The 81861-nt window shown below is 63.5% G+C and carries 72 protein-coding genes and 4 tRNA genes (1 of these 76 only partly in view); 34 read left to right on the top strand and 42 right to left on the bottom strand.

Features of this window, described 5'->3' with window-relative positions:
- Window positions 1-66: 66 nt before the first annotated feature.
- The 9 genes from CTATCC11996_RS03050 to CTATCC11996_RS03010 form a co-directional block, all read right to left on the bottom strand.
- Window positions 67-1041 (bottom strand): NAD(P)H-dependent flavin oxidoreductase, encoded by a 975-nt coding sequence (locus CTATCC11996_RS03050; RefSeq protein ID WP_003072936.1) that lies wholly within the window; start codon window positions 1039-1041, stop codon window positions 67-69.
- Between the two features lie 7 nt (window positions 1042-1048).
- Entirely contained in the window at window positions 1049-2062 is a 1014-nt protein-coding gene (locus CTATCC11996_RS03045; RefSeq protein WP_003072934.1) for a Bug family tripartite tricarboxylate transporter substrate binding protein, read from the bottom strand.
- Between the two features lie 226 nt (window positions 2063-2288).
- On the bottom strand, window positions 2289-3305 hold the full coding sequence (locus tag CTATCC11996_RS03040; RefSeq protein WP_003072931.1) for a Bug family tripartite tricarboxylate transporter substrate binding protein: 1017 nt from the start codon (window positions 3303-3305) through the stop codon (window positions 2289-2291).
- A 218-nt stretch (window positions 3306-3523) separates the two neighbouring features.
- On the bottom strand, window positions 3524-4783 hold the full coding sequence (locus CTATCC11996_RS03035) for a CaiB/BaiF CoA transferase family protein (RefSeq protein ID WP_003072928.1): 1260 nt from the start codon (window positions 4781-4783) through the stop codon (window positions 3524-3526).
- Window positions 4784-4822: 39 nt separating this feature from the next.
- Window positions 4823-5614, bottom strand: coding sequence for an oxepin-CoA hydrolase, alternative type (locus CTATCC11996_RS03030; protein WP_003072926.1), 792 nt, complete (start codon window positions 5612-5614; stop codon window positions 4823-4825).
- Window positions 5615-5792: 178 nt separating this feature from the next.
- On the bottom strand, window positions 5793-6920 hold the full coding sequence (locus CTATCC11996_RS03025; protein ID WP_003072924.1) for an acyl-CoA dehydrogenase family protein: 1128 nt from the start codon (window positions 6918-6920) through the stop codon (window positions 5793-5795).
- A 141-nt stretch (window positions 6921-7061) separates the two neighbouring features.
- Entirely contained in the window at window positions 7062-8261 is a 1200-nt protein-coding gene (locus CTATCC11996_RS03020; protein WP_003072922.1) for an acyl-CoA dehydrogenase family protein, read from the bottom strand.
- Between the two features lie 158 nt (window positions 8262-8419).
- Entirely contained in the window at window positions 8420-9616 is a 1197-nt protein-coding gene (locus tag CTATCC11996_RS03015; RefSeq protein ID WP_003072920.1) for an acetyl-CoA C-acyltransferase, read from the bottom strand.
- Window positions 9617-9880: 264 nt separating this feature from the next.
- Window positions 9881-11998 (bottom strand): 3-hydroxyacyl-CoA dehydrogenase NAD-binding domain-containing protein, encoded by a 2118-nt coding sequence (locus CTATCC11996_RS03010; RefSeq protein WP_003072919.1) that lies wholly within the window; start codon window positions 11996-11998, stop codon window positions 9881-9883.
- Between the two features lie 112 nt (window positions 11999-12110).
- Here CTATCC11996_RS03010 and CTATCC11996_RS03005 point away from each other — a divergent pair, with 112 nt between their 5' ends.
- Complete coding sequence (locus tag CTATCC11996_RS03005) at window positions 12111-13028, top strand: LysR family transcriptional regulator (RefSeq protein WP_003072917.1); 918 nt, start codon at window positions 12111-12113, stop codon at window positions 13026-13028.
- Between the two features lie 73 nt (window positions 13029-13101).
- Here the strand turns inward: CTATCC11996_RS03005 and CTATCC11996_RS03000 are convergent, their stop codons facing one another.
- Window positions 13102-14118: an AraC family transcriptional regulator gene (locus tag CTATCC11996_RS03000; protein ID WP_034348099.1), complete on the bottom strand. Its 1017-nt coding sequence runs from the start codon at window positions 14116-14118 to the stop codon at window positions 13102-13104.
- Between the two features lie 349 nt (window positions 14119-14467).
- Between CTATCC11996_RS03000 and CTATCC11996_RS02995 the strand changes: the two genes are divergently transcribed.
- Complete coding sequence (locus tag CTATCC11996_RS02995) at window positions 14468-15310, top strand: TauD/TfdA dioxygenase family protein (RefSeq protein WP_003072912.1); 843 nt, start codon at window positions 14468-14470, stop codon at window positions 15308-15310.
- A gap of 452 nt (window positions 15311-15762) precedes the next feature.
- Here the strand turns inward: CTATCC11996_RS02995 and CTATCC11996_RS02985 are convergent, their stop codons facing one another.
- Together CTATCC11996_RS02985 and CTATCC11996_RS02980 are read right to left on the bottom strand one after the other, a co-directional pair.
- Entirely contained in the window at window positions 15763-16821 is a 1059-nt protein-coding gene (locus CTATCC11996_RS02985) for a beta-keto acid cleavage family enzyme (protein ID WP_003072908.1), read from the bottom strand.
- Window positions 16822-17128: 307 nt separating this feature from the next.
- Window positions 17129-17608 carry a VOC family protein gene (locus CTATCC11996_RS02980; protein WP_003072906.1) on the bottom strand — a complete coding sequence of 160 codons (480 nt, stop codon included), beginning with the start codon at window positions 17606-17608 and terminating at the stop codon, window positions 17129-17131.
- Window positions 17609-18074: 466 nt separating this feature from the next.
- Here CTATCC11996_RS02980 and CTATCC11996_RS02975 point away from each other — a divergent pair, with 466 nt between their 5' ends.
- From CTATCC11996_RS02975 to CTATCC11996_RS02960, 4 genes are all read left to right on the top strand, one after another.
- Window positions 18075-18683 (top strand): (2Fe-2S)-binding protein, encoded by a 609-nt coding sequence (locus CTATCC11996_RS02975; RefSeq protein ID WP_003072903.1) that lies wholly within the window; start codon window positions 18075-18077, stop codon window positions 18681-18683.
- A gap of 2 nt (window positions 18684-18685) precedes the next feature.
- The gene (locus tag CTATCC11996_RS02970) at window positions 18686-20980 is read left to right on the top strand and encodes a xanthine dehydrogenase family protein molybdopterin-binding subunit (protein WP_003072900.1); all 2295 of its coding nucleotides are present in this window, start codon (window positions 18686-18688) and stop codon (window positions 20978-20980) included.
- A gap of 23 nt (window positions 20981-21003) precedes the next feature.
- Entirely contained in the window at window positions 21004-22299 is a 1296-nt protein-coding gene (locus CTATCC11996_RS02965; RefSeq protein WP_003072898.1) for a c-type cytochrome, read from the top strand.
- A 168-nt stretch (window positions 22300-22467) separates the two neighbouring features.
- A complete protein-coding gene (locus CTATCC11996_RS02960; protein WP_003072896.1) occupies window positions 22468-23541 on the top strand; it encodes an XdhC family protein in 1074 nt (357 codons plus the stop codon).
- 11 nt (window positions 23542-23552) lie between these two features.
- Here CTATCC11996_RS02960 and CTATCC11996_RS02955 read toward each other — a convergent pair whose 3' ends face one another.
- Window positions 23553-24281 (bottom strand): aspartate/glutamate racemase family protein, encoded by a 729-nt coding sequence (locus tag CTATCC11996_RS02955; RefSeq protein WP_003072894.1) that lies wholly within the window; start codon window positions 24279-24281, stop codon window positions 23553-23555.
- A 57-nt stretch (window positions 24282-24338) separates the two neighbouring features.
- On the opposite strand from CTATCC11996_RS02955, the gene CTATCC11996_RS02950 reads away from it, so the two are divergent.
- Together CTATCC11996_RS02950 and CTATCC11996_RS02945 are read left to right on the top strand one after the other, a co-directional pair.
- On the top strand, window positions 24339-25139 hold the full coding sequence (locus CTATCC11996_RS02950) for an AraC family transcriptional regulator (RefSeq protein ID WP_003072889.1): 801 nt from the start codon (window positions 24339-24341) through the stop codon (window positions 25137-25139).
- Between the two features lie 118 nt (window positions 25140-25257).
- A complete protein-coding gene (locus tag CTATCC11996_RS02945) occupies window positions 25258-26301 on the top strand; it encodes a DNA/RNA non-specific endonuclease (RefSeq protein ID WP_034348116.1) in 1044 nt (347 codons plus the stop codon).
- 340 nt (window positions 26302-26641) lie between these two features.
- On the opposite strand, the gene CTATCC11996_RS02940 is transcribed toward CTATCC11996_RS02945, so the two are convergent.
- The 4 genes from CTATCC11996_RS02940 to CTATCC11996_RS02925 all read right to left on the bottom strand — a co-directional run bounded on the left by CTATCC11996_RS02940 (window position 26642) and on the right by CTATCC11996_RS02925 (window position 31004).
- Window positions 26642-26998 (bottom strand): DsrE/DsrF/TusD sulfur relay family protein, encoded by a 357-nt coding sequence (locus CTATCC11996_RS02940; RefSeq protein ID WP_003072886.1) that lies wholly within the window; start codon window positions 26996-26998, stop codon window positions 26642-26644.
- 82 nt (window positions 26999-27080) lie between these two features.
- A complete protein-coding gene (gene yedF, locus CTATCC11996_RS02935; protein WP_003072883.1) occupies window positions 27081-27320 on the bottom strand; it encodes a sulfurtransferase-like selenium metabolism protein YedF in 240 nt (79 codons plus the stop codon).
- 17 nt (window positions 27321-27337) lie between these two features.
- Window positions 27338-28615 (bottom strand): selenium metabolism membrane protein YedE/FdhT, encoded by a 1278-nt coding sequence (gene yedE / locus CTATCC11996_RS02930; protein ID WP_223305693.1) that lies wholly within the window; start codon window positions 28613-28615, stop codon window positions 27338-27340.
- Window positions 28616-28784: 169 nt separating this feature from the next.
- Window positions 28785-31004, bottom strand: a complete 2220-nt coding sequence (locus CTATCC11996_RS02925; protein ID WP_003072879.1) for a hypothetical protein — start codon at window positions 31002-31004, stop codon at window positions 28785-28787.
- Window positions 31005-31272: 268 nt separating this feature from the next.
- On the opposite strand from CTATCC11996_RS02925, the gene CTATCC11996_RS02920 reads away from it, so the two are divergent.
- From CTATCC11996_RS02920 to CTATCC11996_RS02900, 5 genes are all read left to right on the top strand, one after another.
- Window positions 31273-32007 (top strand): GntR family transcriptional regulator, encoded by a 735-nt coding sequence (locus CTATCC11996_RS02920; protein ID WP_003072877.1) that lies wholly within the window; start codon window positions 31273-31275, stop codon window positions 32005-32007.
- On the top strand, window positions 32004-32825 hold the full coding sequence (locus tag CTATCC11996_RS02915; RefSeq protein ID WP_003072875.1) for a 3-hydroxybutyrate dehydrogenase: 822 nt from the start codon (window positions 32004-32006) through the stop codon (window positions 32823-32825). Before CTATCC11996_RS02920 ends, CTATCC11996_RS02915 begins: the two co-directional genes overlap by 4 nt.
- Before the next feature lie 119 nt (window positions 32826-32944).
- Window positions 32945-34258: a fumarylacetoacetase gene (fahA, locus tag CTATCC11996_RS02910; RefSeq protein WP_003072873.1), complete on the top strand. Its 1314-nt coding sequence runs from the start codon at window positions 32945-32947 to the stop codon at window positions 34256-34258.
- 98 nt (window positions 34259-34356) lie between these two features.
- The gene (locus CTATCC11996_RS26445; RefSeq protein WP_003072865.1) at window positions 34357-35694 is read left to right on the top strand and encodes an SPOR domain-containing protein; all 1338 of its coding nucleotides are present in this window, start codon (window positions 34357-34359) and stop codon (window positions 35692-35694) included.
- A 164-nt stretch (window positions 35695-35858) separates the two neighbouring features.
- The gene (locus CTATCC11996_RS02900) at window positions 35859-36206 is read left to right on the top strand and encodes an I78 family peptidase inhibitor (protein ID WP_223305692.1); all 348 of its coding nucleotides are present in this window, start codon (window positions 35859-35861) and stop codon (window positions 36204-36206) included.
- 14 nt (window positions 36207-36220) lie between these two features.
- Here CTATCC11996_RS02900 and hemW read toward each other — a convergent pair whose 3' ends face one another.
- The 4 genes from hemW to CTATCC11996_RS02880 all read right to left on the bottom strand — a co-directional run bounded on the left by hemW (window position 36221) and on the right by CTATCC11996_RS02880 (window position 40276).
- Window positions 36221-37450, bottom strand: a complete 1230-nt coding sequence (gene hemW, locus CTATCC11996_RS02895) for a radical SAM family heme chaperone HemW (protein ID WP_003072861.1) — start codon at window positions 37448-37450, stop codon at window positions 36221-36223.
- Window positions 37451-37648: 198 nt separating this feature from the next.
- Window positions 37649-38248, bottom strand: a complete 600-nt coding sequence (locus CTATCC11996_RS02890; RefSeq protein ID WP_003072860.1) for a non-canonical purine NTP pyrophosphatase — start codon at window positions 38246-38248, stop codon at window positions 37649-37651.
- A 94-nt stretch (window positions 38249-38342) separates the two neighbouring features.
- Window positions 38343-39248: a PP2C family protein-serine/threonine phosphatase gene (locus CTATCC11996_RS02885; protein WP_003072858.1), complete on the bottom strand. Its 906-nt coding sequence runs from the start codon at window positions 39246-39248 to the stop codon at window positions 38343-38345.
- A complete protein-coding gene (locus CTATCC11996_RS02880; RefSeq protein WP_034348094.1) occupies window positions 39245-40276 on the bottom strand; it encodes a serine/threonine protein kinase in 1032 nt (343 codons plus the stop codon). Before CTATCC11996_RS02880 ends, CTATCC11996_RS02885 begins: the two co-directional genes overlap by 4 nt.
- 89 nt (window positions 40277-40365) lie before the next feature.
- Here CTATCC11996_RS02880 and CTATCC11996_RS02875 point away from each other — a divergent pair, with 89 nt between their 5' ends.
- The 5 genes from CTATCC11996_RS02875 to CTATCC11996_RS02855 all read left to right on the top strand — a co-directional run bounded on the left by CTATCC11996_RS02875 (window position 40366) and on the right by CTATCC11996_RS02855 (window position 45984).
- On the top strand, window positions 40366-41259 hold the full coding sequence (locus CTATCC11996_RS02875; RefSeq protein WP_034348093.1) for a YicC/YloC family endoribonuclease: 894 nt from the start codon (window positions 40366-40368) through the stop codon (window positions 41257-41259).
- Window positions 41260-41320: 61 nt separating this feature from the next.
- Window positions 41321-41950 (top strand): guanylate kinase, encoded by a 630-nt coding sequence (gene gmk / locus CTATCC11996_RS02870; RefSeq protein ID WP_003072850.1) that lies wholly within the window; start codon window positions 41321-41323, stop codon window positions 41948-41950.
- An 18-nt stretch (window positions 41951-41968) separates the two neighbouring features.
- A complete protein-coding gene (gene rpoZ, locus CTATCC11996_RS02865; protein WP_003052081.1) occupies window positions 41969-42172 on the top strand; it encodes a DNA-directed RNA polymerase subunit omega in 204 nt (67 codons plus the stop codon).
- A gap of 104 nt (window positions 42173-42276) precedes the next feature.
- Window positions 42277-44532: a RelA/SpoT family protein gene (locus tag CTATCC11996_RS02860; protein ID WP_003072847.1), complete on the top strand. Its 2256-nt coding sequence runs from the start codon at window positions 42277-42279 to the stop codon at window positions 44530-44532.
- Window positions 44533-44652: 120 nt separating this feature from the next.
- Entirely contained in the window at window positions 44653-45984 is a 1332-nt protein-coding gene (locus tag CTATCC11996_RS02855) for a lytic murein transglycosylase (RefSeq protein ID WP_003072845.1), read from the top strand.
- 135 nt (window positions 45985-46119) lie between these two features.
- Here CTATCC11996_RS02855 and greB read toward each other — a convergent pair whose 3' ends face one another.
- From greB to CTATCC11996_RS02840, 3 genes are all read right to left on the bottom strand, one after another.
- Window positions 46120-46686 carry a transcription elongation factor GreB gene (greB, locus tag CTATCC11996_RS02850; protein ID WP_003072843.1) on the bottom strand — a complete coding sequence of 189 codons (567 nt, stop codon included), beginning with the start codon at window positions 46684-46686 and terminating at the stop codon, window positions 46120-46122.
- A 101-nt stretch (window positions 46687-46787) separates the two neighbouring features.
- Window positions 46788-46864: transfer RNA gene (locus CTATCC11996_RS02845), tRNA-Arg, on the bottom strand.
- 148 nt (window positions 46865-47012) lie between these two features.
- Window positions 47013-47089: transfer RNA gene (locus CTATCC11996_RS02840), tRNA-Arg, on the bottom strand.
- 276 nt (window positions 47090-47365) lie between these two features.
- Between CTATCC11996_RS02840 and pdxR the strand changes: the two genes are divergently transcribed.
- Window positions 47366-48889 (top strand): MocR-like pyridoxine biosynthesis transcription factor PdxR, encoded by a 1524-nt coding sequence (gene pdxR / locus CTATCC11996_RS02835; protein WP_034348092.1) that lies wholly within the window; start codon window positions 47366-47368, stop codon window positions 48887-48889.
- Between the two features lie 53 nt (window positions 48890-48942).
- Here the strand turns inward: pdxR and CTATCC11996_RS02830 are convergent, their stop codons facing one another.
- Both CTATCC11996_RS02830 and CTATCC11996_RS02825 read right to left on the bottom strand, forming a co-directional pair.
- The gene (locus CTATCC11996_RS02830; protein WP_003072835.1) at window positions 48943-50379 is read right to left on the bottom strand and encodes an amino acid permease; all 1437 of its coding nucleotides are present in this window, start codon (window positions 50377-50379) and stop codon (window positions 48943-48945) included.
- 189 nt (window positions 50380-50568) lie between these two features.
- Window positions 50569-50967: a nuclear transport factor 2 family protein gene (locus tag CTATCC11996_RS02825; protein WP_003072832.1), complete on the bottom strand. Its 399-nt coding sequence runs from the start codon at window positions 50965-50967 to the stop codon at window positions 50569-50571.
- A 753-nt stretch (window positions 50968-51720) separates the two neighbouring features.
- On the opposite strand from CTATCC11996_RS02825, the gene CTATCC11996_RS02820 reads away from it, so the two are divergent.
- The 4 genes from CTATCC11996_RS02820 to CTATCC11996_RS02805 all read left to right on the top strand — a co-directional run bounded on the left by CTATCC11996_RS02820 (window position 51721) and on the right by CTATCC11996_RS02805 (window position 56444).
- Window positions 51721-53142, top strand: a complete 1422-nt coding sequence (locus CTATCC11996_RS02820; protein ID WP_003072830.1) for an NAD(P)/FAD-dependent oxidoreductase — start codon at window positions 51721-51723, stop codon at window positions 53140-53142.
- Between the two features lie 564 nt (window positions 53143-53706).
- The gene (gene tauA / locus CTATCC11996_RS02815; RefSeq protein ID WP_003072828.1) at window positions 53707-54714 is read left to right on the top strand and encodes a taurine ABC transporter substrate-binding protein; all 1008 of its coding nucleotides are present in this window, start codon (window positions 53707-53709) and stop codon (window positions 54712-54714) included.
- 67 nt (window positions 54715-54781) lie between these two features.
- Complete coding sequence (locus CTATCC11996_RS02810; protein WP_003072826.1) at window positions 54782-55570, top strand: taurine ABC transporter ATP-binding protein; 789 nt, start codon at window positions 54782-54784, stop codon at window positions 55568-55570.
- Complete coding sequence (locus CTATCC11996_RS02805) at window positions 55563-56444, top strand: ABC transporter permease subunit (RefSeq protein WP_003072805.1); 882 nt, start codon at window positions 55563-55565, stop codon at window positions 56442-56444. The genes CTATCC11996_RS02810 and CTATCC11996_RS02805 overlap by 8 nt, the downstream gene beginning before the upstream one ends.
- A gap of 163 nt (window positions 56445-56607) precedes the next feature.
- On the opposite strand, the gene CTATCC11996_RS02800 is transcribed toward CTATCC11996_RS02805, so the two are convergent.
- From CTATCC11996_RS02800 to CTATCC11996_RS02790, 3 genes are read right to left on the bottom strand one after another with little or no spacing between them, the layout of a single operon-like run.
- Window positions 56608-58308: a cobaltochelatase CobT-related protein gene (locus tag CTATCC11996_RS02800; RefSeq protein WP_003072803.1), complete on the bottom strand. Its 1701-nt coding sequence runs from the start codon at window positions 58306-58308 to the stop codon at window positions 56608-56610.
- Window positions 58305-59288, bottom strand: a complete 984-nt coding sequence (locus CTATCC11996_RS02795; RefSeq protein ID WP_003072798.1) for an AAA family ATPase — start codon at window positions 59286-59288, stop codon at window positions 58305-58307. The genes CTATCC11996_RS02800 and CTATCC11996_RS02795 overlap by 4 nt, the downstream gene beginning before the upstream one ends.
- Window positions 59281-60105, bottom strand: coding sequence for an IclR family transcriptional regulator (locus CTATCC11996_RS02790; protein WP_003072795.1), 825 nt, complete (start codon window positions 60103-60105; stop codon window positions 59281-59283). The genes CTATCC11996_RS02795 and CTATCC11996_RS02790 overlap by 8 nt, the downstream gene beginning before the upstream one ends.
- A gap of 134 nt (window positions 60106-60239) precedes the next feature.
- Between CTATCC11996_RS02790 and xsc the strand changes: the two genes are divergently transcribed.
- Window positions 60240-62051, top strand: a complete 1812-nt coding sequence (gene xsc / locus CTATCC11996_RS02785) for a sulfoacetaldehyde acetyltransferase (RefSeq protein WP_003072792.1) — start codon at window positions 60240-60242, stop codon at window positions 62049-62051.
- 251 nt (window positions 62052-62302) lie between these two features.
- Window positions 62303-63268, top strand: a complete 966-nt coding sequence (locus CTATCC11996_RS02780; protein ID WP_003072788.1) for a bifunctional enoyl-CoA hydratase/phosphate acetyltransferase — start codon at window positions 62303-62305, stop codon at window positions 63266-63268.
- A gap of 123 nt (window positions 63269-63391) precedes the next feature.
- On the opposite strand, the gene CTATCC11996_RS02775 is transcribed toward CTATCC11996_RS02780, so the two are convergent.
- The 5 genes from CTATCC11996_RS02775 to CTATCC11996_RS02755 all read right to left on the bottom strand — a co-directional run bounded on the left by CTATCC11996_RS02775 (window position 63392) and on the right by CTATCC11996_RS02755 (window position 66552).
- Window positions 63392-63468, bottom strand: a tRNA-Arg gene (locus CTATCC11996_RS02775).
- 2 nt (window positions 63469-63470) lie between these two features.
- Window positions 63471-63560: transfer RNA gene (locus CTATCC11996_RS02770), tRNA-Ser, on the bottom strand.
- Between the two features lie 31 nt (window positions 63561-63591).
- Window positions 63592-64908, bottom strand: coding sequence for a serine--tRNA ligase (gene serS, locus CTATCC11996_RS02765; RefSeq protein ID WP_003072786.1), 1317 nt, complete (start codon window positions 64906-64908; stop codon window positions 63592-63594).
- A gap of 182 nt (window positions 64909-65090) precedes the next feature.
- On the bottom strand, window positions 65091-66080 hold the full coding sequence (ispH, locus tag CTATCC11996_RS02760) for a 4-hydroxy-3-methylbut-2-enyl diphosphate reductase (protein ID WP_003072784.1): 990 nt from the start codon (window positions 66078-66080) through the stop codon (window positions 65091-65093).
- Window position 66081: 1 nt separating this feature from the next.
- Complete coding sequence (locus CTATCC11996_RS02755) at window positions 66082-66552, bottom strand: FKBP-type peptidyl-prolyl cis-trans isomerase (protein ID WP_003052041.1); 471 nt, start codon at window positions 66550-66552, stop codon at window positions 66082-66084.
- A gap of 115 nt (window positions 66553-66667) precedes the next feature.
- On the opposite strand from CTATCC11996_RS02755, the gene radC reads away from it, so the two are divergent.
- Both radC and CTATCC11996_RS02745 read left to right on the top strand, forming a co-directional pair.
- Window positions 66668-67360 carry a RadC family protein gene (radC, locus tag CTATCC11996_RS02750; RefSeq protein ID WP_003072780.1) on the top strand — a complete coding sequence of 231 codons (693 nt, stop codon included), beginning with the start codon at window positions 66668-66670 and terminating at the stop codon, window positions 67358-67360.
- On the top strand, window positions 67357-68013 hold the full coding sequence (locus tag CTATCC11996_RS02745) for a Smr/MutS family protein (RefSeq protein ID WP_003072778.1): 657 nt from the start codon (window positions 67357-67359) through the stop codon (window positions 68011-68013). The genes radC and CTATCC11996_RS02745 overlap by 4 nt, the downstream gene beginning before the upstream one ends.
- A gap of 63 nt (window positions 68014-68076) precedes the next feature.
- Here CTATCC11996_RS02745 and CTATCC11996_RS02740 read toward each other — a convergent pair whose 3' ends face one another.
- The 5 genes from CTATCC11996_RS02740 to CTATCC11996_RS02720 all read right to left on the bottom strand — a co-directional run bounded on the left by CTATCC11996_RS02740 (window position 68077) and on the right by CTATCC11996_RS02720 (window position 73858).
- The gene (locus CTATCC11996_RS02740) at window positions 68077-69105 is read right to left on the bottom strand and encodes a M48 family metalloprotease (protein ID WP_003072776.1); all 1029 of its coding nucleotides are present in this window, start codon (window positions 69103-69105) and stop codon (window positions 68077-68079) included.
- 4 nt (window positions 69106-69109) lie between these two features.
- Window positions 69110-69697, bottom strand: a complete 588-nt coding sequence (locus CTATCC11996_RS02735) for a LemA family protein (RefSeq protein WP_003072774.1) — start codon at window positions 69695-69697, stop codon at window positions 69110-69112.
- Between the two features lie 97 nt (window positions 69698-69794).
- Window positions 69795-71885 (bottom strand): bifunctional 2',3'-cyclic-nucleotide 2'-phosphodiesterase/3'-nucleotidase, encoded by a 2091-nt coding sequence (locus CTATCC11996_RS02730; RefSeq protein ID WP_003072771.1) that lies wholly within the window; start codon window positions 71883-71885, stop codon window positions 69795-69797.
- A gap of 94 nt (window positions 71886-71979) precedes the next feature.
- On the bottom strand, window positions 71980-72384 hold the full coding sequence (locus CTATCC11996_RS02725) for a group II truncated hemoglobin (protein WP_003072770.1): 405 nt from the start codon (window positions 72382-72384) through the stop codon (window positions 71980-71982).
- On the bottom strand, window positions 72374-73858 hold the full coding sequence (locus CTATCC11996_RS02720; protein ID WP_034348114.1) for an MFS transporter: 1485 nt from the start codon (window positions 73856-73858) through the stop codon (window positions 72374-72376). The genes CTATCC11996_RS02725 and CTATCC11996_RS02720 overlap by 11 nt, the downstream gene beginning before the upstream one ends.
- Window positions 73859-74074: 216 nt before the next feature.
- Between CTATCC11996_RS02720 and CTATCC11996_RS02715 the strand changes: the two genes are divergently transcribed.
- Window positions 74075-74950 (top strand): LysR family transcriptional regulator, encoded by an 876-nt coding sequence (locus CTATCC11996_RS02715; RefSeq protein ID WP_003072766.1) that lies wholly within the window; start codon window positions 74075-74077, stop codon window positions 74948-74950.
- 2 nt (window positions 74951-74952) lie between these two features.
- Here the strand turns inward: CTATCC11996_RS02715 and CTATCC11996_RS02710 are convergent, their stop codons facing one another.
- Window positions 74953-77523 (bottom strand): ABC transporter permease, encoded by a 2571-nt coding sequence (locus CTATCC11996_RS02710; RefSeq protein WP_003072764.1) that lies wholly within the window; start codon window positions 77521-77523, stop codon window positions 74953-74955.
- 45 nt (window positions 77524-77568) lie between these two features.
- Between CTATCC11996_RS02710 and CTATCC11996_RS02705 the strand changes: the two genes are divergently transcribed.
- The 6 genes from CTATCC11996_RS02705 to CTATCC11996_RS02680 all read left to right on the top strand — a co-directional run bounded on the left by CTATCC11996_RS02705 (window position 77569) and on the right by CTATCC11996_RS02680 (window position 81315).
- The gene (locus CTATCC11996_RS02705) at window positions 77569-78354 is read left to right on the top strand and encodes a sulfite exporter TauE/SafE family protein (RefSeq protein ID WP_034348090.1); all 786 of its coding nucleotides are present in this window, start codon (window positions 77569-77571) and stop codon (window positions 78352-78354) included.
- 50 nt (window positions 78355-78404) lie between these two features.
- A complete protein-coding gene (locus CTATCC11996_RS02700; RefSeq protein ID WP_003072760.1) occupies window positions 78405-79475 on the top strand; it encodes an adenosine deaminase family protein in 1071 nt (356 codons plus the stop codon).
- Window positions 79476-79579: 104 nt separating this feature from the next.
- A complete protein-coding gene (locus CTATCC11996_RS02695) occupies window positions 79580-79948 on the top strand; it encodes a hypothetical protein (RefSeq protein WP_003072759.1) in 369 nt (122 codons plus the stop codon).
- Entirely contained in the window at window positions 79945-80436 is a 492-nt protein-coding gene (locus CTATCC11996_RS02690) for a low molecular weight protein-tyrosine-phosphatase (RefSeq protein WP_003072758.1), read from the top strand. Before CTATCC11996_RS02695 ends, CTATCC11996_RS02690 begins: the two co-directional genes overlap by 4 nt.
- A gap of 12 nt (window positions 80437-80448) precedes the next feature.
- The gene (locus tag CTATCC11996_RS02685) at window positions 80449-80988 is read left to right on the top strand and encodes a CbrC family protein (protein ID WP_003072757.1); all 540 of its coding nucleotides are present in this window, start codon (window positions 80449-80451) and stop codon (window positions 80986-80988) included.
- A 3-nt stretch (window positions 80989-80991) separates the two neighbouring features.
- Window positions 80992-81315, top strand: a complete 324-nt coding sequence (locus CTATCC11996_RS02680) for a hypothetical protein (RefSeq protein WP_003072756.1) — start codon at window positions 80992-80994, stop codon at window positions 81313-81315.
- On the opposite strand, the gene CTATCC11996_RS26440 is transcribed toward CTATCC11996_RS02680, so the two are convergent.
- Together CTATCC11996_RS26440 and hppD are read right to left on the bottom strand one after the other, a co-directional pair.
- Window positions 81281-81412, bottom strand: coding sequence for a hypothetical protein (locus CTATCC11996_RS26440; protein ID WP_255413114.1), 132 nt, complete (start codon window positions 81410-81412; stop codon window positions 81281-81283). The two genes, CTATCC11996_RS02680 and CTATCC11996_RS26440, sit on opposite strands and share 35 nt — an antisense overlap.
- Window positions 81413-81642: 230 nt before the next feature.
- On the bottom strand, window positions 81643-81861 hold the 3' end of the coding sequence (gene hppD, locus CTATCC11996_RS02675) for a 4-hydroxyphenylpyruvate dioxygenase (RefSeq protein ID WP_003072755.1). The gene runs 870 nt beyond the window's last position; 219 of the gene's 1089 nt are visible here — the last part of the coding sequence; its start codon lies off the right edge, out of view; the stop codon is at window positions 81643-81645.

The raw sequence follows: 81861 nt of genomic DNA, 5'->3' as shown, positions 1-81861 counted from the left end.
GACACGTTTGACGGGTACAAGGATTTTCATGAGAAAGCTCTTTCCTGGTTTTGAAGAGTGAAAGGCTTAGCGGGCAAGGCCCGCGAGCCGCTCGTTGATCAGTGCATGGGCCTGGTCCATGATGCCGGCGATCAGTTGCGCAACCGTAGGCACATCGTGGATCAGGCCCGCGACCATGCCGCAGGACCAGACGCCCGCGTCCATGTCGCCGTCGTGCATGATGCGCGGATAGACGCCGGCCACTTCGGGCGCGATGTCGGCAAAGGTGATGGCCGCACCCAGCTCGCGCTCTTTTTGCAGCAGGCGTTCGGTCGCCGCATTGCTCAGCACGCGCTCGGTGTTGCGCAGCGGACGCATGACCAGACGGGTGTCGAGCTCACTGGCCGCAACGATGGCCTGCTTGACCTTGGCGTGCACGGGGGCCTCTTTCGTGGCGATGAAGCGCGTGCCCATATTGATGCCTTCCGCGCCCAGCGCCAGCGCGGCCACCAGGGAGCGGCCGTCGGCCATGCCGCCCGAGGCGACAAACGGAATCTTCAGCTCTTCTGCCGCGCGCGGCAGCAGGATGAAGTTGGGGATGTCATCCTCGCCCGGATGGCCGCCGCATTCGAAGCCGTCCACGCTGATGGCATCGCAGCCGATGGCCTCGGCCTTGAGCGCATGGCGCACCGAGGTGCACTTGTGGATCACCTTGATGCCGGCTTCCTTGAGCGCGGGCAGCCATTTCTGCGGGTTGTTGCCGGCCGTCTCGACCACCTTGACGCCGCCTTCGATGATGGCTTTGACATAGCCCGGGTAGTCGGGCGGGTTGACCGAAGGGAGAAATGTCAGGTTGACGCCAAAGGGCTTGTCCGTCATCTCGCGGCAGCGCGCGATCTCGCGTGCCAGCAGCTCGGGCGTGCGCTGGGTCAGGCCCGTGATGATGCCCAGCCCCCCTGCGTTGGAGACGGCAGCGGCCAGCTCGGCCAGGCCCACATGGTGCATGCCGCCCTGGATGATGGGGTGCTTGATGCCAAAGAGTTCGGTGATGCGTGTCTTCATGTCCGTGTTACTCCACTGCAATGCCCTTGTCGCGGATCAGTTGCCCCCAGCGCGTGTAGTCCTGCTGGATGCGCTGGCCCAGCTGGGCGGGATTCTGGAAGTTGGCGATGGCGCCCGCATGGAGCAGCTTGCTCTGGACGTCCTTGTCGGCCAGTATCTGCTGGACTTCGGTGGCGATGCGCTCGACCACGGCCTTGGGCGTGCCCTTGGGCGCGAGCAGGCCGCCCCAGGAGACGGCGTCATAGCCCTTGATGCCCTGCTCGGCGATCGTCTTCGTGTCGGGCAGCATGCTCACGCGCTGGGGCGATCCCACGGCGATGGCGCGCAGCTTGCCGACCTGGATATGGGGCAGCGCAGCCACGAGGTCCGCATACATGATGGGCACCTGGCCGCCGATGGTGTCGGTGATGGCGGGCACGCCGCCCTTGTAGGGCACGTGCTGCATGTCGAAGCCGGCCATCTGCTTGAGCATCTCCATGCTCAGATGGCCGAAGCTGCCGGCACCCGAGCTGGTGTAGTTGAGCGGTGATTTCTGGGCCTTGGCGTGGGCGATCAGACTCTTGAGGTCGGTAACGTCGGGCAGCAGCGCAGGATTGACCACGATGACGATGGGCAGGTCATAGACCGTGGCCACGGGAGCGAAATCCTTGACGGTGTCGTAGCCGGCCTTCTTGTACAGATGGGGTGCCAGCAGCGTGGGCGTGGCCAGCATCATCAGCGTGTAGCCGTCGGCCGGACTCTTGGCGACCTGCACGGCCGCGATGGAGCCCGATGCGCCGGGGCGGTTTTCCACCACCACGGTCTGCTTGAGACGCTCGCCCAGCTTCTGGCCCACGATGCGCGATGCCGTGTCAGTCGGGCCGCCCGCAGGGAAGGGAACGACCAGGCGCAGCATCTTGCTGGGCCAGTCGGTCTCGGCCAGCGCGCCGCCGGCCATGCCGGCCAGCAGCGGCGCTGCGGCCAGGGCCAGAACGCTGCGCCGGGTGGCTCCGGCCTGAGGTGCGGTATTGCGCGTGTACATGAAGTCTCCTCTCAAAGCTGTCTCAGCAGTCGTCGGTAGCGGCCTGCTGCCGCAGGCCGGGAAAATCGGTCATCTCAGTGATCCATGGCGCTGCGCGCCACCCGCAACCTATGAAATTGTCGCGGCGCAAGCACGGGACACCGAGCAAGAGCCGCCTCGCAGCGAGGGTGTCGTCCCCCTCAAGGGGGAAGGCGCGGGGCCGCCCAGGCGAAGCGTCTCAGGGGGTTCAATCCAGTTTCGCGCCAGCCTGCTCGACCAGCGCTTTCCAGATCGGCATATCGCGCTGGTAGTTGTCGCGGAAGGACTGAGGGCTGTTCATCATGGGGATGAAGCCGGCGCCCGTAATGCGCTCCAGCACCTTGGGGTCCTTGATGATTTCGCGCAGGTGGCCGTAGAGCTGGTCCACGACCTCCTTGGGCGTGCCGGCTGGCGCGCCCATTGCCACCCAGCCGTAGATCGAATAGGCGTCGTCGGTCACGCCCTGCTCGAAGATGGTCGGCAGCTTGGGCAGGATTTCCATGCGCTCCTTGCCGGTCACGCCGATGGCCTTGAGACGGCCCGACTCAATGAAGGGGTTGGTGTTGAGCGCGCTGGAAAAGCACAGCTGCAGCTGGCCGCCGATCAGCTCCTGGATCATGGGTGCCTCGCCCTTGTAGGCAGCGTGGTTCATGTCGGCATCCATGGTCTTGCTCATATAGGCACCGGCCAGATGGGCATACGAGCCCACGCCCCAGGAGCCGTACGAGAGCTTTCCCTTATGCGCCTTCACATAGGCCAGCAGCTCCTTCATGTTGTTGGCCGGCACCGAGGGATGGACGACCAGTGTGACGGGCGCCGCCGCGACCTGGGTGATCAGCGCGATGTCCTTTTGCGGGTTGTAGGGCAGCTTGGTGTAGAGGAACTGGTTGATCAGCATGGAGGTGCTGAGCGACAGCAGCAGCGTATGGCCGTCGGGCGCTGCCTTGGCCACGGCCTCGGTGCCGAGGATGCCGGCCGCACCGGCCTTGTTGTCCACCACCACGGGCTGGCCCAGGCGCTTGGCCAGCACCTCGCCGATGGTGCGCGCCATGATGTCGGTGGCGCCCCCCGCGTTGAAGGGAACGACCACGCGGATGGGCTTGCTGGGCCATGCCAGCTTGCCGGCCTGTGCGAAGGCGCTGCTGGCGCCCGTGGCCAGCAGACTGCCGCCGCCGATGGCGGCCAGTCCTTGCAGAAGATCGCGGCGTGTGACTGGGATGCTCATGGTTTGTCTCCTATGAAGTCGCTGTCTTTGTTTGCCGTCTTGTGCGGCCTTTAAACTTGCTTTTCAGTTATTTTTGGCTCTATGAGATGTCCGCTGCCTGTGAGCCTGACACGGCCCAACGCAGCGACACCGAGCAAGGGCCGCCCCGCTGCGAAGGTGTCGCCGGCTGCCCGTACGCTCCCTCCCGCGAAGCGAGAGAGGGGAAGCCGCGCAGCGGCTCAGGGGGTGCTACATGAAGGCTCCGGGGGTAGCGTGAGAACGCCCTTGGCCTGCAGGTCCTGCAATTGCGCATCGTCTAGCGTGAGCAGGCGCTGCAGCACTTCGCGTGTGCCCTCGCCCAGCGTGGGCGGCGCATGGCGAATGGGCAGACGCTGGCCGTCCAGACGGTAGGGCGGCGCGAACACGGGCGTGGTGCCGGCCACAGGATGGGGCATGTCGCGCAGCAGGCCGCTGCGGCGCGTGCGATCGCTGGTCAGGGCTTCGTGCAGACCGGCCACGCGGCCGCAGGGAATGCCGGCGGCCGTCAGGCGCTCGAGCAGCAGATCGCGCGGGAAGCTGCCAATCAGCTCCTTGAGCATGGGCAGCAGCTCCAGACGGTTTTTGGCACGGTTGACGTTGGTGGAGAAGCGCTGATCCTCGACGATGTCGGGACGCAGCACGACCTGGCGGCAGAATTTGTCGAACTGGCTGTTATTGCCTACGGCGATGATCAACGGCCCGTCGGCGGCCTCGTACATGCCATAGGGCACGATGGAGGGGTGGGCATTGCCGTAGCGCTCGGGATCGTGGCCCAGTTGCAGGGCATCCAGGCCATAGTAGCCGGTGACCGTGATGCCGCTGTCGTACAGAGCCATCTCGATGAGCCGGCCCTTGCCCGTGCGCTCGCGGCGGAACAACGCTGCCAGCACGGCCTGGGCTGCATACATGCCGGTGACGAGATCCACCACGGCCACGCCGAACTTGAGTGGCGGCATGTTGGCATCGCCGTTGAGCGCCATCAGGCCCGCCTCGCCCTGGATCACCAGGTCGTAGCCGGGACGCTTGGCCTCGGGGCCGCTGCTGTCGTAGCCGGCCACGGCGCAATAGATCAGGTCGGGCTTGATTGCCTTGAGCTGTTCATAGCCCAGGCCCAGCTTCTCGGCGCCGCCGGTCTTGAAGTTGTGGATGAGCACATCGAACTGGGGCAGCAGTTCATGGAGGATCTTCACGCCCTCGGGTGTCTGCAGATCCAGCGTGATGGACCGCTTGTTGCGGTTCATGCTGTTGTAGTAGGTGGTCTCGGTCTTGCCGATGCGCATGCCCCAGTCGCGCGTATCGTCGCCACGGCCCGGGTGCTCGACCTTGACCACCTCGGCGCCGAAGTCGGCCAGTACCATGCCGCACAGCGGCCCGGCGAAGACTCGGGACAGATCGAGTACCTTCACTCCCTCCAGCGGGAAGTCGATGTCCTGGTTCTGTTCGGTATTGCTGTCGGCCATGAGCCTTGTCTCCTTGAAAATCTTGGTTTTGTCCAGCGCTCAAGCACGCAGTTTGGTGAAATCGGCGCTGCGCTTTTCGAGAAAGGCGGCAATGCCTTCACGGGATTCCTCGCTGCCCTGGGAGCGCACCATGTGCTGCGCTTCCAGCTCCAGCTGCTGCTCCAGCGTATTGCGCGGTGCCTGGCGGCACAGATCCTTGATCAGGGCCATGGCCTGGTCCGGGCCGGTCGCGATCTGGGCGGCCAGCGCGACAGCATCGGCCAGGGCCTGGCCGGGCTCAGCCAGGCGGTTGACGGGCCCCAGGGCGTGCAGGCGTTCGCCGCTGATGCGCTCGCCGCTCAGGCACAGCTCGGTCAATACCTGCCGCGAGACGAACTCGGCCAGAAAGGCCGTGGCACCTCCGTCGGGCGTCAGCCCCACCTTGACATAGGCCACGGAGAACAGGCTGTCGCGGGCGGCCACCAGCATATCGCAGGCCAGGGCCAGCGACAGGCCAGCGCCCGCCGCCGCGCCTTCGACGGCGGCGATGACGGGTTTGGGGCAGTCGCGCACGGCGCGAATCAGATCGTGCAGGCCTTCGAGCTTTTCTCGGCGCTGCTCCACGGGCAGTTCGCGGCGCCCGGCCAGTTGGCGCAGGTCGCCACCGGCGCAGAAATGACCGCCCTCGCCCGTGAGCACGACCGCGCCCACACTGGCGTCGGCCGCAGCATCCGCCAGCGCGGTCGTGACGGCCGCGTAGAACGCGGGCGACAGCGCATTGCGCGCAGCCGGGTTGTTATTGCTCAGCACCAGCACGGCACCTTCGCGGCGGGTCAGCAGTACTTCACTCATCTTCGTTCTCCCGTTTTAGGCAGCTCTTACCGCCTGTAGCCGCCCCACTCCGCCAGGGACAGCCAGCAAGGGCCTGGGCCGGCCACGCCGCCCCGCAGCGAGGCTGTCGTCCCCTTCCCTAGCGCGCAGCGCGTAGAGAGAGGGGGAAGGCGCGAAGCGACTCAGGGGGTGGCTCATTTCAGCCCAAGGCCATGAAACGCGCCAGGTGATGATCCTCGTCGCCAAACTGGTGGTCGATCATGATCAGGCGCTTGGCGTAATGCGCCAGCGGCAGCTCCCAGGTCATGCCGATACCGCCATGCATCTGTATGCTTTCCTCGGCCACCAGGGTCCCCACGGATCCCACGGTGTACTTGGCGGCAGACAGCATCTTCTCGCGCTCGGTGCCCTGGGCGTTGTCGATGGCATCGGCTGCATTGATGACGGTGGAGCGCACCTGCTCCACCTCCAGCAGCAGATCGGCCATGCGGTGCTGCAGCGCCTGGAAGCTGCCGATGGCAACGCCGAACTGCTTGCGCGTCTGCAGATACTCCAGCGTGCTCTGCTTGGCCACATCCATGGCGCCCAGCGCCTCGGCAGCCAGCGCCAGCAGGGCAAAGCCCTGAACATGCTCGAGCACGCCATGGCCCTGGCCCTCGGCACCCAGCAGCGCCTCCTCGGCCAGCTGCACATTCTCGAAAGTCAGCTCGGCGGCGCGGCCCCCTTCCATGCGGCTATAGCCACGCTTGGCGATGCCGGCGGCCTTGCCGTCGACCAGGAACAGGCTGATGCCGGCAGTATCGAACACGCCGCCTGCGGTGCGCGCGGACACCAGCAGCAGATCGGCTTTCTCGCCAAAGGCCACCACGCTCTTGGCGCCGTTGAGCACCCAGCCCGTGGCGGTCCTGGCCGCGGTGGCCGTGACCTTGTTGAGCTCGTAGTGGCTGCCCGGTTCGTCGTGTGCCAGGGCGGCGATCACGCCGCCGGCGATGATGTCATCCAGCTGGCGCTTCTGCGCATCGCTGCCGGCCGCAATCAGGGCCTGGCCCACGACCAGCGCGCCCAGCAGCGGCTCGGCCACCAGGCCGCGGCCCAGCGCCTCGAACACCACGCTGATGTCAAAGCCAGAGCCGCCGAAGCCGCCCTCCGCTTCGGGGAACAGCGCGCCGATTGCGCCCAGCTCGGCAAATTGCGCATACAGCGCGGGGCTGTGACCTTCTGAGCCATAGGCCAGCTGGTTGCGCTGCTCGATGCCGTACTGCTCGGCCACAAAGCGGTTCAGGCTGTCCGCCAGCATGCGGCGGTCTTCAGTGTGTACGAAGTTCATGGAAAATTCTTTCTACCCAACAAGAGACCCATATCGCTTGGCATGCCCCCCTTCGCGGGAGACACCGAGCTAGGGCCGCCCCGACGCGAAGTTGTCGTCCCCCTTGGGGGAAGGCGCGAAGCGACTCAGGGGGTTACAGGTTCACAAGCCCAGAATCATCTTGGAGATGATGTTCTTCTGGATTTCGTTGGAGCCACCGAAGATCGACAGCTTGCGGTAGTTGAAATAGTTGGCCGAGGCCGTGGCGGCCTCGTCGATGCCGCCCACGGGCGCCTGGTCATAGCCTTCGTACTGGGCCTCGTCGATATAGGGCACGGCATACACGCCCATGGCGCGGCGGATCAGCGACAGGATCTCCTGGCGGATCTCGGTGCCGCGGATTTTCAGCATGGAGCTTTCCGCACCGGGCACGCCGCCACCGGCCACGGCGGCGATCACGCGCAGGTTAGTCGTCTTCATGTTCTCCAGGTCGATCTCGACACGGGCCATGCGGGCGGCGAACAGCGGATCCTGGCTCAAAGGCTGGCCGTTCTTGTGCACCTTGGCGGCGATGACCTTGAGCTTGGCCAGGGCCGAGATGCAGAAGCCCACGCCCGCAATGCCGGTGCGCTCATAGGTCAGCAGATACTTGGCATAGGTCCAGCCCCTGTTTTCCTCGCCCACCAGATTCTCGACAGGCACCTTCACATCGGTGAAGAAGACTTCGTTGACTTCCTTGTCGCCATCCAGCGTGCGGATGGGACGCAGCTCCACGCCGGGACTGCTCATGTCTACCAGCAAAAAGCTGATGCCGGCCTGGGCCTTGGCCTCGCGGTTGGTGCGCACCAGGCAGAAGATCATATTGGCGTGCTGGCCCTGTGTGGTCCAGGTCTTCTGGCCGTTGACGATGTAGAAGTCACCATCGCGCACAGCCGTGGTCTTCACCGACGCCAGATCGGAGCCCGCGCCGGGCTCGGAATAGCCCTGGCACCACCAGTCCTGCCCACTCAGAATGCGCGGCAGCCAGTACTTCTTTTGCTGCTCGTTGCCGTACTTGATCAGCACCGGCCCCAGCATGTTCACGCCGAAGGGCACGATGCGCGGGCCGCCGGCCAGCGCGCATTCGGTGTCGAAGATGAACTTCTCGACCGCTCCCCAGCCCGGGCCGCCATGCTCCTGGGGCCAGTGATTCGCATACCAGCCGCGCTCGTTGAGGATGGCATGCCACTCATCCTGATCGGCCTTGCTCAGACGCTGGCCGGCCTTGATCTTGAGCGAAATATGCTTGGGCAGCTTCTCCTTGAGAAAAGTCTGCACCTCGGCGCGAAACGCCTCTTCCTGGGGGGTGAATTGCAAATCCATTGCTATTTCCTGGTAATCCATGGCGCGGCGCGCCTTTGCAGCCTCTGACACCGGCACGCTCTGAACCAGAGGCGCCGAGCAAGAGCCGTCTCGCAGCAAAGGCGTCGTCCCCCTCCCGAAGAGAGAGGGGGAAGCGGCGCCAGCCGCTCAGGGGGTGTTTAGTAAATCTCGAACAGGCCAGCAGCACCCATGCCGCCGGCAATGCACATGGTCACCACGCCCCACTTGACCTTGGGGTTGCGAGCCTTGCGGCGCTGGCCTTCGAGCAGGATGTGACCGGTAAGGCGTGCACCGGTCATGCCGAAGGGGTGGCCGATGGAAATCGCGCCGCCGTTGACATTCAGACGTTCGTTGGGAATGCCCAGCTGACGCTGGCAATACAGGGCCTGCGAGGCAAAGGCTTCGTTCAGCTCCCACAGGTCGATGTCATCCACCGTGAGGCCGTGGCGCTTGAGCAGCTTGGGCACGGCAAACACGGGGCCAATGCCCATCTCGTCAGGCTCGCAGCCAGCCACGGCAAAGCCGCGGAAAGCGCCCAGGGGCTTGAGGCCCAGACGCTCTGCCAGCCTGGCTTCCATCACCACGCAGGCGCTGGAGCCGTCGGACAGCTGCGAGGCATTGCCGGCCGTGATGAAGTTGCCAGGGCCCTTCACAGGCTCGAGCTTGCCCAGCCCCTCCAGCGTGGTGCTGGCGCGGTTGCAGTTGTCCTGGGTGGCCACCACGTCGCGGTAGGTGACTTCGCCGGTTTCCTTGTTCTTCTCCATCATGCGTGTGGAGCAGGCGATGATCTCGTCCTTGAACAGATCGGCGGCCTGGGCCGCAGCCGTGCGCTGCTGGCTTTGCAGCGAGAATGCGTCCTGGTCTTCACGCGTGATGCCGTAGCGCTTGGCCACCACATCGGCGGTGTCGATCATGGCCATGTACAGCTCGGGCTTGTGCTCCACCAGCCAGGGGTCCATGTCGGTGGGCAGATTGTTGCCGGCCCGGATGCCGGAGATGGTTTCGATACCGCCGGCCAGCATCACGTCCACGCCCTCGGCCACGACGCGACCCGCCGCGATGGCGATGGATTGCAGACCCGAGGCGCAAAAACGCGTGATCGTGGTGCCGGCGATCGACAGCGGCAGCCCGGCGCGCAACACGGTCTGGCGACCCAGATTGCGCCCCTGGAAACCGTCGGGGTTGCCGCAGCCCAGAATCAGGTCCTCGATCATTTCGGGATCGACACCCGAGCGCTCCACCGCCGCCTTGACGGAGAAAGCAGCCAGCTGGGCGGCAGGAGTGATGTTGAACTCGCCACGATGCGACTTGGTCAGCGGTGTGCGGGCGGTGGAAACGATAACGGCTTCACGCATGGTGCTTGTCTCTGTGAATGTTGAAAAATTATTTTGATAGCTGTCTTCACTTGTAAATCATTGAATTCAGATACTTTTCATACTGAAATCAATACCAATAAAGCGCTAGCAGCTCCTTTTTTAAATTAACCGCTCAAAAACTGGCACACCCCATCGGCGGACTGCCGAGCAAGGGCCTAGGCGGCCCCGCCGCCCCGCAGCGAGGGCTGTGTCCTCCTCCCGCGAAGCGAGAGAGGGGGAAGGCGCGGAGCGCCTCAGGGGGTATTACTTATTCAGGCTTTCGAAGTTCTTGCCCTCGGCCACCAGCTTCTGCAGCAGCGGCGCAGGCTTCCAGAACAGCGCATCTTCCTTGGCAAAGGCTTCGATATCGGCCAGCACCTTGTCAAGGCCCTGCATATCGGCCCATTTCATGGGGCCGCCGCGGTGGCGCGGAAAGCCGTAGCCGGAGATAAAAGTCACGTCCACATCCAGCGGGCGCAGCGCAATGCCCTCGCCCACCACCTTGGCGCCTTCGTTGACCATGGCGGCCATGTAGCGGCGCATGATTTCCTCGGCGGTGAACGGGCGCGGTGTCACGCCCTTCTTGGCGCGCTCGGCATCCACAATCGCAAGCACTTCGGGGTCGGGCTGACCGATGCGCGCGCCTTGCGGGTAGAGGTAAAAGCCGCGTCCCGTCTTCTGGCCGAACCAGCCCTGCTCGCAGATGCGGTCGGCAATCTCCACATAACGGGCCTTGGGGTCGCGCGTGGCAGCGCGGCGCTTGCGCGTGGCCCAGCCGATATCGCCACCGGCCAGGTCGGTGACCTGGAAGGGCCCCATGGCAAAGCCGAAACCGCGCACGGCCTCGTCGATCTCGTAGGGGCTGGCACCGTCTTCCATCAGGTAGTCGGCGGCCTGCTTGTAGGTGGCCAGAATGCGGTTGCCGATAAAGCCGTCGCAGACGCCGGCGCGCACCGGCACCTTCTTCATCTTCCTGGCCAGCTCGAAGGCCGTGGTCACCACATCGGGCGCCACCTTGGCAGGCACGACGATCTCCAGCAGCTTCATGATGTTGGCCGGGCTGAAGAAGTGCAGACCGATCACATCCTGCGGGCGGCTGGTGACGGCGGCAATCGCGTCGATGTCCAGATACGAGGTGTTGGTGGCCAGCACGGCGCCGCTCTTGCAGACACGGTCCAGCTCCTTGAACACGGCCTTCTTGACCTCCAGGTCTTCGAAGACCGCCTCGATCACCAGATCCACATCGGCAATTTCGTCATAGCGGGTCGAGGGCGTATAGCGCGCAAGAATAGCGGCCTTGGCCTCCTCGCTCATGCGACCCTTGGCGATCAGGCCGTTGTAGACCTTTTCCACGTTGGCCTGTCCGCGTGCGATGGATTCGGCATCGCGCTCGATCATGGTCACGACCAGGCCGGCATCCAGCGCCGAGACGGTGATGCCCGCGCCCATGGTGCCGCCGCCGATGATGGCAATCTTGCTGAAGGCGCGTGGCTGGGCGGCACGGGCTTCGGGAATCTTGGCCGTCTCGCGCTCGGCAAAGAAGGCGTGGATCAGGCCGGCACGCTGCGGGCTGTCGATACAGGCCAGAAACTGGGTACGCTCGAACTTCAGGCCTTCGGCAAAAGGCAGATCCAGCGCGGCCTGCACGCAATCGATGATCTTCAGCGGCGAAAACAGACCGCGCGACTTCTTGGCCGTGTCGGCACGCAGCGCATCGAGTTCTGCCTGGGCGGCGGCCTTGTCGGCCAGACGACCCGGCGTGGCGCTGACGGGACGCAGCGGCGCGCCCTGCGCCAGCAACTCACGCGCATAGGCCAGGCCCGCAGCCACGGGGTCCGTGCCATCGTCCGGCTTGTCCACCAGACCGGCAGCCAGTCCGGCTTTGGCACCGATCTGCTGGCCGCTGAGCATCAGCTCGGTTGCGGCCTTCACGCCCATCAGGCGCGGCGCACGCTGGGTGCCGCCAGCGCCGGGCAGCAGACCCAGAGAGACTTCGGGCAGACCCAGCTTCGCGCCAGGCAGCGCCAGGCGGTAATGCGCCGACATGGCGATCTCCAGACCGCCGCCCAGTGCCGCGCCGTGGATCACGGCCACCACGGGCTTGCTGCAGGCCTCGATACGGTTGCAGACATCGGGCAGGAAAGGCTGGACCGGGGGCTTGCCAAATTCGCGGATATCGGCACCGGCGATGAACGCCTTGCCCTCGCCCACGATGACCACGGCCTTGACCGCGGCGCTGGCATCGGCCTGCTCCATGGCCGCCATCAGCCCCTGGCGCACGGCAGCGCCCAGCGCATTGACGGGCGGATTGTTGACGCTGACGAGCAGGACGTCACCGTCTTGCCTGAGTTCGACGACAGAGGTGCTGGCTTGGGCGGTCATGCGTGTCTCCTGAATCTCTTTATGGAATGGGCTTTATTCTTACGACGACAATGTTTTCTAACAATCCCATGAATCATTGACAGACTGTCAAAGGAAATTGGACAAACACGCCATGGACTCCCAATCGCTGACCCTGCTGGTCGAAATCATCGATAGCGGCAATCTCAGTCAGGCGGCGCGCAAGCTCAAGATGACGCGCGCCAATGTGAGCTATCACCTGACCCAGCTGGAAAAATCCGTGGGCGTGCAACTGGTCAAGCGCACCACGCGCCGCGTGGAGCCCACGGAGATCGGCATGCGCCTGTACGAGCACGGGCGCAACATCCACAACGAAATGCTGGCCGCACGCGAGGCCATCACGGCGCTGGGCCAGAGCCTGCAGGGGCGTGTGGGCATCAGCGTGCCCAGCGGCTACGGCCAGATCGTGATGAGCGAGTGGCTGATCGAGTTCAAGCGCCTGTACCCGGGCATCGTGCTCGACGTGCTGTTCGAGAACCGGGCCGACAATCTGCGCGACGATGTGGACATCATCGTGCGCGTGATCCAGGAGCCGCCGCTGTCCCTGGTGGCGCGCAGCCTGGGCACGGTGCGCTACCTGGCCTGCGCCTCCCGTGAATATGCGCAGACCCACGGCCTGCCCAGAACCCTGCATGCACTGCGCGCCAGCCCGCTGATCACCGCCGGCGTCACGGGGCGGCAATTGCGCCTGGCCGCCTATCTGGGCACCGAGCGCCACGAGGTGATGCTGGAGCCCACCATGATCTCCGAGCATTTCCCTTTTCTTCGCGACGGCATCCTGGCCGGCCTGGGGGTAGGCCTGGTGCCCGACTATGTGGTGCAGGACAAGCTGGCCACGGGCGAGGTTCTGAGCACGCTGGATGAGTACCGGCTCAGCATTTTCGGCACCCACATGTATCTGCTCTACCTGCCCAACCGGCATCAGACCAAGGCCGTGCGTACCTGCATCGATTTTCTGCTGGCCAAGGCCCAGCCCGAAGCCACCCGGCTGGCCGCGATGCCCCAGCCCTGAGCCGCAATGCAAAACGCCAGCGCGCAGCCTGGCGTCTTCATTCGGAAAGAGGTCCTGGAATGTCTTTGCGTTCTCAGGACAGCCTGCGGCTCAGATTCTGCTGGCGCCAGCTGCTGGGGCTTTGCTGAAAATGCTTGCTGAACCAGCGCGTGAATGAGCTGTTCTCGGCAAAGCCGGTCTGGGCTGCCGCTTCGCTCACCGACAGCTGCGGATTCTGCAGCGCACGCAGCGCGGCCTGGCTGCGCACGGCGTCCAGCGTTTCCTGAAAGCTGGTGTTCTGGGTTTCCAGGTGCCGCTGCAGCGAACGGGCCGTATAGCCGAGCGCGCCGGCCACATGGGCAATGCTGTGGCGGCCGTGGGGCAGCAGCGACTGCAAGGTGCTACGCACCTGCTGCTCCAGCGATCTGGCCATGGGCCGCGGTGCATGGCTCTCCATGAGGCTGCGGGCGTGGCTCTCCATCAGGCTGTCGTGATCGGCATCGACGGCCTCCAGATCTTCGTTGCTCACCACGATGCCATCGAAGTCCGAGCCGAACACGATCTCGCTGCCCAGCACGCGGCGATGGCTCATGGTGCTGCCCGGTGCGCTGTGCGAGAAGTGGATGCTGGCCGGGCTCCAGTGCTTGCCCAGCTGATAGCGGCACAGACTCATCAGCGCCGTGATGCCCAGCTCAACCGGGTGGCGCCCCGGACTCTCGCGCTCGGTATCCAGGTTCAGCTGGATGATGGAATAACGCCCCTGGGTCACAACCTCCGTGCCCACGGTGGTGCTGATCATGTGGTCATAGTCCTTGAAGGTCTTGAGCATGCTGGAGAGGCTGGCCTGGTGCTGCAGCAGCAGGCTGATCGGCCCGAAGTCGGACAGACGCCAATGCGAGCCCATGAGCAGGCCCAGCGACGCCTGGCCGGCCTGGGCGGACGAAGCCTCGAGCAACTGCGCAAACGCCGCTTCGGGAACCATGAGGTCGGGAGAGCTCAGACAGCTGTGATCCAGCCCCACCTGGCGGAACATGCGCAGCGGATCGATGCCGAGCTCATTCGCCACCTTGGCGTATTTGCACAGGCTCACACTTCGGATACGGGGCTTCATCGTGACCAGGAAAACGGTTGACCCGGGTACTGCGCAACAGGCCCGGATTTCATGGATGGAAACAGGCCTCAAGGGCAACCTGCATTTCGGGTGTTGATGTGTATCAATATCACGACAAGCAGTCAATCAATGGATACCAGTAGATCACGACAGATATGACGGTTCGGCGCGCAGATACGCCCACTTCATGACACCCCAGGCCCGCCCCTAGGGTTTTCCTTGCACCCACCCAAGAGGGCAACAAGCTGACGCGATCGGTCAAGCCCTGCGGCCGTTGCTGCGCCGAGAATTTTTCCATCAGACGGCGGCGCCCTGCATCAAGGCCTTGCCGGGTACTTAGGAGAAGACCATGAAAGTCGAACAACTGACCTGCAGCATCGGCGCTGAGGTTTCCGACATCCACCTCGGCGATGCGTCCCGCGACAAGGGCCTGGCCGAGGAAATTCGCGCCCTGCTGCTGCAGCACAAGGTGCTGTTCTTCCGCGATCAGGACATCACGCGGGCCGAGCATGTGGGCTTTGCCCGCCACTTCGGCGATCTGGAGGACCACCCCGTGGCCGGCAGCGACCCCGACCACCCCGGTCTGGTGCAGATCTACCGCAGCGAAAAGCGCGAAAACTACGAGAACACCTATCACAGCGACGGCCAGTGGCGCGAGAACCCGACCATGGGCTGCGTGCTGCGCTGCATCGAAGGCCCGGCCGTCGGTGGCGACACCATCTGGGTCAATATGGCCGAGGCTTACCGCAATCTGCCCGAAGACATCAAGCAGAAGATAGCCGGCCTCAAGGCCAAGTCCAGCATCGAGCATGGCTTCGGTGCCGTCATGCCCGAAGAAAAGCGTCTGGAGCTGGGCCGCCAGCATCCCCCGGTCGAGCATCCCGTGGTGCGTACCCACCCCGAAACCGGCGAGAAGGTTCTCTACGTCTGCAGCTTCACCACCCACTTTGCCAACTACCACACGCCCGAGAACGTGCGCTATGGCCAGGACAAGACGCCCGGTGCCAGCATGCTGCTGAACTACCTGATCAGCCAGGCGGCCATCCCTGAGTACCAGGTGCGCTTTCGCTGGAAGCCCGGCAGCGTCGCCATGTGGGACAACCGCTGCACCCAGCATTACGCCGTGCAAGACTACTGGCCCGCCGCGCGCAAGATGGAGCGCGCAGCCATCATCGGTGACAAGCCTTTTTGAGCGAGCCATCTGAGCCACTTTTCTGACCAGCCATTACAGCCACCGGCGCCGTCGCCGTCGCACAGCGGGGCTGCACAAAAACAATAGCTGGTATCGCTTGCTTACTCTCGAAAGCAAAGACATAGCTGCCTGAAACGCTTTGAAAACAAGCGCAGGCAGCTATTATTTTTTCCTCATCTCCAACAGCCTGAACGCCCGGCTCGCCAGGCCCTGACCGGCTCTGTCTTGCGTCGGCCGCACCGCGATGCCTGGCGCGCATACCGTGCCCCTTTCCGGTTGGCAGGGCCTGACCCGGCCCAGGCGCTTTCGGGCACCGGCATCAGGCCCGACCCCGACCTTGCCGCAGCCATTCTTGCGGGCCTGCCACACCATCATCCGGACATGAAAAAGGCCTCCAGATGGAGGCCTCTTGCGCATGTCGGTTCAGATTCGGCAAAGCCGGCTCCGGAGGATCAGGAGGTCTTCCTGAGGAAACCCTGGTTGGCACCGGGCCGGTTGGGCGCAAAGCCGTTGGCGGCCAGGCTTTCCTCCACGCTGTCGTAGAACACGCCGATCTTGCTGATCTCGCGCGCCTGCCTGGCGGTAGCGACAGGGCGGCCGAATTCGCGCGAGATGCGCACCAGTTGCTCGATCTGCGAGACGGTGCTGGCCTTCTCGGTGCGCGTCTGGTTCCACAGACAGTCTTCGGTGCCGCAGCGCACATGCAGACCGGCGGCAATGCCCCACATGTTCACGGGCAGCACGTTGCGCACATTGCTTTCCACGGTCAGCACGGCGCCATCGGGCACGGCGCGCACAAAGTTGGCCAGACTGTACAGACTGGGCGTATCCATGCCGCCGGCAATCGCCACCCAGTTCATGACCAGCGGGCCCATGTAGAAGCCACGGCGCATCAGGCGCTCCACCGACTCGAAGCTGTTCAGGTTGTAGCACTGGAAGGCGCTCTGGATGCCGGCCTTGGTCAGGCGGCGCACATGCTCCTCCACCCAGCCCGGCTGGGCGGGCACGGTCATTTCCTTGTAGGCATTGAACAGCGTGGGATTGGCGCGCGAGGTGCCCGCGAAGTCCGCATCTTCGGCCTGATCGGTCACGTTCATCTGCGAGGTGTTTACCGTCACCGTCACCTGATCGGGCACCGGGTCCAGATCGGCCAGCATGTGGCGGGTGTCGTCAGAGAGCCATTTGGCCGCCTGACCTTCGTCTTCGGGAGCAAAGCTGATGGAGCCGCCGACCTGGATGATCATCTCGGGCACGGCCTTGCGCACGCCGGCGATCAGTTCGTTGAACTTGGACAGGCGCTTGCTGCCCTTGCCGTCCAGCTCGCGCACATGCAGGTGCAGCACCGTGGCGCCCGCGTTATAGCAGTCCACGGCTTTCTGGATCTGCGCCTCCATGCTGACGGGAATGTCTTCGGGGAAGTCCGAAGGCAGCCAGCCCGGAGCATAGGGCGCCGCAGTAATGATCAAGGGTTGCTGGTTTTCGGGGAACAGGTGGCCGTCGAGAAAGTTCATGACATGTCTCCAAGTGAATGCGGGCTTCGACGCACAGCCACGGCCTCGGCTTGCCCATCCTGTGCACTGCCGCCAGGCATTCAGAAGACATGGGCAACACCGGCCGGCAGGTACCGGATCGTCGAAATTGAAAGCAATTTCACTGTAGGAGAGCTGTCCGCAAAGCGTTTGCCCCAGGACGCTCAAAGCTTGGCAAAGTGCGCCAGCGCATGCGGGCGCCCCGATGCGCCCTTGGGCCGGACCGACTGGGCCCGTCACAGCTGTGCCGCGACAATGAATGCCGCCCGCCAGCCTTTCGCAGCCTTGCCTAGCCGCGCCAGGCAGCCTCGATGACGGCGATATCGATCTTCCTCATCTCCATCATGGCTTCAAAAGCCCGTTTGGCCGCCGCGCGGTCCGGGTCGGCAATGGCTGTGGTCAGCACACGCGGCGTGATCTGCCAGGACAGCCCCCAGCGGTCCTTGCACCAGCCGCACTGACTCTCCTGGCCGCCATTGCCGACGATGGCATTCCACAGCCGGTCCGTTTCCTCCTGATCGTCGGTCGCGACCTGAAACGAAAACGCCTCGTTGTGCTTGAAGACAGGGCCGCCGTTCAGGCCCAGGCAGGGGATTCCCATGACCGTGAATTCGACCGTCAATACATCGCCCTGCTTGCCGGACGGGTAGTCGCCCGGTGCGTGGTGAACCGCGCCCACGGCGCTGTCGGGAAAAGTCTGGGCGTAAAACCTGGCGGCTTCCAGTGCCTCGCTTTCGTACCAGAGACAAATCGTGTTTTTGCTGACCATCTTGGCTCTCCTGAACAGGGACTGATGAATGTCTGCAAACCCCGCAGACCGCAAAACCCTCTCGCCGATGCGCCGATGCATTGGAAGAGTTCGGCGTCTGTGCATTGAAGCCGCATTTCCTCACCTCTTCAATCCCCATGTCAGTCGGTGCAGGACCATCCCCCCCCCGATATAGCCATGGCGTCCCTGCTCTCACGAAGACACCGGAAATGGATCAGGCCGCATCAGCCTTGCCGGTTTCAAGGCCGGTCAAGGCCACCCCAGGAGCCACGCCAGTCCGCCCTGCTGTCGCAGATCCGGGCTCAGAAACAGTCCCTCAGCACCGGCCCGGCCTTGCCTCGCTAGCGCACACCAGAGCAATCGAATCTGTTTTATATCAAGCAGATCTCTTTCATTTTTGTCTAGTCATATAATTGACTACACATATATAAGACTCAATCCTTGAAACCTACGATTTGTTGACGTCATGAAATTCACTCTGAACGGCCAGGAAGTGGACGCGCAAAGCGCCACTGCCGACACACCTCTTTTGTATGTGCTGCGCAATGACATGCAGCTCAACGGCCCCAAGTTCGGCTGCGGCCTGGGCGAATGCGGTGCCTGCGCCGTGCTGATCGACGGCAAGGTGGCGCGCTCCTGCTCCGTGCCCCTGAAGGCGGTCGACGGCAAGAAGGTCACCACACTGGAAGGCCTGTCGCCTGACGCCAGCAAGGCCGCCAACGCGCAGGCCCTGCAGGACCGCGCCGTGCTGGATGTCAGCGCCGCCGAGACAAAGGCACCGGCCACCGCACGCACCTACACCCTGCACGTGGTGCAGCAAGCCTTTGTCGATGCACAGGCTGCGCAGTGCGGCTATTGCACCAACGGAATGATCATGGCGCTGGTCGCCCTGTTCAACCAGCAGCCCAAGGCCAGCGACGAAGAAATCAGGCACGCCCTGTCCGGCCATCTGTGCCGCTGCGGCACCCATGTGGAAATCATGCAGGCTGCCGCCCGCGCCCGTGAGCTGATTGCCAAGGGCCACAGCCCGGCCCTCCCCGCCGCCGGCGCATCCACCACCGCAAAGGCTGCCTGATCATGAAATTCTTCACCAAAGACAATCACGCTCAACTGACCCGTCGCCAGTTGCTCAAGGCCGGCGGCATGCTGATGGTCGGCTCCGTGGCAGGCGGCCATCTGCTGATGGCCCAGACCGCCCCCGAAGCGGCTGCCAAGGGCGCTTTCCCCATTCCCTCGGCCAAGCTGGTGGACAGCTTCATCGCGATTGGCGCCGACGGCTCCGTCACGGCCTACAACGGCCACGTGGACCTGGGCACGGGCGTGCGCACGGCTCTGGGCCAGCTGGTGGCCGACGAGCTGTATGTGGACTTTGCCGCCGTGACCATGGTGCTGGGCCACACCGCCCGCACCCCGGATCTGGGCCCCACCATTGCCAGCAACACCATCCAGGTATCGTCCCTGCCCATGCGCCATGCCGCAGCGCAGGTGCGCCAGCTGCTGATCAAGCTGGCCAGCGAAAAGTCCGGTGTTCCCGCTGACCGCATCACCACCCAGAAAGGCTTTGTCATCGCCGGCGGCAAGCGCTACGGCTATGGCGAACTGGTTCAGGGCCAGGATCTGCAGATCGAGGTCGACGACAAGATCGAGCTGCGCAAGTCCGGCTTCGAGTACATCGGCAAATCGGTGCAGCGCGTGGACATCCCCAACAAGGTGCTGGGCGCGCTGACCTACATCCACGACCTGCGCGTGCCCGGCATGCTGCACGGCCGCGTGATCCGTCCTCCCTACACCGGCGCCGATGCCACGGCTCCGCTGGGCTCCAGCCTGGTGTCGGTGGACGAGAAGTCCATCGCCCATCTGCCCGGCATCGTCAAGATCGTCGTCAAGGGCGACTTCGTGGGCGTGGTGGCCGAGCGTGAAGAGCAGGCCATCGCTGCCATGCGCCAGCTCAAGGTCACCTGGAAGGAATGGAGCGGCCTGCCCGATATGTCGCTGAGCGGCCTGCACCAGACCCTGGTGGACCACGCCAAGACCGACCGCGTGCTGCAGGAAGACGAAGGCGCGTTGCAGGCCATCGAGCAGGTCAAGACTGCGCTGACCCGCGACTATGTCTGGCCCTATCACGCTCATGGCTCCATCGGCCCGTCCTGTGCAATTGCCGAAGTGGGCAACGGCCAGATCCAGGTCTGGACCGGCTCGCAGAACCCTCACGACGTGTGCAAGGACATTGCCAAGCTCATGGACGTGAATGCCGACAACATCAACGTCACCCGCCTCGAAGCCTCCGGCTGCTACGGCCGCAACTGCGCGGACGACGTCTGCTCGGACGCCGTGCTGATGTCGGCCGCCGTGGGCAAGCCCGTGCGCGTGCAGCTGATGCGCGAGCAGGAAGCCGGCTGGGAGCCCAAGGGCACGGGCCAGCTGATTCGCGTGCGCGGCGGCCTGGATGAGCAAAACAATGTGGCCGCCTACGAGCTGCGCACCTGCTACCCCTCGAACAACGCCTCGGCGCTGGCCCTGATCCTCACGGGCAAGGTGTCCGCCAAGATCGATGCCCAGCAAATGGGCGACCGCACTGCCATTCCGCAGTACGAGTACCCCAAGATGCGCGTGATCTCCCAGGACGCCGTGCCCATCGTGCGCGCCTCGTGGATGCGCGGCGTCTCCGCCCTGCCCAATGTGTTCGCCCATGAGTCCTGGATCGACGAATGCGCCTACCTGGCCAAGGCCGACCCCATCGAGTACCGCCTGCGCTATCTCAAGGACCCGCGCGCCGTGGCGCTGATTGCCGAGGCCAAGAAGCAGTGCAACTGGCAGGAAGGCCCGGCGCGCCGCAATGCGGCTGCTGACGATCAGCGCCTGGTCAAGGGTCGCGGCTTTGCCTATGCCCGCTACTTCCACAGCAAGTTCCCCGGCTACGGTGCGGCCTGGGCGACCTGGGTGGTCGATGTGACCGTGGACCGCGAAACCGGCGAAGTCAAGGTCGACAAGGTCTTTGTCGCCCAGGACACCGGCGCCATGGTCAACCCCGCAGGCGTGCGTCATCAGGTGCACGGCAACGTGGTGCAGTCCACCAGCCGCGTGCTCAAGGAGTTCGTCACCTTCGACAAGAGCGGCGTCACCTCCGTGGAATGGGGCGGCTACCCCATCCTGCGCTTTGACGAGCTGCCCGAGATCGACTCGCTGCTGGTCGAGCGTCCCAACGAGGCGCCCATGGGCGCCGGCGAATCGGCCTCCGTGCCCAGCGCGGCCGCCGTGGCCAACGCCATCTTTGACGCCACCGGCGTGCGCCTGCTGGAAGTGCCGTTCACGCCCAGCCGCGTGCTGGCCGCGCTCAAGGCTGCCAAGAGCGGCGCCGCCTCGTCCAAGTGACTCCACCGATAAAGAACATAGATATGCGAACGTTCCAAAAGATTCTGGCGGGCGGTGCGGCTGTAGTGGTCGTGCTGGCTGCCGCCGGCCTGGCACTCACCCATCAGGGCGAGATTGCGCCCCAGTCAGCCATTGCCGCTGCCGACTTCACGCCCCAGCAGATTGCCAAGGGCAAGCTGCTGGCCGCCATGGGCGACTGCGCCGTCTGCCACACTGCGCCCAACGGCAAGACCAATGCGGGCGGTCTGGCCATGCCCAGCCCCTTCGGCACCATCTACACCAGCAACATCACGCCCGATCTGCAGACCGGCATCGGCAGCTGGAACTATGAAGCCTTCGAGCGCGCCATGCGCCACGGCGTGGACCGCGAAGGCCAGTACCTCTACCCCGCCTTCCCCTACACGGCCTTCAGCCGCGTGACGGATGAGGACATGAAGGCCCTGTACGCCTTTCTGATGAGCGAGCCCGCCGTGGAGAACCAGCCGCCTAAGACGGCGCTGAACTTCCCCTACAACGTGCGCCGCGGCATTGCGGCTTGGAACTGGCTCTACCTCAAGCCCGGCGTCGTCAAGGACGATGAAAAGCAGGCTCCCGAGTGGAATCGCGGCGCCTATCTGGTCGAAGGCCTGGGTCACTGCAGCGCCTGCCACACACCGCGCAACGGCCTGGCCGCCGAGAAAACGGGTGAATTCCACCTCACCGGCGGCAGCGCCGAAGGCTGGGATGCTCCCGCCCTGACGGACAAGACGGCCTCGCCCCTGCCCTGGACCAAGCAGGATCTGGTCGACTATATGAAGACCGGCTTCTCGGCCCGCCACAGCGTGGCAGCCGGCCCCATGGCTCCCGTGGCCCACGGCCTGTCGCAGCAAAGCGATGCCGACCTCGACGCCATTGCCACTTATCTGATGAGCTACCGCAAGGCCGACGCCGCCCCTGGCGATGCCAAGGCACTCATCGAAGAGAAGACCGCCAAGCCCAAGCTGGCGCTCGATGCCGAAGGCTACCGCCTGTACCAGGGCGCCTGCATGGCCTGCCACAAGGCAGATCCCTCGGGCAGCAGCTTCGGCGTGCGTCCCCAGCTGGCCCTGAGCACCAGCCTGCACTCCGCATCGCCCGACAACGCCATCATGGCCGTGCTCGAAGGCGTGCAACATCCGGCCCATGCCGACCTGGGCACCATGCCGGCCTTCCGCCATGCACTCAGCGATGCACAGATCGCCACCCTGCTCAACACCATGCGTGCCCAGTACGGCGTGGACGAGTGGAAAGACCTGGCCGCCAAGGTAGGCCAGTTGCGCAAGCAGACCCAGGCGCATTGACAGCAGGCGCTGCCAAAGCGCTGCACAGCTCTGCACAAGCCGGCCTTCCCTGTCCTTCAGGCCTCGGAAGGCCTTTTTACGGGTGATCATTTACGGGTAGCGCCGCTACCCGGTGCCCGCCTGATGCTTCAAAATTGCAGCGAGCGAGAGAAACAGAGAAAGCAAGCAATGGACAATATCGACGTCTTGGTACTCAAGGCATTGCGTGACTGGCGCTCGGCCGGCCAGCACGCCTTGCTGGCCACCGTGGTGCGCACCTGGGGCTCGTCCCCACGCCCAGTGGGCTCCATGATGGCCTTGCGCGAGGACGGACGCGCCATTGGCTCGGTATCGGGCGGCTGCATCGAAGACGACTTGATCGCCCGCCACACCAAGGCCCTGAACCAGAACCTGGGCATTGCCGACGGCCCGCCGCAGCTGGTGCGTTACGGCGTGAGCGCCGACGAGGCCCACCGTTTCGGCCTGCCCTGCGGCGGCACGCTGGAGCTGCTGCTGGAATTCAACCCCGATGCAGCCAGCCTGCAGCAACTGGTGGCCGAGCTGGAAGCTGGATCACTGGTGAAACGCAGTGTCGACTGCGGCAGCGGTGAAGTCCGCCTGCAGACGGCCGAGCACCCCGACGCACTGGAGTTTGACGGCCAGCAACTCGTCAACCACCTCGGCCCCGGCTACCGCATGCTGCTGATCGGTGCGGGGGCCCTGGCCGAATACCTGGCCACCATGGCCTTGTTCAACGGCTTCACGGTCACCGTCTGCGACCCGCGCGAGGAATACATGGGCAGTTGGTCGGTGCCCCAGGTCAACACCGTCACCGACATGCCCGACGATGCAGTCACGGCCTTCAAGCCCGATGCACGCAGCTGCATCGTCGCCCTCACCCACGACCCCAAGCTAGACGACCTGGCCCTGCTCGAAGCTCTGCACAGCCCGGCCTTCTATGTGGGCGCCATCGGCTCGCGCCGCAACAACCACGCAAGGCGCGAGCGCATGATGGAGCACTTCGGCGAGACCGAAGCCTCGCTGGCCAGGCTGCGCGGCCCCATCGGCCTCTATATCGGCAGCAAGACTCCGGCAGAGATCGCTGTGAGCGTGATGGCCGAGATTCTGGCCGTGAAGAACGCCGTGCCGCTGCCGCAGGCCATGTCGGTGGAAGTGGCCAAGCACGAGCATGACATCGCCATGAACGAGGCCAGCACGCATTGCGCCATTCCTGAGATCCTCCAGCCGGGCTCGGCGCACTGATATCCGGCGGCTCAGGCCTGCAGCGCAAAGTCCACGGCCGCTGCAGCATGCAAGGCCGTGGTGTCCAGCACCGGCAGCACGCTGTCTTCGCTCTTGATGAGCAAGCCGATTTCCGTGCATCCCAGCACCACGGCCTGCGCGCCACGGGCCGCCAATGATTCGATGGCACGCTGATAGAGCTTGCGCGACACATCGCTGATCTGCCCCACGCAAAGCTCCTCATAGATGATGCGGTGCACCTGCGTGCGCTCGGCCTCGTCCGGCACCAGTACCTTCAGGCCGAACTGCTGCTCCAGCCTCTCGCGCATGAACGGCTGCTCCATGGTGAAGCGCGTACCCAGCAGCCCCAGCACCTGCACACCGGCTGCGCGCGCGGCCGCCCCGACCGGGTCGGCTATGTGCAAAAACGGAATCGACACGGCTGCCGCCACCTGATCCGCCACCTTGTGCATCGTGTTGGTGCAAAGCAGCACACAATCTGCGCCTCCGGCTTGCAGACGCCGGGCCGCATCGGCCAGCAGCGCTGCCGCATCATGCCAGCGGCCTTCATGCTGGGCCTGCTCGACAGGGCCGAAGTCCACGCTGTACATCAGCAGCCTGGCTGAGCGCAACGCACCCAGACGCTCCCGGACACTCTGGTTGATCAGGCGGTAGTACTCGGCGCTGGACTCCCAGCTCATGCCGCCGATCAGGCCGATGACGCGCTGCGGCCCGGCGCTTGTTTGCAGGTCTTGATTCATGAGCGCCAGTGTGAGGCCCGCTGGCCGCCATCGTCTATCATGAAATTTCAGCCCGCCATGAAGACCCATCTGATTCAGCCTTCGGCAACCGACACGCCAGCCGTGCAGATCCATCTGCTAGGCCGCGCCGCCTACAGCAGCCGCGACCCGGTGCGCATGCATGCGCTGGGCATTGCGCTGCAAAGACAGCAAGGCGTGCACGCCATTGCCTCCGACAGGCGCGTGGACTTCGACACCTGGCCCGGCACCCTGAGCTATACGCCGCCAGGCGTCGAAGTATTTTCCGAATCAGCCACCGGCGGTGAATACCTGGTGCTGCGCTATGCCGCCCATGAGGCTGACGCTCCCGGGCCGTCGCGGCGCATCTCGCAACATGGTCAACGTGCGGCCTTGCAGATGGCACAGCATCTGCGCCTGCTGCTGCTCAGCCCTCGGCCGGACGCCCTGGCCATCGAGCAGGCTGCGCTGCGGTTCATGGCCTGCCAGGAGGGCAGCGCCTGCGGGGCCGACGCGCGCCCCGGCGCCGGCTATGGACGCGTGCTGGAGCGCATTGCCGCCGAGTTCGATCGACCGCTGAGCATTGCCGATCTGTCCGCCATGGTGGACACCAGCCCCTTGCGCTTTCTGCGCGAGTTCACACGGCTCACGGGCATGACGCCGCATGCCTGGATCACGGAGACCCGGCTTCAGGCGGCCCGCGCCATGATGCGAGGCTCTGATCTGCCCCTCACGCAGATCGCGCTGGAATGCGGCTTCAACCATCAGTCGCATATGGGCCATGTGTTTCGCAAGCACCTGGGCCTGACGCCAGGCCAGTACCGACAACATCACGGCGTGAAACCAACACCCGGCCCTTGAGTTGCGCGCCTGCAGGCACGCGATTCACATACGGTTTCATTGCCGGACACACAAAGTGCGGCCTGCGGGGCGCACCATGCTTCAGGCAGCATTCAAGCGGCGTACCATTGCCGCCTCAATGACGACCGCCAAGAAAAAGAAAACGCCCGCGCGCAAGCGCGGCAATGCTTCCAGGACTGCTCGCTACAGTCTCTCCCGCATCAAGCGCTTTGCCCTGTCTGCGGGTGCAGCGGCGCTGGCCAGCTTCCAGATTGCCAGCTGCAGCTTCAATCCCGGTGCCTCTGCCGAAAAACTGCTGGGCCAGGCGCTGGCGGCCCTGCATATTCCTGCACTCGATGCGCTGGGCCAGAGCCTGCAGGCCTTTCGCAAGAACGGCTGGCCGGATCTGGATGGTCTGCGTTCCGGTTCCGGTTCCGGTTCCGGCTCCAGCTCCCACACGCCCAGCGTGGGCGGCAAGGTGGACAAGGCCGATGTCACGGCCACGGCCCAGCCCACGCACTTTGCCAGCTGCCCCCAGTTCTTTCCCGGCGGCAAGGCTCCGGCCCTGCAACTGCACTCCCATGAGCGCGAGCTGTGCTTTTCGGGTTTTGCCGTTCTGCACAACGGCAGCACCAAGACCCCGGTGTTTGTGGCCGAGCGTCTGAACCGCCAGGCTCTGCAGCAGGCCCAGGGCTTGCAGCGCAGCGACAAGTTCTATGCCGATGCCCGCCTGCCGCGCGCCGAGCGCTCCGAGCTTGATGACTACAAGCGCTCCGGCTTCTCGCGCGGCCATATGGCCCCGGCAGCCGACATGAGCACGCCCGAGGCCATGGCCCAGAGTTTCAGCCTCGCCAATATGGTTCCGCAAAACCAGGTGCACAACGCGGGAGCCTGGAGCCAGGTGGAACAGGCCACGCGCAAATACGCGCTGCGTGCCCGGGGCGACGTCTATGTCTTCACCGGCCCGGTGTTCAGCAAAAATGCCTCGACCATCGGTGCAGGCAAGGTGGCGGTGCCCGACTACCTCTTCAAGCTGGTCTATGACGCCAGCACCGGCAAGAGCTGGGTGTACTGGCAGGCCAATAGTGCCGACACCCGCATGGGACCGCCCATCAGCTACGAGGAGTTCACGCGCCGCACCGGCATGCCGCTGCTGTCGGCCGTGAATCTGCCTCACGCATAAAAGTGAGCTACCTGCGCAAGCCATTCAATGCTTTCAATTAGATTTCATATTGAAATCAATGACTGACAATCGCAAGAAGCTACATTTTTAATAGCAAAACCAGATTCACAGAGACTCTGCGGATTCAAGCCTGAGCGCCCTCCAGCTTGAGAATCACATCCGGCAGCAGCCAGGCCTTGTGGCGGGTGCTCATTGGCCATGCCGGTGAAACCACGCTTTGAAGGCATGGACATCCAAGATGCTCGGTAAGTGCAGAGCCGCACTCCAGGACGGACCGCTGCCCCAGCCTTCAATACCGCAACCATGCGGGCGGTATTGAACGATGCTGTGAACGTCCTTCTTAGAAGGTGATGACCTTGTCGGCCGCCAGCGTCCAGTCTGCCAGTTCAGGCAGAGTGCCTATTTCCACGCCGGCAATCAGTGTCAGATCGGCCAGCCCTCGCGCCAGTGCACAGGTGCGGCACAGCCTGACACTCACGCCCTCGGCAACCAGATGCTCGACCATGGCCTGCAGACCGCTGCCCGCACCATCGTGCTGATTGGGCAGGCCGACAACGGTGGCGTCGGACATCAAAAAGACTTTCACCTCAGGCCTGGCATCATGGCCGCGCAAGGCTGTCGCCACGCGCAGCGCCGACAGGCAGCGCTCGCTGCCATAGGGCGCGGCGTGAACGATGATGACGATTTTTTGGGACATTAAAAATTCCTTAGCAAATAGCGCAACGCCCAGAACTGGCACAACCCGACAAAGAGACAGCAAGCAAGCGCCTCAGGGGGAGTTACTTCCTGATCAAGTATCGAATCGTCGGCCCGTCCTGCTGAATCTCCAGCACCTCATAGCCGTGATTCCTGGCATCCAGCGGAATATTGTTGATGGACTGCGGGCAGTCCGAGACCACTTCCAGAATCTGGCCCGGCTGCAGGCTGGGCATGGCTTCCAGCGTGGCGACAGCGGGGTATGGGCAAGGCTCGCCCAGCATGTCGAGGCGGAAATCGGGAAGGTATTTGGTGTCACTCATGATGGATTCCTTGAGATTCAGGCAATGCGCGAGGCAGTGGCAGCTGTTGTGGCAGCGGCCAGACGGGATTTTTTGGCAAAGAAATGCTTTTCCCACCACAGCACCAGAGCCAGCGAGATACCCAGCATCACATAGGTCAGCAACAGGCCGCCCTGCGGACCCAGCGCCTTGAGCAGATTGACCTTGTCGTAACTGGTGGCCAGCACGGGCGAGATGTCGTCCCAGACCAGCGCCAGCAAGGTCGATCCGATCACATTGCCCAGACCCACCCACCAGAAATGCACCTGGCCTTCGACGGCACGGTACATCCAGCCGGTTTCACAGCCGCCGGCCAGCACAATGCCGAAGCCGAACAGCAGACCGCCGATGACGGCATTGGGGCCGGCCCAGAAGATCTTGGGGTCCATGCCCAGTTGCACATAGCTGTAGATGCCGATGGTGCCCACGGCCATGCCCGCGATGATGGCCTTGGCCATCTGCGTGCGGCCCGTGATCCACAGATCGCGAAAGGCCGAGGTAAAGCAGACCTGGGCGCGCTCGATGATCAGGCCGAAGGCCAGACCGAACAGAATCGCCATGCCCAGCCTGGGCGCTTCGGCAGCCTTGCAGATGCCCCAGACCACACAGGCCAGGAACAGCGCCACGCCGATGCGAAAGCGCCGCCTGGCCTGGGCCTCGCTTTGCTCCAGGGGCCTGGGTGCCGTCACTTTCTGCAGCTTGACGGGAATCCGGAACATTGGCAGCAGGCTGACCTTGGCACCGGCCAGCGAGCCGATGGCCGTGGCAATGGCGAAGAACCAGGCATGCAGCGAAAACTGCGGAATGCCGGTAAAGAACGCCGCCAAATTGCAGCCCATGGCCAGACGCGCGCCAAAGCCCGCGATGATGCCGCCCACAATGGCCTGAAACACGCGAATGCGGTGGTTGGGCTGACGCAGCTTGACGTTATTGGCCCAAAGCGCAGCCGAGAAGCAGCCGACAAACATGCCGATGATCATCAGCCCGTCCACGCGTGTGAGCGGCGTGCCTTGCAGCCCGATGACCTTGAAATAGCCCCAATTGGAGAGATCGACACCGAGGAACTGCAGGATATGCCCGCCCCAGCGGGTGAATTCCCCCGTCACGGCCCAGAAGGTGCCGGTAATGCCGAAGTAATACGCAGAAAGGACGCCGGCCGCAATCACTGCGGGCACGGGCGACCAGAAACGCACCAGATATTGGTGCTTGAAATCTTGCCAGCTCATTGCCTTGCTTTCCTGCCACGCGAAGCTGCGTGGACGTTTTTCCAGTCGCACCAGCAAAAAAGACGCAAAAACCCTTGGCTTTTGCGTCTTCAACAAGCTGGTGGATGGCTACAAAAGTGGCCCGCTCAGGGGCTAGAAACCAGGGTTAACCCTGGTTTCAGACATGGCTGGCGATTATCCATCTGCACTCTGGCACATGCACAAGGCAGCGGTGCTTACCTTACCTTGCTGCTGCGCCACCCGCAGGTGCAGCTGGCTCCATGGCCGTGGCCGCGCTAGCGACTGCAGGGCCGTGCTGCCAGCTGACGGGCAGCACGGCGTCCAGCCAGTGCATGCGCCAGGCCAGCAGCGCGGCGGCGGCCACCAGTGCCAGCACACACAGGCTGTTGCGCAGGCCATGGCTGTCGGCATAAGGGTCGGCGTAGTTGCGCTTGGCGTTGGCAGGCACCTTGGCCGTCTGCGACAGGCTGCGGCCCAGACCCAGATTGATGTTCATGCGGCCATTGATGGCCCAGCCGCTGGCATCGAGAATCGGCCCCAGGCTGCGCTGGCGCAGCTTGAGCCAGGCAATCAGCATGCTCGGCCCCGAGATGGCCAGGATGATGCCCAGAATCGCCATGGGAATCCATGGCCCCAGCTCGATGAACTTGCCAAAGATGCCGACGATCACGGCGCTCAGCGAGCCCAATGCCACGCCAATCGCCGCCACCGTGCCCACATCGGTCTTGCGCGCCGCGGCGGGGGCTGCAGTTGCCGGGGTCAGATCCTTGGGGGCCGTCACCAGCTTGGTGGCGTTGTCGCTCAGGCTGGCGTTCACCACATCGTTCTTGGCGGCAGCATGCTTGGCCACCTGCTCCTCGATCATGCGTACAAACTTCTTGTAGGGCGAGAAGAAGGCCTGGCCGATGCTGGTCGGGTTGTCGATGAGCTTGACGATGGTGGCATCCCAGTCGTTGCCCGCGCGGTCATAGAACACGCCGTTGCGGCCCACGAACAGAAAGTCCACGTCGCCAGCCGTGAAGGCCGCAGCGATGGTCTTCTTCTGCCCTTCGCGCTTGCATTCGCAGTAAGCCAGATAGGTCTTGGCCATGGCCGCCAGCGCCGAGTGGGCTGCGGCATCTGCCACTTCCACCGTCAGGTCGCAGCTGCGGCCGTCGAGAAATAGCGTGCCGGCCTGAAAGGCCGCACCTTCGCGGCGATAGAAGCTGGAGAAGGAGACAAAGTTGTTGAGCAGCTCCAGCAGATCGCGCTGCAGGCGAATCAGCTTTTCCAGCGCCCTGGCCTGCACGGCATGCTCTTTTTCAGCGTCGTCATGGTCCAGCAACTGGGTCAGCGCTGCTTGCATGCCGCTGGCCAGCAGTTGCTGCACCTCGGCTTCGCTGATTGCCCCCAAGGGCGTGGCGGGGCAGGCGGCCAGCCATTGCTGGCAGTTGGCCAGCATGGTCTTGAGCTGCTCCCACTGCGCTTCGCTCAGCACTGTCAGCGCCTCGCCAAACACGGGCTGCACGGCCTGCTCGCGCAGGGTCTGCAGGGCAGCGGCCCAGGCGGGGTTGACGCCATTCACCAGCGGCAGGCTGCGCTCGCCCGTCACTGCGGCCAGTGGCAGCGCGGCCAGCGATTCGGAGGTATTGCTGAGCACCTGCGCGCCCAGGGCGGCATAGCCTTCTTCGGTCGGGTTGAGAGGAGCACGAGCGTTGGTATCGAACTCCACCAGACGCGTACGGGCAAAAAAGTCATCGACCTTGGCCTGCACGGCGTTCACAGCCCCGGCAGCCGCCAGCGCCAGCGCGCGCGGCTGCAGATGACAGCCCAACTCGGCCGCCTGAGCAAACCAGGTCTGCAGGCTGTGCAGATCTGCCCAGAAAGCTTCGGCCTTGGCGCGATCGATTCCCGGCACGCCATCGTGGCCATCCACCGCGCCATAAAGCTCCTGAATGCGGGCGATCAGGCCTGCCACCGCCTCATTGCCTTCTGCCGTGGCCGCGTTGACTACGCCGTCGCCGTTGAAGCGCAGGGCCTGCAGCGAAGCCAGACGCTCCTGCACCTGAGCCAGCGTGATGGCGCGGGCATCGGGCTGGCCTGCAAGTTCCAGCACGCGCCTGGCCTCTGCCAGCAGCAGCGCGCCTTCTTGCGTCGCGTCGTTGATGCTGTCCAGTTGCAGCACATCGCCGCCATCGGCCAGAACCTGCGGGTCACGCACTCTTGCCACGGCCCATTCACAGGCGGCCACCAGCTCGGGGGGGCGAATGCGCCCGTCCTTGCTGACATCAATCAAATCCAGCGTTGCGCTGTCGAACTCAATGCCTCGCGTGGGACAGGCCAGAGCCACCCACAGCTTCTGATCCAGCTCACCAATATGGGCAATGTCCTGGCCCGTGCGAATCACCACCTGGTCCACCTCGCCGGCGCGGAAAAACTGCCACTCGTACTGCTTCTGCATGAAACTACCAACTCCCAGGCAAGGATTGCCCTTGTCAAAGCACATTGCAACCAATGGCTGCCTGCACTATCCGCTATCAAAAGCGAGGAGTTTAAAAGTCATTTGCACTGGCTGAATGGTGACATTTGTGAACTCTTGCGCTTCTTGGGGCTGGTCTGCACTCCCTCCCACTGCCTTATCGCGCCATCGTGAGTGGCTGCTTGTTTTCTTTAATAAAGTACTTTTTTAGATACTTTATTTGCTACACTGCCCCGCGAAACCGTTGCTTATGACTGCTACGTCCACCGCCTCCCAATCTCGCGACAAGCTGCACCTGCAGCTGGCCCGGCTGTTTCGCAACAAGATAGCGACGGGCGAGTGGCCGGTCGGACAAAGCATTCCCACGGTCGAGGAGCTTGAGGCCCTGCACAGCGTCTCGCGCACCACGGTGCGCATGGCTGTACATGCGCTGGTCGACGAAGGCCTGCTGGAGACCCGCAAGCGCGGCGGCACCAAGGTCGTGGGCCAGCCCTACAAGCCCCCATCCTTTTTGCTGCCCACGACCTGGCAGGAGCTGGTGGCCTTTGGCGAGCAGATTCAGCAGACCACGCTGCAGCAGGCGAATGACTGCGTGCCGCCCATTCCGGCCGGCTTCCCTTCCCCTGGCGAACTGGCCCCTGCCTATACCTATTTTTTGCGCGTGCACAAGCACGGCGATGCACGCTTTTGCCTGTCCGAGCTGTACCTGGAACAGAACCTCTACCCCAGGCTGCAGGAACAGCTGGAGCGCACCACGCTGGCTCAGGCGCTGGGAAATGATCCAGCGCAGATCGCCACGGCCCGCCAGTATCTGAGCGTAGCCCCGGCCGACGAGCTGATTGCCGAGCATCTGGGCGTGCCGCTGGGCACGCCATTGATGCAGGCGCTACGCTGGGCCTGCAATCCACAAGGCCTGATCGTCTATTGGGCCAAGGTACGCTTCATCAGCGAATACGTGCATATCGAAATGGACCTGCTCAAATGAACACCGTCCCGCCCCAAGTCCAGCAGCTCTCCAAGCCCCATAGCGGCCGCGTGGCCTGGATCACCGGCTCCACCAGCGGCATAGGCTGGGCCGTTGCCAGACAACTGGCCGGCGAAGGTGCCGCCATTGCCCTGCATGGCAGCGCCGCCCCCAGCGCTCGCACCGATGCCCAGCTGGCCGAGCTGCAGGCACTGGGTGTGGCAGCCCGCTATTACGCGCTCGACCTGGCTGACGGCGAAGCCATTGCTCCCCTGGCCCGACGTATTGCCGCCGATCTGGGGGAAGTGGACATTCTGGTCAACAACGCAGGCATGCAGCATGTGGAGTCAGTGCTCAGCTTCCCTGCGGCCCAGTGGAACACCATGCTGGCCGTCAACCTGAGCGCACCGTTTCACACCATACAAGCCTGCACACCGGCCATGCTGGAGCGCGGCTGGGGGCGCATCATCAATATGGCATCCGTCAGCGGCCTGGTCGGCGTGGCCCACAAGCCCGCCTATGTGGCCAGCAAGCACGGCCTGCTGGGCCTGAGCAAATCCGTGGCGCTGGAGCTGGCCACCACGCCCGTGACCTGCAACGCCATCTGCCCCGGCTGGGTGCTCACACCGCTGGTACAGGCCCAGATCCAGGCCCTGGCGCTGCGCGAAAACCTGGACGAGCCCGCAGCCCGCGCCAAATTGCTGGGAGCCAAGCAACCCTCGCAGGCTTTTGTAACGGTGGAGCAGGTTGCGGCGCTGGTCAGCTTTGTGGCCAGCGACAACGCCGCCCAGGTGCGTGGTGCACAGTGGAATATGGATGGAGGCTTCACCGCGGCATGAAAGGTCCACAAGCCAGATCCCATCGATCAGTCATAGATCGGTCATAGATCAATGGCTGACAGCGCACAGCAGATCAGCGCTGCAGCCTGTTTTTATTCAAATCGTTTAAGGAGACGAACATGGCATTGAACGAAACCCACGACGCCGGCCTGCAAAGCTGGGTCACCTGCGCCAACACAGGCAGCAGCGACTTCCCCATCCAGAACCTGCCATTTGCAGTCTTTCGCCGCAAGAACAGCAGCGAGACTTTTCGCGGCGGCGTGGCGATTGGCGACCAGGTGCTGGACATGGCGGCCGTTCGCGATGCCCAGGCACTGAGCGGCGATGTGCAGGCCCAGGTCGAAGCAGCGGCGCAGGGTCAGCTCAACAGCTTGATGGCCATGGGCCCTGCGTCATGGTCGGCCCTGCGCCTGGCCCTGTCGCGCGCCCTGCGTGCCGGCGCCGCCGAAGAAGCCGCCCTCAAGGCCTGCCTCGTGCCCCAGGCCGATGTGGAGTACAGCGTCCCCGCACAGGTGGGCGACTACACGGACTTCTACACCTCTGTGCATCACGCCACCAATGTGGGCAAGCTGTTTCGCCCCACCAACCCGCTGATGGAAAACTACAAGTGGGTGCCCATCGGCTACCACGGTCGTGCTTCCAGCATCCGCATCTCTGGCGTGGACTTCAAGCGCCCCAACGGCCAGCTCAAGGCCCCCGATTCCGACCCCGTGCTCAAGCCCTGCAACCGCCTCGACTATGAGCTGGAGATGGGCATCTATGCAGGTTCGGCCAATGCCTGGGGCGAGGCCATCGGCATCGAGGACGCCGAACACCACATCTTCGGCCTGTGCCTGCTCAACGACTGGTCGGCACGCGACGTTCAGGCCTGGGAGTACCAGCCACTGGGCCCCTTTCTGTCCAAGAACTTCGCCACCAGCATCTCGCCCTGGATCGTGACGCTGGAAGCACTGGAGCCCTATCGCACGGCATTCGTGCGCCCCTCCGAGGACCCGCAGCCCCTGCCCTACCTCAGCTGCGAGGCAAACTCGCAGCGCGGTGCGCTCGATGTGCAGCTCACGGTCGCCATCCAGACCGAGAAGATGCGCGCCGAAGGCAAGGCCGCCGAGCAGATCACCCGGACCAGCTACCGCCACGCCTACTGGACCATGGCCCAGCTGATTGCCCACCACACCGTCAACGGCTGCGATCTGCAACCCGGCGACCTGCTGGGCACGGGCACGCTGTCCGGCCCCACCATGGCCGAAGCCGGCGCCCTGCTGGAAATCACCGAAGGCGGCAAAAAGCCCTTGAGCCTGAGCAACGGCGAAACCCGCACCTTCTTGCTCGACGGCGATGCCGTGGTCTTTACCGGCTGGTGCGAAAAGCCCGGAGTCGCGCGCATCGGCTTTGGCGAATGCCGCGCCACCGTGCTGCCCGCGCACCAGGCCTGAGCGCGCCTCGGCCATCCCCCAAAGAACCGGCCTGGCGCCGGTTTTTTGTTGGGAATCTGCCTTCAGCCCGCTCGTAACGCCATGACACAATTGCAGCCATGCCTTCCGCTTCGGACACCCCCACCCCTGCGCTCGCCCCTGCTGGCCGAAACCAGCGCCAGGAGCCCGTGCTGGACCAGCCTGCACGCTCGGATGCCAGCCCCCTGCCTGCCTCCATTGCAGGAGCCTTTGCAGCCGCGGCCTATTCCATGCAGCACAGTCTGCAACACGAGCCCGGGCAGAGCGCTGCGACTGAAGAGGAGGACAGCGGCCTGCTGCCCCAACTCTATGCCAGCCGCCTGAACCCGCGCTCGCGCGACTTTTACCTGGCCCAGTTCAAACGCTTCGATGCCCTGGACCGCAGCCTGCCCAGCTGGAATATGGCGGCCGCCTTGCTGACCCTGGCCTGGTGCAGCCTGCACGGCCTGTGGCGCGAGGCTGCCAAATACCTGGCAGCCGTCACGGCAACCGCGCTGATCTGGTGGTTTGGCCTGCGCCCGGCTCTGCCCGAAGCCATGGCTCTGGGCCTGGGCATTGCGCTGTGGCTGGTCGCCGTGGCCGTACCCGGCCTGCTGGGCAATGGCTGGTACTGGCGCAAGATCAGGGCCCAGACGCTGCAGGCGATCACGGACGCACCCAATATGGCTGCCGCCCATGCCGCCTTGCAGGCACAAGTCGGCTCTCCTCGCAACAGAACCGCAGCCATGCTGGTGCTGGCCCTGCCTGTTGCAGCGCTCGCAGGCGCAGGCCTGGCATTGCTGCCCGCAGGCAACCCTGTACCTCCCAGGAGTGCGGAGCCTGCAGCCATCACCCGGCCCGCTGCAGACAGCGCCTCCGCCCCTCGCCCCATGGCAAGCCCGGCCCCGGCAGGTCCCGCCGCAGCCGCCCAGCCCGAGACCCGCCCGCCAGAGCCGGCGCCCACCGCCGCAGCCGAAACGGACGGCAGCGCCGGCAAAGCGGCGCCTCCAGCACCTGCCCAGGTGCAAGACAAGACGGCGGCCCAGGCCGAGCCCAGCGCAAAACCGCCGGCAGCACCGGCTGACAAGCCCGCCGCCAAGCCTGCGGCAGAGCCCAAAGAGCAGCCCGTAACAGCTGCGTCACAAGCGGCGTCAAAAGCGGCGCCGCAAGCCGGCTCGGATCTGGTTCCTGGCAAGTTCTATCTGAATCTGGGCGTCTATTCCGAGGCCGGCAATGCAGACAAGGTACTGGCGCAGCTGCAAAAGTCCAGACTGCCCGCGCTGACGCAGAAGATGAGCAGCAACAAAGGGGAAGTCACCCGAGTGCGCAGCGGCCCCTTCGAGAGCCGAAAGCGCGCTGAAAAGGCTGCGCGCAAGCTGCAGGCCGCAAATATCGAAGCCGGCATCTTTCAGAGTGCGGACGAAACCCACAAGCCATAGACCAGACGCAAGCACGCCAGGAACTTATGCAAAAAACACAGTAAATCCCTTGATTGCATTGCGTTTATAGCTATCAATTTCGCCAACAACCTTGTTGCACCCGCTTGCATATCGGGGCCTGGTCTGGCAGGCGCGGGGACCTGGGGGGCGCTATGGTGTGGGGCATGAAGCATCGAACACCCAATCTGCATATTTCCACCCGCCCTTTGCTGGGCATGGCTGCTGCCTGCATGGCTGTGCTGATGGCTGGCTGCGCCAGCAACGGCACGGTCGCAGGCGGCACGACCGCCCCGCCTGCGCGTCAACTGCAGGTATGCCATGCGGAGCCCGTACAGATCTATATCGGCCACAACACGGTGGCGTCGACGCTGGAGACCATCCGCCAGAAATCCGGCTCGTATCTGCTGCGCGTGCTGCGCGAGGGTCAGCCCGCGACCATGGAATACAACCAGGAGCGCCTGAACGTCATCACCAATGACGCAGGCAAGATCACGGCGCTGCGCTGCGGCTGAGCACCCAGCAGGACTTACAGGAACATTTCCTGCAGGTCGCTCAGAAAGTCAAAGCCGCGCTCGGTGGGCACCACGCGGCCCAGATCACGGCTGATCAGGCCCTTGGCCTGGGCCTGATCGAGCCCCTTGGAAATGGCCGACATGGGCAGGCCCGTGCGCTCCATGAACTCCTGCAAGGCAAAGCCGCCGCGCAGGCGCAGCGCGTTGAGCATGTATTCGAACGGCAGCTCGGCACGCTTGACCTCGTTGTCCTGTGCCAAGGGCGTTCCGGCCAGCGCCATGTCCATGTAGCGGGCCGGATCGCGGAAACGCACCTGGCGCACGATGCGGTGGGCAAAGCTCAGCTTGCTGTGCGCACCAGCGCCAATGCCCAGATAGTCACCGAACTGCCAGTAGTTGCTGTTGTGAAAGCACTGGTGACCATCCTTGGCATAGGCCGAGACTTCGTAGCGCTGCATGCCGGCTCCCTGGGTGCTGGCCGTGATCAGGTCCAGCATCTCATAGGCCGTATCGTCCTCCGGCACCACGGGCGGATATTTGGCGAAATAGGTGTTTGGCTCGATGGTGAGGTGATAAATCGACAGATGTGGCGGTGCAAACGACAGTGCCGTGTCCACATCGCGCTGCAGATCGTCCAAGCTCTGGCCGGGCAGCGCATACATGAGATCGATGTTGAAGGTCTCGAAATTGTCGGCCGCCTCGCGCACCGCCGCCTGGGCCTGCGCCGCATCATGCACGCGCCCCACGGCCTGCAGATAGCGGTCGTCAAAGCTCTGCACTCCTATGGACAGACGGTTCACACCAGCCGCCCGGAAAGCCTTGAAGCGGTCCTTCTCGAAGGTGCCGGGGTTGGCCTCCATCGTGATCTCGCAATCGGGCTCCATGCGCAGACGCGCACGCAGACCGGCAATCAGCTTGTCTATGGACTCGGGCGAGAACAGGCTGGGCGTGCCCCCGCCCATGAAGACGCTGTGCACCGTGCGCCCCCAGATCAGCGGCAGTGCGCTCTCCAGATCGGCCATCAGGGCATCGATATAGCGGTCCTCGGGCAGTGCATCCCCCTTGGCCCAGGCATGCGAGTTGAAGTCGCAATACGGGCATTTCTTCAGGCACCAGGGCAGGTGCACATACAGCGACAGCGGCGGCAGGCTGCCCAGCTGCAATGTGCCGGGACGCATGTAGTGCTGAATGTCGCGCTGCACCGCCGCTTCGGCAGTCTCTGTTTGAGGCTGAATGGGGATCATGGGAAATATGCTTTTCTAGCGCAAACAAAACCGACGCCGCTAAAACTAGCACACCCCAACCAGGGGACAGCAAGCAAGGGCCTAGGCCGCCCCGCAGCGAGGCTGTCGTCCCCCTTCCATAGCGCGCAGAGAAAGGGGGGAAGGCGCGGGGCCGCCTGGGCAAAGCGCCTCAGGGGGAGTGCGGTCAAAGACCGCTGGTTATAACCATCTCTCTTTCACCATCGCGATCATCTTCCGAGAAGAAAGTCCTCGATGGCTGTGTGCATGCTTGAGCTCAGGCTCCATCTCGGCAAAGGTCAAGCCCAGCTCGGGGATCAGCAGTACCGGGTCAAAGCCAAAGCCATTGCTGCCACGGCGCTCGGTCGTGAGCAAAGCCTGCACGCGACCTACGGCAATCAGCGGCTCAGGGTCCTTGGGCGAACGCACGCCCACCAGGGTGCTGACCATGGCGGCACGGCGGTTGGTCACGCCCTGCATCTGCTCGAGCAGCGCGCGCACATTGTTTTCGTCGCTTTTCTCGTAGCCGAACTGGGTGCAATAGTAGGCCGTGTCCACACCGGGCAGACCGCCGAAATGATCCACACACATGCCGGCATCATCGGCAATGGCGGGCAAGCCGGTCTTCTCGGCCGCAAAGCGCGCCTTGGACAGGGCATTCTCCACAAAGGTGCCATAGGGCTCGGGAGCTTCTCCCTCGAACAGATCGCCTTGGCGGATCAGCTCCACGCCCAGCGGGGCAAACATGGCCTGCAACTCGACGAGCTTTCCGCGGTTGTTGGATGCCAGCACAATTTTCATAATAAAAAATCCATGCAAGCGCTTATGGCGCTTGCGCAATCAGCTATTGATTCAGTAGTTTCAAGCCAGTGCCTATTGCAGCGCGCAACCGTGTTCAGGTCTTGGCTTTCTGGCGCTGTGCCGAACGGCGTATGGCCTCGTTGATTTCTGCAATCGATCGCTCGATGGCCTCATCGTCGAGCTCATCCTCGCATTCGTCGATCGGCCCCACCTGTATCGTGGACTCGAAGCCCTGACCTTCGATCTCCTGCGTGGAGATGGAAGACGGTTCGAAATTATTCGGCGTTTCCCATACCAGTGCCAGCACGGTGACATTGTCGCTGGCGTCCCCGGCTCGCTTGAGCGCCGTATCGACCAGCATGGGCACAAAATGGGCCACGGCCTTGCCACTCATGATCTGGAGAATTTCCGGTGTCGGGACCGCCCCCCAGAGACCATCGGAGCACAGCATCAGCTGATCGCCCTCTTCAAGCCGCCTTGTCTCGCTCACATCGAAGATGGGCTTGGAAGGCGAGCCCAGGCAGGTGAACAGCACATTGCGGTTGGCCGGTGCCAACGCACCGGAGACCTTGCGCATCTCGCTGTAGGAATGGTCCCGCGTTCGCTCCACGAGCTGCCCGTCGCGCACCCAGTACAGACGCGAGTCGCCGCAGTGAATCCAGGTCACCTTGCCATCCTGCAGCACGGCCGCAACCAGCGTGGTGCGCGGTGTGTCCATCATGCCCTTGGTGCTGGCATAACGCAGGATCTGGCGATGGGCATGCAGCAGCGCCTCTTCCAGAAACAGGGCAGGCTCTTCCAGCATGGGCTTGGCCTTTTGCTGAAAAAGCGTGGAAACCACCTGCAATGCTATCTGTGCGGCCACTTCGCCGTCCGGATGCCCGCCCATGCCGTCCGCCAGCACGAACAACGCCGCCTCTCGCGTATAGCAGTAGCCCATGCGGTCTTCGTTGAGGGCACGGCCTCCTCGGCGGCTGAGCTGGAAGACGGAAAATTTCATGGTTTGCGATTGCTGTCGGTCACCGCTCCACGTTCGGAGCCGCCGAGTTTCTGAAGATTCTTCCTGGCGTCCTGCACCATGTTGTCAAACTGCATGCGCATGCGCTCCTGCATGCTGAGCTTGGTATAGCGACGCTCGCCTTCACGGCTCAGCTCTTTTTGCAGAGCAAATACCGACTGCGGGCGCGAGAGCGGATCCATGGCCATGCACCACTCCACCACCTCGATCAGATTGTCCGAATACACGCCGCGCAGCTTGTTCAAGGCCAGGGCCAGACGGTCCTTGTCCTGACGCTGCGGAGCTTCGTTGGGCGGTATGCCCTGCATGCAGGCATAGATGCAGGCGCCAATGGCGTAGATATCGGTCCAGGGACCCAGCTGGGAATCGCGCCGGTACATCTCAGGGGCAGCAAAGCCCGGCGTGTACATGGGACGAATGAAGTTGCCCTCCTTGGACAGCACTTCACGCGCCGCGCCGAAATCGATCAGCACGGCCTTGTCGTCATTGGTGATGAAGATATTGGCGGGCTTGATGTCCAGATGCAGCATCTTGTGCTGATGCACGATGCGCAGGCCGCGCAGCACCTCGTCAAACAGAGAGCGAATCGTCGACTCCCTGAACACCTTGTCGGCCTTGAGCTCGCGCGCCGTGACGATGAACTCCTGCAGGGTCGCCCCTTCCAGGTAGTTCATCACCATGTAGACGGTTTCGTTTTCGCGAAAGAAATTCAGCACGCTCACCACGGAGGCGTGGGAAATCTGCGCCAGCGAGCGTCCTTCCTCGAAAAAGCTCTTGAGCCCGAGTCGATAGAGGGACAGTTTTTCTGGCGCCACCATGGGCTGCAGTTCGGCAGGTGCCCGAGTGGCAAGCGAAGCTGGCAGGTACTCCTTGATCGCTACCTGCTGGCCATCGGCGTCCAGAGCCAGGTAGACAATCCCGAACCCCCCCGAGGAAATCCTGCGCACCACCCGGTATCCGCCTATTGTGCTGCCCGACGGTAGGGGGGCTGGCTTGGTTTTTGTAGACATTTTTTACCGGTAAACCTCAAGGATGATACGAAACCCGGATAATCGGGAAATTGCAAGCATCCATCAAAAGTCCAATGCCAGTTTACAGCATGACCGGATACGCCAGTGCCCAGCACAGCGCATCCGTTGAGGGTGGTCAAGAGTCCCAGTCCAACAGCCGTCTGGGCCTTGAGATCCGTGCGGTCAATAGCCGCTTTCTGGATTTGTCCTTCCGCCTTCCCGACGAACTGCGCGCCCTTGAACCGGCCCTGCGCACCTTGCTCACCGCGCGCCTCAAGCGCGGTAAGGTGGAAGTACGAGCCGCCATCGACGTCTCCAGCAACCAATCCCTGCCCATTCCCGCACCCACCCAGCTGCAACGCCTTGTGACCTTGCAGGACTCGGTTCAGGCCTGGCTGCCCAAGGCACGCGACCTGTCCGTGGCCGATGTGCTGCGCCTGTGCAGCGGCACCGCCTCCGCCACCACGGACTGGAGCGAGATTGCTCCGGCCCTGGCCGAACAGGCCATCACCGAACTGCTCGCAGCTCGCGCCCGTGAGGGCGAGCGCCTGGCCGACATGCTGCTCGACCGCATCAAGCAGCTGCGCGCGCTGGCCAAGACCGCCGCACCGCTGGTGCCGCAACTGGTGGAGCAGCAGCGCCAGAAGTTCCTCGAGCGCTGGAAGGAGGCCATGGCCCTCGGTGAAGGCTCGGTTGCCCCCGAGGCCGCCCAGGACCGTGCCCTGGCCGAAGCCACGGCCTTTGCCATCCGCATCGACGTGGCAGAAGAAGTCACGCGTCTGGGCTCTCACCTCGACGAAATCGAGCGTCTGCTCAAAAAGGGTGGCGACATCGGCAAGCGCCTGGACTTCCTGATCCAGGAATTGCACCGTGAAGCCAACACCCTCGGCTCCAAATCAGCCACGCTGGAGCTGACCCGCATCAGCGTCGACATGAAGGTGCTGATCGAGCAAATGCGCGAACAAGTGCAGAACATCGAGTAAGCAAGCCCTGAGCGTACCTACCCCGTACGCTCGATTCATGCCCAAAGTCATGCCCAAAGTCATGGACCATCCCGGAAATCTATTTGTCGTGTCGGCACCCAGCGGTGCCGGCAAATCCTCTCTGGTACGCGCTCTGCGTGAATTCGACGCACGCGTCTACCCCTCCGTCTCCCACACCACGCGCGCGCCGCGCGGCCAGGAAAAGCACGGCCGCGAGTACTACTTCGTCTCGGACGCCGAGTTCGATGCCATGGTCGCCAACAGCGGCTTTGTCGAATGGGCCAATGTGCACAGCCGCCGCTACGGCACGGCCAAGAGGTCTCTTGAAGAGCGCATCCAGAGCGGCACCGATGTGCTGCTCGAGATCGACTACCAGGGCGCCCTGCAGGTCAAGCAGGCCTTTCCCAATGCCGTGCTGATCTTCATCCTGCCGCCCAGCTGGGACGAGCTGCGCGCGCGCCTGGAAAATCGCGGCGAGGACGCACCCGAAGTCATTGAAATGCGCCTGAAGAACGCCGAAGAGGAAATGGCGCAGGTCGCAAAATTCGACTTCGTTATAATCAACGAACTGTTTGAGAGTGCGCTCTTTGATCTCAAGGCGATCATTCACGCGCAACGCCTCAAATATGCGGCCCAGCGGCGCCTTCGCGCCGACACCTTCGAGTCGCTCAATATCCCTGAATCCAACTGACCGTTCCCGGAGTTCCTGATGGCACGCATTACTGTTGAAGATAGCCTGGAGCAGATCCCCAACCGCTTCCAGCTCGTTTTGGCCGCGACTTACCGCGCCCGCATGCTCAATCAAGGCCATACCCCCAAGATTGAAACCAAGAACAAGGCCAGCGTCACTGCCCTGCGTGAAATCGCAGACGGCAAGGTAGGCCTGGAAATGCTGAAGAAGGTGCCGGGTTAAGCTGTTGCATCGCAGCACCAAAATAGACAATTAAGCACCGCTCGTCGGTGCTTTTTTGTACCTATCACCTTGCACTCGGTACTTGCAGGCTACATTTAAGGAATATGACAGCGGCCCAGAACTCGACGATTGCACCTTCTTCTACGGCACCGGCCAAGCCTCAGCGCATGCCCGCTGAGCAGGCTGCACGTGTGTCGGCTGCTGCTTTTGACGGGTTGATGGAGCATCTGGGCTATCTGGATGCCGACAGCGCCGAGCGCGTGCGCCAGGCATATGTCTACGCAGATCAAGCACATACAGATCAGTGGCGCAGCAGTGGAGACCCCTATATCACCCACCCCATCGCGGTCACGGGGATCTGCGCCAACTGGAAGCTCGACGCCCCTGCGCTGATGGCGGCCCTGCTGCATGACTCCATGGAGGATTGCGGCATCACCAAGCTGGATCTGAAGGAGCGCTTTGGCGAGGATGTGGCCGAGCTGGTGGACGGGCTGACCAAGCTGGACAAGCTGCAGTTCAATACCCGCGAGGAAAACCAGGCCGAGTCCTTTCGCAAGATGCTGCTGGCCATGGCGCGCGATGTGCGCGTCATCCTGATCAAGCTGGCCGACCGCACCCACAATATGCGCACCATGAGCGACATGCCGCGCAGCAAGTGGGGCCGCATCTCGTCCGAGACACTGGAGATCTACGCTCCCATCGCGCACCGCCTGGGTCTGAACCAGACTTATCGCGAGCTGCAGGATCTGTCGTTCAAGCATCTGCATCCCTGGCGCTATGCCACGCTGGAAAAAGCCATAGACCGCTCGCGCACGCGCCGCCGTGATCTGGTGCAGCGCGTGCAGGATGAGGTCAGCACTGCCTTTGCCACACACAGTCTGCCAGTGCGGCTGCTGGGCCGCGAGAGCACGCTGTACTCGCTGTACCAGCGCATGCAGAAGAACCAGCTGAGCTTTGCCAAGGTCACCGACATCTACGGCTTTCGCATCATCGTCCCCAAGACGCTGGACTGCTACACGGCCCTCGGGGTGCTGCACCAGAAGTACAAGCCCATGCCGGGCCGCTTCAAGGACTACATCGCCATTGCCAAGAGCAATGGCTACCAGTCGCTGCACACCACGCTGGTCGGCCCCTCCAGCGTCAGCATCGAATTCCAGATTCGCACGGAAGAGATGAACATCGTGGCCGAGGCCGGCGTCGCGGCCCACTGGCTGTACAAGGCGCAGCAAGGTCATGACTCCGAGCATCTGTCCACCCAGTGGCTGCAGTCCCTGCTCGATATCCAGAACGAGACCCGCGACGCGGCGGAGTTCTGGGATCACGTCAAGGTGGACCTCTTTCCCGATGCCGTGTACGTGTTCACGCCCAAGAGCGAGATCATGGCCATGCCGCGCGGCGCCACGGTGGTGGACTTTGCCTACGCCATCCACAGCAAGATCGGGCATCGCACCACGGCGGCCAAGATCAATGACGAAGAAGTGCCGCTGCGCACCGAGCTCAAGAGCGGCGATGTGGTGCAGATCATCACCTCCGAGACCTCCACGCCCAATCCGGCCTGGCTGAGCTTTGTGAAAACCGGACGCGCCCGCTCCAAGATTCGCTCCTACCTCAAGAATGCGGCGCAGACCGAAGCCGGCCAGCTCGGAGAAACGCTGCTGGCCCAGGCCCTGCGTGCCGAAGGCATTGACAGCGTACCGTCGCAGGACGATGCCAACAAGGGCGTCTGGGACGAGATTTTGCGCATCACGGGCAACCGCACGCCCGCAGACCTCATGGTCGATATCGGCATGGGTCGCCGCATCGCCTCCCTGGTGGCCGCGCGCATGACCAGCTTCATGACCAAGCAGGGTGTGCGCCCGGATGCCCTGCTCATCACGCAGGAGCGCTTCAACACGCACAACCGCCCCTTCCAGGGCGCGGTCACGCTCAACGGCGACGAGAGCAGTTCGGTCTATTACTCGCACTGCTGCCGCCCCGTGCCGGGCGACCCGATTCTGGGCTACCTGGGCGGTCAGGGCCTGGTCGTGCACCACGCCCATTGCAACAATGCCATCAAGCTGCGTGAAAAGGATGCCGACCGTTTCATCACGGTGGACTGGTCCGACGACGTCACGCGCCTGTTCGAGGCCGGCATCGTGGTCACGGTGCAAAACAACAAGGGCGTGCTGGCCCGCGTGGCGGCCGAGCTATCGAACGCCGAAGCCGATATCGTGCGCGTCGAGATGACCGACGAAGCCGCGATCGGCACCACCGACCTGCGCTTTGTCATCTCCGTGCAGAACAGCGTTCAGCTGGAGAATGCGCTGCGCAATCTGCGCCGCCTGCACTCGGTCATTCGTGCCAGCCGCGTCATGGCCTGACCTCCGCCATGCTCCACAAGGCCGCCTCGGGCGGCCTTTTTCATGGGCGAAAGATTTTGTTGCATTCTGCGGGCGCTATCCCGCCATGCAACAGCCCTCAGGCCACGGCAGCAAGCGACAATGGCATTCATGCTCCAAACCGCACCTTCGCTTCTGAATGTCCGTCAGCCGTTGCTGATCACCGCCATCGCAACAGCCCTGCTCGCAGGCTGCGCCACCCGGTCCGAGCCTCCAGCAGCAGCGGTGTCCGAACCGGCACAGCCTGCCAAAACAGAGCAAGGCACTGACGAAGCAGCGATGGAAAGTCCCATACAGGCCAGCAACTTTGCACACTGGAAGCAGGAATTTGCCCCACGCGCACGCGCAGCAGGCATTTCGGAGCGCACACTGCGCAGCGCCCTGGCCGGCGCCAAGCTGCAGCCCAGCATCATCAAGCTCGACCGCTCGCAGCCCGAGTTCACGCGCACACCCTGGCAGTATCTCGATAGCGCCGTCTCCGCACAGCGCATCAAGACCGGCAAGCTCAAGATGCAGGAATACGCAGCCAGTCTGCAAGCGGCCAGCCAGCGTTATGGCGTGCCGGCACCCGTGATTGCAGCCATCTGGGGCATGGAGAGCAACTACGGCAGCAATTTCGGCAGCTTCTCGGCCGTGGATGCACTGGCCACTCTCGCCTTCGACGGCCGCCGCGCCGAATGGGCTCAGAAGGAGCTGATTGCCGCGCTGCGCATCATCGACAACGGCGACATCGATGCCGCTCATATGATCAGCTCGTGGGCCGGTGCCATGGGCAACACCCAGTTTCTGCCCTCGGTCTTCCTGCAATATGCAGTCGATGCCGATGGAGACGGCCGCCGCGACATCTGGGGCTCCATGGCCGATGTGGCCGCCTCCACGGCCAACTATCTTGCAAGCTCGGGCTGGAACCCTGGCGAACCCTGGGGCGCTGAAGTGCGCCTGCCAGCCAATTTCGATTACGCGCGCACCGAACTTTCCACGCGCCAGAACAGCAATGCCTGGGCTGCAGAAGGCGTTCAAAGCGTGAACGGCCAGGCCTTGCCCGCGATGGCCGGAGCCAGCATCATTGCACCGGCCGGTGCCCGTGGTCCGGCCTTCATGGTGGGCAGCAACTTCCGCGCCATCCTGCGCTACAACAACTCCACCAACTATGCACTCGCCGTGGGCCTGCTTGCATCGCAACTGGCAGGCAATGGCGGCATCAGCGCCGAATGGCCGCGCGATCTCGGCGCCCTGACGCGTGAGCAGACACGGGCGCTGCAGACCGCCCTGACGCAGCTCGGCTTTGCCACCGGAGCGGCCGACGGCGTGATGGGTCCGGCCACCCGCGCAGGGCTTCGTCAGTACCAGCAGAGCCAGGGTCTGGCGGCAGACGGTTACCCCACGCTGGAGCTGCTGCAACGCCTGCAGGCTGGCAATCAGCCTCAAAAATAATAGCTTTTATCGCTTATCTATCAATGATTTCAATACTAAAACTATCTGAAACCGTTGAACATCAAGCGAGTGCAGCTCACAAAATGAAAGCGCGGCATCCGATACGGAAACCGCGCTTTTTTGTTGCCGCTGAACTCAGGATCGAGTTGTGGGCTCAGGATAGCTGACGTCCAGAATCTCCAGCATGCGCACGCCGGCCGGCGTGGGCAAGGCCACCTCATCGCCCACGCGCGCCTTGAGCAACGCGCGCGAAACCGGGGCAATCCAGCTGACCTGGTTCTGCGCGCTGTCCGCCTCGTCAATGCCCATGATGGTGATGGTGCGCTCCACGCCCTCGTCATCCACGTAGCTGACCGTGGCGCCGAAAAAGACCTGGTCGCTGCCTGCGTGCACGCCAGGATCGACGACCTCGGCGATCTCCAGCCGCTTGGTCAGAAAGCGGATGCGGCGATCGATCTCGCGCAGGCGCTTCTTGCCGTAGAGATAGTCGCCGTTTTCGGAGCGGTCGCCGTTGCTGGCCGCCCAATGTACGATCTCCACGATCTTGGGGCGCTCGTTGTCGATCAGATCCAGCAGCTCGTCCTTGATGCGCTGGTAGCCCCGGGGCGTGATGTAGTTCTTGCCGCCTGCGGGCAATGGCGGCAGAGCGCCGACGTCATCATCGTCGTCGCCGTCCGATTCTTTGGTGAAAGCCTTGCTCATGAGGCCGATCTTCACACAGATCGAGGACTGATCAGGCCAGGGCTCGTCAAAGCCCGGAAACGAAAAAGCCTCAGAACCTTGCAGTTCTGAGGCTTGTCGTTTGGTGCGGCTGGCAGGAATCGAACCCACGACCCCTTGGTTCGTAGCCAAGTACTCTATCCAGCTGAGCTACAGCCGCTAAGCCTCGAATTATATACAGTTTTTGAAGCTACTCGGTGAAAACCCGAATTTTTCTTCCAAGACCCTCCAGGCCCGTCAGCCCCGCGGCAACAGGCAGAGCAGAAACGAAAAAGCCTCAGAACTTTTCAGTTCTGAGGCTTGTCGTTTGGTGCGGCTGGCAGGAATCGAACCCACGACCCCTTGGTTCGTAGCCAAGTACTCTATCCAGCTGAGCTACAGCCGCTAAGCCTCGAATTATATACTTATTTTCAGACTTGAAGAAAAGTCTCCCGGAATTTTCAAATTCCGGGCGCCGCTGCGCGCGTGCAACCACATGAAAAGCCTGATTCCAAGCACATGCATATGCGCTAATCTCGAGCGCTGAAACCGGTCCGCCAGCAAACTGCTGGCGGCCTCTGCGATGTCTCGTTCATGGACCCCAAAGAACCAGATCCCGCGCGTCAGGGCAGCCGGTCGCTCCAGGCCACCACGGGCTGCGCCAGTGCATTCAGAATCATCAATGACGACAGACAGAAAACAGGCCTCGCCTTCGATTCCTCCATCCGTGGCCATGTGGGAGCAGTTGTTTCGCCGCAGCGCCAGGCCCTCGCTGAGCCTGCAGGGCCAGATTCGCGAAATGCTGGTCGATGCCATCCTCACCGGCATTCTCGCGCCCGGTGATGCCGTCCCCTCAAGTCGTGAGCTGGCCAAGCTGCTGGGCGTGGGCCGCATCACCGTGGTCATGGCCTACCAGCAGTTGACCGAAGAGGCCTTTTTGCTGAGCCGCGAGAGAAAAGGCCATTTCATCCACCCCGATGTACTGCAGGGCCGCACCGCAGAGCGCAACCCCGGCAACATCAGGAATGCGGACACCGAGGCGCACACGGACTGGTCGCGCCGCCTGTGGCTGCGCCCCAGCCTGCAGCGCAGCATCGTCAAGGAAGACGACTGGCAGCAGTTCCCCTATCCGTTTCTCTACGGCCAGTTCGACAAGGAACTGTTTCCCACGGCCGCCTGGCGCGAATGCTGCCTCAAGTCCCTGGGCGTGGTGGACATCCGCATGTGGGCACCCGATCACATCACCCGCGACGACGACAGCCTCATCCAGCAGGTGCAGACCAAGATCCTGCCGCGCCGCGGCGTCTGGGCGTCACCCGACGAAATCATTATCACTGTCGGCGCCCAGCATGCGCTTTACATGGTGGCCGATTTGCTGATGCGCGAGGGCACCTCCATCGGCATCGAAAACCCCTGCTACCCCGATGCGCGCAATATCTTCAGCAGCCGCACCTCGCAGGTCATCCCCATTGGCGTGGATGGCGATGGACTGCCTATCGTCAATGCCATGCGCAAGCTCGAGTACCTCTACGTCACGCCCAGCCATCAGTGCCCCACCGGCGTCACCATGCCGCTGGAGCGGCGCGAAGCCCTGCTCGAGGCCGCACAAAAGCACGATCTCATCATCATCGAGGACGACTACGAAAGCGAAAGCAGCTTCGACGAACAACCCATCCCGGCACTCAAAAGCCTGGACCGCAACAACCGCGTGATCTATATCGGCAGTCTCTCCAAGAGTCTGGCACCCGGCCTTCGCGTGGGCTATATCGTGGCCCCGCCCGAGCTGATCAAGGAGCTGCGCGCGCTACGCCGTCTGATGATCCGCCATCCGTCCACCTTCATCCAGCGCACATTGGCCATGTTCATCTCGCTGGGCCACTACGAAGCCCAGCTGCGCCGCCTCGGCCAGGCCCAGAAAGAGCGTCATGCCGAGCTGACGGCAGCCATGGCTCGCTACCTGCCCCAATGCCGCATCACGCCGGTACGCGGCGGCGGCTCGTGCTGGGTGCAACTGCCCGATCATGTGCCCGCACAGTCACTGGCACGCCAGGCCGCCGAGCATGGAGTGCTGATCGAGCCCGGCGATGTGTTCTTCACTTCCCCTCGCAACACGGGCAACTTCATACGCCTGGGCTACCAATCCATTCCTGCGGGACAAATCTCCCAGGGCATCAAGGCCCTGGCAGAAGCCATGCACTGCCTGTAGAGGCGCAAAACAAAAAGCCCCGGACTCAGGGTCCGGGGCTTTTGTTGGTCTCATCAACTCTTGTGCAGCTTGGGCGGAGCCAGCTCGTCGAGCAGCCCCTCGGGACTCATTCCGCGCCGCAACGCCTGGCGCACGCGATAGGCAATCAGCAAGATGCACAGGCTGGCCACACCCAGGGCCAGCGGCGTGCGCTGCTCGGGAATGAAGCCCATGGCCACCACGATGGACAGCATGCCCGCAATCGCCAGCCAGGTCAGATAGGGGAAGCACCACATGCGCACCTTGAGCAGATGCGGCGCTTCGCGCTCCAGACGCGAGCGCAGGCGCAGCTGGGAAATCGCAATCAGGATGTAGACAAAGATGGCAACCGTTCCGTAGGAGTTCACGAGAAAGGCGAACACCTTGTCGGGAGACAGATAGGACATGACGATGGCGCCGTAGCCGAACAATGTGGCCACCAAAATCGCGTACACGGGCACGCCGTTGCGGCTGACCTGGGCCAGCACCTTGGGCGCATCGCCGCGTCGCGTCAGCGCAAACAGCATGCGTGACGAAGCATAAAGCCCGGAGTTGAGCGCCGACAGCACGGCGGTCAGCACCACTGCATTCATGATCTGGGCTGCGGCCGGCACGCCCATGGCATCGAGAGCGCTGACATAGGGCGTGGACATGCCGGTGGAGTTCCATGGCACCAGGCAGGCCACCAGCAGCACCGATCCCACATAGAACACCAGCACGCGCAGGATGACCGAATTCGTGGCCTTGGCCACGGCCTTCTGGGGCTCAGCGGTTTCGGCCGCCGCAATCGTCACAATCTCCGCGCCGAAATAGAAGCCGGTCGCGGCCACCGCGCCCGTTAGCACCGGAACAATGCCGTTGGGCATGAAGCCACCGTTCTGGCTCAGGTTGGCGACATGCATTCCGCCGCCTCCCGGTGTCAGGCCCAGCACATAGACGCCGGCGATGAACAGAAACACCACGATGGCCGCCACCTTCACGGAAGCCAGCCAGAACTCGCACTCGCCAAAGGATTTGACCGAGACCAGATTGGTCAGCGTCATCATGACCAGCAGGACCAGACTGATGCTCCAGGCCGGCACGTCGGGCAGCCAGTAGCGCACCAGCTCGGCCCCCGCCACCGCTTCGATGGCCACGACGATGACCCAGAAGTACCAGTACATCCAGCCCGTCAGAAACCCCGCCAGCTGCCCCACGGCGGGCCGGTCGCGCCAGGCTTCCCGGGCGTACTCGTAAAACGAGCCGCCTGTCATGGAACAGGCCATCTCGCCCAGCATGCGCATCACCAGCACCACCAGCAGGCCGGTGATCAGAAAAGAGATGACGGCCGCCGGCCCGGCCGACTTGATGACCACGCCGCTGCCGACGAACAGCCCGGCTCCGATGACGCCGCCCAGGGCAATCATGGTCATGTGCCGCTGTTTGAGGCTGTGCGACAGCCCGTCCAGCGACGAATGCGGATTTCCAATCATTTTTGTCTCCTGTCTTGCCGGCATGGGAATGCCGGTCGCCACGGCTTTATGTATCTGGTCGTGCCTTGCTGCTCGTGCAGGCCGTTGCCGTGGTCGTTCAGTTATCTGCTTGAAAATTGTCGTGAGAAGCCCTGCGTGCAACGCCTCCCACCGTAAGGCAAGAAGGTGTGCCCGCAGGCCTGACGTGTGTCAGGAAAGCGCCACTGGAGGACGATCCTTGCGGTAGGCGTTCTTGACGGCGATCTTGCCGTCGCGAAAGGTGAACACATCGACCATGCGCGCCTCTACCCGCAGGCCGTCGGCCTTGGTGCCTTTGAAGGTGCTTTCCGAGACGCCGCGCGCGCCCTGGACGAAATGCTCTCCGTCCACCCAGGCGGCATCGGGGAAGGCCTGCCAGGCCAGCTGAAAGCCCTCGCGCACCGCCTCCCGGCCCACAAAGCTGCGCCCCATCAGATCAGGGCCGGCTACGGCGTGAAACTCGCATTCGTCGGCCATGAAGTCCATCAATGCGTCAATGTCATGCCGATTCCACGCGTCGGAGAAACGCGCCAGAAACTGGACATCGGGTTGGGATTCTTGCTTGCTCATATGCTCTCCAGATTGCTGTCATGTCATGGGGCCGACCATTGCAAAAGCGACCCCTTTCGATCGAAAAATGCCTGAAATTCCGATGGCTCATGGTAGGTAGCACTGGCTCCATTTCGTAGGACCAGTTGCTGGCTATCGTTAAGTCCAAGGCCTTGCCGCGCAAGGCGCGGACCCCTCGCGCAAAGACGGCGGCACGCACCGAAAAAATGCCTTGAAAAAGGCCGCATTTCCTCTGAGCGAGACGCTCTGCCGCAGCTCTTGTGGATGCAGGCCGACGCCCGTCGGCAAACGCCTCTTGTGCTGCCTCATTTAGGTGAAAACGATAGGAGAGCATCAACACGCTCAATGCGGTCATCGCCGCCGCAGGCGCAGGGAAAGTTCACGGCAACACCCGCTGGCTGCACAGGTTGCGGTGGACTCCAATACATCCCCCCGAGGTGGCGAGTGACACCGCCTGGTCATGCCGGCCTGAAGCAGGCCAGCGCGCAGCCCCGCCTGGCGAGTGCGACTCGATGGGGCGCCCGGTTTGCAAGAGACTCGCCGCAGCCCCTCTGCGGCAATCCCGAGGTTCGGATGGCCAGGCTTGCACGCTGGCTCCATCAAAACCTGTGCCGTGGCCCTAACCAGCGACACAGGGGGCTGGCTATGCTGCTCTGGACATCGCAAGCAGTGCATCAGCATTGACTTTGCGCACATCAATTCCATAGCAATAGAGCGCCGCTTCAAACGCAGCCACACCAGGAGACGACCGCCATGAAAGCCGAGGACATCCGCCCCAGCCATCTGAATCCATACGACCCGCAGTACGACCCCCTGGTTGCAAGAAACCCCGGACATGGCGCCGGCTACGCTCCGACCTACTGGGTAGGAACGGCAGGCAGGCCGCCTGACGACGATGGTCCGGTCTGCGGCGACATGGAAGCCGATGTGGTCATCGTCGGCTCGGGCTTCACGGGCCTGTCCACTGCGCTGTTTCTGGCCCGCGAACACGGTATTCGCGCCGTGGTTCTCGAAGCCAACCAGAGCGCATGGGGCTGCACCAGCCGCAACGGCGGCCAGGGCCAGAATGCCAGCGGCCGTCTGTATCGTTCCCAATGGATAGAGCGCTGGGGCAAGGACGTGGCCCTGAAGCTGGACGCGGAAATCCGCGAAGGATTCGACACCTTCAAGAACCTGGTTGCCGAGTTTCCAGAATGCGAGCCGCAACCGGGAGGGCATCTGTATATTGCCCACCGCGACCGAAAAATGGATTTTCTGCGCAACGAGACCCGCGTCATGCGCGAAGTCTTCGGCTATGACGCCCGCATACTCAGCGTCGACGCAGTGCGCCGCGACTATGTCGACGACGCCGACTGCCGTGGCGCGATGCATGAGCCCGACGGCATTGGCGTGCATCCGCTCAAGCTGGCATTCGGCTATCTGCGCAAGGCCCGCGAGCTGGGAGTGAAGGTGCATCCCGCCAGTCCCGTGCTGGGCATGGAAACGCGAAACGGCGTGCATTACCTGCAGACACCGGGCGGCACGGTCAAGGCACGCGCCGTCGGCTTTGCCACCGGCGGCTATACCAGCAACGGCCTTCACCCCAGCCTGCGCTCCAAGATCATGCCGATTCTCTCGAACTCGCTGGTCACCAGGCCCTTGACGCAAGAAGAGCTGGCCGCCACCAATTTCAAGACCACGCAAGTCATCACCGACACCCGCACCCTGCGCTTTTACTACCGCAAGCTGCCCGACAACCGCGTGCAGATCGGCAGCCGCAGCTCGATCACCGGCGCCGATGCGCCCAATCCGGTCCATATGGCCAAGCTGGTCGAGGGCCTGCACCACAAGTTCCCGGCCCTCAAGGGAATCCAGGTGGACTACTCCTGGTGGGGCTGGGTCGATGTAAGCCACGACATGATGCCGCGCATCACCCAGCCCGATCCAAGGCAAAGCGTCTTCTATGCGGTCGGCTATGGCGGCAATGGCGTGTCGTTCTCTGCGCATGCAGGCCGTCGCATGGCCCAGCGCATCGCAGGCCAGAACCTCAAGGCCTTCGAGTTGCCAATCTACAACTCATCGCTCGAATATCCGAATGTGTTCAATATGGTGCGCTCGGAGGCATTTGCACCATTTCGCCGCATGGGCCAGCGCTTTCTCTACCACTGGTATCACATGAACGACGAGAAAAACTGACCCTGCCAGCCGCCGTCCGGCTTCACGCAACGAAGAGCACCTTCCGCAAGGAAGGTGCTTTTTTTCATCCTATCTACGGATGCGGTGCAGCCCCCTCTCGGGCGTCCCGGCCACAGGAAAAGCCGCCCCTGTGGCACGCATATTGCGCAAGCGCTCATGCCTCTCGGACAGCCCGATCCTCCCGCATCTGTCCGCGATCAGTGAAACCACCTAAGCCCATGCAGACACCGCAAAAACGCCTCCCACCAGAACCGAGATATCCCGTGCAAGCCGCGCCATGCAAGGCTTTGCAATGCACGGTCGCGGTGCACGCCAACCCGTGCTGCACGCACCATCCGGGGCCGTGCGCGACTGGACCTAACGATTCACATCAACTGGCCCTACTGGCCTCACAAGGTTGCTCACTACGATCCGCTGAGAAAGCTCTTTGAGCCTCGCGATGCGGCTTTCAACCGGTTCAGCCAGAAGCGGGAATGGGAAAGCAAGTCAGCAAGAGTGAGCACAGCAAGGGTTCTCTGGTCTAAGTCTTCAACCGATATCGCTCTAACCAAGGAGAAATTGGCAATGAAAATGCAAAAACGATGGATGCTGAAAGCGGGTGCCGCGACAGCAGCACTGGCCATGACCGGCTTCGCGCTGGCGCAGCAGAAAACCGTGACCTTCGCCAACCAGGACATGCTGGTGCCTCTGCGACTGGTCATGGAGTCGGGCGAGGTGGAAAAGGAGACGGGCTACAAGATCAACTGGCGCATGTTCTCGGGCGGCGGCGACGTGATACGGGCGATGGCCTCGGGTGACGTGCAGATGGGAGAGGTGGGATCCAGCCCGCTGACCGCAGCCGCCAGTCAGGGGCAGGACATCAAGCTGCTCTGGATCTCTGCAGACATCGCCAGCGCCGAAGCCCTGGTGGCACGTGATGGCGGCGGCATCAGCAATTTCAAGAGCATGGAGGGCAAACGCATAGGCGTGCCGTTCGTCTCCACCGCACACTACCAGCTGGTCGCGGCCCTGGGCAAGGAAGGCGTTGACGCACGCAAGGTCAACATCATGAACATGCGCCCACCAGAGATTGCCGCAGCCTGGGAGCGCGGCGATATTGACGGCACCTTTGTCTGGGACCCGGTGCTGGCCAAGGTCAAGCAAAAGGGCAAGGTGATTGCCACCTCCGGCTCCATTGCGCAGATGGGCTATCCCACCTTTGAGGGCATTGCCGTGAGCAGCAAGTTCGCCCAGGAAAATCCCCAGTTCATGGTGGCCTTCATCAAGGCCCTGAATCGGGCCAGCGCCCAGGTGCGCGACAACCTGGCCAGGTGGACTCCCGATTCGCCCGAGATCAAGGCGATTGCCAAATGGAGCAAGGCCGACCCCAAAGACGTGCCCGCAGCCATGGCGCTTTACCGCTTCCCCAGCGCCGAGGAGCAGCTCGGCGTGCAGTGGCTGGAAGGCGGTGCGGCCAAGGCAATGACCAATACCGCAACGTTTCTGAAGTCGCAGGGACGAATCCAGGAGGTCAAGCCCGACTACGCCGCGTACGTCAACAGCAGCTATGTCAAGCAGGCAATCGGCCGCTGACTGCCCGCCCACGACGGGAGTTTCCCGTCGTGGCTCCCAGCTTTGTTTCACATAGGAGGGCAATGTCATGCCGACTCTGGATATACGTGACCTGACCGTCAATTACGAGGTCAAGGGCGGGCACTTGCAGGCCCTGGCGCCCGTCAACCTGACCATGCATGAAGGCGACTTCGTGGTCGCTCTGGGTGCATCGGGCTGCGGCAAGACAACACTGCTCAACTGCATGGCAGGCTTTCTGGCACCTTCCAGCGGCCAGATCCTGCTGGACGGCAAACCCATTCAGGGCCCCGGAGCCAATCAGGGGGTGGTGTTTCAGAAGCATGCGCTGATGCCATGGCTCAATGTGATCGACAACGTCGCGCTGGGACTGCGCATGCGCGGCATGGATCTGAAGACGCGCACGCAGATCGCCGAAGAGAAACTGGGTCTCGTGGGCTTGCAGAACTATGCCAGGCGTGCCGTCTATGAACTGTCTGGCGGCATGCAGCAACGTGTCGGCATTGCCCGTGCGCTGGCCAACGATCCGGCACTGCTGCTGATGGATGAACCCATGGGTGCGCTTGATGCCTTCACGCGCGAGCAGGTTCAGGAAATCCTGCTGCGGGTATGGCATGCCACCCACAAGATGGTGTTCTTCATCACCCATTCGGTGGAGGAGGCGCTGTTTCTCGCCAGCCGGCTGATCGTCATGAGCCCCAGCCCGGGCCGCATCTCCCATGTCTACGACGACATGCCGTTCTGCCATGAGTTTCTGCGCACCGGCGATGCGCGTGCCGTCAAGTCGCGCCCCGACTTCATCAGGATGCGCGAAGAAGTTCTGAGTCTGATTCACCACCGGGAGCCTGCCAATGTCTGAAGCAGTCCAAATCAATCATCTGCCCGCCACGACAGCGCGCGTGCAGCCCAAGGCCACTGCCCCGCAGGCGTCAGGACCGGTGAAGACCAGTCGCTTCAAGACCCCCGGCGAAGGCTCCAGCCTCGGCATCAGCATCGTCACCGTGGCCTTGCTGCTGGCACTGTGGTTCGCCGCCACCAATCTCGGCTGGATCAAGCCCTTGTTCCTGCCCAGCCCGCAGGCGGTGTTTCAGCAGTTCTATGAATACCTGACCGGGCAGGCCAACGACAAACCGCTGTGGCAGCATTTCTCGGCAAGTCTGCTGCGCGTGACCGTGGCGTTCTGGCTGGCCTTCCTGATTGCCGTTCCGCTGGGCATCGCGATGGGGATGTCGCGCTTTGCACGCGGCATCTTCGACCCCCCCATCGAGTTCTACCGCCCCCTGCCGCCACTGGCCTATCTGCCGCTGATCATCATCTGGTTCGGCATCGATGAAACGCCGAAGATTCTGCTGATCTTCCTGAGCTGCTTTGCACCCTTGGCTCTGGCAGCCCGATCGGGCATGCGCAGCGCAGCTCAGGAGCAGATCAATGCCGCCTATTCGATGGGAGCGAGCTACTTCCAGGTGATCCGCCATGTGATCTTGCCGGCTGCCCTGCCCGACATTCTGGTGGGCATGCGCATTGCCATCGGCTTCGGCTGGACGACTCTGGTTGCCGCCGAAATGGTGGCAGCGAACGTGGGCCTGGGTCAGATGGTGCTCAACGCCTCGAACTTCCTGCGCACCGACATCGTCATCATGGGCATCATCGTCATCGGTGTGATCGCCTATGTGTTCGATCTGTTCATGCGCTGGGTCGAAAAGCGCCTGGTTCCATGGAAGGGACGCATGTAAGCCCTGTCACTTCCCGCCTGCGCGAGCGGCGGGGAGTAGTCGGACAAGCAGGCGACGGAGCAGACATTGCGCCTTCCCGCCGCCTCTTTTTTTGGCTTGCTGGGTATAGTTGCTCAGCCGTGTGCGGCCCCATCGCGGGGATGGGTCGCACAGTCCATCCCTGTCATCGTTTGCACAGCATCTCGGCCACCGAAAACAGCAGGGCCTCGTCGATATCGTGCTGCAGATCGACGGCAAGCCTTTGACGGTAGAAGACCCCCAAATCCAGCCCTACGCCCAGGGCACAGACCTTCACGCCGCCCATGCGCTCCTGGGCGGCAAGAACCTGCCGCAGATGCTGATCCAGATAATGCTCGTCATTGGCCTGATGGGTCGCCGTGTCCATGGGACAGCCATCGGAGATCACGAGCAGGATACGACGCTGCGCGGTCTTGGCGCGCAGCCTCTGGCACGCCCATTCCACGGCCTCGCCGTCGATGCCTTCACGAAAGATGTCGGGCTTGCGCAGCGCCGCAATGCCATGCCGGGCGTGACGCCAGGGCTTGGCCCCGTCCTTGAAGACAATGTGCAGGCGCTCGTTGAGACGCCCCGGAAACTGGGGCTGGCCGGCGCGCTGCCAGCGGCGGCGCGTTCTGCCGCCATTCCAGGCCTGCGTGGAAAAACCCAGTATCTCCACGCTCGCACCGGCCATCTCCAGCGCTCGCCCCAGCACATCGAGCAACAGCGACAGGGGCTTGGCAAAGGTTTTCATGGATCCCGAGCAGTCCATGAGAATGGTGACTGCGGTCTCGTTGACGGGGCGCTGCATTTCGTCCTTGAAAATCGCGCGCTGCTGCGGGTCCGTCACCAGCTGGGACAGGCGGCTGCCGTCCAGATGGCCTTCCTCCAGCCCGAAGTTCCAGCCATTGCGCTGCGTGCTGGCCAGGCGCTGCTGCAGATAGCGCGCCAGCCGCCCGGCCTGCTGCAATCCCGAGCGCGCCAGCTCCTCGTCCATCTGCTCCCGGAACTGGGCCAGCTGCAACGCGCGGATCAATTCGCCGGCCTGCACCTCCCTATCGAACTCACGCGTGAAAACCCGGTAGCTTTGCGCGGTGCCGGCCCAGGCCCGGCTGTCGCCGCTTTGCGCCACGGGCATGCCGTCCTGACTCTGAGACTCAAAGTGCAGAGGCAGGGCAAAACTGCTGCGTCGCCTGGGGCCGCCGGCACCGCGCGGCGCATCCTCCTGCGCCGCACGCACCGCCATGCCGACCCAGCGGCTGACGGCCAGGGCTGGCTCGACAAACTGGAGCTGCCGGTCTCTGAAGCGCCGCAGTTCATCCCAGTGCCGGCCCAGCGGGCAAGCCATGGACATCCGCGTGGACTCCACCAGATCAGCCATGCGCTCCGGTATCTCATGCCCGGTCAGCCGGCTCCAGGCCGTGATGGCCACCGTAAACAGCAAGATGCCAAGACTGCTTTCCGTCAGGCCGGAATCCACGAATGCCTGGCACCAGTTCACAAAACGCTGGCGCATATTCTCGCGCGCTCCGGGCCAGGCCTCGGGCACCAGACTCTCCACGCGCAACTGCTCCAGCAGCTCGAACACCATGCGCTCCACCGGGTCCTCGGGCAGATGCGCCTGAAACAGGGCCTGGTCGCTCCACTGCAGACGCAGCCCCATGCTGTCGAGCAGGCCGCGCTGATCCGTCTGCTGCACCGGCACCTGGGTATGGTGGGCCGCCGCCTGGGGTATGGGCGTGGTGCCGCGGTACAGCGTCTGACCGCTCCATTGCAGGCTGACGTCGCCGGTGACCGCGCGCAGCATGGCGCCGCCCCAGGCCTCCATACAGGACAGCGAGGCAGGGCCGGAGGTCCCGGCGCTCATGCCAGCAACGCCAGTGCTGGTTCTGCGGGCTGCGCCAGCTCCTGGGCGAAGCAGCGCTGGAAATATTCGCTCACGATGGCGCGCTCGGCAGGCTCGCATTTGTTGAGGAACGACAGCTCGAAGGCCAGCTTCAGGTCGTGGAAGATGGCGATGTTCTCGGCCCAGTTGATCACCGTGCGCGGAGACATCAGCAAGGACAGATCCCCCACGGCAAAGCCCTTGCGCGTCAGCCCGGCCAGCGCCACCATGGCGTCCACCTTGCGGCGCCCGTCGGCGGTAGCAAGCTCCGGCACACGCGCCAGCACGATGGCCGCTTCCTCGGCCGGGGGCAGATAGTTCAGGCTGGTGACCAGATTCCAGCGATCGAGCTGGGCATGGTTGAGCTGCTGCGTGCCGTGATAGAGCCCGTTGAGATTGCCCTGCCCCAGGGTGTTCATGGTGGCAAACAGCCGAAAGCACGGATGCGGCTGGATCACGCGCTTTTGATCGAGCAGGGTAAAGCTGCCCTCACGCTCCAGAACCCGCTGGATGACGAACATCACGTCGGGGCGTCCGGCGTCGTACTCGTCAAACACCATGGCCACGGGCCGCTGCAGTGCCCAGGGCAGAATGCCTTCCTGGAACTGGGTCACCTGCTTGCCTTCCTGCAGCACGATGCTGTCCTTGCCCACCAGATCCAGGCGGCTGATATGACCGTCCAGATTCACGCGCACGCAGGGCCAGTTCAACCTGGCGGCCACCTGCTCTATATGCGTGGATTTTCCCGTGCCATGCAGGCCCTGAATGACGACGCGCCGGTTGTGCGCGAAGCCCGCCAGGATGGCTTGCGTCACCTGCGGATTGAGGCGGTAGGCCTTGTCAATGGCGGGAACATGTTCGCTCGGCTCGGCAAAAGCCGGCACGCTCATGTCCGTGTCGATGCCAAATACATCGCGCACGCTGACGGTGCGGGTGGGCTGCAGCTGGCTCAGGTCAGTCATCATCGGTTTCCGGTGGAACGTCATCGTTAATGCGGGCGATCGCCTCGACGGCCGCCTGCAGCTTGGGAAGAAAGGACAAGGCCTTCTCCTTGGAAAAACGCATGATGGGCGCCTGCACGGCAAGCCCCATATTGGAGTTGCCATTGGGTGCAGGCACCAGCACGCCAAGGCACAGCAACCCAGGCAGGAACTCCTCGTTGTCGAAGGCGTAGCCCTGCGTCCGCACCTGATCGAGCTCCTGCTCCAGCGCCTCGAAGGTCGTCAGCGTGTTGCCGGTGAACGCTTCCAGCGGCACATTGGCCAGCAGCCGGCGGCGCTGAGCGGGCGACATCTGGCTCAGGAACAGCTTGCCCGTGGCCGAACAGTGCGCGGGCACGCGCGAGCCCGGATGCAGATAAAAGCGCAGCGGGGCCGGCGTCTCCACGCGGTCCAGATACAGGACCTCGCTGCCCGAAAAAGCCGTGATGTTGCAGCTCTCGCCGAGCTCGCGCACCAGTTGAGTCAGCACCGCATGCCGCGCGCCATGCGTGGTGTTGTTGAGCAACACGTTCTGCGCCAGCCGCATCAGCCGCTGGCCCGTGCCGTAGTGGCGGCCGTTGCCATCTCTTTGCAGGATTCCGGCGCCCTCCAGCTGCGCAAGCATGCGGTGCATGGTCGGCTTGGGCAGCCCTGTCTCCTCCACCATGGTTTGCAAGGTGAAGGGCTGGCTCTTCTGCGCCACGGCTTCCAGCAGCGCGAACAAACGCAGATTGGGCGTGTCTCCGTCCAGGCGAGCCGAGGGGGTGTCTTCGCTGTGCTTCATATCGTTGTCGATCATAGTAATTTCCATTTTTCGAGTCAATTTGTTCCGCAAAAAGAAATTTACTTGCATAAACTCGAAAAAATGCCATAGACTGACATCGTTATTTCTTTTTCCGGAACCATAGGTTTCAATTTTTTAAGGAGACAAAGATGGCTGCAACGGACAATCGTAAAGTGGTTGAAGGCGTTCACAAGATGACCCCTTCGGAAGCATTCGTGGAAACCTGCGTCGCCAATGGCGTCAGCGAGATGTTCGGCATCATGGGTTCCGCCTTCATGGATGCCATGGACATCTTCGCGCCCGCAGGCATTCGCCTGATCCCGGTGGTGCATGAGCAAGGTGCGGCCCACATGGCCGACGGCTATGCCCGCGTCTCGGGTCGCCACGGCGTGGTGATCGGCCAGAACGGCCCCGGCATCAGCAACTGCGTGACCGGGATTGCCGCAGCCTACTGGGCGCACAGCCCGGTGGTGATCGTGACTCCCGAGACCGGCACCATGGGCATGGGCCTGGGCGGCTTCCAGGAAGCCAACCAGCTGCCCATGTTCCAGGAGTTCACCAAGTACCAGGGCCATGTCTGCAACCCCAAGCGCATGGCCGAGTTCACGGGCCGCGTCTTCGACCGTGCCATGTCCGAGATGGGCCCGACCCAGCTCAATATTCCGCGTGATTACTTCTACGGCGAGATCGAGTGCGAGATTCCCAAGCCCATGCGCGTGGACCGCGGCCATGGCGGCGAAGCCAGCCTGCAGGCCGCCGTGGAGCTGCTCAAGACCGCCAAGTTCCCGGTGATCCTGGCCGGCGGCGGCGTGGTCATGGGCGATGCCGTGGAGGAAGCCAGGCAGCTGGCCGAGCGCCTGGGCGCGCCCGTGGCCACCGGCTATCTGCGCAACGATGCCTTCCCCGCCAAGCACCCGCTGTGGGCCGGCCCGCTCGGCTACCAGGGCTCCAAGGCCGCCATGAAGCTGATCGCCCAGGCCGATGTGGTGATTGCGCTGGGTTCGCGCATGGGACCCTTCGGCACCCTGCCCCAGCATGGCATGGACTACTGGCCCAAGACCGCCAAGATCATCCAGATCGAGGCCGATCACACCAATCTGGGCCTGGTCAAGAAGATTGCCGTGGGCATCAACGGCGATGCCAAGGCCGTAGCGGCCGAGCTGAGCAGGCGCCTGGCCGATGTGACGCTGGGCTGTGACGCCACCAAGGCCGCGCGCGCCGACACCATCGCCACGGAAAAAGCCGCCTGGGAAAAGGAGCTCGACGGCTGGACCCATGAACGCGACCCCTACAGCCTGGACATGATCGAAGAGGCCAAGGGCGAGCGCACGCCGACCGGCGGCAGCTATCTGCATCCCCGCCAGGTGCTGCGTGAACTCGAAAAAGCCATGCCGGCACGCGTCATGGTGTCTACCGACATCGGCAACATCAACTCGGTGGCCAACAGCTATCTGCGCTTCGACGAGCCGCGCAGCTTCTTTGCCCCCATGAGTTTCGGCAACTGCGGCTATGCCCTACCCACCATCATCGGCGCCAAGTGCGCAGCCCCCGATCGCCCGGCCATCGCCTATGCAGGTGACGGTGCCTGGGGCATGAGCATGATGGAAATCATGACCGCCGTGCGCCACGACATCCCCGTGACCGCCGTGGTGTTCCACAACCGCCAGTGGGGTGCGGAAAAGAAGAACCAGGTGGACTTCTACAACCGCCGTTTCGTGGCCGGCGAGCTCGAGAGCGAAAGCTTTTCCGACATTGCCAAGGCCATGGGAGCCGAAGGCATCGTGGTGGACCACATCGAGGATGTGGGCCCGGCACTGCAAAAGGCCATCGACATGCAGATGAAGGAAGGCAAGACCTGCGTGATCGAGATCATGTGCACCCGCGAACTCGGCGATCCCTTCCGCCGCGACGCCTTGTCCAAGCCCGTGCGCATGCTGGACAAGTACAAGGACTATGTCTGACGCCGTCTGACACCCCCTGAGGCGCTGCGCGCCTTCACCCTCGTTGCACGGCGCCTCTCTACCCGCTTCGCGGGGGAGGGGGGCGACACCCTCGGTGCGGGGCGGCGCGGCCAGCCCAGGCCCTTCCTCGGTGTCCCTGGGTTGGGCCGCGCCGGTTTCATGCGCCTGAGTGAAGCGCAAGGCCCTCGAAAGCCGACTCCCAGACCCCTGCGTTGCTCACGCCGGGCCCTGTACTCCCCGCAGGAGCTTTCATGACTCCCCCACTCTCACTTGCCGTGGCCGCCGACGATGCACCCGCCACGCCGCGTCCCCATCTCCAGCAATTGATCGACCAGGCCCGGGCCCGCGGCCCGATTCCTGTGGCCGTGGCCTACCCCTGCGACGCAGGCTCTGTGCAGGCGGCCATGCAAGCGGCGCACGCCGGCCTGATCAGGCCCCTGCTGGTAGGACCGCGCCAGCGTATCGAAGCCGCAGCCCGCTCTGCCGGTCTCGATCCGTCTGCCGCCGAGATTCACTCCACGGCGGACGACGCCCGCATCGCTGCGGCCCAGGCCGCAGCCCTGTGCCGCGATGGCCAGGCCCGGGCCCTGATGAAGGGCAGCCTGCACAGCGACGATCTGCTGGGCGCGGCCGTGGCGCGTGAAGCCGGTCTGCGCGGCAGCCGCCGGGCCAGCCATGTCTTCATCATGGACATCCCCGGCTACGACCGTCCGCTGCTGATGACCGACTGCGTGGTCAACATCTTTCCCAGCCTGATGGAAAAGCGCGATATCGCCCAGAATGCGGTCGATCTGGCCCATGCCATCGGCATAGTCCAGCCACGCGTGGCCCTGCTGTCGGCAGTGGAGACCGTCAACCCTGCCATTCCAGGCACCATCGATGCGGCAGCCCTGTGCAAGATGGCCGACCGCGGCCAGATCACGGGCGGCATCTTTGACGGCCCGCTCGCTTACGACAACGCCATCTCCCTGCACTCGGCACACAACAAGGGCATCGTCTCCGATGTCGCCGGTCGCCCCGATATCTTGCTGGCCCCCAACCTGGAAGCCGGCAACATGATCTACAAGCAACTGGTCTACATGGCCAACGCCGAATGCGCGGGCCTGGTACTGGGCATGCGCGTGCCCATCGTGCTGACCAGCCGCTCCGACTCGGTGGCCAGCCGCATCGCTTCCTGCGCCCTGGCCGTGCTGTCCAGCGCAGAGATGCAGGCATAGAACAAGACCTGATCAAGGTCCGGCCGGACACTGTGGTGGCCGGGCCTTTCTTCAATCGCCTATCTTGGGCAGACGCCAGAAACGAAAAAGCCTCAGAGTATTTCTACTCTGAGGCTTAACGTTTGGTGCGGCTGGCAGGAATCGAACCCACGACCCCTTGGTTCGTAGCCAAGTACTCTATCCAGCTGAGCTACAGCCGCATTGGCGGAGAGGGTGGGATTCGAACCCACGGTACGTTTGCACGTACGCCTGATTTCGAGTCAGGTACATTCGACCACTCTGCCACCTCTCCTGTGTCGAAGCATCTATTGTAGCCTAAAAAATCAGGCCTTCAGCAAAGTTTTGCCACCCATGTACGAAACCAGTGCTTCGGGCACGGTGATCGAGCCATCGGCGTTCTGATAGTTCTCCAGCACGGCGACCAGCGTACGGCCCACGGCCAGGCCGGAACCGTTGAGCGTGTGCACCAGTTCGTTCTTGCCCTGCGCATTCTTGAAGCGGGCCTGCATGCGGCGCGCCTGGAAGGCTTCGCAGTTGGAGACCGAGCTGATTTCGCGGTAGGTGCCCTGTGCCGGCACCCAGACTTCCAGGTCGTAGGTCTTGGCAGCGCCAAAGCCCATGTCGCCGGTGCACAGGCTCATCACGCGGTACGGCAGGCCCAGCTTCTGCAGCACGGCTTCGGCGTGACCCGTCATCTCTTCCAGCGCTTCATAGCTCTTTTCGGGATGCACGATCTGCACCATCTCGACCTTGTCGAACTGGTGCTGACGGATCAGACCGCGCGTGTCGCGGCCGCCGGAGCCGGCTTCCGAGCGGAAGCAGGGGCTGTGTGCGGTCAGCTTGATGGGCAGGCGGTCTTCGGCCAGCACTTCGTCGCGCACCAGATTCGTCAGCGGCACTTCGGCCGTGGGAATCAGGTACAGAGCCGCGGTGTCGGGCAGGGGTTCGGCATCCTGGCCGCCCTTCTGGGCCGCAAACAGATCGCCTTCGAACTTGGGCAGCTGGCCCGTGCCCTTGAGCGAATCGCTGTTGACGATGTAAGGCACATAGCATTCGGTGTAGCCATGCTGCTCGGTCTGCAGATCCAGCATGAACTGGGCCAGCGCACGGTGCAGGCGCGCGATCTGGCCCTGCATCACGGTAAAGCGGGCACCGGAGAGCTTGACGCCGGCTTCGAAGTCCAGGCCGATGGGCGCGCCCAGATCCACGTGATCCTTGATCTCGAAGTCGAAATTCCTCGGCGTGCCGAAGCGGCGCACTTCCACATTGCCTTCTTCGTCGGCACCCACGGGCACGGACTCATGAGGCAGATTGGGCACGGCCACCAGCATGGCCTGCAGCTCGGTCTGGATCTGGTCCAGGCGCGTGGCCGATTGTTCCAGCTCGGTCTTCATGGCGGCCACTTCGGCCTTGGCGGCTTCGGCGGCGTCCTTTTCGCCCTTGCCCATCAACATGCCGATCTGCTTGGACAGCTGGTTGCGCTTGGACTGCAGCTCCTCCGTGCGCGTCTGGATGGACTTGCGTTCGGATTCCAGCGCCTTGAAGGCTTCCACGTTCAGGAAGGCTTGGGGGTTCTTGCGGGTTTGCAGTCGGGCGACGACTGAATCCAGGTCTTTGCGGAGAAGTTGAATGTCGAGCATAGAGGGGGATTTTAGAGCGACTGGCCACACCCGGCCGATACCCGGGGGATGGCAGCAGTCAGCTATCAAAAGCAAAGCGCCTTGCGCAGGCTATTCATAGATTCTCAGATAAAAACCATCTGAAGTGTTTGAATAACATGCGCAAGACGCTATGAAGTTGCAAGCAATCAGCTTGCTGTGACTCAATGTCCGGTCTCGGGCGCCTTGCGCACTTCGATCTCCAGGCCCGTGGCCGCGTCGATCTTCAGACCCTTGGGCAGCGGGAACTTGATGGTTTCCTCGATACCGTCCATCTTGCGCACGGCGACTGCACCCAGTTGCCGGATGCGGGCGATGACCTCGTCGACCAGCACCTCGGGCGCCGAGGCACCGGCCGTCAGCCCCACGCGGGCCGCATCGGCAAACCACTCCTGCTTGAGCTCGAGCGCGTTGTCCACCATGTAGGCAGGCGTGCCCAGGCGATCGGCCAGCTCGCGCAGGCGGTTGCTGTTGGAGCTGGTCGGGCTGCCGACGACGATGACCAGATCCACCTGGGGTGCCAGCACCTTCACGGCGTCCTGGCGGTTCTGCGTGGCATAGCAGATGTCCTGCTGCTTGGGCTCGCGCACCTGCGGAAAACGCGCCTTGATGGCGGCCTTGATGCCTGCGGCGTCATCGACCGACAGCGTGGTCTGCGTCACCACGGCCAGCTTTTCGGTCTGGCGCGGCGCCACCTTGGCCACATCGCCCTCGTCCTCGACCAGGTGAATGCCTTCGGAGAGCTGGCCCATGGTGCCTTCGACCTCGGGATGGCCCTTGTGGCCGATCATGAGGAATTCGTAGCCTTCCTTGGCCAGCTTGGCGACTTCCACATGCACCTTGGTGACCAGCGGGCAGGTCGCATCGAAGATGGCAAAGCCGCGGCGCTCGGCCTCCTGCTGCACGGCCTTGGAGACGCCGTGGGCCGAGAAGATCAGCGTGGCGCCGGGCGGCACCTCGTCGAGCTCCTCGATGAAGATGGCTCCCTTGGCCTTGAGGTCGTTGACCACAAAGGTGTTGTGCACGATCTCGTGGCGCACATAGATGGGCGCACCGAACTTGGCCAGCGCCCGCTCCACGATCTCGATGGCGCGATCCACCCCGGCGCAAAAGCCGCGCGGTTCGGCCAGCAGGACTTCCTTGGCTCCCACCACCTCAGAGCACCCCGATCAGCTTCACTTCAAACGTCACGGGCTGGCCGGCCAGCGGGTGGTTGAAGTCGAACAGCACGGCGCCGTCCTCGCGCACCTGCACCACGGCGCCGGCGTAGCTGCCGCTGCCATCGGGCGTGGGGAACTGCACCACATCGCCTGCGGTGTATTGCTCATGCGGGTCGCCGAGCTCGTTCATGAGCTTGCGGGCCACCCACTGCATCATGTCGGGGTTGCGCTCACCAAAAGCCTCGCCTGCGGGCAGCTCGAAAGTGGTGTGCGTGCCCTCGGCCAGGCCGATCAGCTTGTCTTCCATGGCCGGCGACAGCTCGCCCGCGCCCAGCGACAGCGTCGCCGGCTTTTCGTTGAAGGTATTGATCACATCGCCCGCAGGGCCCGCCAGGCGGTAATGCAGCGTGAGAAAAGAGCCTGCCTGCACGACGGGCAGATCCGAAGGGGTTGCGCTTGTGGTCATGAAAGTCCCGATAAACTGGGCTGCATTGTAAGAGCGAGCCTATAACCTCTTCGCGGCTGCGTTGAGATGGCCGGCCCGTCCCTTCCCCACCTTGTGCAAGCGAGCACTGACACCCATGCCCATCAAAGACCTGCCCCTGGATGCCCAGCCGCGCGAAAAGCTCGCGCAGCGGGGTGCGGCGGCGCTCTCGGATGCCGAGTTGCTGGCCGTCATTTTGCGCACCGGCATGGCCGGCAAGACAGTGCTGCAGATGGCGCAGGAGCTGCTGGAGCTGCCCGGTGATGGCCAGGGAGCAGGCGGTCTGGCCGGACTGCTGGCCGCCGACTACCAGGCTTTGACAACCGTCAAAGGCCTGGGCCCTGCCAAGCGAGCCGAGCTGATGGCCGTGCTGGAGCTGGCCCGCCGTGCCACGGCACAGCAGCTGCGCGAGCGGGAAGTCTTTTCCTCCCCCGAAGCCGTCAAGCACTATCTGCAGCTGCATCTGGCAGCCAGGCCGCACGAGGTGTTTGCCGTGCTGTTTCTGGACAGCCAGAACCGCTTGCTGGCTCTTGAAGAAATGTTTCGCGGTACCTTGACGCAAACCTCCGTCTACCCTCGTGAAGTCGTGCTGCGCGCCCTGCACCATCAGGCCGGCGCGGTGATCCTCGCGCACAACCACCCCAGCGGCAACGTGCAGCCCAGCAGTGCCGACAGCGCGCTGACCGCCACTCTCAAGGCCGCTCTGGCCTTGATCGATGTACGCGTGCTCGACCACATCATCGTCGGGCCGGGCGCTGCCTGCTCCATGGCCGAGGAGGGTCTGCTATGAGCCACGCACACCGCTCGCTGCAGGATCTGGCCGGCATCTCCCGCCATCTCAAGCAAATGCGCGAACAGGCCGAAGCCCTGGCCCTCGCGCAGGCCGAGGCGCGTGCAGCGCGCGAGCGTGAACGCAATCTGTTTGCGCTCAGCGTCGGCAAGGTCACGCCGCTGCGCTCGCGCAACGAAGTCAGCTTTGTGGAGCCGGCCCCCTCGCCGCTGCCGCTGCAGATGGTGCTGGACGAACAGAACGTGCTGCGCGAAGCCATGAGCGATGAGTTCGATGTCAGCACCCTGCTGGACGTGGACGATCAGCTGAGCTTTCGCCGCCCCGGCATCGGTCTCGACGTGACGCGCAAGCTGCGTGGCGGCCACTGGAGCATTCAGCGCCAGCTGGACCTGCACGGCCTGCGCTCGGACGAAGCCCGCGAGGCGCTGGGCCAGTTCATCCGCCTGTCGCACCGCACGGGCGTGCGCTGCGTGCGCATCGTGCACGGCAAGGGCCTGGGATCGCCGGGCCGCACCCCCGTTCTCAAGGGCAAGGTTCAGCGCTGGCTGGTTCAGAAAAAAGAGGTTCTGGCCTTTGTCCAGGCCCGCCCGGCCGAAGGGGGCGCGGGCGCACTGGTGGTGCTGCTGCAGCCGGGCAAGCGCAAGCTGTTCTGAGCCCCATCCTTCCGACCTGATAGCTGCTCGCGCCTATCTCCATTGGGCTTGAGCCCAAAAGGCTTATCTCCCCTGCGGCACGGTGTTGAGCGGCAAGGGCAGCGGCCGCATATCGCGGCCGTAAATGCGGCGTATGCGCTCGGGCACCGTGGGGTGGGATTCCAGCCAGTCTTCGAGGCGGCTGGCATGGGGTGTTTCGGCCAGCAGCATGTGCTGCACGATGCGCTTGTCCAGCCCCTGGTGGCTGCGCGTGTCCTGCTGCCAGCTGCCGTACTGCTGCTCGGCCAGTTCGCGCTGCGTGAGCACCTTGCGCAGCACGCCGCCCAGCCCGTCCTTGCTGCGCGTCCACTGCACGGCGCGGGCATCTGCCAGATACTCGCGCTGGCGCGATACGGCGGCCTTGAGCAATTGGCCGCCGAGCCAGCCGACAAAGCCCGCAGCCTGGATGAAGAGGCCGAACCATTGCGTAAGGATGCTGTCGCGCTCGCGCAGGTTCTGGCCGAAGTTGTGAATCAGCTCCAGCCCATAGACCATGCCGGCCAGCTGCATGTTCAGCCGCGTGTCGCCCTCACGCAGATGGGACAGCTCATGCGCTACCAGACCCTGCATTTCCTCACGGCTGAGCTGGTCCAGCGCACCCTGGGTCACGGCAATGACGGCGTCTTGCGCATCCCAGCCCGCCGCAAAGGCATTGATGGCCTCGGTCCGCGCCAGCACCGCGACCTGGGGTGCAGGCCAGTGTGCCGCAATGCACATTTCATGAACGATATTGCACAGTTGCTGCTCGGCCAGCGAGCTGCCGGGTCTGGCCTCGCGTGCTCCTACGCGCTGGGCCAGTTGGCGCCCGCCGTGGCGCAGTTGGTCCAGCTCTATCCAGCAGCCGCCCAGCACCAGCAGCAAGGTCACGCCGATATTCACCGTCGCAAAGCCCGTGGGATAGTCCCAGCCGCCAAAGGCCAGAGTGCCCAGCCACCAGGCCAGCATCAGGCCCAGATGCACCGACGCCACCACGGCCAGCACACACAGGCCGAACACCAGCAGCAACCAGCGCGTGCTGCGCCTGGCTTCGCGCTGTCGCTCCCAGAAACGCATGCGCTCAGAACCTGACCTGGGGGACGGCTCGTTCCTGCTCGCTCTGGGTCGAAGCCAGCATGTCCATATGCACAAAACCCACCAGCCGCGCCACGATCAGATCCGGAAACTGTCCGGCCTGGTTGTTGAATTCCAGCACCTCGTCGTTATAGGACTGACGCGCAAAACCGATGCGATTCTCGGTGCTGGTGATCTCTTCGCTGAGCTGCTGCATGCGGCCATCGGCCTTGAGCGTGGGATAGGCCTCGGCCAACGCCATCAGACGGCCTACCTGACCACCCAGCACCTGCTCCGCAGCCATGAGTGCCCCCATGGCCTGCGCCTTGCCCGGCGACTGACGCGCCTTGTCGGCAGCGCTGACGGCCTCGCCGCGTGCGCGAATCACGGCCTCCAGCGTCTGGGCCTCATGCTGCATATAGCCGCGTGCAACCTCCACCAGATTGGGAATCAGGTCATGACGGCGCTTGAGCTGCACATCGATCTGCGCAAATGCGTTCTCCACCTGGTTCTTGTGCGTGCGCAAGCGGTTGTAGAGGGCAATTGCCCAGATCACGATCACCACCACCACTGCCAGCGCGATATATGCCGTCATACCCTCTCCCTGAAAATTTTCTCGCATCATAGCCAGTCCCAGAAAAAAGCCGCCGTGGCCTTTGGAGCCACGGCGGCAGTCATTGCGGCAACGCCGCCTACTTGGACAGATCTAGCTGGTATTTGCTCATGCCCTTGCCCGAGCCGTCATCGGCCGCAAGCACCGACACGCCCGACAAACCCGCAGCCTGGGCCACGCTCAAGGCGTTGGTGCCGGAGCTGAACACCACCGGGCCGGCCGTCGTCACCTTGGCAAAGCGCCAGCTCTTGGCTGCGCCATTGGCCGCCCTGGTGATCTGCGGGTTCTTGCGCACATACTCGATCACCACATCGCGGTTCGCATCGGGCGATGCCCAGATGGCCGACGAGCCGTCGAGCTTGGGGATGAAGCTGGCACCGCTGGTGGCACGGTAGTTGTTGGTGGCGATCACGAACTCCTGCGCCGTATCAATGGGCTTGCCCAGATAGCTCAGGTTCTTGATGCGGCTGCCCAGCGGCTGGGTCACATCGATCTCGTACTGCACATCGGCCGTGGTGAACATATCGAAGTTATAGCCCGGGAAGCTGCTGATCAACGGCTGCTCGGTCGTCTTGTTCACATCGATCTGGTTGAAGCGCTTGGCGGCAGCCTCCAGCCAGCTCTTGATGTCGGCACCATTGACCTTCACCGCGTACACGGTGTTGGGGTAGAGATACAGGTCAGCCGCGTTGTAGATGGCGAGCGAGCCGGCGGCCACGTCGGTGAAGTCCTTGCCACCCTGGAATCCGGATTTGAACGGCGCACTCACCGACAGCACGGGCAGGCTGGCGTACTGCGGCAGATTGGCCTTGATATAGCTGGCCACATAGGCCTGCTGGGCCTGGTTGACGACCTGGATCGCGCCGGGGTCGCCTACATCGGCAAACAGCGTGCTCATGCGGAAGTCAGTGCTGCCAATGGGCGTCTTCACGTAGCTGATGGCTGCCTGATGCTGTGTCTCGATCAGCGGAGCAACGGCCGGGTCGGCATCCACAAACACCGTGGCACCTGCGGCATCCTTTTTCTGGATGTTGCGCAGCTCGCTCTTGCTGCCGGTCTTGGCCACGCTCCACTTCTTGCCGTCCCATTGCAGCGGCAGCTGGATCACGCCCAGCGCCTTGCCCCAGGAACTGGCCATGACCGCAGGCACGCCGTTGATGGTGCCGGCAGCATTGTCCACGCCGCTTTGGCTATAGGCTGGCTTGGCCGACAGATCGGGGAACACGCTGTGCTGGTGACCCATGACCATGGCATCGATGCCCGCCACCTTGGACAGATACAGGCCGGGGTTTTCCATGGTGGCCGAATAGGCCGATCCGTCCAGACCGCCATGCAGCAGCGCCACCACCACATCGGCGCCCTTGGCGCGCAACTCTGGCACGTATTTGCCGGCAGCCTCTACCGCGCCCTCGGTGTAGACCTTGCCTTCCAGATAGCGCTTGTCCCAGTTCATGATGCCCGGTGTGGTGAAGCCGATCACGCCGATCTTGATGGGCAGCTTGACTTCCTTGCCATCGCTGCCCTTGGCCACCATGGTGCGCTCCAGCACGGCATAGGGCTGCACCAGCGGCTTCTTGGTCTTGCTGCTGTAGACGTTGGCCAGTACGGCCGGATAGCCGTTGCCCGCGCATTTCTGACTGGCATCCACGCCATCCACATCCAGGCCTCCGCCCAGCACCTGGTTGAGAAAGGGCAGGCCGTAGTTGAATTCGTGATTGCCCAGCGTGCCCGCGTCAAAGCTCAATGCGCCCATGGCCTTGTACATGGACAGCTGCTGCGTGCAGGGTATGGGCTTTACCTCGGCCTCGTAGTCGGCCAGTGCCGTGCCCTGGATGGTGTCGCCGTTGTCCACCAGCAGCGTGTTGGCAAATTCCTTGCGAGCCGCACGGATCAGCGTGGCCGTGCGCTCGAAGCCATAGGTCTTGTCTTCGGCCAGCTTGAAGTAATCATAGCTGCGCACATTGAAGTGCAGATCCGTGGTCTCCAGAACGGCCAGCGTCGCCGTGGCAGGCTGCGCGCTGACAGGCGCTGTGCTGCTGTCGTCGCTGCCGCCGCAGGCAGCCAGCAATGCTGCACAGCCCACCGCCGTCAGCACATGACGGCGTTGCTGCAATGCCGAGAAGAAACCGCCTGAGCGCAGCTTTGCGCCAGGCAAATCGAAATCCTGCATGGTTGACCCTGCTTGTTGAAAAACAGGCAGTGTCTACAGAGCTTTTTACAGCGTCATGAAGGAAATTTGACGCTTTGAAACTGGACTCAGGAACTCAGGCGCCGCGATTGCGCATCCAGTCCGCCGTGTTCATGAAGCTGGCCTTCAGGCGCGTGCGCAAGGCCTCGGGTACTTCGGTCTCGCCCATTGCCTGATCCATGCAGGCCACCCACTGGTCGCGCTCCTGAATGCCGATGGAAAACGACATATGGCGCATGCGCAGACGCGGATGGCCGAAACGATCCTGGTAATAGTCGGGGCCGCCCAGCCAGCCGCAGAGAAACCAGAACAGCTTCTGGCGCGCATCGGCCAGCGTGCTGCCATGGGCGGCACGCAGCTCCTTGTAGCCAGGCTCCAGATCCATGAGGTCATAGAAACGGTCAACCAGTTGCTGGACTTTGTCTTCGCCACCTATCCATTCGTAGGGGGTGTCAAACGGGGGCTTTTCTTCAATCTGCATGTGTAGCGGCTTTGCGAGTCAGTCCCGATTGTCGGACATGCGGCATGTCCGTACCCGAGCGCAGGAATGCGAAAACGCCAACGGCCGTCAGCACCGTCACGCCGGCCAGCACATCGAGCAAGCTGGAAAAAGCCAGGCCATAGGCCCTGATCAGCTCTGCGGCTGATGCGCCTTGCATCAGCGCCAGCGCTCCCTGCATATTGCCGGTGACCAGCATCTGGGCCACGGCCGAGCCATGCTGCATGGACGGCCAGATGGCCGTCAGCTCCCGCGCCAGCAGCGCTGCCAGCGCCGCCCCGACTACGGCCAGCGCAATGCCTTCGCCCGCCACACGCACGGTGCTGAAGATGCCCGTGGCCATTCCGGCACGCTCGCGCGGGACCACCGTCACGGCCAGCCCGTCCATCAGCCCCCAGGGCAGTCCTATGCCCAGACCGATCAGCAGCAGCGGTGCGGCCATCTGCGCCAGGTCCGAGCCGGGCGCGCAGCGGCCCAGCCACAGCAAGCCCATGGAGCAGACCAGCAGTCCCGCCCCACAGAGCAAGGCTGCCGACAGCCAGCGCGAGAGCCAGCCCGCCAGCAACGGCACGCACAGCATGGGCAGCGACAGCACGAACATGCGCTGCCCGGCCTCGAGCGGTGCCAGGCCTTCCACGCCGATGAAGCGCAGCGGCAGCAGCACCAGCAGCACCACAAAGGCATAGGCAGGTGCTGCAGCCAGCAGCTGTACGCCGACAAAGCGCGGATAGCGGAACAGCGACAGATCCAGCATGGGATGGGAGCTGCGTCGCTCGATCTGCACGAAGGCCGCTGCCGCCAGCAGGGCTGCCGCCAGGGGCAGCCATGTGCGGCCATGCAACCAGCCCGTTTCAGGGACTTGCAGCATGCCCCAGGTCAACAGAGCCAGCGCCAGCGTGAACGACAGCGCACCCGGCAGGTCCAGCCGCTGTGCCTGCGGATTGCGCGATTCCGGCATATGGCGCAGGCCCAGCAGCAGCGCAGCGAATGCCGCGGCGGCTGCGCTGAGCACCACGCTGCGCCAGCCCCAGCTCTGCAGCAACCAGCCCGACAGCAATGGCCCGAAGGCCAGCCCAACACCAAAGGAGGTGCCCACGAAACTGAAGGCCCGGGTACGCCTGGCACCATCGTAGGCCTGGGCCAGGCCTGCTGTGCCTGCCGCCAATGCAGCAGCTGCACCCAGCCCCTGCAACGCCCGCAGCAGATCGAAGCCGATGATGGCCCCCTTGCCTTGCAGGCAGACCTGCAGCAGCACGCTGCCAACCACGACGCCCAGCCCCGCGAGAAATACACGCCGCCGCCCGTAGATGTCGGCCAGTGCTCCTGCCGCCATCAGCGTGGCACCGAAGCTCAGCATGAAGGCATTGGTGACCCAGTTCAGCGCCAGAGGGCCGCCGCCCAGCGCATCGCGCAGCGCCGGCAGCGCCACGGCCGGCCCGGTAAAGCTCAGCGGCATGGCCAGAGCGGCCAGGCAGACCGACAGCAGCACCCAGGCAGGCGATGCGCGGCGGGCACCAACAGGAAGATCCGCCTGCGGGCGGGATGGGGAAGTGGAGCAGGACATGGAGGGCTGGCGTCGTGAATCAATCAGACATGAACGATAAAAGCGCTCCAATGAAACGAAAATAGCTTCAGCACTCCCCATAATCCCAACCAAAGGTTGCCAATCACCATGGACAGCTTCAGCGGACTTGAGTCCTTTGTACGTGCCGCCGATCTCCTGAGCTTTGCCGAGGCCGGCCGCGCTCTCGGCATCTCGGCCTCGGCCGTGGGCAAGAACGTGGCGCGCCTGGAGCAGCAGCTCGGCCTGCGCCTGTTTCATCGCACTACACGCCAGGTGCGTCTGACACAGGAAGGCACGCTGTTTCACGAGCGCTGCCGACGCATCCTTGACGAGCTGCATGATGCGCGCGCTGCCATGCAGGCCGCCGCCCAAGCGCCGCGCGGCCGGCTGCGCGTGAGCCTGCCCACCATCGGCTACCGTTTTCTGCTACCCGTGCTGCCCGAATTCCAGGCCCGCTATCCCGAAGTGGAGCTGGATCTGGACTTCAACGACCATCTGGTCGATGTCGTCGAGGCCGGCCTTGATGTGGTCATCCGCAGCGGCGAGCTGGCCGACTCGCGGCTGGTGGCGCGCCGACTCGGACCGTTTCGCTTCATTCTGGCGGCCTCACCGGCCTATCTGGCCGAGCGCGGCGTGCCGCTGACGCCGGCCGACCTTGCCGGACACACCAGCCTGCGCTATCGCTTTCTGAACAGCGGCAAGCTCGAGGAGTGGACGCTGCCCGGGCTGCCGGCCATGCCCATCGCCCTGGTCTGCAACAACATGGAAGCCATGCTGGGCGCAGCCGTCTCAGGCCTGGGCCTGGCCTACATGCCCGACTTCCTGGCCCGCGACGCACTGGCGCGTGGCGAACTCCAGCAGGTCCTGGCGCAGCAGCTCACGCATAGCGGGCAATTCTCCGCACTCTGGCCCTCCAGCCGCCAGCTCTCGCCCAAGGTCCGGGCCTTTGTGGATTTTGCGAGCGAGCGGCTGTTCAAGGGCTAGCCTTATTCCGCAGCCTGGCGCAGCGTGATCATCACCGGGCGGCTGACCACCTCGCGCAACGCCCACCAGCCGGCCAGCCAGGCCAGCAATGCACCCGCCAGCGCGCCCACCAGCGGCACCCACCAGAGCACATTCCATTCGAAATCGAACACCCAGCGCGCCAGCGCCCAGCCCACGGCCAGGGCCACGCAGCTGGCCAGAAAGCCGGCCATCAGGCCCACTCCGGCCAGCTCGGCACTTTGCACCTGCTGCAGCAGGCCCGATCTGGCTCCCACGGCGCGCATGATGGCGTATTCGCGTGCTCTTTCCTCACGCGTGCCGGTGACGGAGGCAAACAGCACCACCAGTCCCGCCACCAGTGTGAAGCCGAACAGGAACTCCACGGCGCGTATGACCTGGTCCATCACCTGTTGCACCTGGGCCAGCGTGCTGCTCAGGTCAACATTGGTGATGTTGGGAAATTCATTGACCAGCGCATTGTCAAAGCCCTTGATGTCGGGTGCGCGATAGGCCGCCAGGTAGGTCACGGCCACGTTGTCCAGATGCTGCACGGGGTAGATCACAAAGAAGTTGGCACGCATGGAACTCCAGTCCACCTTGCGCAGGCTAGTGATGCGGGCCTCGCTCTCCTCGCCGCCGATATCGAAGCGCAGCGTGTCGCCCAGCTTCAGGCCAAGGGTCTTGGCAATGCCTTCCTCCATGCTGATCGCGCCCTGCTCGCCCGTCTGCCAGCGGCCGCCCACGATCTGGTTGTGATCCGGCATGGTTTCGGCAGTGGAGATATTGAACTCCCGGTCCACCAGGCGCTTGGCGCGGTCTTCCTCATAGTCATCGGGGCTGACGGCCTTGCCGTTGACGGCGATCAGCCGGCCGCGAATCATGGGATACCAGTCATAGCTGTGCACGCCGGCCTTCTTCAGCGCGGCCTGAAAGTCCTGCGCCTGATCGGGCTGGACATTGATGACAAAGCGATCGGGCGCATTGGCCGGCGTGGCCTTGCGCCAGCTGGCAATCAGATCGGTGCGCAGCAGCACCAGCAGCACCAGAGCCAGCAGCCCCACGGCCAGCGAGCTGACCTGTACCACGGCATACACGGGTTTGGCCGATACCTGGCGCGTGGCCATGACCAGCCAGCGCGGCGCCGTGCTCTCATTGACCACCTGCCGCAGCAGCTTGACGGCCAGCCAGGCCAGGCCCGCAAACAGCAGCACGGCCACGGCAAAGCCGCCCACGGCAATCAGGCCCAGCTTGATGTCGCGGCTGGCGACCATCAACAAGGCCGCAAAACCCGTAACGCCCACACCCAGCACCAGCCACGATGCTGGCTTGAGCGCCCCCAGGTCGCGCCGCATCACGCGCAGCGGCGGCACCTGCGCCAGTTGCAGCACGGGCGGCAGGCCAAAAGCCAGCAACAGAGTCAGCCCCATGCCCATGCCGAACAATGCGGGCCACAGGCTGGCCGCAGGCAGGGCGGACTCGACCAGTCCGGCCAGCAGCCAGACAAACACATGGTGCACGGCCCAGCCCAGCAACACGCCGGCCGCGCTGGCAGCCAGGGCAATGCTCACGAACTCCACGACATAGGCCAGGGCAATGCGGCGCTGACTCTGGCCGAGCACGCGCAGCATGGCCGACGCATCGAGATGACTGTTGGCAAAGGCGCGCGCGGCCAGTGCCACGGCCACGGCCGAGAGCAGTGCCGAGAGCAGGGCCACCAGACTCAGGAACTTCTCGGCCCTGTCCAGGGTCTGGCGCATTTCGGGGCGTCCGCTTTCCAGCGATTCCACACGCACGCCATGCAGGCTCTTGGCCAGCTCCTGCGCCCAGCCCAGATAGTCCTGTGCAGCCCGCTGCGCGCCGCGCCCGGCGTCTGCCTGCGCCGCCACGGCCAGGCGATAGGTGATGCGGCTGGCCGGCTGCACCAGGCGCGTGGCGGGCAGGTCGGCGCTGTTGATCATCACGCGCGGGGCAAAGCTCATGAAGCCCGCACCACGATCGGGCTCGATGGCAATGATGTGCGAGATATGAAAGCTTGCATCGCCCAGCAGCAGTCGGTCGCCGAGCTTCAGACCCAGCGCCTCCAGCAGCGGCGCATCGACCCAGGCATGGCCGTTTTCAGGAATCGCGCGCACCTCCAGATCCGGTTGCCCCGGCCCCTGGTTCAGATGCAGCACGCCGCGCAACGGGTAGCCGGGGTCCACACTTTTGAGCGCCACCAGGCGGCTGGCTCCGCCCTGCTCCTGGGCGGCCCGCGCCATGGTGGGAAAGCTGGCCGTGGCCACGGTCTGCAGTCCCTGCTGCTGTGCCTGCTGCACGAAAACCGCGGGGGCGGGATTGTCGCTGACCACCACCACATCGCCGCCCAGCAGTTGACGGGCGTCGCGCTGAAGGCCGGCCTGCAGGCGGTCGGCAAAAAAGCCCACCGAGCTCAGTGCAGCCACGGCCAGCAGCACGGCCACGATGATCAGGCGCAGCTCGCCAGCGCGCAGATCGCGCCAGAGATTGCGCAGTCCCAGAATCCAGACAGATGATGCTTGCATGGTCTGCACGATAGCGCAGCGGCCTGGCGCCATGCCAGAACTGCATGGCAATGTCCTGCTTGAGCGGGACGATAATCGATGCCTTCAGACGGAGACCAGAACGTGGAAGTGATCTTGGTGGTGGCCCTGGGGGCTGCGGTGGCAGGCTTTGTGCAGGGGCTGTCGGGCTTTGCCTTTGGCATGGTGGCCATGTCGTTCTGGGCCTGGGTGCTGGAGCCCCAACTGGCCGCCGTGCTCTCGGTGTTTGGCTCGCTGACGGGCCAGATCATTGCGGCCTTCACCGTACGGCGCGAATTTCACTGGAAGTCGCTGCTGCCCTTCATCGCGGGCGGACTGGTCGGCATTCCCATGGGCGTGGCCGTGATGCCGCATCTCAATATGGACTGGTTCAAGCTGGGCCTGGGCTGCCTGCTGGTGCTGTGGTGCCCCACCATGCTGCTGAGCGCCCATCTGCCCCGGCTGACGCTGGGCGGCGGCCTGCTGGCCCGCTGCAGCGATGCGCTTGCAGGGCTCATCGGCGGCGCCATGGGCGGGCTGGGCGGCTTCAGCGGCACCGTGCCCACGCTGTGGTGCACGCTGCGTGGCTTTGAGCGCCATATGCAGCGCACGGTGATCCAGAACTTCAACCTCTCGGTGCTGGCCGTCACCATGGCCAGCTATCTGGCAACCGGCCTGGTCAAGCCCGCCATGTGGCCGTCGTTTGCCGTGGTGCTGCCCGCCGTGCTGGTGCCCGTGATCTTCGGCACCCGCGTCTACAAGGGCGTGAGCGATGCGCGCTTTCGCCAGATCGTGCTGAGCCTGCTGACCTGCTCTGGCATCGCCATGCTGGCGGCGTCCGTGCCGCGGCTGTTCCTGGCGCCCTAACGTAAAACTGCCTACGGCAAGGCTGATCGCAAGCCACTACCATCTGCGGCATGAATGCCGCGCCTACCGCCCCCACACCTGAACTGACCGCCTTTTCCCACGCCATACCCAAGATGGAGTTGCACTGTCACCTGCTGGGCACGGTCAGAAAAAATACTTTCATCGAACTGGTGCAGCGCGCCAAGGCACCGCTGACTGCCGAAGAAATCGAGGCTTTCTACACGCGCGGCGAAAAGCCCGTGGGCGTGCTGCGCGTGCTGCGCGCACTCGACGAGTGGCTGCTGCAGACGCCGGCCGATCTGGAGCGCATTACCTATGAATATCTGCAGGATGCCGCCGCCCACCATGTGCGCTATGCCGAATTCTTCTGGAACCCCACGGGCACGGTTCAATGCTCGGGCATGAGCTATGCCGTCGCCCAGCAAGCCATTCTGGCCGGCGCCGCAGCTGCGCAAAAGGATTGCGGCATACGTGGCCGCCTGGTGCCGTCCATTGACCGCGAAGCCCCAGCCGAGGCCGCCGTGCAGATGGTGCAATGGATGCTGGACAACCGCCATGAAGATGTGCCCGGCATCGGCATCGACTACCGCGAAAACGAGCGCCCGCCCGAGTTGTTTGTCGAAGCCTATGCGCTGGCGCGTCGCAACGGCCTCAAGACCACGGCCCATGCCAGCGAGTTCGGCCTGCCCTGGAACAATCTGCAGACCGCCATCGAGACGCTCAAGGTGGATCGTGTCGATCATGGCTACACCGTCATCGACAACCCGGAGCTGGCCCGGCGCTGCGCAGATCTGGGCATTGTGTTCACCGTGGTGCCGACCAACTCCTACTATCTGCGCACGCTGGCACCCGAGCGCTGGGCGCTGGATCACCCGATCCGAAAAATGCCTTCCATGGGCATTCGCATCCACCCCAACACCGACGACCCCACGCTGCACCATGTGGACCCCACAGGAGCCTGGACCAAGATGGTCTGCGACTTTGGTTTTTCAAAGGCCGATCTCAGGGACTTCATGCTCAACGGCATCGATGCGGCCTGGATAGACGAGAGCGAAAGGCGCAGCCTGCGCCAGCAGTGGAGCGACGAGTTCGATACATTGAGCAGCACACACCACTTCTAATCAAATATCGCTGCAGTGCTTGTCCATCAAGCGCTTCAGCTATCAAAATCAATTCAGGCAGGCAGGCAAAACACCCGCCTCCTCTCTTACCGACCATCTGCACCATGCCGTCAGACAAGCCAGCCAGCCTTGAAGAGATTCAGGCGTCGATTGCCAAACTCAGAGTCACCGAGCAGCAGCTCGAAGCCACGGCGCAGAAGTACGAAAACAAGATGCAGAGTTCGAGGAAATGGAACTATCTTGCCGTAGCCATGGCCGTGGTGGTCTGCGCCGTCGCCTGGATCAACCATGCCTCGCCCTGGCTGCGCTGGGGTGTGCTGCCCGTGGTGCTCTTCATGGTGCTGTTCTTTGAAGGCATGCGCCGCCTGCTGGGCGTGACCATGCAAAGCAGCATGCGCCAGCTCAAGACCCAGATCCGCACACTGGAAACCAGGATGGCCGAGGTACAAGCCACAGCGAAAGATCAGCCATGACTGCCGCCAAACCCGTTCGCGTTCTCATGGTCTGCACCGGAAATATCTGCCGTAGTCCCACTGCCCATGGCGTGCTGGAAAAAATGGTGGCGGATGCGGGTCTGCAGCATCTGGTGCAGGTGGACTCCGCCGGCACGCACGGCTATCACGTTGGCGAGCCCCCCGATGCCCGCAGCCAGCAGCATGCACGACGCCGGGGCTATGACCTCAGCGAGCAGCGTGCGCGGCAGCTGACAAAGCAGGATTTTGACGCTTTCGATCTGGTGCTGGTGATGGACAGCGCCAACGAAGTCGCTGCGCGCCGCATCGCCACGCCCGCCCAGCAGCAGCGCATGAAGCGGCTGACCGACTACTGCCAGCGCTTTGACGAGCCCGAAGTACCCGACCCCTACTATGGCGGCGACAGCGGCTTCGAGCATGTGCTCGATCTGGTGGAAGATGCCTGCCGGAATCTGCTGCAAGCCATCGCCCAGAATCGCCAGACCTGAACGGAGCGCTCCATGGATTTGCCGAAATTTCGTCTCAGCCCCAATGCCTATGCGCTGGATCTGTTTGTGGCCGAAAGCGGTATCTGCTCCTGCTGCGGCCAAGCGCGTGAGCTCAAGTACAACAGCTCGTTTTACAGCCGCGAAGAGCCGGACTATCTGTGTCCCTGGTGCATTGCCGACGGCAGCGCAGCCCAGCGCTACAAGGGTGAATTCAACGACTATCTGGGCATTGAGGGTGTAAGCAGCGACCCCGCCGAGCCTGACAGCATCGTCATGGATCGCGTGCTGCTGCTGGAAGTCTGCGACCGCACTCCCAGCTATAACAGTTGGCAGCAGGAACAATGGCTGGTGCATTGCAACCAGCCCTGTGCCTTTGTCGGCTATACCGATTACGCCGAAATCCAAACCCTTCAGGCCGAGCTTCAAGGCGATATCGCCGGCATGCCCGAGCGTTATCTGCAGGCCATCAGCAAGACCGGCGATCCCGTGGGTGGCTATCTGTTTCGCTGTATGGAGTGCGGCACACACCGGCTGCACACCGATTGCACCTGAATCATGAGCGCGGACACCGTGCAGGTGGAGTGCAGCCACCATATCGACGCCAGCGAAGCTGATGCCGAAGGCTTTTACGAGTACTACTACGAGTACGACATCTACCGCTTTACGCTGGGCGGCCTGAGCCTTGTAGTGCGCAGCTATAGCGATACCTGCGAGCAAGCCAGCGTGCTGCGACTGGAAGAAGCTGGCAAGTCACGCCCGCTGCAGCCTAAGGATCTGAAAAACCCTCTTCTCCAACAGGCGCGGGAGCATCTCCAAAGCCTGGGCAAGCAGGAGCTGCGCTGGTTCAACCCCAGGCACGCGCGTTACGACCCGCTTTGAGCAAGCCGCTGAAGCGCTCGGGCTGCGATGCCCCCACCGCCAGCTCATGACGGCCGCAGACACCCGGCACCTTGGCGTGCGGGAAATACCAGGCCATGAAGATGCACATTCACCATTTCGTGTGCCCATGGCCTGCCGGAAATAGCTGATCCATACAGGCCTGCAGGCACACATCTATGCAGAAGTCGGTGTAGTCACCCACCTCGCAAGGCTGGCCCGGCACCACGGCAGACTGTGGCAGCGGCGCCCATGCCGACTACCTGGTGCCGCCGCGCGCGAGCCTTCGGAGGCAGGCAACGTGATGGATGCGGTCGATCTTCCTGGTGCTCATTCCTTGGCGGTGTCGAGCACGCCGCGGTTGATCTGGTCGCGTTCCATGGACTCGAACAGCGCCTTGAAATTGCCCTCGCCGAAGCCTTCGCGGTAGTTGCCCTTGCGCTCGATGAACTCGAAGAACACGGGACCCAACAGCGGCTCGGAGAAGATCTGCAACAGCAGGCGTGGCTGGCCGCCTTCGGTGGTGCCATCCAGCAAGATGCCACGCGA

Origin of the sequence: Comamonas testosteroni ATCC 11996 (genome assembly GCF_000241525.1) — a bacterium.
Lineage (GTDB): Bacteria > Pseudomonadota > Gammaproteobacteria > Burkholderiales > Burkholderiaceae_C > Comamonas > Comamonas testosteroni.
The sequence above is the reverse complement of the archived record's forward strand: the minus strand, read 5'-3'. Positions and strand labels throughout refer to the sequence as shown.

Coding starts and splice junctions, on each gene's coding strand:
- CTATCC11996_RS03030 (WP_003072926.1), bottom strand. CDS start 5,614: ATGAGTGAAGTACTGCTGACCCGCCGCGAAGGTGCCGTGCTGGTGCTG.
- CTATCC11996_RS02855 (WP_003072845.1), top strand. CDS start 44,653: ATGGCATTCATGCTCCAAACCGCACCTTCGCTTCTGAATGTCCGTCAG.
- CTATCC11996_RS02940 (WP_003072886.1), bottom strand. CDS start 26,998: ATGTCCCAAAAAATCGTCATCATCGTTCACGCCGCGCCCTATGGCAGC.
- CTATCC11996_RS02975 (WP_003072903.1), top strand. CDS start 18,075: ATGAAATTCACTCTGAACGGCCAGGAAGTGGACGCGCAAAGCGCCACT.
- CTATCC11996_RS02860 (WP_003072847.1), top strand. CDS start 42,277: ATGACAGCGGCCCAGAACTCGACGATTGCACCTTCTTCTACGGCACCG.
- CTATCC11996_RS03015 (WP_003072920.1), bottom strand. CDS start 9,616: ATGCGTGAAGCCGTTATCGTTTCCACCGCCCGCACACCGCTGACCAAG.
- CTATCC11996_RS02690 (WP_003072758.1), top strand. CDS start 79,945: ATGACTGCCGCCAAACCCGTTCGCGTTCTCATGGTCTGCACCGGAAAT.
- CTATCC11996_RS02960 (WP_003072896.1), top strand. CDS start 22,468: ATGGACAATATCGACGTCTTGGTACTCAAGGCATTGCGTGACTGGCGC.
- CTATCC11996_RS02900 (WP_223305692.1), top strand. CDS start 35,859: ATGAAGCATCGAACACCCAATCTGCATATTTCCACCCGCCCTTTGCTG.
- radC (WP_003072780.1), top strand. CDS start 66,668: ATGCCCATCAAAGACCTGCCCCTGGATGCCCAGCCGCGCGAAAAGCTC.
- CTATCC11996_RS02790 (WP_003072795.1), bottom strand. CDS start 60,105: ATGATCGACAACGATATGAAGCACAGCGAAGACACCCCCTCGGCTCGC.
- CTATCC11996_RS02890 (WP_003072860.1), bottom strand. CDS start 38,248: ATGAAAATTGTGCTGGCATCCAACAACCGCGGAAAGCTCGTCGAGTTG.
- CTATCC11996_RS02985 (WP_003072908.1), bottom strand. CDS start 16,821: ATGAACTTTCTCGACGGCCACCTGTTCCCCGAAAACCAGCAACCCTTG.
- CTATCC11996_RS02820 (WP_003072830.1), top strand. CDS start 51,721: ATGAAAGCCGAGGACATCCGCCCCAGCCATCTGAATCCATACGACCCG.
- greB (WP_003072843.1), bottom strand. CDS start 46,686: ATGAGCAAGGCTTTCACCAAAGAATCGGACGGCGACGACGATGATGAC.
- CTATCC11996_RS02925 (WP_003072879.1), bottom strand. CDS start 31,004: ATGCAGAAGCAGTACGAGTGGCAGTTTTTCCGCGCCGGCGAGGTGGAC.
- CTATCC11996_RS02700 (WP_003072760.1), top strand. CDS start 78,405: ATGAATGCCGCGCCTACCGCCCCCACACCTGAACTGACCGCCTTTTCC.
- CTATCC11996_RS02735 (WP_003072774.1), bottom strand. CDS start 69,697: ATGACGGCATATATCGCGCTGGCAGTGGTGGTGGTGATCGTGATCTGG.
- rpoZ (WP_003052081.1), top strand. CDS start 41,969: ATGGCACGCATTACTGTTGAAGATAGCCTGGAGCAGATCCCCAACCGC.
- CTATCC11996_RS03035 (WP_003072928.1), bottom strand. CDS start 4,783: ATGGCCGACAGCAATACCGAACAGAACCAGGACATCGACTTCCCGCTG.
- CTATCC11996_RS02805 (WP_003072805.1), top strand. CDS start 55,563: ATGTCTGAAGCAGTCCAAATCAATCATCTGCCCGCCACGACAGCGCGC.
- CTATCC11996_RS02720 (WP_034348114.1), bottom strand. CDS start 73,858: ATGCCGCTGAGCTTTACCGGGCCGGCCGTGGCGCTGCCGGCGCTGCGC.
- CTATCC11996_RS02915 (WP_003072875.1), top strand. CDS start 32,004: ATGAACACCGTCCCGCCCCAAGTCCAGCAGCTCTCCAAGCCCCATAGC.
- hemW (WP_003072861.1), bottom strand. CDS start 37,450: ATGATCCCCATTCAGCCTCAAACAGAGACTGCCGAAGCGGCGGTGCAG.
- CTATCC11996_RS02995 (WP_003072912.1), top strand. CDS start 14,468: ATGAAAGTCGAACAACTGACCTGCAGCATCGGCGCTGAGGTTTCCGAC.
- CTATCC11996_RS02920 (WP_003072877.1), top strand. CDS start 31,273: ATGACTGCTACGTCCACCGCCTCCCAATCTCGCGACAAGCTGCACCTG.
- CTATCC11996_RS02965 (WP_003072898.1), top strand. CDS start 21,004: ATGCGAACGTTCCAAAAGATTCTGGCGGGCGGTGCGGCTGTAGTGGTC.
- CTATCC11996_RS02955 (WP_003072894.1), bottom strand. CDS start 24,281: ATGAATCAAGACCTGCAAACAAGCGCCGGGCCGCAGCGCGTCATCGGC.
- CTATCC11996_RS02970 (WP_003072900.1), top strand. CDS start 18,686: ATGAAATTCTTCACCAAAGACAATCACGCTCAACTGACCCGTCGCCAG.
- CTATCC11996_RS02745 (WP_003072778.1), top strand. CDS start 67,357: ATGAGCCACGCACACCGCTCGCTGCAGGATCTGGCCGGCATCTCCCGC.
- tauA (WP_003072828.1), top strand. CDS start 53,707: ATGAAAATGCAAAAACGATGGATGCTGAAAGCGGGTGCCGCGACAGCA.
- CTATCC11996_RS02885 (WP_003072858.1), bottom strand. CDS start 39,248: ATGAAATTTTCCGTCTTCCAGCTCAGCCGCCGAGGAGGCCGTGCCCTC.
- CTATCC11996_RS03005 (WP_003072917.1), top strand. CDS start 12,111: ATGGACTCCCAATCGCTGACCCTGCTGGTCGAAATCATCGATAGCGGC.
- CTATCC11996_RS02715 (WP_003072766.1), top strand. CDS start 74,075: ATGGACAGCTTCAGCGGACTTGAGTCCTTTGTACGTGCCGCCGATCTC.
- CTATCC11996_RS03045 (WP_003072934.1), bottom strand. CDS start 2,062: ATGTACACGCGCAATACCGCACCTCAGGCCGGAGCCACCCGGCGCAGC.
- CTATCC11996_RS03050 (WP_003072936.1), bottom strand. CDS start 1,041: ATGAAGACACGCATCACCGAACTCTTTGGCATCAAGCACCCCATCATC.
- CTATCC11996_RS03010 (WP_003072919.1), bottom strand. CDS start 11,998: ATGACCGCCCAAGCCAGCACCTCTGTCGTCGAACTCAGGCAAGACGGT.
- CTATCC11996_RS02875 (WP_034348093.1), top strand. CDS start 40,366: ATGACCGGATACGCCAGTGCCCAGCACAGCGCATCCGTTGAGGGTGGT.
- CTATCC11996_RS03040 (WP_003072931.1), bottom strand. CDS start 3,305: ATGAGCATCCCAGTCACACGCCGCGATCTTCTGCAAGGACTGGCCGCC.
- CTATCC11996_RS02740 (WP_003072776.1), bottom strand. CDS start 69,105: ATGCGTTTCTGGGAGCGACAGCGCGAAGCCAGGCGCAGCACGCGCTGG.
- CTATCC11996_RS02950 (WP_003072889.1), top strand. CDS start 24,339: ATGAAGACCCATCTGATTCAGCCTTCGGCAACCGACACGCCAGCCGTG.
- CTATCC11996_RS02945 (WP_034348116.1), top strand. CDS start 25,258: ATGACGACCGCCAAGAAAAAGAAAACGCCCGCGCGCAAGCGCGGCAAT.
- CTATCC11996_RS03000 (WP_034348099.1), bottom strand. CDS start 14,118: ATGAAGCCCCGTATCCGAAGTGTGAGCCTGTGCAAATACGCCAAGGTG.
- CTATCC11996_RS02980 (WP_003072906.1), bottom strand. CDS start 17,608: ATGGTCAGCAAAAACACGATTTGTCTCTGGTACGAAAGCGAGGCACTG.
- CTATCC11996_RS02800 (WP_003072803.1), bottom strand. CDS start 58,308: ATGAGCGCCGGGACCTCCGGCCCTGCCTCGCTGTCCTGTATGGAGGCC.
- CTATCC11996_RS02880 (WP_034348094.1), bottom strand. CDS start 40,276: ATGTCTACAAAAACCAAGCCAGCCCCCCTACCGTCGGGCAGCACAATA.
- CTATCC11996_RS02830 (WP_003072835.1), bottom strand. CDS start 50,379: ATGATTGGAAATCCGCATTCGTCGCTGGACGGGCTGTCGCACAGCCTC.
- fahA (WP_003072873.1), top strand. CDS start 32,945: ATGGCATTGAACGAAACCCACGACGCCGGCCTGCAAAGCTGGGTCACC.
- gmk (WP_003072850.1), top strand. CDS start 41,321: ATGGACCATCCCGGAAATCTATTTGTCGTGTCGGCACCCAGCGGTGCC.
- CTATCC11996_RS02685 (WP_003072757.1), top strand. CDS start 80,449: ATGGATTTGCCGAAATTTCGTCTCAGCCCCAATGCCTATGCGCTGGAT.
- CTATCC11996_RS02795 (WP_003072798.1), bottom strand. CDS start 59,288: ATGACTGACCTGAGCCAGCTGCAGCCCACCCGCACCGTCAGCGTGCGC.
- serS (WP_003072786.1), bottom strand. CDS start 64,908: ATGCTCGACATTCAACTTCTCCGCAAAGACCTGGATTCAGTCGTCGCC.
- CTATCC11996_RS02695 (WP_003072759.1), top strand. CDS start 79,580: ATGCCGTCAGACAAGCCAGCCAGCCTTGAAGAGATTCAGGCGTCGATT.
- xsc (WP_003072792.1), top strand. CDS start 60,240: ATGGCTGCAACGGACAATCGTAAAGTGGTTGAAGGCGTTCACAAGATG.
- CTATCC11996_RS02730 (WP_003072771.1), bottom strand. CDS start 71,885: ATGCAGGATTTCGATTTGCCTGGCGCAAAGCTGCGCTCAGGCGGTTTC.
- CTATCC11996_RS26445 (WP_003072865.1), top strand. CDS start 34,357: ATGCCTTCCGCTTCGGACACCCCCACCCCTGCGCTCGCCCCTGCTGGC.
- yedF (WP_003072883.1), bottom strand. CDS start 27,320: ATGAGTGACACCAAATACCTTCCCGATTTCCGCCTCGACATGCTGGGC.
- CTATCC11996_RS02810 (WP_003072826.1), top strand. CDS start 54,782: ATGCCGACTCTGGATATACGTGACCTGACCGTCAATTACGAGGTCAAG.
- CTATCC11996_RS02710 (WP_003072764.1), bottom strand. CDS start 77,523: ATGGCGCCAGGCCGCTGCGCTATCGTGCAGACCATGCAAGCATCATCT.
- CTATCC11996_RS02725 (WP_003072770.1), bottom strand. CDS start 72,384: ATGCAGATTGAAGAAAAGCCCCCGTTTGACACCCCCTACGAATGGATA.
- CTATCC11996_RS02825 (WP_003072832.1), bottom strand. CDS start 50,967: ATGAGCAAGCAAGAATCCCAACCCGATGTCCAGTTTCTGGCGCGTTTC.
- CTATCC11996_RS02705 (WP_034348090.1), top strand. CDS start 77,569: ATGCCTTCAGACGGAGACCAGAACGTGGAAGTGATCTTGGTGGTGGCC.
- pdxR (WP_034348092.1), top strand. CDS start 47,366: ATGACGACAGACAGAAAACAGGCCTCGCCTTCGATTCCTCCATCCGTG.
- CTATCC11996_RS02680 (WP_003072756.1), top strand. CDS start 80,992: ATGAGCGCGGACACCGTGCAGGTGGAGTGCAGCCACCATATCGACGCC.
- CTATCC11996_RS02780 (WP_003072788.1), top strand. CDS start 62,303: ATGACTCCCCCACTCTCACTTGCCGTGGCCGCCGACGATGCACCCGCC.
- CTATCC11996_RS03025 (WP_003072924.1), bottom strand. CDS start 6,920: ATGAACTTCGTACACACTGAAGACCGCCGCATGCTGGCGGACAGCCTG.
- CTATCC11996_RS26440 (WP_255413114.1), bottom strand. CDS start 81,412: ATGGCCTGGTATTTCCCGCACGCCAAGGTGCCGGGTGTCTGCGGCCGT.
- CTATCC11996_RS03020 (WP_003072922.1), bottom strand. CDS start 8,261: ATGGATTTGCAATTCACCCCCCAGGAAGAGGCGTTTCGCGCCGAGGTG.
- CTATCC11996_RS02755 (WP_003052041.1), bottom strand. CDS start 66,552: ATGACCACAAGCGCAACCCCTTCGGATCTGCCCGTCGTGCAGGCAGGC.